Origin of the sequence: Rhizobium sp. YAF28 (assembly GCF_052113285.1) — a bacterium.
Taxonomy (GTDB): domain Bacteria; phylum Pseudomonadota; class Alphaproteobacteria; order Rhizobiales; family Rhizobiaceae; genus Rhizobium.
The window spans coordinates 56,845-165,725 of sequence record NZ_JBFRCX010000004.1 but is presented as its reverse complement, the minus strand read 5'-3'; the positions used below and the strand labels follow the sequence as shown (position 1 = coordinate 165,725).

The 108,881-nt window shown below is 60.8% G+C and carries 117 protein-coding genes, 1 tRNA gene and 1 pseudogene (2 of these 119 only partly in view); 76 read left to right on the top strand and 43 right to left on the bottom strand.

The features are described 5' to 3' along the window. The 6 genes in view from AB4Z13_RS10865 to AB4Z13_RS10840 are tightly spaced (at most 47 nt apart) and all read left to right on the top strand, a layout consistent with a single transcriptional unit that may run on beyond the window. Positions 1–893 carry the 3' portion of an aromatic amino acid lyase gene (locus AB4Z13_RS10865; protein ID WP_113182162.1) on the top strand. The gene continues 691 nt to the left of window position 1, outside the view, so only the last 893 of its 1,584 coding nucleotides appear in the window; its start codon lies off the left edge, out of view; its stop codon occupies positions 891–893. A gap of 27 nt (positions 894–920) precedes the next feature. Continuing rightward, on the top strand, positions 921–2,288 hold the full coding sequence (locus tag AB4Z13_RS10860) for a dihydroorotase (RefSeq protein ID WP_442205997.1): 1,368 nt from the start codon (positions 921–923) through the stop codon (positions 2,286–2,288). Next, entirely contained in the window at positions 2,285–3,565 is a 1,281-nt protein-coding gene (locus tag AB4Z13_RS10855) for a Zn-dependent hydrolase (RefSeq protein WP_439017163.1), read from the top strand. The genes AB4Z13_RS10860 and AB4Z13_RS10855 overlap by 4 nt, the downstream gene beginning before the upstream one ends. Then, entirely contained in the window at positions 3,546–4,643 is a 1,098-nt protein-coding gene (locus AB4Z13_RS10850; protein ID WP_113324742.1) for a DUF917 domain-containing protein, read from the top strand. Before AB4Z13_RS10855 ends, AB4Z13_RS10850 begins: the two co-directional genes overlap by 20 nt. A 3-nt stretch (positions 4,644–4,646) precedes the next feature. Further along, entirely contained in the window at positions 4,647–4,976 is a 330-nt protein-coding gene (locus AB4Z13_RS10845) for a TfoX/Sxy family protein (protein ID WP_310379502.1), read from the top strand. A 47-nt stretch (positions 4,977–5,023) separates the two neighbouring features. Then, positions 5,024–6,685 carry a urocanate hydratase gene (locus tag AB4Z13_RS10840; RefSeq protein WP_442205996.1) on the top strand — a complete coding sequence of 554 codons (1,662 nt, stop codon included), beginning with the start codon at positions 5,024–5,026 and terminating at the stop codon, positions 6,683–6,685. A gap of 9 nt (positions 6,686–6,694) precedes the next feature. Here AB4Z13_RS10840 and AB4Z13_RS10835 read toward each other — a convergent pair whose 3' ends face one another. Together AB4Z13_RS10835 and AB4Z13_RS10830 are read right to left on the bottom strand one after the other, a co-directional pair. Then, complete coding sequence (locus AB4Z13_RS10835) at positions 6,695–7,096, bottom strand: GFA family protein (RefSeq protein ID WP_442205995.1); 402 nt, start codon at positions 7,094–7,096, stop codon at positions 6,695–6,697. 58 nt (positions 7,097–7,154) lie between these two features. Next, the gene (locus AB4Z13_RS10830) at positions 7,155–8,408 is read right to left on the bottom strand and encodes an MFS transporter (protein ID WP_442205994.1); all 1,254 of its coding nucleotides are present in this window, start codon (positions 8,406–8,408) and stop codon (positions 7,155–7,157) included. Between the two features lie 92 nt (positions 8,409–8,500). On the opposite strand from AB4Z13_RS10830, the gene AB4Z13_RS10825 reads away from it, so the two are divergent. Further along, a complete protein-coding gene (locus AB4Z13_RS10825; RefSeq protein WP_442205993.1) occupies positions 8,501–9,376 on the top strand; it encodes a LysR family transcriptional regulator in 876 nt (291 codons plus the stop codon). On the opposite strand, the gene AB4Z13_RS10820 is transcribed toward AB4Z13_RS10825, so the two are convergent. Then, positions 9,373–10,278: a LysR family transcriptional regulator gene (locus AB4Z13_RS10820; RefSeq protein WP_442205992.1), complete on the bottom strand. Its 906-nt coding sequence runs from the start codon at positions 10,276–10,278 to the stop codon at positions 9,373–9,375. The genes AB4Z13_RS10825 and AB4Z13_RS10820 overlap by 4 nt on opposite strands. A 125-nt stretch (positions 10,279–10,403) precedes the next feature. Between AB4Z13_RS10820 and AB4Z13_RS10815 the strand changes: the two genes are divergently transcribed. Both AB4Z13_RS10815 and AB4Z13_RS10810 read left to right on the top strand, forming a co-directional pair. After that, positions 10,404–11,168: an SDR family oxidoreductase gene (locus AB4Z13_RS10815; protein ID WP_442205991.1), complete on the top strand. Its 765-nt coding sequence runs from the start codon at positions 10,404–10,406 to the stop codon at positions 11,166–11,168. A 134-nt stretch (positions 11,169–11,302) separates the two neighbouring features. Further along, the gene (locus tag AB4Z13_RS10810; protein WP_113182173.1) at positions 11,303–12,052 is read left to right on the top strand and encodes an SDR family oxidoreductase; all 750 of its coding nucleotides are present in this window, start codon (positions 11,303–11,305) and stop codon (positions 12,050–12,052) included. 61 nt (positions 12,053–12,113) lie between these two features. On the opposite strand, the gene AB4Z13_RS10805 is transcribed toward AB4Z13_RS10810, so the two are convergent. Then, on the bottom strand, positions 12,114–12,977 hold the full coding sequence (locus tag AB4Z13_RS10805) for an NmrA family NAD(P)-binding protein (RefSeq protein WP_442205990.1): 864 nt from the start codon (positions 12,975–12,977) through the stop codon (positions 12,114–12,116). A gap of 250 nt (positions 12,978–13,227) precedes the next feature. Between AB4Z13_RS10805 and AB4Z13_RS10800 the strand changes: the two genes are divergently transcribed. Further along, positions 13,228–14,148: a DMT family transporter gene (locus tag AB4Z13_RS10800; RefSeq protein WP_442205989.1), complete on the top strand. Its 921-nt coding sequence runs from the start codon at positions 13,228–13,230 to the stop codon at positions 14,146–14,148. 71 nt (positions 14,149–14,219) lie between these two features. Further along, positions 14,220–15,431, top strand: a complete 1,212-nt coding sequence (gene coaBC, locus AB4Z13_RS10795) for a bifunctional phosphopantothenoylcysteine decarboxylase/phosphopantothenate--cysteine ligase CoaBC (RefSeq protein ID WP_442205988.1) — start codon at positions 14,220–14,222, stop codon at positions 15,429–15,431. On the opposite strand, the gene AB4Z13_RS10790 is transcribed toward coaBC, so the two are convergent. After that, positions 15,418–16,230, bottom strand: coding sequence for a class II glutamine amidotransferase (locus AB4Z13_RS10790; RefSeq protein WP_442205987.1), 813 nt, complete (start codon positions 16,228–16,230; stop codon positions 15,418–15,420). The genes coaBC and AB4Z13_RS10790 overlap by 14 nt on opposite strands. A gap of 550 nt (positions 16,231–16,780) precedes the next feature. Here AB4Z13_RS10790 and AB4Z13_RS10785 point away from each other — a divergent pair. From AB4Z13_RS10785 to otsA, 5 genes are all read left to right on the top strand, one after another. Then, positions 16,781–17,458 (top strand): FadR/GntR family transcriptional regulator, encoded by a 678-nt coding sequence (locus tag AB4Z13_RS10785; RefSeq protein ID WP_442205986.1) that lies wholly within the window; start codon positions 16,781–16,783, stop codon positions 17,456–17,458. Further along, positions 17,455–18,747 carry a CynX/NimT family MFS transporter gene (locus AB4Z13_RS10780; protein WP_439017150.1) on the top strand — a complete coding sequence of 431 codons (1,293 nt, stop codon included), beginning with the start codon at positions 17,455–17,457 and terminating at the stop codon, positions 18,745–18,747. The genes AB4Z13_RS10785 and AB4Z13_RS10780 overlap by 4 nt, the downstream gene beginning before the upstream one ends. 98 nt (positions 18,748–18,845) lie before the next feature. Beyond that, complete coding sequence (locus AB4Z13_RS10775; protein ID WP_442205985.1) at positions 18,846–20,585, top strand: S10 family peptidase; 1,740 nt, start codon at positions 18,846–18,848, stop codon at positions 20,583–20,585. Next, complete coding sequence (otsB, locus tag AB4Z13_RS10770) at positions 20,545–21,228, top strand: trehalose-phosphatase (protein ID WP_442206013.1); 684 nt, start codon at positions 20,545–20,547, stop codon at positions 21,226–21,228. Before AB4Z13_RS10775 ends, otsB begins: the two co-directional genes overlap by 41 nt. 39 nt (positions 21,229–21,267) lie before the next feature. Then, a complete protein-coding gene (gene otsA, locus AB4Z13_RS10765; RefSeq protein ID WP_439017148.1) occupies positions 21,268–22,641 on the top strand; it encodes an alpha,alpha-trehalose-phosphate synthase (UDP-forming) in 1,374 nt (457 codons plus the stop codon). Positions 22,642–22,723: 82 nt separating this feature from the next. Here otsA and AB4Z13_RS10760 read toward each other — a convergent pair whose 3' ends face one another. Next, positions 22,724–23,239 carry an Lrp/AsnC family transcriptional regulator gene (locus AB4Z13_RS10760; RefSeq protein WP_439017147.1) on the bottom strand — a complete coding sequence of 172 codons (516 nt, stop codon included), beginning with the start codon at positions 23,237–23,239 and terminating at the stop codon, positions 22,724–22,726. Positions 23,240–23,332: 93 nt separating this feature from the next. On the opposite strand from AB4Z13_RS10760, the gene AB4Z13_RS10755 reads away from it, so the two are divergent. Next, complete coding sequence (locus AB4Z13_RS10755; protein WP_439017146.1) at positions 23,333–23,719, top strand: RidA family protein; 387 nt, start codon at positions 23,333–23,335, stop codon at positions 23,717–23,719. A gap of 39 nt (positions 23,720–23,758) precedes the next feature. Here the strand turns inward: AB4Z13_RS10755 and AB4Z13_RS10750 are convergent, their stop codons facing one another. Continuing rightward, positions 23,759–24,466: a glutathione S-transferase family protein gene (locus AB4Z13_RS10750; RefSeq protein WP_439017145.1), complete on the bottom strand. Its 708-nt coding sequence runs from the start codon at positions 24,464–24,466 to the stop codon at positions 23,759–23,761. A 110-nt stretch (positions 24,467–24,576) separates the two neighbouring features. Between AB4Z13_RS10750 and AB4Z13_RS10745 the strand changes: the two genes are divergently transcribed. Beyond that, entirely contained in the window at positions 24,577–25,470 is an 894-nt protein-coding gene (locus tag AB4Z13_RS10745; RefSeq protein WP_442205984.1) for a LysR substrate-binding domain-containing protein, read from the top strand. Here the strand turns inward: AB4Z13_RS10745 and AB4Z13_RS10740 are convergent, their stop codons facing one another. Next, positions 25,471–27,054, bottom strand: coding sequence for a peptide chain release factor 3 (locus AB4Z13_RS10740; protein ID WP_442205983.1), 1,584 nt, complete (start codon positions 27,052–27,054; stop codon positions 25,471–25,473). A gap of 90 nt (positions 27,055–27,144) precedes the next feature. Here AB4Z13_RS10740 and dut point away from each other — a divergent pair, with 90 nt between their 5' ends. Together dut and AB4Z13_RS10730 are read left to right on the top strand one after the other, a co-directional pair. Then, positions 27,145–27,615, top strand: coding sequence for a dUTP diphosphatase (gene dut, locus AB4Z13_RS10735; RefSeq protein WP_442205982.1), 471 nt, complete (start codon positions 27,145–27,147; stop codon positions 27,613–27,615). Then, a complete protein-coding gene (locus AB4Z13_RS10730; RefSeq protein WP_439017141.1) occupies positions 27,612–28,505 on the top strand; it encodes a GNAT family N-acetyltransferase in 894 nt (297 codons plus the stop codon). Before dut ends, AB4Z13_RS10730 begins: the two co-directional genes overlap by 4 nt. Before the next feature lie 2 nt (positions 28,506–28,507). Here the strand turns inward: AB4Z13_RS10730 and AB4Z13_RS10725 are convergent, their stop codons facing one another. Further along, positions 28,508–28,975, bottom strand: a complete 468-nt coding sequence (locus AB4Z13_RS10725) for an Lrp/AsnC family transcriptional regulator (protein ID WP_376776545.1) — start codon at positions 28,973–28,975, stop codon at positions 28,508–28,510. Between the two features lie 96 nt (positions 28,976–29,071). Between AB4Z13_RS10725 and AB4Z13_RS10720 the strand changes: the two genes are divergently transcribed. Further along, positions 29,072–29,986 carry a DMT family transporter gene (locus AB4Z13_RS10720; RefSeq protein ID WP_439017140.1) on the top strand — a complete coding sequence of 305 codons (915 nt, stop codon included), beginning with the start codon at positions 29,072–29,074 and terminating at the stop codon, positions 29,984–29,986. A gap of 21 nt (positions 29,987–30,007) precedes the next feature. On the opposite strand, the gene AB4Z13_RS10715 is transcribed toward AB4Z13_RS10720, so the two are convergent. Further along, the gene (locus AB4Z13_RS10715; protein WP_442205981.1) at positions 30,008–30,526 is read right to left on the bottom strand and encodes a Dps family protein; all 519 of its coding nucleotides are present in this window, start codon (positions 30,524–30,526) and stop codon (positions 30,008–30,010) included. Positions 30,527–30,757: 231 nt separating this feature from the next. On the opposite strand from AB4Z13_RS10715, the gene AB4Z13_RS10710 reads away from it, so the two are divergent. Together AB4Z13_RS10710 and cysK are read left to right on the top strand one after the other, a co-directional pair. Beyond that, the gene (locus AB4Z13_RS10710; protein ID WP_113324402.1) at positions 30,758–31,375 is read left to right on the top strand and encodes a LysE family translocator; all 618 of its coding nucleotides are present in this window, start codon (positions 30,758–30,760) and stop codon (positions 31,373–31,375) included. Between the two features lie 142 nt (positions 31,376–31,517). Then, positions 31,518–32,480 (top strand): cysteine synthase A, encoded by a 963-nt coding sequence (gene cysK, locus AB4Z13_RS10705; RefSeq protein ID WP_442205980.1) that lies wholly within the window; start codon positions 31,518–31,520, stop codon positions 32,478–32,480. 60 nt (positions 32,481–32,540) lie between these two features. On the opposite strand, the gene AB4Z13_RS10700 is transcribed toward cysK, so the two are convergent. The 5 genes from AB4Z13_RS10700 to rsmI all read right to left on the bottom strand — a co-directional run bounded on the left by AB4Z13_RS10700 (position 32,541) and on the right by rsmI (position 37,339). After that, positions 32,541–34,073, bottom strand: coding sequence for a YifB family Mg chelatase-like AAA ATPase (locus tag AB4Z13_RS10700; RefSeq protein ID WP_113324400.1), 1,533 nt, complete (start codon positions 34,071–34,073; stop codon positions 32,541–32,543). 307 nt (positions 34,074–34,380) lie between these two features. After that, complete coding sequence (gene gshB / locus AB4Z13_RS10695; protein WP_439017120.1) at positions 34,381–35,328, bottom strand: glutathione synthase; 948 nt, start codon at positions 35,326–35,328, stop codon at positions 34,381–34,383. Positions 35,329–35,424: 96 nt separating this feature from the next. Then, the gene (locus tag AB4Z13_RS10690; RefSeq protein ID WP_439017119.1) at positions 35,425–35,928 is read right to left on the bottom strand and encodes a cupin domain-containing protein; all 504 of its coding nucleotides are present in this window, start codon (positions 35,926–35,928) and stop codon (positions 35,425–35,427) included. Between the two features lie 135 nt (positions 35,929–36,063). Then, complete coding sequence (locus AB4Z13_RS10685) at positions 36,064–36,432, bottom strand: YraN family protein (RefSeq protein ID WP_439017118.1); 369 nt, start codon at positions 36,430–36,432, stop codon at positions 36,064–36,066. Further along, the gene (gene rsmI, locus AB4Z13_RS10680; protein WP_439017300.1) at positions 36,425–37,339 is read right to left on the bottom strand and encodes a 16S rRNA (cytidine(1402)-2'-O)-methyltransferase; all 915 of its coding nucleotides are present in this window, start codon (positions 37,337–37,339) and stop codon (positions 36,425–36,427) included. Before rsmI ends, AB4Z13_RS10685 begins: the two co-directional genes overlap by 8 nt. A 247-nt stretch (positions 37,340–37,586) precedes the next feature. Here rsmI and dnaN point away from each other — a divergent pair, with 247 nt between their 5' ends. The 7 genes from dnaN (at position 37,587) to AB4Z13_RS10645 (ending at position 42,547) form a co-directional block, all read left to right on the top strand. Further along, complete coding sequence (gene dnaN / locus AB4Z13_RS10675) at positions 37,587–38,705, top strand: DNA polymerase III subunit beta (protein ID WP_113324395.1); 1,119 nt, start codon at positions 37,587–37,589, stop codon at positions 38,703–38,705. 111 nt (positions 38,706–38,816) lie between these two features. Further along, positions 38,817–39,410 carry a phospholipid N-methyltransferase PmtA gene (pmtA, locus tag AB4Z13_RS10670; RefSeq protein WP_439017117.1) on the top strand — a complete coding sequence of 198 codons (594 nt, stop codon included), beginning with the start codon at positions 38,817–38,819 and terminating at the stop codon, positions 39,408–39,410. After that, positions 39,411–39,992, top strand: coding sequence for a histidine phosphatase family protein (locus AB4Z13_RS10665; protein ID WP_442205979.1), 582 nt, complete (start codon positions 39,411–39,413; stop codon positions 39,990–39,992). A gap of 5 nt (positions 39,993–39,997) precedes the next feature. Beyond that, on the top strand, positions 39,998–40,705 hold the full coding sequence (gene pyrF / locus AB4Z13_RS10660; RefSeq protein WP_439017115.1) for an orotidine-5'-phosphate decarboxylase: 708 nt from the start codon (positions 39,998–40,000) through the stop codon (positions 40,703–40,705). A 25-nt stretch (positions 40,706–40,730) separates the two neighbouring features. Next, on the top strand, positions 40,731–41,018 hold the full coding sequence (locus AB4Z13_RS10655) for a DUF1330 domain-containing protein (protein WP_007813455.1): 288 nt from the start codon (positions 40,731–40,733) through the stop codon (positions 41,016–41,018). A gap of 110 nt (positions 41,019–41,128) precedes the next feature. Continuing rightward, complete coding sequence (locus AB4Z13_RS10650) at positions 41,129–42,109, top strand: complex I NDUFA9 subunit family protein (protein ID WP_439017114.1); 981 nt, start codon at positions 41,129–41,131, stop codon at positions 42,107–42,109. 285 nt (positions 42,110–42,394) lie between these two features. Beyond that, entirely contained in the window at positions 42,395–42,547 is a 153-nt protein-coding gene (locus AB4Z13_RS10645; RefSeq protein WP_007813451.1) for a hypothetical protein, read from the top strand. An 83-nt stretch (positions 42,548–42,630) separates the two neighbouring features. On the opposite strand, the gene AB4Z13_RS10640 is transcribed toward AB4Z13_RS10645, so the two are convergent. Further along, positions 42,631–43,428: an undecaprenyl-diphosphate phosphatase gene (locus AB4Z13_RS10640; RefSeq protein ID WP_439017113.1), complete on the bottom strand. Its 798-nt coding sequence runs from the start codon at positions 43,426–43,428 to the stop codon at positions 42,631–42,633. Between the two features lie 278 nt (positions 43,429–43,706). Between AB4Z13_RS10640 and AB4Z13_RS10635 the strand changes: the two genes are divergently transcribed. The 5 genes from AB4Z13_RS10635 (at position 43,707) to AB4Z13_RS10615 (ending at position 48,670) form a co-directional block, all read left to right on the top strand. Then, positions 43,707–44,399: a glutathione S-transferase family protein gene (locus AB4Z13_RS10635; RefSeq protein ID WP_192728435.1), complete on the top strand. Its 693-nt coding sequence runs from the start codon at positions 43,707–43,709 to the stop codon at positions 44,397–44,399. Positions 44,400–44,411: 12 nt separating this feature from the next. Beyond that, positions 44,412–45,572, top strand: a complete 1,161-nt coding sequence (gene queG, locus AB4Z13_RS10630) for a tRNA epoxyqueuosine(34) reductase QueG (RefSeq protein WP_439017112.1) — start codon at positions 44,412–44,414, stop codon at positions 45,570–45,572. Continuing rightward, a complete protein-coding gene (locus AB4Z13_RS10625; protein WP_439017299.1) occupies positions 45,572–46,441 on the top strand; it encodes an SDR family oxidoreductase in 870 nt (289 codons plus the stop codon). Before queG ends, AB4Z13_RS10625 begins: the two co-directional genes overlap by 1 nt. 409 nt (positions 46,442–46,850) lie before the next feature. Further along, the gene (locus tag AB4Z13_RS10620; protein WP_037070615.1) at positions 46,851–47,213 is read left to right on the top strand and encodes a septal ring lytic transglycosylase RlpA family protein; all 363 of its coding nucleotides are present in this window, start codon (positions 46,851–46,853) and stop codon (positions 47,211–47,213) included. 167 nt (positions 47,214–47,380) lie between these two features. Beyond that, complete coding sequence (locus AB4Z13_RS10615) at positions 47,381–48,670, top strand: RsmB/NOP family class I SAM-dependent RNA methyltransferase (protein WP_439017111.1); 1,290 nt, start codon at positions 47,381–47,383, stop codon at positions 48,668–48,670. Positions 48,671–48,673: 3 nt separating this feature from the next. On the opposite strand, the gene AB4Z13_RS10610 is transcribed toward AB4Z13_RS10615, so the two are convergent. Further along, positions 48,674–49,183, bottom strand: coding sequence for an HPP family protein (locus AB4Z13_RS10610; protein WP_113321750.1), 510 nt, complete (start codon positions 49,181–49,183; stop codon positions 48,674–48,676). Positions 49,184–49,414: 231 nt separating this feature from the next. Here AB4Z13_RS10610 and AB4Z13_RS10605 point away from each other — a divergent pair, with 231 nt between their 5' ends. The 4 genes from AB4Z13_RS10605 to AB4Z13_RS10590 are packed head-to-tail and all read left to right on the top strand — an operon-like array spanning position 49,415 to position 54,486. After that, entirely contained in the window at positions 49,415–50,692 is a 1,278-nt protein-coding gene (locus AB4Z13_RS10605) for an imelysin family protein (RefSeq protein ID WP_439017110.1), read from the top strand. A gap of 47 nt (positions 50,693–50,739) precedes the next feature. Then, positions 50,740–52,278, top strand: a complete 1,539-nt coding sequence (locus AB4Z13_RS10600; protein ID WP_439017109.1) for a di-heme oxidoreductase family protein — start codon at positions 50,740–50,742, stop codon at positions 52,276–52,278. Continuing rightward, positions 52,278–53,381, top strand: coding sequence for an imelysin family protein (locus tag AB4Z13_RS10595; RefSeq protein WP_442205978.1), 1,104 nt, complete (start codon positions 52,278–52,280; stop codon positions 53,379–53,381). Before AB4Z13_RS10600 ends, AB4Z13_RS10595 begins: the two co-directional genes overlap by 1 nt. A 4-nt stretch (positions 53,382–53,385) precedes the next feature. Continuing rightward, complete coding sequence (locus tag AB4Z13_RS10590; RefSeq protein WP_439017107.1) at positions 53,386–54,486, top strand: DUF1513 domain-containing protein; 1,101 nt, start codon at positions 53,386–53,388, stop codon at positions 54,484–54,486. Here AB4Z13_RS10590 and AB4Z13_RS10585 read toward each other — a convergent pair. The 4 genes from AB4Z13_RS10585 to AB4Z13_RS10570 form a co-directional block, all read right to left on the bottom strand. Continuing rightward, a complete protein-coding gene (locus AB4Z13_RS10585) occupies positions 54,465–55,547 on the bottom strand; it encodes a DUF2252 family protein (protein ID WP_439017106.1) in 1,083 nt (360 codons plus the stop codon). The two genes, AB4Z13_RS10590 and AB4Z13_RS10585, sit on opposite strands and share 22 nt — an antisense overlap. A 126-nt stretch (positions 55,548–55,673) precedes the next feature. After that, entirely contained in the window at positions 55,674–56,681 is a 1,008-nt protein-coding gene (locus AB4Z13_RS10580) for an aldo/keto reductase (protein WP_439017105.1), read from the bottom strand. 40 nt (positions 56,682–56,721) lie between these two features. Next, entirely contained in the window at positions 56,722–57,018 is a 297-nt protein-coding gene (locus AB4Z13_RS10575; protein WP_113321757.1) for a putative quinol monooxygenase, read from the bottom strand. A gap of 71 nt (positions 57,019–57,089) precedes the next feature. Continuing rightward, positions 57,090–57,626: a DJ-1/PfpI family protein gene (locus tag AB4Z13_RS10570; protein ID WP_442205977.1), complete on the bottom strand. Its 537-nt coding sequence runs from the start codon at positions 57,624–57,626 to the stop codon at positions 57,090–57,092. Positions 57,627–57,718: 92 nt separating this feature from the next. On the opposite strand from AB4Z13_RS10570, the pseudogene AB4Z13_RS10565 reads away from it, so the two are divergent. The 4 genes and pseudogenes from AB4Z13_RS10565 to guaA all read left to right on the top strand — a co-directional run. After that, positions 57,719–58,399: pseudogene (locus tag AB4Z13_RS10565) on the top strand (LysR substrate-binding domain-containing protein); the annotation flags it as partial. Between the two features lie 153 nt (positions 58,400–58,552). Then, positions 58,553–59,002: a PaaI family thioesterase gene (locus AB4Z13_RS10560; protein ID WP_113321776.1), complete on the top strand. Its 450-nt coding sequence runs from the start codon at positions 58,553–58,555 to the stop codon at positions 59,000–59,002. Then, the gene (locus AB4Z13_RS10555; protein WP_310379595.1) at positions 58,999–59,637 is read left to right on the top strand and encodes a 5'-methylthioadenosine/S-adenosylhomocysteine nucleosidase; all 639 of its coding nucleotides are present in this window, start codon (positions 58,999–59,001) and stop codon (positions 59,635–59,637) included. Before AB4Z13_RS10560 ends, AB4Z13_RS10555 begins: the two co-directional genes overlap by 4 nt. Positions 59,638–59,729: 92 nt before the next feature. Continuing rightward, a complete protein-coding gene (gene guaA / locus AB4Z13_RS10550; protein WP_442205976.1) occupies positions 59,730–61,292 on the top strand; it encodes a glutamine-hydrolyzing GMP synthase in 1,563 nt (520 codons plus the stop codon). Positions 61,293–61,521: 229 nt separating this feature from the next. On the opposite strand, the gene AB4Z13_RS10545 is transcribed toward guaA, so the two are convergent. Together AB4Z13_RS10545 and AB4Z13_RS10540 are read right to left on the bottom strand one after the other, a co-directional pair. Beyond that, positions 61,522–62,121 carry an NADPH-dependent F420 reductase gene (locus tag AB4Z13_RS10545; RefSeq protein ID WP_442205975.1) on the bottom strand — a complete coding sequence of 200 codons (600 nt, stop codon included), beginning with the start codon at positions 62,119–62,121 and terminating at the stop codon, positions 61,522–61,524. Between the two features lie 172 nt (positions 62,122–62,293). Further along, positions 62,294–63,028 carry an SDR family oxidoreductase gene (locus AB4Z13_RS10540; RefSeq protein ID WP_113321762.1) on the bottom strand — a complete coding sequence of 245 codons (735 nt, stop codon included), beginning with the start codon at positions 63,026–63,028 and terminating at the stop codon, positions 62,294–62,296. 291 nt (positions 63,029–63,319) lie between these two features. Here AB4Z13_RS10540 and AB4Z13_RS10535 point away from each other — a divergent pair, with 291 nt between their 5' ends. From AB4Z13_RS10535 to ybaK, 8 genes are all read left to right on the top strand, one after another. After that, positions 63,320–64,216: a LysR family transcriptional regulator gene (locus AB4Z13_RS10535; protein WP_439017100.1), complete on the top strand. Its 897-nt coding sequence runs from the start codon at positions 63,320–63,322 to the stop codon at positions 64,214–64,216. A 336-nt stretch (positions 64,217–64,552) separates the two neighbouring features. Further along, positions 64,553–65,272: an AAA family ATPase gene (locus AB4Z13_RS10530; protein ID WP_439017099.1), complete on the top strand. Its 720-nt coding sequence runs from the start codon at positions 64,553–64,555 to the stop codon at positions 65,270–65,272. A gap of 256 nt (positions 65,273–65,528) precedes the next feature. Continuing rightward, positions 65,529–66,029, top strand: a complete 501-nt coding sequence (locus AB4Z13_RS10525; RefSeq protein WP_439017097.1) for a 2'-5' RNA ligase family protein — start codon at positions 65,529–65,531, stop codon at positions 66,027–66,029. Positions 66,030–66,099: 70 nt separating this feature from the next. After that, positions 66,100–67,161 (top strand): peptidase M14, encoded by a 1,062-nt coding sequence (locus AB4Z13_RS10520; protein WP_442205974.1) that lies wholly within the window; start codon positions 66,100–66,102, stop codon positions 67,159–67,161. A gap of 104 nt (positions 67,162–67,265) precedes the next feature. Next, entirely contained in the window at positions 67,266–68,396 is a 1,131-nt protein-coding gene (locus tag AB4Z13_RS10515) for a TIGR03364 family FAD-dependent oxidoreductase (RefSeq protein ID WP_113321766.1), read from the top strand. Then, a complete protein-coding gene (gene phnX, locus AB4Z13_RS10510) occupies positions 68,393–69,172 on the top strand; it encodes a phosphonoacetaldehyde hydrolase (protein WP_439017095.1) in 780 nt (259 codons plus the stop codon). The genes AB4Z13_RS10515 and phnX overlap by 4 nt, the downstream gene beginning before the upstream one ends. Positions 69,173–69,242: 70 nt before the next feature. Continuing rightward, positions 69,243–69,593: an ArsC family reductase gene (locus tag AB4Z13_RS10505; RefSeq protein ID WP_439017094.1), complete on the top strand. Its 351-nt coding sequence runs from the start codon at positions 69,243–69,245 to the stop codon at positions 69,591–69,593. A 3-nt stretch (positions 69,594–69,596) separates the two neighbouring features. After that, positions 69,597–70,070 (top strand): Cys-tRNA(Pro) deacylase, encoded by a 474-nt coding sequence (ybaK, locus tag AB4Z13_RS10500; protein WP_439017093.1) that lies wholly within the window; start codon positions 69,597–69,599, stop codon positions 70,068–70,070. Here ybaK and AB4Z13_RS10495 read toward each other — a convergent pair whose 3' ends face one another. Then, positions 70,071–70,514, bottom strand: coding sequence for a MarR family transcriptional regulator (locus tag AB4Z13_RS10495; RefSeq protein WP_113321770.1), 444 nt, complete (start codon positions 70,512–70,514; stop codon positions 70,071–70,073). A gap of 101 nt (positions 70,515–70,615) precedes the next feature. Here AB4Z13_RS10495 and AB4Z13_RS10490 point away from each other — a divergent pair, with 101 nt between their 5' ends. Then, positions 70,616–71,299, top strand: a complete 684-nt coding sequence (locus AB4Z13_RS10490; RefSeq protein ID WP_439017092.1) for a glutathione S-transferase family protein — start codon at positions 70,616–70,618, stop codon at positions 71,297–71,299. A 127-nt stretch (positions 71,300–71,426) separates the two neighbouring features. Next, on the top strand, positions 71,427–72,680 hold the full coding sequence (locus AB4Z13_RS10485) for an aminopeptidase (protein WP_439017091.1): 1,254 nt from the start codon (positions 71,427–71,429) through the stop codon (positions 72,678–72,680). On the opposite strand, the gene AB4Z13_RS10480 is transcribed toward AB4Z13_RS10485, so the two are convergent. Beyond that, positions 72,628–73,551, bottom strand: coding sequence for an EamA family transporter (locus AB4Z13_RS10480; RefSeq protein WP_439017090.1), 924 nt, complete (start codon positions 73,549–73,551; stop codon positions 72,628–72,630). The genes AB4Z13_RS10485 and AB4Z13_RS10480 overlap by 53 nt on opposite strands. 81 nt (positions 73,552–73,632) lie before the next feature. On the opposite strand from AB4Z13_RS10480, the gene AB4Z13_RS10475 reads away from it, so the two are divergent. Then, complete coding sequence (locus AB4Z13_RS10475; protein WP_439017089.1) at positions 73,633–74,130, top strand: MarR family winged helix-turn-helix transcriptional regulator; 498 nt, start codon at positions 73,633–73,635, stop codon at positions 74,128–74,130. Here the strand turns inward: AB4Z13_RS10475 and AB4Z13_RS10470 are convergent, their stop codons facing one another. Next, positions 74,131–74,721, bottom strand: coding sequence for an NAD(P)H-dependent oxidoreductase (locus tag AB4Z13_RS10470; RefSeq protein WP_439017088.1), 591 nt, complete (start codon positions 74,719–74,721; stop codon positions 74,131–74,133). It lies immediately after the preceding gene. Positions 74,722–74,723: 2 nt separating this feature from the next. Then, a complete protein-coding gene (xseA, locus tag AB4Z13_RS10465) occupies positions 74,724–76,304 on the bottom strand; it encodes an exodeoxyribonuclease VII large subunit (RefSeq protein WP_439017087.1) in 1,581 nt (526 codons plus the stop codon). A 578-nt stretch (positions 76,305–76,882) separates the two neighbouring features. On the opposite strand from xseA, the gene AB4Z13_RS10460 reads away from it, so the two are divergent. Further along, entirely contained in the window at positions 76,883–77,125 is a 243-nt protein-coding gene (locus tag AB4Z13_RS10460) for a hypothetical protein (RefSeq protein WP_112541918.1), read from the top strand. An 11-nt stretch (positions 77,126–77,136) separates the two neighbouring features. Here the strand turns inward: AB4Z13_RS10460 and AB4Z13_RS10455 are convergent, their stop codons facing one another. Further along, positions 77,137–78,984: a hypothetical protein gene (locus AB4Z13_RS10455; protein ID WP_439017298.1), complete on the bottom strand. Its 1,848-nt coding sequence runs from the start codon at positions 78,982–78,984 to the stop codon at positions 77,137–77,139. A gap of 156 nt (positions 78,985–79,140) precedes the next feature. Between AB4Z13_RS10455 and AB4Z13_RS10450 the strand changes: the two genes are divergently transcribed. Together AB4Z13_RS10450 and AB4Z13_RS10445 are read left to right on the top strand one after the other, a co-directional pair. Further along, a complete protein-coding gene (locus AB4Z13_RS10450; RefSeq protein WP_310379635.1) occupies positions 79,141–80,136 on the top strand; it encodes a glycosyltransferase in 996 nt (331 codons plus the stop codon). After that, complete coding sequence (locus tag AB4Z13_RS10445) at positions 80,133–80,522, top strand: GtrA family protein (protein ID WP_310379637.1); 390 nt, start codon at positions 80,133–80,135, stop codon at positions 80,520–80,522. Before AB4Z13_RS10450 ends, AB4Z13_RS10445 begins: the two co-directional genes overlap by 4 nt. Here AB4Z13_RS10445 and AB4Z13_RS10440 read toward each other — a convergent pair. Then, positions 80,519–81,505 carry a Gfo/Idh/MocA family protein gene (locus AB4Z13_RS10440; protein WP_439017086.1) on the bottom strand — a complete coding sequence of 329 codons (987 nt, stop codon included), beginning with the start codon at positions 81,503–81,505 and terminating at the stop codon, positions 80,519–80,521. The two genes, AB4Z13_RS10445 and AB4Z13_RS10440, sit on opposite strands and share 4 nt — an antisense overlap. Before the next feature lie 177 nt (positions 81,506–81,682). Between AB4Z13_RS10440 and AB4Z13_RS10435 the strand changes: the two genes are divergently transcribed. Beyond that, positions 81,683–82,630, top strand: coding sequence for an aldo/keto reductase (locus AB4Z13_RS10435; RefSeq protein ID WP_439017085.1), 948 nt, complete (start codon positions 81,683–81,685; stop codon positions 82,628–82,630). Positions 82,631–82,644: 14 nt separating this feature from the next. Next, on the top strand, positions 82,645–83,088 hold the full coding sequence (locus tag AB4Z13_RS10430) for a GNAT family N-acetyltransferase (RefSeq protein WP_439017084.1): 444 nt from the start codon (positions 82,645–82,647) through the stop codon (positions 83,086–83,088). On the opposite strand, the gene AB4Z13_RS10425 is transcribed toward AB4Z13_RS10430, so the two are convergent. After that, positions 83,078–83,695: a hypothetical protein gene (locus AB4Z13_RS10425; RefSeq protein ID WP_439017083.1), complete on the bottom strand. Its 618-nt coding sequence runs from the start codon at positions 83,693–83,695 to the stop codon at positions 83,078–83,080. The two genes, AB4Z13_RS10430 and AB4Z13_RS10425, sit on opposite strands and share 11 nt — an antisense overlap. A 145-nt stretch (positions 83,696–83,840) precedes the next feature. Between AB4Z13_RS10425 and AB4Z13_RS10420 the strand changes: the two genes are divergently transcribed. Both AB4Z13_RS10420 and AB4Z13_RS10415 read left to right on the top strand, forming a co-directional pair. Beyond that, a complete protein-coding gene (locus AB4Z13_RS10420) occupies positions 83,841–84,341 on the top strand; it encodes a YciE/YciF ferroxidase family protein (protein ID WP_439017082.1) in 501 nt (166 codons plus the stop codon). A 118-nt stretch (positions 84,342–84,459) separates the two neighbouring features. Beyond that, entirely contained in the window at positions 84,460–84,819 is a 360-nt protein-coding gene (locus tag AB4Z13_RS10415) for a nuclear transport factor 2 family protein (protein ID WP_113182234.1), read from the top strand. 50 nt (positions 84,820–84,869) lie between these two features. Here AB4Z13_RS10415 and pheT read toward each other — a convergent pair whose 3' ends face one another. The 5 genes from pheT to infC all read right to left on the bottom strand — a co-directional run bounded on the left by pheT (position 84,870) and on the right by infC (position 90,022). Next, a complete protein-coding gene (gene pheT, locus AB4Z13_RS10410) occupies positions 84,870–87,293 on the bottom strand; it encodes a phenylalanine--tRNA ligase subunit beta (protein WP_439017080.1) in 2,424 nt (807 codons plus the stop codon). A 15-nt stretch (positions 87,294–87,308) separates the two neighbouring features. Beyond that, the gene (gene pheS / locus AB4Z13_RS10405) at positions 87,309–88,391 is read right to left on the bottom strand and encodes a phenylalanine--tRNA ligase subunit alpha (protein ID WP_439017079.1); all 1,083 of its coding nucleotides are present in this window, start codon (positions 88,389–88,391) and stop codon (positions 87,309–87,311) included. Positions 88,392–88,539: 148 nt separating this feature from the next. Further along, a complete protein-coding gene (rplT, locus tag AB4Z13_RS10400; RefSeq protein ID WP_007813309.1) occupies positions 88,540–88,944 on the bottom strand; it encodes a 50S ribosomal protein L20 in 405 nt (134 codons plus the stop codon). Positions 88,945–88,983: 39 nt separating this feature from the next. Continuing rightward, a complete protein-coding gene (gene rpmI / locus AB4Z13_RS10395) occupies positions 88,984–89,187 on the bottom strand; it encodes a 50S ribosomal protein L35 (RefSeq protein ID WP_004108077.1) in 204 nt (67 codons plus the stop codon). A 298-nt stretch (positions 89,188–89,485) separates the two neighbouring features. Continuing rightward, positions 89,486–90,022, bottom strand: a complete 537-nt coding sequence (gene infC / locus AB4Z13_RS10390) for a translation initiation factor IF-3 (protein WP_113325702.1) — start codon at positions 90,020–90,022, stop codon at positions 89,486–89,488. A gap of 180 nt (positions 90,023–90,202) precedes the next feature. On the opposite strand from infC, the gene AB4Z13_RS10385 reads away from it, so the two are divergent. After that, positions 90,203–91,000 (top strand): alpha/beta hydrolase, encoded by a 798-nt coding sequence (locus tag AB4Z13_RS10385; protein ID WP_439017078.1) that lies wholly within the window; start codon positions 90,203–90,205, stop codon positions 90,998–91,000. Positions 91,001–91,210: 210 nt separating this feature from the next. Then, on the top strand, positions 91,211–91,810 hold the full coding sequence (locus AB4Z13_RS10380) for a transglutaminase-like cysteine peptidase (RefSeq protein WP_113325690.1): 600 nt from the start codon (positions 91,211–91,213) through the stop codon (positions 91,808–91,810). 65 nt (positions 91,811–91,875) lie between these two features. Here AB4Z13_RS10380 and mbfA read toward each other — a convergent pair whose 3' ends face one another. Further along, positions 91,876–92,859, bottom strand: a complete 984-nt coding sequence (gene mbfA, locus AB4Z13_RS10375) for an iron exporter MbfA (protein WP_113325689.1) — start codon at positions 92,857–92,859, stop codon at positions 91,876–91,878. 172 nt (positions 92,860–93,031) lie between these two features. Here mbfA and AB4Z13_RS10370 point away from each other — a divergent pair, with 172 nt between their 5' ends. Then, positions 93,032–93,499 carry a truncated hemoglobin gene (locus AB4Z13_RS10370; protein ID WP_113325688.1) on the top strand — a complete coding sequence of 156 codons (468 nt, stop codon included), beginning with the start codon at positions 93,032–93,034 and terminating at the stop codon, positions 93,497–93,499. 4 nt (positions 93,500–93,503) lie between these two features. Here the strand turns inward: AB4Z13_RS10370 and AB4Z13_RS10365 are convergent, their stop codons facing one another. The 3 genes from AB4Z13_RS10365 to AB4Z13_RS10355 all read right to left on the bottom strand — a co-directional run bounded on the left by AB4Z13_RS10365 (position 93,504) and on the right by AB4Z13_RS10355 (position 96,078). Then, a complete protein-coding gene (locus tag AB4Z13_RS10365) occupies positions 93,504–94,397 on the bottom strand; it encodes an EamA family transporter (protein ID WP_439017077.1) in 894 nt (297 codons plus the stop codon). 93 nt (positions 94,398–94,490) lie between these two features. Continuing rightward, entirely contained in the window at positions 94,491–95,042 is a 552-nt protein-coding gene (gene recX / locus AB4Z13_RS10360; RefSeq protein ID WP_439017076.1) for a recombination regulator RecX, read from the bottom strand. Between the two features lie 10 nt (positions 95,043–95,052). Beyond that, positions 95,053–96,078 carry a histone deacetylase family protein gene (locus AB4Z13_RS10355; protein WP_439017075.1) on the bottom strand — a complete coding sequence of 342 codons (1,026 nt, stop codon included), beginning with the start codon at positions 96,076–96,078 and terminating at the stop codon, positions 95,053–95,055. A 153-nt stretch (positions 96,079–96,231) separates the two neighbouring features. On the opposite strand from AB4Z13_RS10355, the gene AB4Z13_RS10350 reads away from it, so the two are divergent. Continuing rightward, positions 96,232–96,858, top strand: a complete 627-nt coding sequence (locus AB4Z13_RS10350) for an HAD-IA family hydrolase (RefSeq protein ID WP_113325660.1) — start codon at positions 96,232–96,234, stop codon at positions 96,856–96,858. Here AB4Z13_RS10350 and AB4Z13_RS10345 read toward each other — a convergent pair. Both AB4Z13_RS10345 and AB4Z13_RS10340 read right to left on the bottom strand, forming a co-directional pair. Further along, entirely contained in the window at positions 96,840–97,358 is a 519-nt protein-coding gene (locus AB4Z13_RS10345) for a GNAT family N-acetyltransferase (RefSeq protein ID WP_439017074.1), read from the bottom strand. The two genes, AB4Z13_RS10350 and AB4Z13_RS10345, sit on opposite strands and share 19 nt — an antisense overlap. A gap of 29 nt (positions 97,359–97,387) precedes the next feature. After that, positions 97,388–97,957, bottom strand: coding sequence for an XRE family transcriptional regulator (locus AB4Z13_RS10340; RefSeq protein WP_113325661.1), 570 nt, complete (start codon positions 97,955–97,957; stop codon positions 97,388–97,390). A 130-nt stretch (positions 97,958–98,087) separates the two neighbouring features. On the opposite strand from AB4Z13_RS10340, the gene tenA reads away from it, so the two are divergent. Together tenA and lepA are read left to right on the top strand one after the other, a co-directional pair. Further along, positions 98,088–98,786 carry a thiaminase II gene (gene tenA / locus AB4Z13_RS10335; protein ID WP_439017073.1) on the top strand — a complete coding sequence of 233 codons (699 nt, stop codon included), beginning with the start codon at positions 98,088–98,090 and terminating at the stop codon, positions 98,784–98,786. Between the two features lie 76 nt (positions 98,787–98,862). Then, positions 98,863–100,695, top strand: coding sequence for a translation elongation factor 4 (lepA, locus tag AB4Z13_RS10330; protein ID WP_439017072.1), 1,833 nt, complete (start codon positions 98,863–98,865; stop codon positions 100,693–100,695). A gap of 67 nt (positions 100,696–100,762) precedes the next feature. Here lepA and AB4Z13_RS10325 read toward each other — a convergent pair whose 3' ends face one another. Further along, positions 100,763–101,812: a GH25 family lysozyme gene (locus tag AB4Z13_RS10325; RefSeq protein ID WP_439017297.1), complete on the bottom strand. Its 1,050-nt coding sequence runs from the start codon at positions 101,810–101,812 to the stop codon at positions 100,763–100,765. Positions 101,813–101,997: 185 nt separating this feature from the next. Between AB4Z13_RS10325 and AB4Z13_RS10320 the strand changes: the two genes are divergently transcribed. Next, positions 101,998–102,291 (top strand): SelT/SelW/SelH family protein, encoded by a 294-nt coding sequence (locus AB4Z13_RS10320; RefSeq protein WP_439017071.1) that lies wholly within the window; start codon positions 101,998–102,000, stop codon positions 102,289–102,291. Between the two features lie 3 nt (positions 102,292–102,294). Here AB4Z13_RS10320 and AB4Z13_RS10315 read toward each other — a convergent pair whose 3' ends face one another. Then, on the bottom strand, positions 102,295–102,702 hold the full coding sequence (locus tag AB4Z13_RS10315; RefSeq protein WP_439017070.1) for a BA14K family protein: 408 nt from the start codon (positions 102,700–102,702) through the stop codon (positions 102,295–102,297). A gap of 169 nt (positions 102,703–102,871) precedes the next feature. Between AB4Z13_RS10315 and AB4Z13_RS10310 the strand changes: the two genes are divergently transcribed. From AB4Z13_RS10310 to AB4Z13_RS10275, 8 genes are all read left to right on the top strand, one after another. Beyond that, positions 102,872–102,958, top strand: a tRNA-Leu gene (locus AB4Z13_RS10310). Between the two features lie 167 nt (positions 102,959–103,125). After that, entirely contained in the window at positions 103,126–103,278 is a 153-nt protein-coding gene (locus tag AB4Z13_RS10305; RefSeq protein ID WP_162831968.1) for a hypothetical protein, read from the top strand. A 321-nt stretch (positions 103,279–103,599) separates the two neighbouring features. After that, positions 103,600–104,373: a glucose-1-phosphate cytidylyltransferase gene (rfbF, locus tag AB4Z13_RS10300; protein WP_439017069.1), complete on the top strand. Its 774-nt coding sequence runs from the start codon at positions 103,600–103,602 to the stop codon at positions 104,371–104,373. Beyond that, complete coding sequence (gene rfbG, locus AB4Z13_RS10295) at positions 104,364–105,428, top strand: CDP-glucose 4,6-dehydratase (protein ID WP_439017296.1); 1,065 nt, start codon at positions 104,364–104,366, stop codon at positions 105,426–105,428. Before rfbF ends, rfbG begins: the two co-directional genes overlap by 10 nt. Then, positions 105,425–106,660 (top strand): methyltransferase domain-containing protein, encoded by a 1,236-nt coding sequence (locus AB4Z13_RS10290; protein ID WP_439017068.1) that lies wholly within the window; start codon positions 105,425–105,427, stop codon positions 106,658–106,660. Before rfbG ends, AB4Z13_RS10290 begins: the two co-directional genes overlap by 4 nt. Continuing rightward, positions 106,657–107,199 (top strand): dTDP-4-dehydrorhamnose 3,5-epimerase, encoded by a 543-nt coding sequence (gene rfbC, locus AB4Z13_RS10285; RefSeq protein WP_439017067.1) that lies wholly within the window; start codon positions 106,657–106,659, stop codon positions 107,197–107,199. The genes AB4Z13_RS10290 and rfbC overlap by 4 nt, the downstream gene beginning before the upstream one ends. After that, positions 107,196–108,440, top strand: coding sequence for a glycosyltransferase family 2 protein (locus AB4Z13_RS10280; RefSeq protein WP_439017066.1), 1,245 nt, complete (start codon positions 107,196–107,198; stop codon positions 108,438–108,440). The genes rfbC and AB4Z13_RS10280 overlap by 4 nt, the downstream gene beginning before the upstream one ends. Positions 108,441–108,556: 116 nt before the next feature. Beyond that, on the top strand, positions 108,557–108,881 hold the start of the coding sequence (locus AB4Z13_RS10275) for a DegT/DnrJ/EryC1/StrS family aminotransferase (RefSeq protein WP_439017065.1). 824 nt of this gene lie beyond the right edge of the window; only the first 325 of its 1,149 coding nucleotides appear in the window; it begins with the start codon at positions 108,557–108,559; its stop codon lies off the right edge, out of view.

Here is a 108,881-nt window from a genome sequence, read left to right as displayed (position 1 = left end):
GTGCGCTTGGCGCATCGCGCGATCCCTGGCGGGCCGTGCGCCATGTCGGCACCGCGCGAGAGGCGCTGATCGGCGCCTGGCTGTGCAATGCTTCTGACGAATGGGAATGGCCGGTCGCGACCCACGTGCAAGATGCGCTGAGTCTCCGCATGATCGCCCAAGTCTTTGGTGCCGTTATCGAGAACCTGCTTTCGACGGGCCATAAGATTCTCGCCGCCACCGGCCGCTCCGACGACAATCCCGTCGTCGTCGAGGGACGGGTGATGACATCTGGCGGATCGCTGCCGCTCGACGTGACCATCCTGCTGGAATCCGCGGCACTCTGCATGGCGCATGCAGCGCGCAACGCCTTCAACCGCTGTGTCCTGCTCGGCAACGGGCAGCGGCGCGGCCTGCCGGTCAATCTCGTGCCTCCGGGCCGCATCGCGACCGGCTTCGGACCAATCATCAAGCTTGCGGGCGAAATCTTTTCGCGCGTACTCTCCATGTCGAACCCGGTTTCGGCGCAATCGCTCGTCGTTGCGGCGGGCCTTGAGGACGAGGCAGCCTTCCTGCCACTCGTCATCGAACGCTTCGACCGGCAGATGCGGGCGCTGAAGCGTCTCGCCGCACTGGAAGCCCTGCTTTCGGCACAAGCGATCGATATTATCGGCGATACGCCGAAGGGCGTTGCCGGCATGCTCTATGAGGTCGTGCGCAAACATGCGGCCTTCTATACGGTCGACCGGCCGCTTTCGGCCGAGGTCGAGGCAATCGAAGAGGAACTCGGCTCGGATGCGTTCCTCTCCAAGCTGATCGAGCAGGTACCGATTGCCTCCTTCGACGATTTCTTTGCACTTGGGTCGCTCGAGCGCATCGAGGAACGGCTGACGCGGGAACCGGCCATCATCTGAATTTCGACCTATCGAGGGAGACGCGGCATGGATTTCGATCTCGTTCTGCAGGGCACAGTGGTGCTGCCGGAGCGCATCGTCGAAGGCGGCTATGTCGCCGTTTACGACGGAAAGATCGCGGAAGTCGGTATCGGCGTGCCGCCTGCGGCTAAAGAACGGCACCTGCTCGGCAAGGCACTTATCCTGCCAGGCGCTATCGATGCGCAGGTCCACTCGCTCTCCCAGAAGGACCAGGAGGATTTCATCTGGTCGACGCGCTCGGCAGCAGCCGGTGGCGTCACCACCATCGTTGATATGCCTTATGATGAGGGCAATCTCGTCTGCTCAGCCGCTTCGGTGAAGAAGAAGGTCGATCATGCCGGCCCGCAGGCGCGGGTTGATTTCGCGCTTTACGGTACCGTCGATCCAGAGGAAGGTGCTACCCGCATTGCCGAGATGGTGGAGGCAGGTGTTGCCGCCTTCAAATTCTCGACCTTCGGCACCGATCCCAAACGTTTCCCGCGCATTCCGCCCGCCCTGCTCGACGCCTGCTTTGCGGCCATCGCCCCGACCGGGCTAACGGCCGGCGTGCACAACGAGGATGACGAGGCGGTCCGCACCTATATGGAACAGGTGAAGGCAAGCGGCGTTACCGACTGGCGCGCCCATGGCCTGTCGCGCCCGCCGATCACCGAGCTGCTTGCCATGCACACGATCTTCGAGACCGGCGCCAATACCGGCTGCCCGTCCCATGTCGTGCATTGCTCGCTCGGGCGCGGTTACGACATCGCGCGGGCCTATCGCCGCGACGGCTTCGAAGCGACCGTGGAATGCTGCATTCATTACCTGACGCTCGATGAAGAAAACGATGTGAAGCGGCTCGGCGGCAAGGCGAAGATCAATCCGCCGGTGCGGCCGCGCGCCGAAGTGGAGACGCTCTGGCGCAGGGTCGCCGAAGGCAATGTCTGGCTGGTGTCGACCGATCACGTGAGCTGGTCGGAAAACCGCAAGACCAATCCCGACATGCTGGCGAATGCATCAGGTGTTCCGGGTCTGGAAGTCATGGTGCCGCTTTTCGTCAAGGGCGCGCTGGAACGTGGCATCCCCCTGACTTGGGCAGCGAAGCTTATGGCCGAAAATCCGGCGAAGCACTTCCGTCTCGACCATATCAAGGGCGCACTGACGCCGGGCAAGGATGCCGACATCGTCGTGCTGGAGCCGAAAGAGACGGTCTATGATGCTTCGGCCAGCGGCAACAATGTCGTTGGCTGGAGTCCCTACAATGGAATCCGCCTGCCGTGGACGGTTTCGGCCGCCTGGCTGCGGGGAGAGAAGATCACCGAGGAGGCCAAGGTTCTGGCCGAGCCCGGCGCCGGCCGCTTCGTGCGCCCGCTTGCGCGACAGGTGCTGGCATGAGCCGCAACCTGCCCGTCAACGCCGGCCGGATCTCCGCCGATATCGAAGCCCTCTCCACCATCACCGAGCCGGGGCATCCCTGGACGCGACGGGCTTTTTCGCCGCTCTTCCTTGAAGGCCGCGCCTATCTGGAGGCGCGCATGCAGGCGATCGGTTTGGAGACCCGCATCGACGCGTCAGGCAATCTGATCGGCCGGCGCGAAGGCGCAAAACCGGGCTCCGGCATCATCATGCTTGGCTCGCATTCCGACACTGTGCCCGATGGCGGGCGTTTCGACGGCATTGCCGGCGTTGCGGCGGCACTCGAAGTTGCGCGGGCGCTGCGCGAACAGGAGATCCATCTCGACCATGATCTGGAGATCGTCGATTTCCTGGCCGAGGAGGTCAGCATTTTCGGCGTTTCCTGCATCGGCAGCCGTGGCATGACCGGCCAATTGCCGCAAGCATGGCTCTCTCGCACAGTCGAAGGTCGCGATCTCGCCGAAGCGATTGCCGAGGTCGGCGGATCGCCGGGTGTGCTTACTCATGAGAACAAGCCCGATATTGCCGGTTTTCTGGAACTGCATATCGAGCAAGGTCCTGTGCTTGAAAACGAGCGCAAGGATATAGGCATCGTCACGGCGATCTCGGGCATCACCCGCATCGAAATCACCGTCGAGGGTCGGGCCGACCATGCCGGCACGACGCCGATGGATACGCGTGCCGATGCGCTGGTTGCCGCTTCGCAGATCGTGCTCGATATCCGCAATGCCGCAAACGAGCTTGCCAAGACGCCCGGCCATTTTGCAGCGACCGTCGGCGAATTCCGCATCGAGCCGAATGCCGCCAATGTCGTGCCGTCGCGTGTCGTGTTGCTGATCGACGGGCGGGCCGAAATCCGCGCCGACATGGAAGCCTTCTGCCGCTGGCTGGACGGCCATACGGAAAAGCTCGCTCTGGCCTTTGGCGTGACGATCGCGCCCCCGAACCGCATCTCCGACAATTTTCCGACACCGAGCGACAAGGGCCTGCTCTCGACTCTGGAACGGGCCTGCGAGACTGTCGGCGCCAAACACCGCTTCATGGCCTCGGGTGCGGGTCACGATACGGCCTGGATCGCCCGCGTGGCGCCGGCTGCGATGATCTTCGTGCCTTGCCGGGAAGGCCGCAGCCACTCCCCGGATGAATGGGCTGAAAATGACGACATAGCGCTCGGGGCGGCCGTGCTTTTCGAGGCGGTGCGCGAGATGGACAGGACACTTACGACGGAGAAGGATAATGGGACGCATACTGGTTGAGAAGGACGTGGAAGCCGCCGTCAAGGGCGGTTCCGTCTATGCCGCCGGCGGTGGTGGCTGGGCCGATCACGGCCGCATGCTCGGTTATGCCGCCGTTAATGTCGGCAAGCCCGAACTCGTCTCCATTGAGGAACTCGGCGACAACGACTGGATCGCGACGGCCGCGGCTATCGGCGCACCGGCCTCGACCACGCCCTGGGAAATGCAGGGCATCGACTATGTGAAAGCCGTGCAGCTTCTGCAGGAGGCGCTCGGCGAAAAGCTCTCCGGTCTCATCATCGGCCAGAACGGCAAATCCTCGACACTGAACGGCTGGCTGCCTTCGGCCATCCTCGGCACCAAGGTCGTGGATGCCGTCGGCGATATCCGCGCCCATCCGACCGGCGACATGGGATCGATCGGCATGGCAGGGTCGCCGGAACAGATGATCCAGACCGCCGTTGGCGGCAACCGGGCTGAAAACCGCTATATCGAGCTGGTCGTCAAAGGCGCGACGGCGAAGATCTCGCCGGTGCTGCGGGCGGCAGCCGACCAGTCCGGCGGCTTCATTGCCAGCTGCCGCAATCCGCTGCGCGCCTCCTATGTCCGCAAGAATGCCGCGCTCGGCGGCATCTCGATGGCGCTGAAGCTCGGCGAAGCGATCATTGAAGCGGAAAAGAAAGGCGGATCGGCGATCATCGATGCGATCTGCAAGACGACGGGCGGCCATATCCTCGCCGAGGGTACAATCACCGAGAAGGATGTGGTCTATACCAAGGAGGCCTTCGACATCGGCACGATCACGGTCGGCGCCGGTGACAAGGCCGTGACCCTGCATGTGATGAACGAATATATGGCGGTCGACGATGCCGACGGCAGGCGCGTCGCAACCTTCCCCGCCGTCATCACCACGCTTTCCGAGGAGGGCGAGCCGCTCTCTGTCGGGCAGCTCAAGGGTGGCATGCATGTGTTTATCCTGCACGTGCCGAAGGACATCATTCCGCTGTCGGCCAGCGTGCTCGATCCGACCGTCTATCCGTCTGTCGAAAAGGCGATGGGCATCGAGATAGCACGCTATGCACTGGAGATGAGGGCCTGAGCCATGGCGCGCGATCCCGGCCTGGAAGAACTGATGCGCGAGGAACTCGGCGACCGACCGGGGCTTACCGAAAAATCCATGTTCGGCGGCTGGGCCTTTATGCTCAACGGCAACCTGCTCTGCTGCGCGCGTCAGGATGGCATGTTGCTGCGTCTCGGCAAGGGAAATGACGATTGGGCACTGGCTCTGCCGGGCGTGATCCAGATGCTGTCGGGCGAGCGGATCATGCATGGTTGGGTGCGGGCCAATGCCGATATCTATGGCGACGATGCCATGCGGCGGCGGCTCATCGACGCCGCACTTGCCTATGTGGGGCCGATGCCTGCCAAGTGAATGAACCGGTGCGCTTGCGCCGATGACGAAAAGACGAGGAACCCAAGATGCCGAAGGCCAATCCACGCCATCCGAAATTTCCAATTCCCGGTGGGCCGGAGCTGCGCGCCAAGGGCTGGCGGCAGGAAGCGCTGCTGCGGCTTCTGGAAAACGTGCTCTCGGTCGGTGAAGACCCCGACAATCTAGTGGTCTATGCTGCGCTCGGCAAGGCAGCGCGCAACTGGCCGGCGCATCGCGGCATCGTCAAGGCACTCACTGAAATGGACGACGACCAGACGCTGCTCATCCAGTCCGGCAAGCCGATCGGTCTCGTGAAGACCCATGCCAAGGCGCCGCTCGTCATCATGGCGAACTGTAACATCGTCGGCCAGTGGGCGAAGGCCGAGGTCTTCTACGAGCTGCAGCGCAAGGGCCTGATCTGCTGGGGCGGTCTGACCGCTGGCGCCTGGCAATATATCGGCAGCCAGGGCGTCATTCAGGGTACCTATGAGATCTTCATGCGCATTGCCGAGCGCCGTTTCGGTGGCGACCTTCATGGCCGTTTCGTGCTGACGGCCGGGCTTGGCGGCATGGGCGGCGCGCAGCCGCTTGCTGGCCGCATGGCGGGGGCAGCGATCCTCTGCATCGACATCGATCCGGAACGCGCCCGCAAGCGCCAGCAGATCGGCTACCTGCAGGAGATTGCGCCCGATCTCGACAGCGCGCTTGCGATGATCGATGCCGCGGTCAAGGAAAAGCGGGCACTCTCCGTCGGTCTCGTCGGCAATGCGGCCGAGATCTATCCGGAAATTGCCCGGCGCGGCATCGTGCCCGATGTCGTCACCGACCAGACCTCGGCGCATGATCTCGTCTATGGCTATGTACCGAAGGGCATGAGTATCGATCAGGTGAAGGGCCTGCGCGATGACGGCCAGGGCCAGCTGATGGCCGCCAGCCGCGCCTCGATCGTCGAACATGTCACCGCGATGCTGGAATTCCAGAAGCGCGGTGCCGAGGTCTTCGACAACGGCAATCTCATCCGCACCCAGGCGCGCGAGGGCGGCGTTGCCAATGCCTTCGACATTCCGATCTTCACGGAAGCCTATCTGCGACCGCTCTTTGCCCGTGCCATCGGCCCGTTCCGGTGGATGGCACTTTCGGGCGAGGAGAGCGATATCGCCCGTATCGACGATCTGCTGCTCGAGATGTTTCCCGACAACAAGATCATCACCAACTGGATCCGGCTGGCACGCGAGCATATTCCCTTCGAGGGACTGCCGGCCCGTATCGCCTGGCTCGGCCACGGCGAGCGAACGGCGCTGGCGCGGCGAGTCAACGAACTGGTCGCCAATGGCGAGCTCAAGGGTCCAGTCGCCTTCTCGCGGGACCATCTCGATGCTGGCGCCATGGCGCATCCGAACATCATGACCGAGCGGATGAAGGATGGTTCGGATGCCATCGCCGACTGGCCGCTCATCGATGCGATGTTGCTATGCTCCTCGATGGCCGATCTCGTCGTCGTCCATTCCGGCGGCGGCGGTTATGCCGGTTACATGACGAGCTGCGGCGTCACGGTCGTGGCCGACGGCTCGGAAGCCGCCGACGAGCGCTTAAACCATGCGCTGACCAACGATACGGCGCTCGGCGTCATGCGTTATGCCGATGCTGGTTATGACGAAGCGCTGGACGAGGTGACGAAGAAGGACGTGCCCTATATCCGGCTTGACTGATCGCCGTCGTCACAGATGCCGCGTTTCGGCCGGCGCGGCGTCATAGCGATCGTGCATGCCATCAAAATAGGCGACCGGGGCGGCGGCAAGCTCTTCGGCGCTGGCATCGTCGAGGCAACTGACGGCGATGGCGATGAAGGGGCCGATCGTCTCGTTGTCGTTGCGGGCAAAGGAAGCCACGCCGCAATTCTCGCAGAAAAGATGATGGATCGAGCCGGAGCCGAAAAGATATTCACGCAACCCGTCCCTGCCCGACACCAGCCGGAAGTCAGCGGGCTGAGCGATCGCCAGCCAGCTGCGTTTCTTGCGGCAAACAGAGCAATTGCACTTGAAAGTGCCAGCCGAAAGGTCGAGCCCGGCCTCATAGGCGACGGCGCCGCAATGGCAGCTTCCATGATAGATCTTCTTCACAATGCTCCTCCGACTCTTATTTAACCTAAAAGTTAAATTAATCGTCACAGGCCGGAAGTCAAGACGGGCGTCGAGCGAGCCGGCGAGCGGCGAGTGCTGACAGGAGAGCGAATGCCATCATGACCAGCGTGAAGATCACGATCGCCGCCCATCCCTCCATCGCCCAAAACCAGCCGCCGGCCGAGCCCATGACGCTGGAGCCGACGTAATAGGCAAGCATGTAAAGCGAGGAGGCGTGGCCCTTGGTGCCGGCGGCGAGTTTACCGACCAGACCACTTGCTACCGAATGGCTCATGAAGAAACCGCTGGTCAGCACGACGATGCCGAGGATGATGAGCGGCAGGGGGGCCGCCAACGTCAGAGCGCAGCCTGCGGCAGTGATGACGATACCGGCCAGGAGCACGGTAAAATGGCCGAGCCGATCGCCCAGAATGCCACCGACGGAGGAGGCGCCGATACCGAACAAGTACACGGTGAAGATCAGGCCGAGTTCGGTCTGGTTCAGCTCATAGGGCGGCGCGACGAGGCGAAAGCCGGCGTAGTTGTAGATTGTCACGAAGGATCCCATCGCGAAGAAGGCAATGGCGAAGATGAAGGGTAGCGCCGGATTACTGAGATGCCTCATCCATGCCTTCAAGTGGAACTGAGGGTCAAAGCCGGCGCGGCGCACGAAATTGCGCGAGGGCGGCAGCAGCGCGATAAAGCCGATCGCGGCGGCAAGGCCGATTGCGCCGATCAGGAACAGAGCCGGCCGCCAGGAGAGATATTCGGCGAAAATGCCCGTCAGCACCCGCCCCGACATGCCGCCGAAGGCCGTGCCGCCGACATAGAGGCCCATGGTGGCGCCAAGGCCGCGCGGGTCGATTTCCTCCGCGAGATAGGCCATAGCGACGGCCGGAACGCCGCCGAGCACGAAGCCCTGCAGGGCGCGGATGACCAGCATCAGATGCCAGTTCGGCGCAAAGGCGGTGGCGATCGTCAATACGGCAGCGCAGACCAGCGAGATCGACATGAGGCTGCGACGGCCAAGCCCTTCCGAGACAGCGGCGGCGCAGACGATGGCGATCGCCAGGAAACCGGTGCACAGCGACAGTGCCAACGAGCTTACGGCAGGGCTGACGGCAAATTCCTGCGCGAAGATCGGTAGCAGCGGCTGCACGCAATAGAGCAACGAGAAGGTGGCAAAGCCCGAGAGGAAGAGCGCCAGGCTGGCGCGGCGATAGGCCCCGGTGCCGCGGGTCAGATATTCCTTGGACTGTTTCCTGTCGGCCGTTTTCAGGTCGGCAACGTCTTGGATTGCAGTGTCGGACATTCTCAATTCCTTCCTGCCCTCCGATTTAGTCAGGACGCCTCTATTTGTCCAATATATGAAACAGGCGATCTTGATAGGTTTTGGAGATAGCAATGGAGCTGCGGCATCTGAGGTATTTTCTGGCAGTGGCCGAAGAGGGCAATTTCACGCGGGCGGCCGCGCGCCTCGGCATCGGCCAGCCACCGCTCAGCCAGCAGATCCGCGATCTCGAAACTGAAATCGGCGCCATGCTCTTTCATCGCGTGCCGCACGGGGCGGAGCTGACGGCGGCCGGCACGGCCTTTCTGCCGGAAACCAAGGCCGCGCTCGCAGCTGCCGAAAAGGCACGGCTTGCGGCGCAAAGCGCCAATCGTGGCGAGACCGGCCGGCTGTCGCTTGGCTTCACCGCCTCCTCCGCCTTCAATCCCATCGTCAGCACGACGATCCGTCGCTTTCAGGCCCGATGGCCGGATGTGCAGCTGTCGCTGACGGAGATGAACACACTCGGCCTGATGCAGAAGCTGGAACGCGGCGAATTGGATGCGACCTTCATGCGGCCCGGCCTCAACGATCCCGATGGCATCAGGCTGAAACGCCTGCCGGACGAGCCGATGGTCGTCGCCCTACCGGCCAGCCATCCACTGGCCAAGCAGAAGACGCTGCCGCTTGCCCTGCTGGCGAAGGAACCTTTCATCCTGTTCCCGCGCCTTGTCGGCCTCAGTCTCTATGACGACGTGGTGCGCGCCTGCCGCGAGGCGGGTTTCGACTTGAAGGTCGCTCAGGAGGCGCCGCAGATCTCTTCGGTTGTCAACCTCGTTGCCGCCGATCTCGGTGTCTCGATCGTGCCTGCATCGATTTCGCAGATCAAACTTTCCGGTGTCGCCTATCGCCCGATCGAGGGGCCGCCGGCCGTGGCGCGGCTGGCGCTTGCGGTACTGCGCAGCCAGCGCTCTCCGGTGACCGAAAACCTGATGGGCCTTCTGAGTTAGCAGTCCGGATCCCAATAGGGCGGATCACCGAAGGTCTTTTTCAGATGATCGGCGATGGCGCGCAGCTTGGCGGAGGGGTTTCGGCCTTCGGGATGGGCCATGTAGATGAATTCCGGCTCCGGCTTTGCGCCGACATCGATCTCCATCAGGCGACCTGCGCGAACGGTGGGGCCGGCAATGAAGGCCGGCAGGAGTGCGATGCCGAGGCCTTCGATCGCCGCATCATGCAGCATGTCGCCATTGTTGATGCCGAGGCCGAGCATCGCGCGGATGATGACCGTGCCCTCATCCGTCTGGAATCGCCAGTCGGCTGCGCCGCGGTTGGTATAGAAGACGCCACGATGATCGTTGAGATCGGACAATGAGGCAGGCTTGCCATGACGCTCGATATAATCGGGCGAGGCGACCAGCAGCCTGCGGCTGCGAGCGAGCTTCCAGGCGACGAGCCTTGTATCCGCGATGGCGCCGTGGCGGATGATGGCATCATAGCCGTCCGAAGCCGGATCGACACGCCTGTCATCCATGTCGAGCGTCAGCGCGATCTGCGCATGCGCCTTTAAAAACGGATAGAGGGCAGGCCCGAGATGCAGGCGACCGAAGGTGACGGGGGCTGCAATGCGCAACGGGCCTGAAAGCGTGCCGCGGCGCTCGGCCATATCGGCCACGGCGTCTTCCATCTCGCGGACGATGCGCCCAGCGCGCTCCAAAAAGGCGGCTCCATCCTCCGTCAAGGTCAGCTTGCGTGTAGTGCGATGGACGAGCATGGCGCCCAATGTCTTTTCGAGCTCCGCCAGTCTTTCGCTGACGACCGATTTCGACAGACGCAGCCGCCTCGCGGCTTCGCTCACCGAGCCCGCCTCGACTACGGCAACAAAAGCCGCGATCCCTTCGATTTTCATCATCGTTCGGCTTTTCCGAATTCGAACTCCGCGATCAGGAGACTAATCCGAACGAAAGAAGAATGCCATCTTCCAGTCATCGAAACGGGACGGCAATGCCGATCCAATCAAATTCAGGAGATGGAACAATGAATCGTCTGATCAACAAAGTCGCAATTATCACCGGCGCAAGCTCGGGCATCGGGCGTGTTACCGCCAAGCTCTTTGCCGCCGAAGGAGCCAAGGTCGTGGTCGGTGCCCGCCGCCAGGCCGAGCTTGAAAGCCTCGTTGCCGAAATCAAGGCTGCCGGCGGCGATGCCGTGGCCGTTGCCGGCGATGTCCGCTCGGAAGACTATCACAAGGCACTGGTCGCAGCCGCCGTTGAAAATTACGGCAAGCTCGACATCGCCTTCAACAATGCCGGCACGCTCGGCGAAGCCGGCCCAAGCACCGAAGTCTCCGAAGCAGGCTTCAGCGACGCCCTGGCAATCAACCTGACGGCCTCCTTCCTTGCCGCCAAGCATCAGATCGCCGAAATGGTCAAGCATGGCGGCGGCTCTGTTGTCTTCACCTCGACTTTCGTCGGCTACAGCTTCGCCTTCCCGGGTGTTGCCGCCTATGCCGCCAGCAAGTCCGGCCTCATCGGCCTGACGCAGGCGCTCGCCGCCGAATACGGCCCGCAGAACGTCCGCGTCAACGCGATCCTGCCAGGTGCTGTCGATACGGACATGTATCGCGAAATGAATGATACGTCAGACAAGCAGGCCTTTATTACCAACCTGCATGCGCTGAAGCGTGTTGCTGCACCGGAAGAGCTCGCCCGGTCGGTGCTGTACCTCGCCTCCGACGATGCAAGCTTCGTCACCGGCACGGCGACATTGGTCGACGGCGGCGCCTCGATCACCCGCACCTGACAACTAAAGCGCGATTATCCGCCACAGGTTGATGATCCCTACTGAAACAAGCAGGTTATCGCGCCGACCTTCTTCCTGCATTCTCTCAGCATCAAAAGCGCCCAGCGCCAAACGGACACAGAAGGAATACGACAATGACTCGCCTCGCAAACAAGACAGCCCTGATTACCGGCGGCACCAGCGGCATCGGCCTTGAAACCGCCCGCCAGTTCATCGCCGAAGGCGCACGTGTGGCTATTACCGGCAGCAGTGCAAAGAGCGTGGAAGCCGCTCGCGCCGAACTCGGCGACAAGGTTCTAGTCATCCAGGCCGATGCCGGCAATGTCGCCGGTCAGGCCGCCGTCGCCGAAACGGTGAAGAACGCCTTCGGCACGCTCGACATCCTCTTCGTCAATGCCGGCATCGCCGAATTCGGCCCTGTCGAGGGCTGGAGCGAAGCTGCTTTCGACAAGTCTTTCGCAATCAATGTCAAAGGCCCCTACTTCCTGATCCAGGCCTTGCTGCCGATCTTCTCCAAGAAGGCTTCGATCGTGCTTAATACCTCGATCAATGCCCATATCGGCATGCCGAATTCGAGCGTCTATTCGCTGACGAAGGGTGCGCTGCTGACGCTTGCCAAGACGCTTTCCGGCGAGCTGATCGGTCGCGGCATCCGGGTCAACGCCGTCAGCCCCGGCCCGATCGCCACGCCGCTCTATGGCAAGCTCGGCATGTCGGAAGCCGATTCCAAGGCGATGGCGTCTCAGATCCAGTCGCAGATCCCGGTCGGCCGCTTCGGTGATGCTAGCGAAGTCGCCAAGACCATCGTCTTTTTCGCCTCGGATGAGGCTGCCTATATCGTCGGCAGCGAACTGATCATCGACGGCGGCATGAGCAACCTCTAAGCCCCTTGATATCAGGGTCTCAAGCAATGGCCGCGGTTTCTTTTGACCGCGGCCTTTTCGCTTATGCGCCAGCAACGAGGCCGCGGATCACTGTTTCGATGCTGGTCGTACCCTTCAGCGATTTCTCACGCCCGGCCTCAAAGTCGATCCAGCCTTCGTTGAAGCCGTCGAGCATGCGCATGCGAGGCTCGGGGTTCTTCATGCCCTGGGCACGGAACAGCTCTTCCCAGCTTTCCTGCGGCACGACTTCCGCCGTCACCGGCTCGCCGAGCACCTTGGCGAAGGCGGCGGCAATCATGGCCGGGCTGACGCGCTCCTGCGCTTCCAATTCCGCCACGCGCGCACCCTGCCAGTTCTCGCGCAGCATCTTCGCACCGAGCGCGCCGATATCATCCACGGCAATCATCGGCACGGCACGGTCGAGCGGCTGAAGGAAGCTCGGGATGACGCCGGTTTCGCGTGCAGGCGCTACATCCCAGGCGGCGTTTTCCATGAACCAGGCGGCGCGCAGGAAAGCGACCGGGATGGAGAGTGTCGAAAGCTCCTTCTCGACGATGCCGAGCTGGCTTAACAAGTTCGGCTGCGTGGACTGTGCGCCGACCGTCGACAGGCAGACGAGCTTCCCGGGCCTTGTCGCCTCAAGCACGGTCTTCAGCGTTGCCAGCATGCCTGTCACCTCCGGGAAGCCCGGCATGGGATCGAAAAGCGGCGGGATAACGAGGAAGACACCTTCCGCGCCTCTGAACGCTGATGTCAGCGATACAGAGTCGTTCATGTCGGCGACGGCGATCTCGCAACCGCGCTCCTTCCAGCCGGCGGCCTTTTCGGGATTTCGGACGACAGCACGGACCTCACCGCCATTCTTCAGCAGATGATCGGCAACGGCGGCACCGACCTGGCCTGTCATTCCAGTTACAGCAAACATGGGGCAACTCCTTTATTTGGGTTTGCCCACTATGCTGCCGTACTATCTTTGACTGAAGTGCGCTTAAGTCATATGATTGATGACAAGAAGGCAGCAGTTTGGACTCGTTTTGCCAACCCCGTCTCCGCGATGTCGCAGGCAGACTCTTGTTTCCACCCGTGATAGGGCATATCGGCTAGGCGATATCTCTTCGCGACCGCTCCACATCCCTTTCCTGCCGGAGCCCAGTCCCATCTCTTCGGAGTTTCACATGCTGATCGGCATCCTCTGCGGTCTGGCCACCTGTGCGCTATGGGGGCTAAGCTTTGTCGCTCCGCGCGTCGTCGCGCCCTATACGGCGATCGACCTGACCGTGGCACGCTACGGGCTTTTTGCCGTCGTCAGTCTTATCCTGATGATCAATCCGCGCTTTCGTCCGGTGGGTCTCCGCCGATCGCTTGTTCTGACCGGCATTGCGCTCGGCAGCATCGGTTATGTCGGTTATTTCATGAGTATTTCCTATGCCGTGCGTTACGCAGGCACCGCCATTCCACCGCTCGTCATCGGCACGATGCCTGTACTGCTTGCCATTATCGCCAATCTCAAGGACCGGTCTATCGACTGGAGAACACTGGCAATGCCGCTGATCCTGATAGCTGCCGGCATCGGCTGGGTGAATGTCTCGATCTTCGCCACGACATCCGCCAGCGATCAGCCGGAAATCCTGCTCGGCATCGTCGCCGCGCTGATCGGACTGGCGCTCTGGGTAGCCTATGGGATGATGAGCGCTGCCGTCATGCAGTCGCAGGATGCGCCGAGCGCCATACACTGGACCGCCTTGCAGGGGATCGGCGCCGGCATCGGCGCACTCGTTCTCCTGCCCTTCACCTCGCTCGGGGAGACTGTCAGCTTCACCGGCACGCAGACCTTTCACTTCGTGCTCTGGGCGACAATCATGGGTATTGCCGGCTCGTGGCTTGCCACGCTGTGCTGGATGATTGCCTCGCGCCTTCTGCCGCTCGCACTTGCCGCCCAGCTGATCGTCGCAGAAACCATCTTCGGTCTTTTCTACGGCTTTCTGTTCGAACAGCGCATGCCGACCGTGCCCGAAGCCGGTGGTGCGATCCTCCAGCTGATCGGCGTCGGCATGGCGATTGCGATCTTCACGCCGAAGCGGGCCAAACAAGCCTGAGTGCCGCGATTGCATGTTTTCCGCCAAAGGCTTAGGGTTTTGTCCGGTCAAAGAAGCGGCGGGAAAAAACCATGGCTCTCAGCGGCAAACGCATTCTCCTCATCATCTCGGGCGGCATCGCCGCCTACAAGAGCCTCGATCTTATCCGACGCCTGCGGGAACGCGGCGCTTCCGTGCGGCCGATCATGACGAAGGGTTCGCAGGAATTCGTGACCTCGCTTGCCGTCGGGGCGCTCGCGGCCGACCATGTCTTTACCGATCTCTTTTCGCGGCAGGACGAGCAGGATGTCGGCCATATCCGGCTGGCGCGCGACTGCGATCTGGTGCTGATCGCGCCCGCCACCGCCGATCTCATGGCGAAGATGGCGCATGGGCTTGCCGATGACCTCGCTTCCACGGTGCTGCTCGCCACCGATCGGCCGGTGCTTGCCGCCCCTGCCATGAACCCGAAAATGTGGGCGCATCCGGCGACGAAACGCAATATCGAGACATTGCGGCGCGACGGCATCCGCTTCATCGGTCCCGTCTCTGGCGAGATGGCGGAAAGCCGGGAGACCGGCACGGGCCGTATGGCCGAACCGCTGGAAATCGTCGCGGCCGCCGACGTCCTGCTCGATGATGGTCCGAAACCGCTTGCCGGCAAAAAGGCGATCGTCACTTCAGGTCCGACGCATGAGCCGATCGATCCGGTGCGCTACATCGCCAACCGCTCCTCCGGCCGGCAGGGCCATGCCATTGCCGCAGCGCTGGCGCGGCTCGGCGCGGATGTGACGCTGGTGTCCGGCCCGGTAACCATTCCTGATCCTGCCGGCGTCAGGATGGTACATGTCGAGCGAGCGGAAGAGATGCGCGATGCCGTACTCGCTGCCCTTCCCGCCGATGTCGCCGTCATGGTGGCTGCGGTCGCCGACTGGCGGGTGGCTTCGGCCGCCGACCAGAAGCTCAAGAAGCATCCGGGCGAATCCATTCCAACGCTGGCGCTGACGGAGAACCCGGATATTCTCAAGACCGTCGGCCATCACACGACGCGGCCTAAACTGGTGATCGGCTTTGCAGCAGAGACGCAGGATGTCGAGGCCAATGCCAAGCTGAAGCTGGAGCGCAAGGGTGCTGACGTGATCGTCGCCAATGACGTATCGCCTTCAACCGGCATCATGGGGGGCACGCGCAACAGCGTAAAACTCATCCGCCGCGACGGCATCGAGCAATGGCCCGATCTTTCCAAGGACGAGGTGGCGGAACGGCTGGCGGCGATGATCGCCGAACGACTTAAGCAGGAATAGAGACAGGCTCTGGCCTTGCGGACGCGCGCTTTTCAGGCCGGAAGGACGTGATCTCAAGACCATCGGCGCTGACAATCACAGCACTGCCATCGGGTATTTCCTGCCAGGCATCACCATCGTCATTCAGCGGCTCGGACACGAGGCAGTAGCCCTCGGCACGCGGCGAGGCATAGAGTGTCGGCGCCTTGCGGTCGGTGGCATAGCGGACCGCGTAAAGAGACTTGCCGTCCGAGAAGGCCGCGGTGAAGCGCAGCAGCACGGAGCCGAGAATATTTTCCGCCAGGCCTTCGACGAAGGCGATGGTCTGGGCCACAGCGGCGATCGGCGCATCCCGCAGGCCGAACTGCAGAGCGAGCAGGAACAGAAGCTCGGAATCCGTCGTGCCACTGCGGGCATTGAAGAGCTCGTCATCCAGCATGGTCTCCATCGGCCGACGCAGCCGCTCGAAGCCGGAGATCTGGCCGTTATGCATAAAAGACCAGGTTTCATGCGTGAAAGGATGGCAGTTGTCGCGCCGTGTGCCGCCGCCGGTCGCTGCCCTAACATGGGCGAGGAAGAGCGGTGAACGTATCTGCCGCGCCAGGCTCTTCAGATTGCAGTCGGACCATGCCGGCAGGATATCGCGGTAGCGGCCCGGCTCAGGCCGGTCACCATACCAGGCGATGCCGAAACCATCGCCATTCGTCGCCGTCTTGGCGCGGGTGGCGCAATGGGATTGCTCGATCAGGGAATGGGCGGGCGAAGACACCAGCTCCTCCAGATAGAGGGGGTCTCCGCGATAGGCTGCCCAGCGACACATGCTCTTGCTCCGGCCCACCGCCTGCTGCGGCAGGAATGCTGAAAACATCTTGGATAGTCTGATGCTACGGCTAACAACGACTTAACGACCACCCGATTTGCAAGGCGAAGATGACAAATTCTTGACGCCGGCCGAGATCACTTTCCGCAAAAACGATATGGATTTGCGTGATCGCAGCAGCAGAAAATCAGGCAATTGAACGAGATAGCCAGACGCCGGCTAAAAAACAGCCCTGCGTTTTCCTCTTGCATCTCGGAGGAATCGGGCTACTTTTGACCTATCGTCAACGTAACGAAAGGAAGGTGATCCAATGTCTAATGAGTTTTCGGACCTCGTAATGGGCATGGAAGTGGTGATGAAAGCGAGGCAGCCCTCGCTCTAAAACCCCACCTTCCTAGGATCGCACAAGACGGTCCGGGCCAGTTACAGGCCAAACCTCATGGAAAGGGTCGCGAAAGCGGCCCTTTTTTATTGCTTTCTTTGCCCCGTTGACGCTCGAGCGGAATAGCATTATTCATAAAGTCATCTGATGACTTTATGAATAATGCTCATGCACCCTCTCAACAAGACCAATCTTGCCGATACGGCCACTGAAGCGATCCGCAGCGAGATACTCGCCAAGCGCTGGGCTGTCGGCGAGAAACTGCCGAATGAGGCCTCGCTTTCGGCTATGCTGTCGGTCAGTCGAGGCACTGTGCGTGAGGCCGTGCGCGTTCTCGTCTCGCAAGGCTTTTTGGAAACGCGGCAGGGCTCCGGCACCTATGTGCTTTCGACCACCGATAGCAGCCGACCGCTCACCATGGCGCGGCGCGCCAGCCTGCGCGACCAGTTCGAGGCGCGCTGCGCGCTCGATGTGGAGGGCGCGCGGCTCGTCGCCCTCCGCAAGACACCCGGCATCATCGCCGGGCTTCGTGCATTGCTTGACGAACGTGGCAATTATGAAGGCGGCGATCCGGCAGGCTTCATCGAACGCGACCTTGCCTTCCACAAGGCCGTCATCGCCGCCTCCAACAACCGGGCGATGATCGAGATCTATGATTTCTTCTCCACCTCGATCGCGGAGACGATTGCCGCCACACTCGACAAGGCGATTCCCGAGCCTGACATGCAGGCGCACCAGTCGATCGTCGACGCCATCGAAACCGGCAGCCCTGACAGGGCCGATGCAGCCGTGCGCGACTTCATGGCACCCATCCTTTCCGCGCTCGACCGGATGCTTCTTTCATGAGGATGCCCATACAGAATGTCACATCCTCGTTCGACGCCGTCGACGAGACGATGATTGATGCCGAAATCGACAGCCTGCCTGTACCATTGCCGCCGCAGAAGCAGAGCCCGACGGCTCGCTTCCTGCTCGGTGCCAGCCTCGTACTGATCGCCTTCAATCTGCGACCCGTGTTTTCCAGCGCTTCCGCCCTGCTGCCGGAAATTCGTACCGAACTCGGCCTGTCGCCGCTCGGCGCCAGTCTGCTGACGACCTTGCCCGTCGTCTGCCTTGGCGCCTTCTCGCCGCTGGCGCCGCGACTTGCCCAGCGCATCGGCTCGGAGCGGACACTGCTCGGCGTGCTCCTGCTGCTGACGCTCGGTACGGCGCTACGCGGTCTTTCCTCCGTTCCTTTGCTCTTTTTCGGCACCGCGCTTGCCGGTGCTGCGATCGCCGTCGGCAACGTGTTGCTGCCCGGACTGGTGAAACGCGACTTCGCCACGAATACGGCTCTGATGACCGGCTTCTATACGATGGCACTCTGCGCGGGCGCTGCCAGTGCCGCCGGCCTGACACTCCCGATCGAACATGAGCTCGGCGGCTCGCTGGAAGGCGCGCTCGCCATCTGGGCACTGCCTGCCCTCGTCGTCGGGCTGATCTGGCTGCCGCAGGTCTTTGCGAGCAGTCGACAGGCGCGGCGCAGCGGTTTCCGTGTCGAAGGTCTGTGGCGGGACAAGCTCGCCTGGCAGGTCACGCTTTTCATGGGCCTGCAATCGGCGCTTGCCTATTGCGTCTTCGGCTGGCTGGTGCCGATCCTGCGTGAACGCGGTCTTGACGGTGTTGTGGCCGGCGGCATCGTCTCGGTCTCCGTCATGGTACAGGCCGCCGCCTGTCTCGTCGTGCCGCATATAGCGGTACGCGGTAGGGATCAGCGCCTCATCAACGTGACGCTCTGCACCTTCGCCGTCGTCGCACTTCTCGGCCTGCTCTTTGCGCCGCTTTCCACCGTCTGGGTCTGGGCCGTGCTACAGGGTATCGGTCAGGGCGGGCTGATCGCCGCGGCGATGACAGCCATCGTGCTGCGTTCGCGCGATCCGCATGTCGCCGCTCACCTTTCCGGCATGGCGCAATGCGTGGGCTATCTGCTTGCCGCCATCGGCCCGTTCATCGTCGGTCTGATCCGCGGCTGGACGGGAAGCTTCGCCTGGTGCGCAGTGCTTTTCGTCGCGCTTGGCCTTGGTGCCGCCTTCAATGGGTGGCGGGCCGGTCGGGCGCTGCATGTGAATGCACGCACGATCGAGAAGGGCGAATGAGCCAGGCTCACTTGCGTATCACCATCTCTTGATCTCCATCGAAGGAATGCGGCTGCTACCCTATCTCAGCCGCATTCTGGCCCACCGGAGGAAAATCCTTGCGTTTCCGATCCCTGTTTCTGTTCGCCGCGCTGACCGCTGCGCTCGCACCCGCTTTCTCCTTTGCGCAGGAGGCTGGCGAACGCCGTGCCCCTGCAGCACAGGGTTCGTCCCGCGAGGGCGTCCTCAAGCTGCTGCCAGGCGATTCCGTTACAGAGCACGAGTTGACGACGGCCGATGGACGCAAGATCGCCTATACGGCTACGGCAGGCACACTTGATCTCTTCGGTCAGGATGGCGGGCAGAACGCTGCGATCTTCTACACCGCCTATGTCGCCAAGGATACCGGGCCGAACCGGCCGATCACCTTCGCCTTCAACGGCGGGCCGGGGGCGGCTTCCGCCTTCCTGCATCTCGGCCTGGTGGGGCCGAAGATACTCGACTTCGGGCCCGATGGCCGCGACGGCGCCAATGCGAAGCTCGTCGATAACACGCATAGCTGGCTCGATTTTACCGATCTCGTGCTGATCGATCCAATCGGCACCGGCTGGAGCCGCACGGTGAAGGCCGACGACGCCTCGAACTACTATAATGTCGGCGCCGACGCGCAGTCGATGGCGAAGACGATCGCCCTCTACGTCGCGCATAACAACCGCGGCAATTCACCGAAATATCTGCTCGGCGAAAGCTATGGCGGCTTCCGCGCCGCCAAGGTCGCTTCGGCCCTGCAGCAGAGCCAGGGCATCATCATCGCCGGCACCGTCATGCTCTCACCGCTGCTCGAAGGTCAACTGATGTTCAATGCCGACCAGTTCGCGCTGGGTGCTGCGCTGGAATTTCCCTCATTGGCAGCCGCCGAAGCCGACCGGCGCAAAAGCTTCAGCGAATCCGGCCAGCGCGATGCCGAGAGTTTCGCGCTTGGCGAATATCTCACGACGCTTGCCGGCCCGACGCCGACGGGCGATGCGGCAACAGCCTTCTACAACAAGATCTCCGGTCTTACGGGCATTCCGCAGGATGTCGTTACCCGCAATCGCGGCTTCCTCGGCAATGCTTACGCCAAGCATTCCGGCAAGCAGGCGGGAGAGGTGATGAGCCCATACGACGCTGCCTTCGCCACGCCGGACCCTTATCCGGAATCCGATTACGACCGAGGCGACGATGCGATCCTTGACGGCTTTACCCGCGCCTATGGCGGCGCCTTCGCCGACTACGCCCGCAACGAGCTCGGCTTCAAGACCGAGATGACCTATACGCTGCTCGAAAATGATGTCAGCCAGCGCTGGGAGTGGGGCAGCGGCCGTGGCGGCGGTTCACGTTTCCAGGCGAGCGCCACTGATGATATCAGGCAGATGCTCGCCTCCAACCCATCTTTCCATCTGCTGATCGCTCATGGCTACAGCGATCTCGTGACGCCCTACGGCGTCAGCCGTTATGTGGTGGATCACTTGCCGCCGTCCCTAGCGGGAAATCGTGTATCGCTGAAGCTCTATCGCGGCGGGCATATGTTCTACACGACCGCCGGCCAGCGCGCCGCATTCACGGCGGATGCAAAAGCCTTTTATGCCGAGCATCCCGCCAACCGCCGGCGGATTGAAGACGATCAAGGGTTGCCGGAGGGGCGTGCTGACCTATTTCTCCGGCATGGCAAACAGCAATCAGCTACCAGAAGCTCGGCCATCCGGCAGCGCTTCCCGGCAGGACGAAACCCTCTCCACACTCTCTTCCTATCTTCAAAACAGCGCACTCTTCCTCGATATCGACGGCACGCTCCTCGATCTTGCGCCGACGCCGGATGAGATATTCGTGCCTCCGTCGCTTCCTGCGCAGCTCGACACGCTGTCGCAGAGGCTCGGCGGGGCACTGGCTCTGGTGACCGGGCGAGGTCTTACCTATGCCGACCGTCTCTTCACCCCCTACCAGTTTCCCATCGCCGGACTACACGGAGCCGAACGCCGCAACCCCGACGGCAGCATCTTCAAGGTGGAGCCAACGGCCGAGTTCGAGAGGCTGAAGATTGAACTTCGGGCAGAAACGGCGGGCTGGACCGGCATCCTCATCGAGGATAAGGGCGCGGCCGTCGCCGCCCATTTCCGTCTTGCGCCGGCGCGGCAGGCGGAACTGACGGAACTGATGCAGCGTTTCCTGAACCGTGCAGGACCGGATTGGGCCTTGCAGCACGGCAAGATGGTTCTCGAAATCCGGCCCGCCAGAGCCAACAAGGGCGATGCATTGGAAAGCTTTCTCGCAACTCCAGCCTTCCACGGTCGTCATCCGATCGCCATCGGTGACGATGTCACAGATGAGGCGATGTTCGACATGGCGAACCGGCTTGGCGGTTACTCCATCCGCGTCGGCCCGCCGTCTGCAGACACTGCCGCCCGCGGCACTCTGCCTTCCGCGGAAGCGGTCCGCGAGATCGTCGCGCGTTTTGCCGGCTGATTGTATTTTTGCAGTTATTTCTAATGAAAGGAATTTGCCATGAGCCGCCTTGTCGTCGTTTCAAACCGCGTGCCCGTTCCGGAGAAGAAAGGGGCGGCGTCTGCCGGCGGGCTCGCTGTGGCACTGGAGGCCGCCCTCGGGAAACGGGGGGGCGTCTGGATGGGCTGGTCAGGCAACGTCAACGACGAAGGCGAACCAGGCCCACTTGCGATCGAGCAGCGCGGCAACATCACCTATGCGCTGACCGACCTGACATCCAAGGATGTCGACGAATATTACTTCGGCTTCGCCAACCGCATGCTCTGGCCGATCTGTCATTACCGGCTGGATCTCGCAGAATACGGGCGCACCGAGATGGCCGGCTATTTCCGGGTCAATCGCTTCTTTGCCCATCGGCTGGCGCCACTGATCAAGCCTGATGACATCATCTGGGTCCACGATTATCACCTGATTCCGCTTGCTGCGGAACTGCGGCAGATGGGCATCAAGAACAAGATCGGCTTCTTCCTGCATATTCCCTGGCCGCCCGCCGACGTACTCTTCGCCATGCCCGTCCATGAGGAAATCATGCGCGGGCTCGCCGCCTATGATCTCGTCGGCTTTCAGACCGATCACGACCTTGAAAATTTTGCGGGCTGCCTGCGCCGCGAGGAGATGGGCGACATGATCAGCGAAGGGCGTTTTGTCGCCGGCGAGCGCACGTTCCGCGGTGGCGCCTATCCGATCGCCATCGAGACGGCCGCCTTCGCCGAATTCGCCAGGAAGGCCGGCACGCACAGCATGGTGTTGAAGGCACGCCATAGTATCGAAGACCGCAGCCTTATTATCGGCGTGGACAGACTGGATTATTCCAAGGGCATTACCCAGCGTATCGATGCCTTCGAGCATTTCGTCACCAACAATCCGGCACATCAGCGCCAGGTCACCTATCTGCAAATCACACCAAAATCGCGCTCTGAAGTGCCTGAATACGAGGCAATGCAGCGCACGGTCGCAGAACAGGCCGGCCGCGTGAACGGTGCACTCGGCACGGTCGACTGGGTGCCGATCCGCTATATCAACCGCTCCGTCAGCCGGCCCGTGCTTGCCGGCCTCTATCGGCTCGCCAAAGTCGGCCTCGTGACGCCCTTGCGCGACGGCATGAACCTCGTCGCCAAGGAATATGTTGCCGCACAGAACCCTGATGATCCGGGCGTGCTGGTCCTCTCCCGTTTTGCCGGCGCGGCGCGCGAGCTGAACGGCGCGCTGCTTGTCAACCCCTACGACATCGTCGGTACGTCCAATGCGCTGGCGCGCGGCCTCAACATGCCCCTTGAGGAGCGCCGCGACCGCTGGCAGCGGATGATGGACCATCTGCTGGAGCACGACGTCTCGCGCTGGTGCGATGACTTCCTCGGCGATCTCGCCGCCTGAGCAATTTGACGGGCGCGGCACCATGGGTCGCTCCCTCTGGAAGAACAGCACTATAGCAGTTGGGATGCAGCGTTTCGGCACTTCAGGCCGGCAACGGGTTCTCCGGCCAGTCCGCCGTCATGTTCGCCTGGACAGGCCGCTCCAGATAGGTGGAAAGCGCAACATAGCTTTTGGTAGCCGTCACGCCGGGAACGGCATGAACTTGCGAGAGAAAGGCTTCCAGTGCGCGCGGGCTTTCGGTCCGCACCTTGAAGATGACACTGGCGTCGCCAGCAACCGAGTGCATCTCCTCTACCTCGGGAAAGCGGCAAAGCTGCGTCAGCCTTTCGCTTTTGCCCCAGCCCGCAGCCTCGACATGCACGAAGGCCAGCAGCGGCTTGCCGAGCGCCGTGCCATCGAGCGCAGCGTGCGCGCCTTTCATGACGCCGGATCGGCGCAGCCGCTTGACGCGCTCATGCACGGCGGGCGGCGACAGATTGACAGCTTTGCCAAGCGCCGCATAGCTCTGCAGGGCATCCTCTGCCAGCGCGCCTAATATTTTTCGGTCGAAAAGGTCCAGTTGCTCGGCCTCTCGCCTGCGGCGTCGAATGCCATTCATTTCTTTTATCATTCGGAAAACTCGCCTTATCGCCGAAGAATATTCGGTGATAATAACGCCAAGCTTTCAGATATTCGAGGCAGGGACTTTCAAATGGAACTGGTGAAGCACAGTCCAAGCGGCGGCATCTACGCGGCAACGTCAGATTATGTCCATGCGATGGAGGTCAGGAATCCCGCCCGCTTTCTGTTCGTGAGCGGCACAATGGGCCTCGACGCGGAGGGTGCTCCGGGCAGAGATCTGTCGGTCCAGCTCGACCTCATCTGGTCGAACCTGCGGGCGATCCTTGCGGATGCCGATATGGACGTCAGCAATATCGTGCGGCTGACCAGCTATTTACGGGATGCTGACTATGCCGAAGCAAACCAGAATGCGCGGCTGGCCGCGCTCGGCGATCATATCGTACCGACCACCGCCATCGTCGTTCAAACGCTTCAGAAAGACTGGCTGGTGGAAATCGAAATCATCGCTGCCGCGTGAAAGGCCGCCCTGTCTGGACAAGGCGGCACCATGGGATGTTCAGGCAGCCCGGCGCAGCAGGCCGAGCGCTTCTTCCAGATCGATTTCTCCCAGAAAGCGACCGGTGCTTTCCGCCTTTTCCTGGTGCTCGATCGCATGCGCGAAGCGAACGGCCGGCTCCTGCAGCATGCGCTGATAGAGATCACTCAGCGCAGGAAACTGGCTGATATCGACGACCTTGTGGAAGTCGTTCCAGCGGGCGATGCCGGTGAAATAGGCATCCGCAATGCCGGGCCTGTTGCCGAGCAGCCATTTCCGGCCGGCAAGCAGACCCTCCAGCATACGGTGCGCCTTTTCCACCTTGGCCGTGCCGTAGGCGACGAGAACGTCTTTCTCGGCCGGTTTCAGTTCATGCTCGACAGCGTGCCAAAGCGGGCTGAAGGCATTGAAGAAGCTGGTGTTCAAATAGGCGAGCATCTGGTTCAGGCGGTCGAAATCCGCAGTACCCTGCGCAAAGCCCAATCCTTTGTCGATCGACTGCGCGCCCATGTAATTCAGGATCGCCATGCTTTCGCTGATCAGCCGGCCATCGGGCAGCAGCAATGACGGGGTTTCGCCGACGGTGTTGATGCGCCTGTATTCGTCACCGGAGACGACCTCCGGCATCTGAACGCGGCACAGACGGTACGGCAGGCCGGACCATTCCAGTGCGACGATCGAACCGAAGGAACAACCTTCCGGCACGCCGTAGAAGAGTGTGAGTGACATTGTCGGGTCCTTTCCATAGGAATTGTTGACCCGGCCAATATGATTTCGTGGACGATGAGGCAGTAGATGGCGATAATGCATCTTAAAGTCCACAAGCATGGAAGATGAATGTGACCGCCTTCAACCTCAACGACCTCCATCTCTTCGTGCAAGCGGTGGAAAGCGGCAGCTTCACGGCGGCAGGACATCATCTCGGCATTCCGAAATCGACCATCAGCAAGCGCGTGGCGGAACTGGAGGAGAGGCTCGGCGTGCGGCTGATCCAGCGCACGTCGCGCAGCTTTGCGCTGACGGATATCGGCAGGGATTTCTTCGACCATGCGCAGGCCTCGATCATCGAAGCGGAAATGGCCGAGAGTATCGTGCGCAACCGCCTGGGAGAGCCGAGCGGTATCGTCAGGCTGACCGCAGCGGTGCCGACGGCACAATTCACGCTTGCCGACCATCTGGCCGAACTGACAGCACGCTATCCAAAGCTGAAGGTATCACTGCATGTGACGGATCGCTTCGTCGATATCGTCCAGGAAGGCTTCGACATTGCGCTGCGCAGCCATCGCTTTCCACTCGGGGATTCGACGCTCGTGCAGCGCCGGATCGCGGTTCATCCGTTCCTGCTCGTCGCTTCGCCCAATTACATAGCGCAATATGGGAGGCCCGAGCGGCCCGAGGACATCGCCGGCCACAGGGCAATCATGCCCAGTCTCTCCGAGGAGCAGTGGCGTCTCACCTCGGATAACGGCGCTGAGACTGTGGTAACGCCTCAGCCCATCATGGCGGCAGACGAGCCGATGGTGCTGCTGAAAGCGGCTGCGGCAGGCATGGGCATTACCATTCTGCCGACCTCGGTCTGCAACGACGCTTTGAAGAACGGCCAACTCGTGCGCCTGCTTCCCGATTGGACGGCGGGCAGTATCACCACGACGATCCTGATGCCGCACCGACGAGGGCAATTGCCCTCCGTGCGCGCGGTCGTCGAGTTCCTTGCCGAACGGCTGGCGGGGTGATCAGGCGGCCTTGGCCGCGTGATATTCCTTGATTGCCACCATCTTGATCGCCGGATAGCGCTCCGCCTCGTAGCGCAGCGAGAAACCATCCTGCGCCAGGAAGACCGGGTCGCCATCGAGATCGCGGGCGATATCGCCGCGCTTGACGGTGAGGAACTTGTCGAGTTCAGCAGCTTGGTCGGACGAAATCCAGCGGCAGACGGAGAAGCGCGACATTTCGAAGGAGACCGGCAGGCCATATTCGGCCATCAGGCGCTCCTTCAGGACATCGAGCTGCAGCGCGCCGACGACACCGACGATGGCAGGCGAACCATCCTCCGGCTGGAAGAGCTGGACGACACCTTCTTCAGCCATCTGCTGCAGGGCTTCCTTCAGCTTCTTGGCCTTCATGGCGTCTTCCAGGCGCACGCGGCGCAGGATTTCCGGCGAGAAATTCGGCACGCCCTGGAAAACCAGGCTTTCGCCTTCCGTCAGCGTATCGCCGATGCGCAGCGTGCCATGGTTCGGAATGCCGACCACATCACCGGCGAAAGCCGTATCGGCGAGCTGGCGCTGTGAGGCAAAGAAGAACTGCGGCGCGGTGAGGCCGAGCTGCTTGCCGGTACGTGCCAGCCGCGCCTTCATGCCGCGCTCCAGTTTGCCGGAGCAGATGCGGGCGAAGGCGATACGGTCGCGATGGTTCGGGTCCATGTTCGCCTGAATCTTGAAGACGAAGGCCGTCATCCTGTCTTCGGCGGCATGTACGGTGCGGATATCGGCCACCTGGTCACGCGGCGGCGGAGCAAAATCACCGAGCGCGTTGATGAGGTCGCGCACACCGAAGTTGCGGAGCGCCGAGCCGAAGAAAACCGGCGTCATATGGCCTTCGAGGAAGGATTCCCGATCGAAGGGACGGCAGGCCTCAATCGCCAATTCCACCTCTTCGATGAAGGCGTCGCGCTCATTTTCCGGCAGGCGGTCGGCGACGCTCCGCGGCCCGTTGACGGCGATGACGACGACTTCCGTATCGGAGCCGCGAACGGTGTTTTCCTTCAGGTGATAGGAGCCGCAGAAGGTCTTGGCGCGACCGATCGGCCAGGTGACCGGGGCCGTGTCAAGCGCCAGCTTCTCTTCAACCTCATCCAGGATCTCGAAGGGATCGCGGCTTTCGCGGTCCATCTTGTTGATGAAGGTGATGATCGGAATGTCGCGCATGCGGCAGACTTCGAAAAGCTTCAGCGTGCGCGGCTCGATACCCTTGGCGGCGTCGATGACCATGACGGCCGCATCGACCGCCGTCAGCGTGCGGTAGGTGTCGTCGGCGAAGTCTTCGTGACCGGGCGTGTCGAGAATGTTGAAGACATTGCCTTCATATTCGAAGGTCATAACCGAAGTTACGACCGAGATGCCGCGCTCGCGCTCGATCTTCATCCAGTCCGAGCGGGTCTGAATGCGGTCCTTCTTCGCCTTCACTTCACCGGCGAGCTGGATAGCACCGCCGAAAAGCAGCAGCTTTTCCGTGAGCGTCGTCTTACCCGCGTCCGGGTGCGCGATAATAGCGAATGTGCGGCGGCGGGAGACCGCCTCGGCGAGACTTTCGGCCATGATGTGAATCCTGTGGAATTGCGGCGTATCTAGCGATTAAAGCGCGTCATTGCAATTGACCTTGCGGTGTGGGGCGCGAAGTAATGCCGCATGACCATTCACACAGATAGCCGCCCGACCCTCAATTTGATCCGCCTGCCGAACGGCCAGGGCCTGGATCTGCCCGCCTATGAAACGCGTGGTGCAGCCGGCATGGACCTGCGCGCGGCCATCGACGAGGACAAGCCGCTGGTGCTGGCGCCTGGCAAACGCGCGCTCGTTCCAACGGGCTTCGTCTTTGAAATCCCTGAGGGTTTCGAGGGCCAGGTGCGCCCGCGCTCCGGCCTTGCAGCCAAGAACGGCGTCACCTGCCTCAATGCGCCCGGCACCGTCGACTGCGACTATCGCGGCGAAGTGAAGGTCATTCTCATCAATCATGGCGAGGAGGATTTCACCATCACGCGCGGCATGCGCATCGCGCAGATGGTGATTGCACCATTCATTCAGACCCGCATCGCCGAAGTCTCGGAGACGACCGAAACCGCGCGCGGCGCCGGTGGCTTCGGCTCGACCGGGGTATGAGCGTCGCCGATTCGGACGGGCTTACCTTCCGACAGGATTATTTCAGCGATCCGGCGGCCTGGAGCGCTCTCGTCTCCCTTCTCGATGATACGTTCGGCATCGATATCGATCCGCTGCGCGAACTTGGCGGCCCAGACCCGACCAGTATGCCGTTCGGCTGGTTTACGGATGAAGGCCAGCTCGCCGCCAATCTCTCCGCCTTCGCCATGCCTTTTGTCCTCAACGGCAGGCTCGTCAATGCCGCCGCCTTTCAGTCCGGCGCTGTCCGCCCGCCATGGCGCGGCCGCGGCCTTTACCGAGATGTGACGGGCAAGGCGCTCGCCTGGTGTGAGGCGCGGGATTTCGAGGCCATCATCCTCTACACGGACAAGCCGGCGCTTTATGAGCCCTACGGTTTCCGCTCGCTTCCGCTTCACAAGTATGTCGGCGCTGCACCAATGTCTGAAGGTGCAACCACCTCGCGGCCTCTTCAGCCGCGCGATGCGGAAGATCTCGCCCTGCTTCAGGGTCTGCTGAGGAACCGCGAGCCAGTTTCGGAGACGCTCGCTGTCGCCAGCAGTTCCGCGATGTTCCTCATCAACACGCAGCTCGATCCCGACGTGCGCTTGAGCTATCTGGAAGGGAGCAAGGCCGTCATCGCATGGAAGATGCCCGCACCCGGTCACGTCGTTCTTCTCGATGTGGTCACGCGTGAGATCCCGTCGCTCGCCGCCGTCCTTGCTGGTCTCGGCATCCAGGCAACGTCAGTCGAAACGCTGTTCCGGCCGGACAGGCTCGCATGGTCCGGCGAAGCAACGCCTTACGGAAGCGGAACGCTGCTGATGCTGCGTGGACTGGAGGAGATGAGCCTCGATCATCCCGCCATGCTGTCGCCAATGGCGGATTTCTGAGGCTATTTTTTCCGTATCAGGGGCGGCAGGCGCCGCTTAACCGGCGAGGATTTGATCATCGACGTATTGGTCTCCGCGCGCTCGGCGACCTTGTCGAGAATGCTGTCGAGCTCTCCCATGGAGCGGACGACGAGACGGGCGATGAAACAATCGTCTCCAGTCACTTTGTCGCATTCGATGAATTCCGGCGTGTCCTGGATGATACGCTCGACGATGTGGAGCTGGCCGGGCAGCGGGCGCACCCGCACGATCGCCTGAAGCGGGTAACCGATCGCCGCCGGATCGAGATCGATGGTGAAGAGCGTCACGACGCCGCGATCCTCAAGCCGACGCAGACGCTCTGCCGCGCTCGGCGAAGAAAGTCCTACAGCCTGGGCGAGCTCTTTTAGGGAAATACGCGAATTTCCTGCCAGCGCCTCTATCATTGCGCGGTCAATATCGTCGACTGCCTGCATCTCGTTAGCCAACATGGCAAAAACTCCTAACAAGATTAGGTTTATCCAGCCTTTCCCTTTTTCAGCTTATAGAAAATGCTGCGATGCCGCAATACAATTTCCCGCTAACGAATGGAGATGGCGATGCAGGGTGACATCAGAAGAGGCACAGCAGAGATGACGGCAGCGATGCTGATCTCGGGAACGATCGGCTGGTTCGTCGTCATGTCGGGTCAGCCGGTCAGTGGCGTGGTCTTCTGGCGCTGCTTCTTCGGCGCACTGACCCTGCTTGTGGTTTGCACTGCGCTCGGCCTGCTGAGGCCCGGCATCATCAGCCTGCGGTCGCTCGCTATCGCTGTCTTCGGCGGCATAGCGATCGTCTCCAACTGGCTGCTGCTGTTCGCCTCCTATTCGCACGCCTCGATCTCGATCGCCACGACGGTTTACAACACCCAGCCCTTCATGCTGCTTGCGCTCGGCGCACTCTTTCTGGGGGAGAAGATCACAGGCACCAAGCTCTTCTGGCTCGGGCTTTCCTTTGCCGGCATGGCTGTTATCGTCGAGGCGAAACCAAATACCGACGCCGTCTCCGGCAGCTACGGTCTCGGCATCCTGATGGCGTTGGGTGCCGCCTTCTTCTATGCACTTGCCGCGCTTGCCGCCAAATGGCTGAAAGGCACGCCGCCGCATCTGATCGCGCTGATCCAGGTCTCTACCGGCATCGTCATGCTGGCACCGATGACCGATTTTTCGAACCTTCCCGCCAATACCAGTTCCTGGATGATCCTGATCGCTGTCGGCGTCGTCCACACCGGTCTCATGTATGTGCTGCTTTATGGCGCGATCCAGAAGCTGCCGACGCATCTGACAGGCGCTTTGTCTTTCATCTATCCGGTCGCCGCGATCCTGGTCGACCGCTTCGCTTTCGGCCACACATTGCAGCCGATGCAGATTGCCGGGGCGGCAGTTATTCTGCTCGCCGCCGCCGGCATGAATCTGGGCTGGTCGCCGGCGAGACTTATTCGCCTGCCGGCGGCCGGACGCTGAGCCATTACTTCGGCTTACCTGTTACTTCGCTTGGCGCGTCGTTTCGAACAGGAACCAGGTACGGCGCTCGCTCTGGTCGATCCAGTTTTCGATCAGGCTTGCGGTCGCGACATCGTTATGCTCGTCGCAGACTTCGTGCACTTGGCGCAGGATTGAAACGAGGTGAAGGTTGTCTTCGCGCAGCTCGGAGAGCATATCCTCGGGGGTGACGTAGTCAGCATCATTGTCCGGAATGCGCTGCTGGCGGGCGATCTGGCCGATCGAGCGCAGCGTCGTGCCGCCGATCTTGCGGACGCGCTCGGCAACCTCGTCCGTCATATCGAAGATCTGTTCCGCCTGCTCATCGAGCAACAGGTGGTAATCGCGGAAGTGCGGGCCAGACATGTGCCAATGGAAGTTCTTGGTCTTCACATAAAGCGCAAACACATCGGCGAGCAGCGCGGTCAACGCGGCCGAAATATCGGTGATCGCGTTGGTCGGCAGGTCGGAAGGGGTCTTGAGCGGTGAACGTCTGCGGGCTTCGGCTGAGGTAGTCGACATGCATTCTCTCCTTGGTGATGAAAACCTTCTGCGCCGACAGCCTCGGGAAGCCGCGGCGGGCCGTGTCTGCGGCCGCTTGCAAGGGGAAAATAGCAAGGCCGGATTGGTTTCCAAGTAGATCATGGTTCAGCCGACCTATTCTTTATGGTTATGGACAGATCAGCGCCAGGCGATTGATGAGGCCTGGCTTGCGCGCCTATAGAGAGGCTGCGCAAGTCAGTGGATACGAAGATGAGCCTTACCGTCCTGATCGCCTATGCTGGAGCCCTGTTCATCGCCGCCGCAATTCCCGGCCCGGGGATCACGGCAATCGTGGCGCGTGCACTCGGTTCGAACTTCCGCGAGACCTTCTTCATGGGTCTCGGCCTCGTGCTCGGCGACATGACCTATCTCACCGCTGTCATTCTCGGTCTTGCCTTCGTGGCGCAGACCTTCACTGAGATATTCCTCGTCATCAAGATCGCCGGTGCTCTCTATCTCGGATACATCGCCTGGAAGCTCTGGACTGCCGGCCTGCTGCCGCAGGATATCGCCGCGAAGAAATCCAGCAGTGCCGGCATGTCCTTCCTGTCCGGCCTGCTTGTGACACTCGGCAATCCGAAGACCATGTTGTTCTACGTGGCGCTGGTGCCGACCTTGATCGATCTCGGCAGCATCGGCATGCGCGAGTATCTCATCCTGCTCGCCGTCACTTTCGTGGTGCTTATGATCGTGCTCATCCCCTACATGATGCTTGCGTCGCGCGCCCGCACGATGCTGAAGCAGCCGCGTGCATTGCAGGCGCTGAACCGCGTCGCCGCAAGCATCCTGGCGGGTACGGCAGCCTTCATCGCCACGCGTGCAGCCTGAAATAAACATTCGGCAACGGACGGTTCTCAAAGGATTTTTTCTCCGGCTCAAGCGGCCGACGGGTGAAGCCACTCTGGTCTCATCACCACTTTGACCCTATTCTCTCCACAGATTTCAGAATGGATTTCAAAGGGAGAGCACCATGTCGCACAAACCGGGCCGCGGCCGCATCTATTCCTCGATAACGGACACAATCGGCGACACGCCGCTCGTTCGCCTCGATAAACTCGCCAAGGAAAAGGGCGTGGTGGCCAACATCCTTGCCAAGCTGGAGTTCTTTAACCCAATCGCCTCGGTGAAGGACCGTATCGGCGTTGCCATGATCGATAGCCTGGAAACGCAGGGCAAGATCTCGCCCGGCAAGACCGTGCTGATCGAGCCGACCTCGGGCAATACGGGTATCGCGCTCGCTTTCGCCGCCGCTGCCAAAGGCTACCGGCTGATCCTTACCATGCCGGAAACCATGTCCGTCGAGCGCCGTAAGATGCTGGCGCTGCTCGGCGCCGAGTTGGTGCTGACTGAAGGACCGAAGGGCATGAAGGGGGCGATCGCCAAGGCGGAAGAACTCGCCGCCTCACTGCCCGACGCCGTCATCCCGCAGCAGTTCGAAAACCCGGCCAACCCTGAAATCCACCGCAAGACGACCGCCGAGGAAATCTGGAACGATACCGATGGCACGGTCGATATCTTCGTTGCCGGCATCGGCACCGGCGGCACGATTACCGGCGTCGGCCAAGTGCTGAAGAGCCGCAAACCGGGTATCCGGGTCGTGGCCGTCGAGCCGGCGGACTCGCCGGTACTGTCAGGCGGCACGCCCGGCCCGCACAGGATCCAGGGCATCGGCGCCGGCTTCGCACCGAAGATTCTCGATACCAGCATCTATGACGAAGTCGTCACCGTCAGCAATGACGACGCATTTCAGCAGGCGCGCCTCGTCGCCAAGCTCGAAGGCGTGCCGGTCGGCATCTCCTCGGGTGCAGCATTGACGGCCGCGATCGAGGTCGGCCGCCGTCCGGAAAACGCCGGCAAGAACATCGTCGTCATCATCCCGTCCTTCGCGGAACGGTATCTTTCGACGGCATTGTTTGAAGGCCTTGGAAGCTGATCGAACCTTCCCGGGTTCTTCCTCTCACCCGGTACCTGGGGCGCTTCGGCGCCCCTTTTATCATGCCGCAGCGGTAAGCCTCTCGCCGGCAACACGGTAGGAAATCGCCTCCGCGAGATGAATGCGGCCGACCATTTCCTTGCCGTCGAGATCGGCAAGCGTGCGGGCGACCTTGAGGACTCGGTGGTAGCCACGCGCCGAAAACTTCATCTTGTCCGCGGCATCTCGCAACAGCTGCAATCCTGCGGCATCCGGCTCTGCGAATTTCTCGATCATTGCGGTCGAACATCCGGCATTGGTGGAAATACCCACAGCGCCTGCAGCAGCATAGCGTTCACGCTGGATGTCACGGGCACGCGCAACGCGCCGGGCAACATCGGCACTCGCTTCGGCTACCGTCGGCCGGATCAGGTCGGCGGCGGAAACGGCTGGCACGTCGATGCGGATATCGATGCGGTCCATCAACGGACCGGAAATCCGGGCCTGATAATCCGTCATGCAGCGCGGCCCTCGGGCACAGGTGTGGCCGGGCTCGCCAGCCATACCGCAGCGGCAGGGGTTCATCGCCGCAATAAGCTGGATCCGCGCCGGATAGGAGACGCGGTGATTGGCGCGCGCGATGACGCATTCGCCGCTTTCCAACGGCTGACGCAAGGCATCGAGCACTTGCGGCGCGAATTCCGGAAACTCATCAAGGAACAGCACACCATGATGGGCAAGCGAAGCCTCTCCCGGCCTGGCACGCAGACCGCCGCCGATGAGGGCGGCCATCGTCGCCGAATGGTGCGGCGTGCGGTAGGGCCTGCGGTCGGAAAGCTTGCCGCCGGACAGCTGGCCGGCGATGGAATGGATCATCGAGACTTCAAGCAACTCCGCAGCCGAAAGCGGTGGCAGGATCGATGGCAGTCTCGAAGCCAGCATCGACTTGCCGGAACCGGGCGGCCCGACCATCAGGAGGTTATGGCCGCCGGCAGCAGCCACCTCCAGCGCCCGCTTGGCGCTTTCCTGTCCCTTGATCTCGGCGAGATCAGGCAGATTGGCGGCATTCGGGCGAATGGACGGTTCCGGGCGCGAAAGGATCTGCGTGCCGCGGAAATGATTGGCGAGTGCGATCAGGCTGCGCGGCGCCAGAATGTCGACCCCGGACCCTGCCCATGCGGCTTCCGATCCGCTTTCGGCCGGGCAGATCAGGCCTTTTCCACTCGCGTTGGCACCGATTGCGGCCGGCAGAGCGCCAGCGATTGCGGCAATTGTACCGTCGAGATTGAGTTCGCCGACGACGACATAGTCGGACAAAGCATCCGCCGGGATGGCGCCGAGCGCAGCCATCAGGCCAAGTGCGATGGGGAGATCGAAATGACTGCCTTCTTTGGGAAGATCGGCGGGCGCAAGATTGACCGTCACACGCTTGGATGGCAGCGCTAGGCCGGAAGCGTGCAAGGCTGCCTGCACCCGCTCGCGACTTTCCGCCACCGCCTTGTCAGGAAGCCCGACGATCTGGATTCCCATTTTACCGGGAGCGACCATGACCTGGACCTCGACCGGCACACCTTCAATGCCCTGAAATGCAACCGTGCTGACGCGCGCGACCATGCCCCTGCCCCGTAACCCTGAACCCCAACCTATGAAGGCGGTCACAATCTGGCATGGAATATGGAATAAAACAAGAACGATAAGCGAACGAATTCAGCTATCCGCTGCAATCAAATTGCAGCAGGTTGCAAAGCCGGAACGAAGGCGATCAAAGGCGGAACACTTGGAGCATTTCCGTTTTTCTTCGAAACACGAAAATTCTCTATCTCTTTGTTTTAACAAAAAAATCTCTGCACAGTTTTGCCGCAATTCCGAACGCAAAACCACTATGCACTTTTGTTGGCATTGCACTTTTGCTGGTATTGCTTTAGCCGCGCTTGCGCTCGATCGCATCCCACAACAGGCTTGCGATATCGGCGCCACCGAACTTCTTCACTTCCCGGATGCCTGTCGGCGAGGTTACGTTGATCTCTGTCATATAATCGCCGATGACGTCGATGCCGACGAGCAGGAAGCCGCGTTCGCGCAGAGCCGGGCCGATGCGCTCGCAGATTTCCTTTTCGCGCGCCGTCAGTTCGGTCGGCTCGGCGCGGCCGCCGACATGCATGTTGGAGCGACTGTCATGCTCGGCCGGGACGCGATTGATGGCGCCGGCAAATTCGCCGTCGACGAGGATGATGCGCTTGTCGCCCTTGCGCACGTCAGGCAGGTATTGCTGAGCGATGAAAGGCTCGCGGAAGAGATGGCCGAACATTTCGAGCAGCGAGGACAGGTTGCGATCGTCCTTGGTGGAATGGAAAACGCCGGCGCCGCCATTGCCGTAGAGCGGCTTCAGGATGATATCGCCCATCTCGTCGCGGAAGCGGCGGATCTCGCCCGGATCCTTGGTGATCAGCGTCTTCGGCATCAAGTCGGAAAATTCGGTGACGAAGATCTTTTCCGGTGAGTTGCGCACCCAGGCCGGATCATTAACGACGAGCGTCTTCGGATGGATGCGCTCCAGAAGATGCGTCGAGGTGATGTAGGACATGTCGAAAGGCGGGTCCTGGCGCAGCAGGACGACGTCCATGGTCGACAGGTCGATGCGCTCAGGGGCGCCGAGTTCATAGTGATCGCCCTTGACGTCGCGCAGCACCATCGGCTCGACGGCGGCATAGAGCTTGTCATCGCGGAAGCTCAGGCGATCGGGCGTGTAATGGAAGAGCTTGTAGCCACGCGCCTGAGCCTCAAGGCTCATGGCGAAGGTGGAATCGCCCGCGATATTGATGCCGGAGACATGGTCCATCTGGACCGCTACGTTCTTGATCTTGGCCATTTCCGTCCCTTGAGCTGATGCCGCCCAGATGTAGGTCGGTCAGGCGTCAAACGCAACGGCAATCAATGGCTTCGCGCGCCTCCGCCGGCGCAATTTTCAGGCCGCGATGCCGGTACCGCCGCCGTTGCGCAAGAGGTTGCGCAGGCGATAGGCAATGGCGAGCGGCTTCGGGAAAGGCTTGCGCAGGAAGGCGACCTTGCGGACATAATTGTCGACCCGCCAGTTCGCCCAGGTGCCGCCGGCAAAGAAAGCGACATCGCCCACCTGCAGCGTGCGTTCCAGGCCATCTTCGGTGGTGACGTGCACTTCGCCTTCGAGGATCATGACCGTCTCGTCCCAGCCGAAACGCCAGCGGAATTCGCCCGATGTGCAATCCCAGATCGCCGTCAGCGATGCCTCGTCATGGCCGCGGGAATGTTCTGCCGTGCGCGCCTGCGGATTGCCGCTGATGATCCAGTCCGGATTGATCGGCGTCGACTTCAGCACCATGCGGTCGCTTGCCTGCGCAACGAACGATTTGCCAGCCGTCTTCAATGCGGCGTAAGGCACGGACCGCGCAGCCATGGCGACGGCGGTTGCAAGCATCATCTTCAAGGCCATGAATTACCCCCAGTTTGCTACCCCTAGCTGAGCCGTGGATAACAAAAGAGTCGTAAAAGCCCGTTCAAGCAGACGCTAAAATTTTAACGAAAGCTTATTCGTCAGTTTTTAGCCGCCTGCGGAATTTAGCGCCCCCTAGAAAGCATCGGGGAAATGACGAGGCAGTTTTCCCGGCAATATCGCAACGATATCATAGCGCTGTGAGAGCCGGGAATAGTCCCTCTGGCGGGCGAGCCAGAGATCGCTCGCAGCCCGGATGCGTTTTTGCGAGGCGAAGGACACAGCATCCACGGCGCCCATTTCGTCGGCGCGCGCCTTGACCTCGACAAAGACGGCCAGGTCTCCCTTGCGAGCGATAATATCGATCTCGCCGAGCTTCGTTTTGTAGCGCATGGCGAGAATGCGATAGCCTTTCAGCATCAGGAAAATGGCGGCAATATATTCTGCCGCCGAGCCGCGACGCAGCGCCTTTCTCCTGCGGAGCGTGGCTTCGCCGTCAGCCATTCGCCGCCTTCATGTCGAGAAGCTTCTGGTAGAGCACCTTGCGCGGCAGGCCGGTCAAGCGGGCAGCCTCGGTCGCGGCCCCGGCGGTTGGCAGCGATTTTGAGAGATCGGCGAGAATGGCGTCGACATCCGCCGCAGTTGCCGGCTCGTCCTTCGGCGGGCCGATGACGAGAACAATCTCACCCTTCACATTGTCATGCTCTTCATAATAGGTGACGAGCTCGGCAAGCGTGCCGCGGCGGAATTCTTCATAGGTCTTGGTCAGTTCGCGGCAGACAGACGCCTCGCGTTCAGCGCCGAGCACATCGGCAGCAGCCAGCAGCGTTGCGCCGATGCGATGGGGCGATTCAAAGAAGATCAGTGTGGCCGGTGCGTTTGCGAATTCTGCGAGACGGTCGCGACGGGCCTTGTCCTTGGTCGGCAGGAAACCGGCAAATAGAAAAGCATCGTTCGGCAGCCCTGAGCCGACGAGGGCCGCAAGCGGTGCGGAGGCGCCGGGAATAGGAATGACGCGGTAACCTGCTTCGATCGCCTGCTGCGCCAGGCGATAGCCGGGATCGGAGACGAGCGGCGTGCCGGCATCGGAAACCAGCGCCACCGACTTGCCGGCTTCGAGCGCCTGCAGGAGCCGCGGCCCGGCCTCATCGGCATTGTGTTCATGATAGGCAAAGGGGCGGTTCTGAATGCCGTAGCGATCGAGCAGGACGCGGGTAACGCGTGTATCCTCGCAGGCGAGGACATCCGCACCGGCAAGCGTTTCCAGCGCCCGCAGCGTGATATCGCCGAGATTGCCGATCGGCGTTGCGACGAGATAGAGAGCCGGTTCGAGCGGGCGCGCCGGCACCGCGATATTGTGCAGGCGAAAGCCGCGCCGGGCGCCAGTTTCCGCTGTCGTCTCTTCCGTCATGTCATTCGCTTTCATTCCGCCAGCCTCTTCCCTTTATGGGCGAGCGGTGTGGCTTCGACAAGGGCCGCAATTTCTGTGAGCATTGCACTGCAAAACGGCATTTGCGGGCTTGCGGGCAGCCATGCCTCTTGCAATCGCTGGCAAAGTTCTGCCATTTTGCCCGTCCACTCCCCTCTCCCAAAGGGGAAAGCAGTGACGCGGCGCTTCCGAGCGCCCGGACAATAAAGGTCGAAAGCGGTAGCATCCCATGCGTATTACTATTGAGCGGTCAAACCTTTTGAAGTCGCTGAACCACGTGCACCGCGTGGTCGAACGCCGCAACACGATTCCGATCCTGTCCAACGTGCTGCTGAAGGCCGATGGGCAGAGCCTCGACATGAAGGCGACCGACCTCGATCTCGAAATCACCGAAGCGACGCCTGCCAATGTCGAGCAGGCCGGCGCCACCACCGTTCCCGCCCATCTTCTTTACGACATCGTGCGCAAGCTTCCCGATGGCGCGGAAGTGCTGCTTGCCACCTCCCAGGATGGCGGCTCGATGACCGTTCAGTCCGGCCGTTCGAAGTTTTCGCTGCAGTGCCTGCCGGAATCCGACTTCCCGGATCTGACCGCCGGCACCTTCACGCATTCCTTCAAGCTGAAGGCAAGCGATCTGAAGATGCTGATCGATCGCACACAGTTTGCGATCTCGACCGAAGAAACCCGCTACTATCTGAACGGCATCTTCTTCCACACGATCGAGAGCAGCGGCGACCTGAAGCTGCGCGCCGTTGCGACCGACGGCCACCGTCTCGCCCGCGCCGATGTCGACGCCCCCTCCGGCTCGGAAGGCATGCCCGGCATCATCATTCCGCGCAAGACGGTTGGCGAATTGCAGAAGCTGGTCGATACGCCTGATGCGATCGTCACCGTCGAAGTTTCCGATGCCAAGATCCGGGTCACCCTCAGTTCCATCGTCATGACCTCGAAGCTGATCGACGGCACCTTTCCGGATTACCAGCGCGTCATCCCGACCAATAACGACAAGGAAATGCGCGTCGACTGCACGAGCTTTGCCCAGGCCGTCGACCGCGTTTCGACCATTTCATCCGAGCGCGGCCGCGCCGTGAAGCTCGCGCTCTCCGATGGTCAGCTTCTGCTCACCGTGAACAATCCGGATTCCGGTAGTGCCACGGAAGAAGTCGCCGTCGGCTACGATACGGATCCGATGGAAATCGGCTTCAATGCCAAGTATCTGCTCGATATCACCGCGCAGCTTTCCGGCGACGAAGCGATCTTCCTTCTGGCCGATGCAGGTTCGCCGACACTCGTGCGTGACACCGCCGGCGATGACGCGCTCTACGTGCTGATGCCGATGCGTGTTTAAACGCGCGTCGCTTTTGCAGTTGAAACTTTCCTGATCGCGACATCGCCTCTTGTTTTTGCTTCACCCTCCTGCAATTAAGGGAAAGTTGACCGGCAGGCATGGGAGGACGGCATGGCATTGCGGCTCAAGGAACGGCTCGGCAAGAAGTTTGACGAGGAGATCCGCTTCTTCAAGGGCATGATGCAGGGGCCGAAGACCGTCGGCTCCATCGTTCCGACTTCCTCGATCACTGCCCGCAAGATGGCAAGCGTCGCAAATCCGCATTCGGACCTGCCCGTGCTTGAACTTGGTCCCGGCACCGGCGCCATCACCAAGGCGATCCTTGCCCATGGCGTGAAGCCGGAAAAGCTCGTCGCTATCGAATATTCGACGGACTTCTACGAACACCTTATGCAGCTTTACCCCGGCGTGAGCTTCATCAACGGCGATGCCTTCGATCTCGACAAAACGCTCGGCTCACTCAAGGATCAGGAATTCGATTCCGTTATTTCGGGTATACCGCTCCTGAACTTCCCCATGCAGGCGCGTATTGCGCTCTTGGAAAGCCTGCTCGACCGCATGCCGGCAGGCCGGCCGATGGTACAGATCTCCTATGGCGCGGTCTCGCCGATCGTTGCCAATGCCGATCGTTACAGCATTCATCATTTTGATTTCATCGTGCGCAATATTCCTCCTGCTCAACTCTGGATCTATCGGCGCGGATAAATGTTTGGACTTTATATCACCCACCCTCAGGTCAAGATCGACCCGCAGGTTCCCGTTCCCAAGTGGGGTCTTTCCGAGATCGGCGCCGAACGCGCCCGCAAGGCTGCCTCGAGCGACTGGGCGAAGCGGCTGACCCGCATCGTCTCCAGCGATGAGACGAAGGCGATCGAGACGGCGGAAATCCTTGCTGCGGCCTCAAGCGTGAAAATCGAGATCGTGCATGGCATGCACGAGAACGACCGCTCCGCCACTGGTTTCCTGCCGCCCGACAAATTCGAGGAGGCGGCCAACTGGTTCTTCGCCCACCCGCTGGAGAGCTTCAGAGGCTGGGAGCGGGCCGCCGATGCGCAGGCCCGCATCGTCTCCGCCGTCGAGACCGTCCTATCCTCGCATGAGGCAAATGCGCCGATCGCCTTCGTCGGGCATGGTGGCGTCGGAACGCTGCTCAAGTGCCATCTGATGGGCGCACCGATTGCGCGTGATCGCGACCAGCCAGGCGGTGGTGGCAATCTCTATGCTTTCGGCCTTGCGGATCGGCGCTTATCATGCGACTGGACACCCATTGAAGACTGGCGGGGATGATTGAGATGGACGCACGCGAGCGGTTGATCGTCGGGCTTGATGTTCCAACGATTGGCGAAGCGGAAAGATTGGTTTCCACGCTCGGCGACGACATTCTCTTCTACAAGATCGGCTATCAGCTCGTTTTTGCCGGCGGGCTGGAATTTGCCCGCGATCTCGCGGCCAGCGGCAAGAAGATCTTCCTCGACATGAAGCTGCTCGACATCGACAACACGGTCGCATCCGGTGTCGAGAACATCGCCAAGATGGGCATGTCGATGCTGACGCTGCATGCCTATCCGAAAGCGATGAAGGCCGCCGTCGAAGCGGCCAAGGGCTCCAGCCTCTGTCTGCTTGGCGTTACGGTGCTGACCTCGATGGACGCCGATGACCTCGTCCAGGCCGGCTATCAGTACGATCCGAAAACATTGGTCGCGCGGCGTGCGGAACAGGCGCGCATTGCCGGGATGGGCGGTATCGTCTGCTCTGCCGAGGAGTCCGCCAGCGTCCGCGAGATTGTCGGACCTGACATGGCGATCGTCACCCCAGGCATCCGCCCGACAGGCGCCGAGAGGGGCGATCAGAAGCGGGTCATGACGCCTTCGGATGCACTGAAGGCCGGTTCCACCCATCTCGTCGTCGCCCGGCCGATCGTCAAGGCGCCGGAGCCGCGGGAAGCGGCTCGCGCAATCCTCAATGAAATGGTCGCCGCACTCTGGCCGGCGAATCGCTGACACATCCGCTGAAGGGGAGATAAAAATGCCCAAGGGATACTGGATTGCTCGCGTCGATGTGCGCGACCTCGAGCGCTACAAGGATTACGTTGCAACCGCAAAGCCTGCCTTCGAGAAGTACGGCGCGAACTTCCTCGCCCGCGGCGGCGCGATCACCGAGCTTGAAGGCAAGGCGCGCGCCCGCAACGTCGTTATCGAATTTCCCTCGATGCAGCATGCCGTCGACTGCTATAATTCGCCGGAATACCAGGCCGCCGCAAAAATCCGCCATGAGGTGGCTGATGCGGAAATGGTCGTGGTCGAAGGCGTCTGAGCCAGTTTCGAACGGGTAAGAACTGCGGCGCGATGGCCCTTTTCGTCGCGTCGGTATTCGGCTAAGACGAAAACAATCACAGCATTCCAAAGCCTTTCGAGGAGCCTGCCATGACCCTTGCCAACCTGCCGCCGCTCGTTACCGTGTTCGGAGGGTCCGGCTTCATCGGCAGACATGTCGTGCGTGTGCTCGCCAAGCGTGGCTATCGCATCCGCGTTGCCGTGCGCCGCCCTGACCTTGCCGGCTTCCTGCAGCCGCTCGGCAATGTCGGCCAGATCTCTTTGGTCCAGGCCAACCTGCGCTACCGCAACTCGATCGACCGGGCTGTCGAAGGCGCCGACCATGTCATCAACTGCGTTGGTATTCTCTTCGAGAGCGGCCGCAACACCTTCGACGCCGTGCAGGAGTTCGGCGGTCGTGCTGTGGCGGAAGCCGCCCGCAATGCCGGCGCAACGTTGACCCACATTTCCGCCATTGGCGCCAACGCCGGTTCGAACTCCAACTACGGCCGTACCAAAGGCCGCGCGGAAGCCGCCATCCTGTCGATCAAGCCGGATGCGGTGATCTTCCGTCCGTCTGTCGTCTTCGGCCCGGAGGACAGCTTCTTCAACAAGTTCGCCGATATGGCGCGTACGTTCCCGGTCCTTCCGCTCGTCGGCGGCGGCAAGACGAAGTTCCAGCCCGTGTATGTCGAGGATGTCGCAGAGGCCGTTGCCCGTGCCGTCGACGGCAAGGTCGAAGGCGGCAAGATCTATGAGCTCGGCGGTCCTGAGGTCCTTACCTTCCGCGAATGTCTCGAAACCATACTCAAGGTTACGGTACGCAATAATCGGCTCGTTTCCCTGCCCTTCAGCATCGCATCGCTGATTGGCAGCATCGCCTCGCTCGTGCCGTTCATCGCGCCGCCGATCACGCCGGACCAGGTCAAGCTTCTCAAGCACGACAACGTCGTTTCCAATGAAGCCGAAGCCGAGGGCCGCACGCTGAAGGGCCTTGGCATCACGCCGACGATGGCGACTTCGGTGCTCGACTCCTACCTCGTGCAGTATCGTCCGCACGGCCAGTATACCGGCTCCGGCAAAGCTGCCTGATCAATCGATAGAAGACAATTCAAACGCCGTTCGCGAGCTTTCGCGGGCGGCGTTTTCCATTTTCGCGAGGCGCCAATCCGGCACAAGCCTGGCGTGTTACGCTGCATCTCATGTTGTGTGACGTTGCATAAAAGACGCATAGGAAATTTAGTGGAATTAACACCAAATTTAGCAGGAACATTTATTGCTATTTGCTATTCCACTGACTAAACACCCCCGCGCGTCTCCAGACAGACTCAAGGCGCCTCGCAGGCGTGCGGCAATCACTGTGAAAGGCTATTTCTGATGGGTAAGTCAATCGCGCTTCTTTTTGCGTGTGCGGCACTGGTAATCCTCGCAGGCTCCTTCATTGCGCCGGGCTCCGTCGCAGCGGTGAAGGGCAGTTGCTCGCCGGCTTACGGCGTCGATCCCTGCTCAACGGCCTCCATCACCCACTAACAGAAAAGCCGGTCCTTTCGAACCGGCTTCATCTTTTCTCTCGGGGTGAGCGATATATATCGCTCACTCGCGTGTCCGGTCATTCAGTTGATCATGCCGGCCATCGCCATGCCGAGCAGCACAACACCCAGAATGATGCGATAGATCGCAAATACCGTGAAACGGTTGCTCCTGATATAGGCCAGCAGCCACTTGACGGCGACGAAGGCGACAATTGTGGAAACGACGAAGGCAATACCGAGCGCGGTCCAGTCCTCGTTTGCCGCACCGCCATCCTTGAAGGTTTTCAGCAGCGAAAAGGCGCTTGCCGCATACATGGTCGGAATGCCGACGAGGAAGGCAAATTCGGTTGCCGCGGCGCGGTTAGCCGTACCCGCCAGCATGGCGACGAAAATCGTGGCACCCGAGCGGGACGTTCCGGGGAAGACGCCGGCAACGACCTGGGCAATGCCCACAAGAATGGCGACGAGCCAGGTGATCTGAGTGCTCGGCGGGCGGCGGGCGGCAGCCCATTCGGCAAAGATCATCCAGATACCGCCGATGATCAGCGCCCAGGCAACCGGCGTTGCGTTCTCAGGCAGTTCGAAACCGAGCTTCTTGACCAACAGTCCGAGAACCGCCGTTATCAGAAAGGCGACAATCAGCTTAAAGGCATAATCGCGGTTTTGCGGATCGCGCCAGCCAAGCAGCAGATCGAGCAGACGACGCCAGTAGATGATCGTAACGGCGAGGATCGCTCCTGCCTGAATGACGATGTTGAAGGTGTCGCTACGGGCGCCGAGCCACTGCTCCGCAATGATCAGATGGCCGGTGCTCGAAATCGGCAGGAACTCTGTGATCCCTTCTATAATGCCCAGAATTATAGAGTTTATGTAGTCCATAAAGTGTCTCCGGTTTGGGGTTCGGTCGGACTGGAATGGCGGTCAGGCTATATTGCACTGCACAATCATCATTCGCCAGAGCGGGAGGCAAGAAAAGGCGAGCGGGGAGTTGCGATCGTTCAGGCAGCCATGTTTTGTCCCTTGTCAGGCAGGTGTGACCCGATTCGCTTGTATTGAAGGGGCCAAGCTCCTATAGCTTCAACTAATGAGTCATGACTAGGGCGGTATAATCGGGGCGCCCCTGAACCCATGCACAACAATCAAAAGTCCGAGTATCGATGCCCACGCTTTATCATCATCCCATGTCGTCCGCGTCTCGCTTCGTCAGGCTCATTCTGGCGGAATACGGCTATCAGGCAGAGCTGATCGAAGAACAGACCTGGGAGAAACGCCGCGACTTCCTGGCGCTCAACCCGGCTGGCACGCTGCCCGTCTATGTGGACGACAGCATGCGTGCACTCTGCGGCGCGACGGTGATTTCGGAATATCTCGACGAGACGCATGGCGTGCTGAAGCGCGACCGCAGGCTGCTCGCCGAAGATCCGTTCCAGCGCGCGGAAATCCGTCGCCTGACGGAATGGTTCATGCAAAAGATGGAAAACGACGTCACCAAGCCGCTGGCGCGCGAGCGCGTCTACAAGCTGCAAATGACGGCCGACCAGGGCGGCGGCGCCCCGGATTCCAAGATGTTACGCACGGCACGCGCGAATATCCGCCAACACATGCGTTATCTCACCTGGCTCGCCGGCTCGCGCCAATGGCTCGCCGGCGAGCGGATGAGCTATGCCGATCTTGCCGCTGCAGCCTCGATCTCTATTCTCGATTATCTCGGCGAGATCGACTGGTCGGAATCGCCGCTCGCCAAGGACTGGTACCAGCGGCTGAAATCGCGCCCCTCCTTCCGTCCGCTGCTCACCGAGCGCGTGCGCGGTCTGACGCCGGTTTCCCATTACGCCGACCTGGATTTCTGACGAGGGCGTTTGATGCCCGAACCGAAAACCGAAGATATTAAGGAGCGGAAGCGCCGCGACAATTTGACCGCCTTCCTGAAGAGGGAATCGGCCGCTCTCGGCTTCGATCTCTGTCGTGTCACCCGTCCGGATTCGATCCCTGACGCAAAGCAGCGACTCGGCCAATTCATCGATGCCGGCCGGCATGGAACAATGGAATGGATGGCGGAAACGCGCGAGCGTCGCGGCGATCCGCGCACGCTCTGGAGCGATGTGCGCTCTGTTGCCGTCTTCGGCCTCAATTACGGGCCGGACGAGGATCCTCGCGGCATTCTCGACAGGAAGGATAGGGCGGCAATCTCCGTCTACGCCCGCAACCGCGACTATCATGACGTCATGAAGGGCCGACTGAAAGAGATCGCCACGCGCTTCGCAGCCAAGGCTGGCGCAGACGTGAAGGTCTTCGTCGATACCGCACCCGTCATGGAAAAGCCGCTGGCCGCGGCGGCCGGTCTCGGCTGGCAGGGCAAACACACCAATCTCGTCAGCCGCGAGCATGGCTCCTGGCTTTTCCTCGGCTCGATGTTCACGACTGCCGATCTCAATATAGATGCCTCGGAGGCCGATCATTGCGGCTCCTGCCGCGCCTGCCTCGATGCCTGCCCGACGGCTGCCTTTCCTGCGCCCTACCAGATCGATGCGCGCCGCTGCATTTCGTATCTGACGATCGAGCATAAGGGGCCGATCGATCCCGAGTTCAGGCCGCTGATCGGCAACCGCATTTACGGCTGCGACGATTGTCTTGCCGCATGCCCCTGGAACAAGTTCGCAAACGAAGCGTCGGAAATGAAGCTGAAGGCGCGTGAGGATCTGAAGGAACCTTCGATCGTCTTCCTTTTGACCCTCGACGACCCAACCTTCCGTACGTTCTTCAGCGGTTCTCCGGTCAAGCGCATCGGGCGTGACCGCTTCATTCGTAATGTGCTGATCGCTGCCGGCAATTCCGGCGATCGTAGCCTGATCGAGCAATGTCGTGCGCTCGCCGCCGATGCCTCTCCTGTCGTGCGCGGCATGGCAGTTTGGGCACTGTCGCGGCTCATGGAGGCTGGTGAATTCGAAGCCTTTGCCGCACAAAGGGAAAATGAGTCGGACGAAGAAGTCCTCAACGAATGGCGACTGGCGGGGGTAAGCTGATGCATGTGATGATCTTTGGCTGCGGTTATTCCGGTACGGCGATCGCCAGAGCCTTTGGTGACAGCGGCATGCGCATCTCCGGCACGACCCGTTCGGAGGAAAAGGCGGAAGAGCTGCGGAGATCCGGGATCGAAGCCTTCATCTTCGACGGCGAAACCCTGAGCGACGATCTGCGTGCGGCGATGGCCGGCGTTACGCATCTCGTGCAGTCGATCGCTCCGCGCGATGCCGATCCGCTGCTTGCATTGCTCGGCAAAGACAGCACGGTGCTTCTGCCGAAGCTGCAATGGATCGGCTATCTCTCCACGGTCGGCGTCTATGGCGACCACAAAGGCTCCTGGGTGACCGAGGAAACCCCTTGTGTGCCGGTCTCCGGCCGCTCCAAGGAACGTCTGGACGCTGAGGACGCCTGGCTTGCGCTCGGACGTGCCCGCGACGTACCGGCCGCAATATTGCGTCTTTCCGGCATTTACGGACCAGGACGCAACGCCTTCATTAATCTGGATCGCGGCACGGCGCGCCGCATCATCAAGAAGGACCAGGTCTTCAACCGCATCCGCGTGGAGGACATCGGCGCTTCCACCCGCTTTTTGTCAGAGCATGCGCTCGGTGGCATCTATAATGTCACCGACGACCAGCCCGGCCCGCCGCAGGATGTCATCGTCGAAGCCGCCCGCCTGATGGGCGTCGCACCGCCGCCAGAGCAATCTTTCGAGACGGCCGAGATGACGCCCATGGCCCGCTCCTTTTATGGAGAGAATAAGCGGGTTTCCAATGCCAAACTGAAGGCCACGGGCTTCCGTTTTGCCTTCCCGAACTATCCGATGTCGCTCGCCCAGCTCTGGCAAAATGAGGGGTGGCGGGGCTGACGATACCCTCCCACTCGGGTGAGAGGGCTATAATTCAAAAAGAGTAGAAATTTCCTACTTTCTTATTTTAGCGACGCGAATTTCGCTCCGCATTATGGTTAACGGCCTCTAAATTTGCGCAAATGTGGCAGCAAATATGGCGGTATGAGCAAAAATTTTTTGTGATTTCCGGCGGCCATCAAATGTTTACCGCTTTCCCGAAAAAATCGTTCGGATTTTAGCTGATTTCATTAGGTTTTTTCCACAATTCGTCAAAGCGGTGTCCTGCTACCGCAATGTTACCAGAATCACAAATGTTACAAGCTGTAACGTTCCGTGATCGCGATCGGCACTTTTTCGCCACTTTTCCCCGGATTGAAGCCCCACCGCCTGTGAAGGCGCAAGTTCAATAGTTGAGGGACAATCCGTTTTGAAGAAAATCTGCCGTTCTCTAATCACTACCGCAGCCATTGCAGCCTGCTCTTTCATCCTCCCGGCGGAAGGATTTGCTGCTAACGGATGTGGCGGTGCTTCGTGGTACGCACTTCGCTCCAAAACTGCTTCCGGGGAACGCATGAACCCGGCCATCTATACTGCCGCACATCGCTCTCTGGCGTTCGGCACCAAGGTGAAGGTCACCAACCGCAACAACGGCCGCAGCGTCGTCGTTCGCATCAATGATCGTGGTCCGTTCATCCGCGGTCGCGTACTCGACCTGTCACGCGCTGCTGCCCAGAATATCGGCATGGTCTCCACAGGTACTGCGAAGGTTTGCTACGAAGTCATGAGCTGAGGCTACGTCCTCCGCAAAATCCCTGCGCCGGATGCGGCGCTTGCTCTTGCCGTCAATCGCGGGTAACCACGCGGTTGAGACTTGTAAACAATCTGCCCCGCCATCAGGCTTCCTGAGGCTCTTTCCGCGCGGATCGTTCACTAGCCAAGGCAACAGGAGAAGTTTGAATGCGTTTGGGCGGCCGCCTCGAAGGGGCGATTTCGGTTCTGGCTGATATCGATGCCCGTAAAAGGCCTGTCGCCGATGCGCTGAAGGACTGGGGCCTCGCTCACCGTTTCGCCGGTTCCGGCGACAGGGCGGCGATCGGCAACATTGTCTACGATGCGCTGCGCATGCGACTGTCCCATGCCTATCTGATGGACGACGACAGCGCCGTTGCCATTGCCCATGCCGTCATGTTCCGCCAATGGGGTTTCACGCCCGAAACGCTGGCCGCCGAACTTGCTGACGACAAGTTCGCGCCGACGCCGCTTTCGGCCGACGCACTCGCGGCCTTTACGAGCCGCTCTCTTTCCGACGCAGCCCCGCATGTTCAGGGCGATATTCCAGAATGGGTGCAATCCTCCTTCGAACAGGCTTTCGGCGACGAATGGCTTTCCGAGGCCCAGGCGCTCGCTGGACGCCCGACGCTTGATCTGCGTGCCAATATCCTGAAGGCCACCCGCGAAAAGGCCGTCAAGGCGCTGGAACGCGCCGGCGCCAATGAGGCGAAGATCGCACGCTACGGCATCCGGATTCCCGCCGGCGAGGGTGCCTCACGTTTGCCCAACGTGACGGCCGAGCTTTCATTCCAGAAAGGCTGGTTTGAAGTTCAGGACGAGGGATCGCAGATCGTTGCGGATCTGGTTTTGCCTGGGGATGGCGAGCAGGTGCTGGATTATTGTGCCGGCGGCGGCGGCAAGACGCTCGCCATGGCGGCTGCGATGCATAACAAGGGCCAGGTCCATGCCTATGATGCCGACCGCAAGCGGCTTGCGCCGATCATCGAGCGGCTGAAGCGCGCCGGCACACGCAATGTCCAGGTCCATGACGATATCAGAGGCCTGACCAGCCTGCGCGACCGCTGCGATAAGGTGCTAGTCGACGCGCCCTGCACCGGCACAGGCACGTGGCGCCGGCGCCCGGATACGAAATGGCGACTGACGGCCAAGAACCTCGACGAGCGCACTGCCCAGCAGCAGGACGCGCTGACGCAGGCGCGCAGCTTCGTGCGCCCCGGCGGCGAACTGATCTACGTTACCTGCTCGGTGCTACCGCAGGAGAACGAAGAACAGGTGCGGCGCTTTGCCACCGACAACAGCGACTTCGAAATCGTCAGCGCCCTGCCCGCTTGGGACAGCCTGTTCGGCAAGGATGGGACGCGCCCACGCTCTTCCGACGGCAAGACGATCACGCTGACGCCGGCCTCGACGGATACGGACGGCTTCTTCTTCTGCCGCCTCAAAAGAACAGGCTGAGCCTTACGGCGACGGCGCCCGCAGCGGATATTGATGCCGCGGTGGGATGAAGTGATGCACGACGGCGATCGCGACCAGCAGGACGCCGCCGAACAGGACGACTGCAAAAAGCGTCAATCCGCCGAGATGCGAGCCGAGAGCAACAAGCGGCACGGCGCCTGCCGGCGGATGCGTGACCCTCAGCGCCAGCATGCCGGCGATTGCGATACCGACGGCGATTGCCGCGACCCACCAGAGACCCGGAAAGAAGAAAGCGGCTGCGGCGCCGACCGCCGCAGCAAGAACGTAACCACCAATGACATTTGCCGGCTGGGCGAGCGGGCTCTTCGGCTGCCCAAAGATCAGCACCGCCGTTGCGCCGAAGGGCGCAATCAGCAGCGGAATGCCTGTCGTAACAGCAAGGATGCCGACCGAAACCATGCCGATGACGGCACCAATTCCGGACTTCAGATGCGCATGGAACGCGCCCTTCGGCTCGTGGCGATGAATGAAATGCCTGATGTGATGACGCATGAAGGCCGGTCGGATGAGGTGTTCAGGAGGATCGGATGAAGGATTAAGCAGGGTGCGCAATTAATAGCGCGCCTCTTGCTGAATTTTCAAGCAAATGCTTTTCAAATAGACAGGCTCCTCGCGGAAATCCATCCTTAAAACCATTCCAAACTAGAGTGTTTGACACCAGTTTGCTTTTGGGCGAAGAGACGAATGCCGGATTCAGACGGAAATCCGTCACAGGAGAGGATTATGAAGCTCAACCGCACATTCCGAGCAGCTGCGCTGGCGATTGCCCCCGCCGCCCTGCTCGCCCTTCCCGCGTATGCGGCAACCGACGCAGCCGCTGTCGTGAAGCATTACGCCGAGGTCGCGCATGCCAAGTATGAAGATTCGCTGACAACAGCCAAGGCGCTCGACGCGGCCATCGACGCGTTTCTGAAGTCGCCTGATGATGCGACGCTGAAGGCCGCCAGGGATGCCTGGATCAAGGCACGCGTTCCCTATCAGCAGACGGAAGTCTATCGCTTCGGCAACCCTGTTGTCGACGACTGGGAAGGCAAGGTCAACGCATGGCCGCTCGACGAAGGCCTGATCGACTACGTCGATCCCTCCTATGGTACGGAAAGCGACGAGAACTCCCTCTATGTCGCAAACGTCATCGCCAACAAGACGATCAAGATTGACGGCAAGGATGTCGACGCCTCCAAGCTGACGCCGGAATTCCTCTCCGGTACGCTTGCCGAGGCCGGCGGTATCGAAGCCAACGTCGCGACCGGCTACCACGCCATCGAATTCCTGCTCTGGGGCCAGGATCTGCATGGCACGGGACCAGGCGCCGGCGAGCGTCCTGCTACTGACTATGATCTCAAGAATTGCACGCACGGCAATTGCGACCGTCGCGCCGAATATCTGAAGTCGGCTTCCACGCTGCTTGTTTCCGACCTGCAGGAAATGACCGATGACTGGGCGCCGGGTGGCGAAGCGACGAAGCACGTCGAAGCCGATCCGAAGGCTGGCCTCGTCGCCATCCTGACGGGTATGGGTTCGCTCTCCTATGGTGAACTGGCCGGCGAGCGCATGAAGCTCGGCCTGCTGCTGCACGATCCGGAAGAAGAACATGATTGCTTCTCGGACAATACCTACAATTCGCATCTGAACGACGCGATCGGCATCGCTGCTGCCTATACGGGCGAATATACCCGCGTCGACGGCACCAAGCTGACCGGCCCGTCACTGCACGACCTCGTCGTCGCCAAGGATAAGGCTCTGGACGCCGAGATGACCGGCAAGCTCAACAAGACGCTGGATGCCATGCACGCTATGGCCAAGCGCGGCGAGACGGTCGAGAAGTACGATCAGATGATCGGCGAGGGCAACAAGGAAGGCAACGCCGTCGTTCAGGCCGCCATCGACGGTCTCATCGACCAGACGAAGTCGGTCCAGCGCGTTATTGCCGCACTTGACCTCGGCACCGTCGAGCTTGAAGGTTCCGACAGCCTGGATAATCCTAACGCTGTCTTCAAATAAGCAAAAAGGCGGGCCGCTCCGAAACCGGAGTGGCCCGGACCCTTGAAATGTCGCATAACCCGGCCAGACGTCTCTTTGTCAGCGCAGCTTTCTGCGCTCTGCTCGCCGGACTTCCCGTCGCTATTGCCGGTAGTTTCGATCTTCCGACTGGACGTACCGATCTTTCCGATGCGGATTTGAAGCGCGTCGTCGATGTCACGCGGCCGACCGGCGATTTCACCAAGGCCGAACCCTACGAGGCGATGCAGGCGGGTGCGGCAACCTCTATCGATCCGGTCACCGAAGACAGTTTCTCGCACATCTCGGCCAATATCCCTTTCGAGGAAGAGCAGAATTTTCGGCTCGGCAATGCGCTCTTCCGCAAGCTCTGGGTTTCCGCGCCCTCCTCGACGCAGGCATCCGATGGGCTTGGTCCGCTCTTCAATGCCCGCTCCTGCATGAGTTGTCATGCCAATGACGGCCGCGGCAAACCACCGGATGGCGGTCCGAGCGCTACCTCGATGGTCCTGCGCGTGGCCCGTGCGGCAAAGACACTTGAGGAAGAAAAAGCGATCGCCGACGCCGATGTCGTCAATTTCCCCGATCCGGTTTACGGCCACCAGCTTCAGGATCTCGCCGTTCCAGGACTTGCCGCCGAGGGCAAGGTCGCGGTCACCTACACCGAAGAGACGATCACGCTTGCCGGCGGCGAAACGGTGAAGCTGCGCAAGCCGGCCTATTCCGTCAAAGACCTCGCCTACGGCCCGCTCGACCCGGCGACAACGATCTCGGCGCGCGTCGCCCCGCCGATGATCGGCCTCGGGCTGATCGAAGCAATTCCCGAGGCCGATATTCTGGCCCATGCCGATCCTGATGATCTCGATCATGATGGCATTTCCGGTAGGGCCGCGATCGTGCGCGATCATCGCACCGGCCAGATCGCACTCGGCCGTTTCGGCTGGAAAGCGCAAAATGCCACAGTTCGCGACCAGAGTGCGGATGCCTTCTCCACCGATATCGGCATCTCGACGCCGGATGCGCCAAACGCTGATGGCGACTGCACCGCGGCCGAGACAAAGTGCCTCGCCATGCCTGATGGCGTGCAAAAACGGCTCGGCAATGAGGAGGCACCAGGACCGGTGCTCGATCTCGTTACCTTCTATTCCGAGAACCTCGCCGTGCCGTCGCGCCGCAAAGCAAGTTTTGCCGGGACCCTGCGCGGCAAGCAGCTTTTCTACGAATCCGGCTGTATTTCCTGCCACGTGCCGAAGTTCGTCACCCGCCGCGATACGGCTGAGAAGGCCCAATCCTTCCAGCTCATCTGGCCCTATTCCGATTTCCTGCTGCACAACATGGGCGATGGCCTGGCCGACGGACAGCAAGTAGGACTGGCCGGTGGACGTGAATGGCGCACGCCGCCGCTATGGGGTATAGGACTGACCCGGACTGTCAGCGGACACAGCTTCTTCCTGCATGACGGCCGCGCCAGAAATCTCACCGAAGCAATTCTCTGGCATGGCGGCGAAGCTGAAAAAGCCCGTAGCGCATTCTCCTCGCTGTCAAAAGAGGATAGAGAGGCCCTGATTACATTCCTGGAGTCACTTTGATGCGCCCCTGGCACACCCTGCTTTGCCTCGCTTTGACCGGCCTTGCCACATCGGCTGCCGCCCAGAGCGCCGCACCACCCGCTTCGGGCCTCAACGAGGATGCTGTGCCTTCAGTCATGCAGCGCGCTGTCGACGAGGTCATCCGCCCCGGCTATCGCAATATGCAGCAATCATCCGCGCGCCTGACGACGGCCATGAACGATCTCTGCGCCTCCGGGACGCAGCAGACGCTCGACCGCGCCAAGTCAGCATTCGACGATGTGATCCGTTACTGGTCGACGATCGAGATCGTGCAGACCGGCCCGGTCATCCAAGACAATCTCTTCGAACACATCCTCTTCTATCCCGATCGCAAGGGCGTCGGCCTCAAGCAGGTTCAGGCGCTGATCGCCAAGGCCGATCCGAAGGACGCGACCGTCGATGCCATTGCCGGCAAGAGTGTGGCGCTGCAGGGCCTGACCGCACTCGAATATGAGCTATATGGCAACGGCTCCGACGACCTCATCAAGCAGAAGGGCGGCTTCCGCTGCCTCTACGGCCAGGCCGTCGCCGGTAATATCCAGCGCGAGGCCGGCGAGGTGGTCGCCGCCTGGGAGAAGCCTGACGGTGTGCAGGCGAGCTGGAAACATCCCGGCCCGCAGAGCGACGATTTCATGGACAACAAGGAAGCCGTCACCGCGCTGCTCGGCATCCTCGTCCACGGCGCCGAGAATGTCCGCGACCAGCGGTTGGAGCAGTTCTACAAGGGCAAGGATACGCCCGCTCGCCCGCGCATGGCGATTTACTGGCGTTCGAAGAACACCTGGAAATCGATGGCCGCCAATCTCGAGGGCATCCGTACGCTCTGGCAGAAGGCCGGCATGGCCGAACTGCTGCCGCCAGAGAAGAAGGCGGTTGCCGATTCAATCGACGCTAAGCTGAAGACGATCATCGACGGCGTCTCGAAGCTGAACCCGGATATCGAAGTCGCGGTCAGCGATGCGGAAAGGGCCAAGCTCGATACGTTGCTGACCGAAAGCCGCGATCTCATCACCACGATCAGCGATCAGTATGGAGCGGCAATCGGCCTGTCGGCCGGCTTCTCCTTCTCGGACGGAGACTGAGCCGATGTGGCGCAGCGCCGCCATCGACCGACGCGGCTTCATCAAGGCCGCCGGTATCGGCTTTCTGGCAGCGCTGAAACCTGAAGCGCTGCTGGCGCTCACCCGCGCCGATGCTGTCTACGCCTCCGGTATCCGCACCGCCAACGGCTCCTTTGCCGTGGCGACGGTCACCGAGCGTGGGGAGATCGTCGATCAGGTGCCGCTGCCCGCTCGCGCCCATGGCATGGCCCATAGCAGCGCAACAGGGCGCACCGTCGCCTTCGCCCGCCGGCCGGGCACCTTCGCTATGATCTTCGACCCCTGGAACAAGGGCGAACCCGTCGTCATCACCTCGCCGGAGGGCCGGCATTTCTACGGCCACGGCGTTTTTTCCCCGGATGGCCGGCTGCTCTATGCCAGCGAGAACGACTTCGACAATAACAGGGGCATGATCGGCCTCTATGATGCGACGAACCGCTTTGTCCGTATCGGCGAATATGAGACCTATGGTGTCGGCCCGCATGACATGACGGTTTCCGATGACGGCCGCATGCTCGTTGTTGCCAATGGCGGCATCGAGACACATCCGGATTTCGGCCGCACAAAGCTCAATCTCGGCAATATGCAGCCGTCGCTGGCGCTTATCGATGCGGCGACCGGCGTGCTGATCGAAAAACATACCCTGCCGCCGCAATGGTCATCCGTCTCGACACGCCATGTCGATGCCGATGCCGGTGGCCGCATCTGGTTCGCCTGCCAATATGAAGGCCACCGCAAGGACCTGCCGCCACTCGTCGGCCATTTCGCCAAGGGCGAAGACTTGAGCTTCATCGACCTGCCTGAGGAGACGACCCGACGACTTGCCAATTATGTCGGAGCGATCGCAGTCAACCGAAAGGAAGGTCTGGTCGGCGTCACCTCGCCGATCGGCGGCGCATCTGTCACCATTGATGCGAAAACGGGCAAGGTGCTGCGTGAGGACAGCGTTCGCGATGCCGCAGGCATTGCGCCTGCTCCCCGCGGCTTTGCCGTTTCCTCCTATGATGGCGATTTCCTGTCGGCTCATAGCGATGTCTCCTGGGATCAGCATATCGTGCGGATCACTCAGCCGGTGCTGATGCGGTAGTCTTTCCATTCCTTTTCAATGACTTCGGCGGCTGCCCGCGCCGCCTCATAGAGCCAGTCCTCACTGCGGGAGTGCAGGTCATTGCGAATTGCCGCAGCACCTGCCGCGTCGTCTGAATGGCAATTGGCGATCTCGAAACCCATCAGTTCCAGCATGGCGCCGTCCAGGAGCGTCTTCGCATCGGTCGCGATCTCGATCTTGCGGCTGTTCGGCGAAAGCCGGCGAACAAGAATGCGGCCCGACACTGCGAAATGAGGATCTGGGCTGCGCATCCGCCCGGCGGCGATGACACCGGTTCTGATGACGCGATCTCCTGATCTTGCCAGCGACCAGGCCGAGGGCACAAGCGCCTTTGCTTCACGCAGCACAGGCCCACCGCGCCACTCCTTCACATAGGCGACGAAACGTGGCCGCCCGAGGCTGCCCGTTCCCTTCTTTTTGACTGGTAGGGGCGTAAAACTTCCTGCACCCCTCGGCAGGGCATTCCTCAGAGCATCAACGAAACGGCCGGGAGCCGGCTTTTCATCGGGTTTACGCTTCTCCCATTTCTTCCAGAACTCCTTCCGCTCATCCTCCGAAAGCAGCAGCTTGTCGCGCAGCCAGGGATGATCACGCTCCAGGACGATGGGATTCGCATGCTCAAGGCCGCGCACATATCCTGCGAGAATGAGCTCGGCGATCGCCCTGCCAGAAACCCCGGCGTCCGGCTGAGCGAGAATGGCGCTTGCCACCAGCCGCACGAGATCCAGCCCGTAGGGCATAATCGCTGCATCGTCGAAATCATTGGCGCCCCAGACGAGCCGCCCCTCGATATCCCGCCAGGTGCCGAAGTTCTCCAGATGCGTATCGCCGATCGACAGCACTTGCGGCATGTCCGCAAGCTCCGGCCTGACGTCGTAGATGATCTCCGCCCAGCGCCAGTAGGTAGCGCGCAAGAAGGAGAATGCCTCCTCGCGCATCTTCCGGTGTTTCTCGTCGATACCCTCCTGTACGAGCTCGCCCTGCAGCTCGTGTGCCAGCCACGCCTCGTAGTCGCTCATAGATTGAGAAAATCTCTTCATCGGCTCGCCCTCAGGTTTGATTGATCATAATCCTGCGGAGCCTTATTCAGAAGAGGTTTTAGGATGATCCCAAGACGGATGCGACACGGCTCACCATGCTAAGATGAACCGCGCCGATCAATGTGATCATACGGGAAGCGGAGCTTCGGCGTTTACGAGATCCGCCTTGCGAAGCTCTCGCCAGAAATCACCTGGGACCACCTCGTCGAGTGCGGCCCGATCCTCCGCTATGCGGTCCGGTTTGCTTGCGCCGGGGATGACGGCGGCGACAGCGGGATTGGCGAGCGAGAATTGCAGCCCGGCCGCTTTCATGCTGATGCCGTAACGATCGGCGATTGACTTGATACGCGCGACCTTGTCGAGGATCGCGGGTGTGGCGGGCGCATATTCGAAGTTCGGACCGCCGACCAAAGCGCCGGAACTGTAGGGGCCGCCGACGACGACGCCGAGACCACGTTCGGCAACCATCGGCATCACGCGCTGCAGCGCCCGATCATGATCGAGCAGCGTGTAGCGGCCGGCCAGCAGAAAACCATCCGGCCGCGGTTCTTGCAGGGCCAGCAGCAGTTCGATCGGTTCCACGCGATTGACGCCAAGACCCCAGGCCTTGATGACCCTTTCGTCGCGCAGACGATCCAGTGCCTTGAAGGCGCCCTTGCGTGCGCTTTCGAAGATAGCCAGCCACTCGTCACCGTAAAAATCCTGTGCCACATCGTGGACCCAGGCGATTTCGATATGGTCGGTCTTCAAGCGTTTCAGGCTGTCCTCGATCGAGCGCAGGGTCGCATCTTCCGAGTAATCGTTGACGATCTTGTTGGGGCGGCCGTATTTGAAGACTTCGCCCTTCTCGCCGAGATCGCGGGTGCTGACGTCTTCGATCTCATCAAGGATCACACGCCCAACCTTGGTGCTGATCGCATATTGATCCCTGGGCTTACCAGCGAGCGCCTCGCCCATGCGGAGTTCGGCAAGTCCTGCGCCATAGAAGGGCGCGTTGTCGAAATAGCGGATACCATCGTTCCAGGCGGCTTCCACGGTTGCCAATGCTTCCTGCTCCGGAATATCACGGAACATGTTGCCGAGCGGAGCGGCGCCGAAGCCGAGCTTGCCCGGGAGAATGTCTTTGAGTGCCATTGTCTAGTCCTCGAGATAGTTGGGAACGTTCATCGACCTGTCAGGCAATCTGTACGGGATCGAGCACCAGCGCCCTGCGTTCGGCGAGGTCATTGATGACAGCGAAATAATCCCGGAAATGCGGCGTCTCGCGATGGGCGGCCACGGCGGCGTTGTCCGCGTAAAGCTCATCCAAGATCAAGATGTCAGCATTGGCCTGATCTTGCCAGATATCCCAGCGCATATTACCGGGTTCTGCCCTGCTGGGGCCGATCATGCCGGCGAGAAGCGCCTTCAATTCATCGGTCTTGCCCGGTCGGGCGGTCAGGATCGCCACGATCTTTATGGGATTGGACATGATTGCTTTTCCTTCCTCAGATCGGGTTCCCGCGGGATACGGAATGGTCGCACCCCACGGATTTCTTCAGATCATGCCATGGCTAGCGAACGTTCGAGCGCTGCCACGAATTTTCCTGCGAGCGCACGGTCCGAGCGCGGATTCTGGCCGGTTATGAGCTCACGGTCTTCAACCACATGCGGCTCGAAGTCGGTCGCTGTCGTGATGACCTTGCCGCCGGCGGTCTGCAGCGCGTCGACCACGTTGAAATAGAGCTTGGCGTGCAGGATGTAGTCCTCGACGACCTTTTCTTCGCTGTTGGAAAAGACGGTCATCCTGTATCCAGCGTATTGCCAGTCTTTGGCCCATTCCGCGGCCTTGGCAGGTACTCCGGCAATCAGAGCGGCACGGAACTCGCGGGCATGCGGCATCGCGGCTGCGACAGCTATCGGGCCGTGGCAGAGAAATGCGGTCGGCTTGGAGCGCTCATGGAAATGGCGCAGGACTTCACCCATATCCGGATCCTGCATCAGATCGACTACCGGCGCCTGACCGCCCGGCACGAAGACACCGGCGTAATTGTCGAGACCCTCTTCAACGATGGAACGCAGCGTGCGAACCTCATTCATGGCAGGGTCATTTGCATAGAAGGTCTTGGCGCGTTCGTAGGCAGCCTCGTCGCCGCCGAAATGATCCGGCGTGTCCGAGGCCTCGTCGAAAGATCGATGACGCCATCCTCGGCCAACAGGATTTTGATCCAAGGCAGGCCGAGCGGCTGATGACGATTGCGCCGAACAGCTATGTGGAGTTCGTGCTGGTGCCGGCGATCGTCGCGCGGCTTCGCGAGGTTGCGCCGGGCATCCGGCTTCGCCTCACGCCCTTCGGCACCGATCTCGGCGAGACCGGTGTGATGTCCGGCACCACGGCGATGGTGTTCGGCCGCATCATCGATCCGCCTGACAATCTGGTCGTGCAGCATCTGATGGATGAAGGCCTTGCCTGCGTGGTGCGTGCCGATCACCCTGAGATCGGGGACAGCATTTCCCTAGAGCAATATGAGCACATGCGGCACGTCAACGTACTTCCGCCCGGGCGGCTGCGCGTCGGCCTGTTTACAGCACTGGAACAACAGGGGATCAAGCGCGAGGTTGCAGTCTCCGTTACCCATTTTCTGGCGGTGCCGGAAATGATTGCGGTGACGGATTATTGCGCGACACTGCCGAACAGGATCTGCCAGCGTCTCGCCGCAGACCGTCGTCTGAAAGTCCTGCCGACGCCTGTCGATCTCGGCACATTCCCGGTCGAGATGGCCTGGCATGTCCGCTACCGCAATGACCCCGCGCATCGCTGGCTGCGGACACTGATCAGCGACATCGTCAAAGAAGCCCCGGACGCGAAGTAGTCGGGACGAATAATTCCTTATTCCCGCAAGCAACACAGCTCGGCGCCGCGTGATCGAAAACTTGTATCGAAAGACAAAACCTTTGTCAGCCGGATTGAAACCTTGTCGAATCCAGCCGGCCATGCCACTTTCGCGATCGCAAGAGGGACCATGATGAACGACACCGACAGGGGCGATTTCCGCGAGCGGATCAGCCAGAGTTTTTCTCGCCAGGCGGCCATGCACACCATCGGCGCGGAGTTGACGCGTGTCGAGCACGGCATGGTGGAAATCGAGCTTCCCTTCGACGTCAAACTGACACAGCAGCACGGCATTTTGCACGCGGGCATCATTTCCGCAGCGCTCGATTCGGCCTGCGGTTTTGCGGCCTATAGTGTCATCGATGCCGAAGCCTCGATCCTCACGATCGAGTTCAAGGTCAACCTCATGTCGCCGGGGCGCGGCGAACGCTTCCTCTTCAGAGGCGAGATCACCAAGCCCGGCTCCAACATCATCGTCGCCGATGGGCGAGGTTATGCGATCAGCGACGGGCCTGCCAAGCTCATCGCGTCCATGACCGGGACGATGATGGTCATTCGCGGAAGAGAGGGAATTACGGGATGAAATTCGAACTGAAGTCGGTCGCAGGCAAGTCCATCCTGTTCGTCATGGCCGCGGAGGCCGAATATGGCCCGTTCCTGCGCTCGCGCATCGAGCCGCTGATGACCGGCGTCGGCCCGGTCGAGGCGGCAATCGCGATCACCAAGTCGCTCTCCCGTCTCGATGCATCAGACGACCTGCCCGATCTCGTGGTTTCGCTCGGCTCGGCCGGTTCGGCACGCCTGCAGCAGACCGAAGTCTATCAGGTCACCTCCGTTTCCTACCGTGACATGGATGCCTCGCCGCTCGGCTTCGAAAAGGGCAAGACGCCCTTCCTCGACCTGCCGGCGGACCTCGACCTGCCGCTGCGCATTCCCGGCATTCCCGAAGCCACACTTTCGACCGGCGGCAATGTCGTTTCCGGTACCGCCTATGCCAATATCTCAGCCGACATGGTCGACATGGAAACCTATGCGGTGCTGCGCGCCTGCCAAGGCTACAAACTGCCGCTGATCGGCCTTCGCGGCATTTCCGACGGTGCGGTCGAGCTGCAGCATATTTCCGGCTGGACCGAATATCTGCATATCGTCGACCGCAAGCTTTCCTATGCCGTGGACAGCCTTTTCACCGCCCTGGAGGACGGCGTTTTCTGGTTCTGAGGGCTGAAAACAGGGACAATCGGGACAATAAAACCCGGCTGCGGCCGAATTCCCGCATTGCAAGAAGAGGCGCTTTTCATTAAAGGCTCGCCATGACCCAGACAGAACATCCCGACAGCGTTCTCATCGTCGATTTCGGCAGCCAGGTGACCCAGCTCATCGCACGACGCGTGCGTGAAGCCGGCGTCTATTGCGAGATCGTTCCCTTCCAGTCCGCCGAAGAAGGCTTCAAGCGCCTCCAGCCGAAAGCCGTGATCCTGTCCGGCAGCCCGGCTTCGACGGTCGATGAAGGATCGCCGAGGGCACCGCAGATCATCTTCGACAGCGGCCTTCCGGTGTTCGGCATCTGCTACGGCCAGCAGACGATGTGCATGCAGCTCGGCGGCTTGGTGGAAAGCGGTCATCACCGCGAATTCGGCCGCGCCTTCCTGGAAGTCGACGAGGACTGCGTCCTCTTCGAAGACCTCTGGTCCAAGGGTTCGCGCCATCAGGTCTGGATGAGCCATGGCGACCGCGTGACGAAGCTGCCCGACGGTTTCAAAGTCGTGGCGACATCGTCCAACGCGCCTTACGCCTTCATCGCCGACGAGAAGCGCAAATATTACGGTGTGCAGTTCCATCCGGAGGTCGTGCATACGCCCGATGGCGCCAAGCTGATCGCGAACTTCATCCACAACATCGCCGGTATCAAGGGCGACTGGACCATGTCGGCGTACCGTCAGAAGGCGGTCGAGGACATTCGCCGCCAAGTCGGTGACAAGCGCGTCATCTGCGCCCTTTCGGGCGGCGTCGACTCCTCGGTGGCGGCTCTGCTCATTCACGAGGCTGTTGGCGACCAGCTGACCTGCATCCTCGTCGACCATGGCCTGATGCGTAAGGACGAGGCCGCAGGCGTGGTCGCAATGTTCCGCGAGCACTACAACCTGCACCTGATCCACGTCGATGCCTCCGACCGCTTCATCGGCGAGCTCGAAGGCGTTTCCGACCCGGAAACCAAGCGCAAGATCATCGGACGCCTGTTCATCGAGACATTCGAGGACGAGGCAAAGAAGCTCGGCGGCGCCGATTTCCTCGGCCAGGGCACACTCTATCCCGATGTGATCGAGTCCGTTTCCTTCACCGGCGGCCCCTCGGTCACCATCAAGTCGCACCACAATGTCGGCGGTCTGCCGGAGCGCATGAAGATGCAGCTCGTCGAGCCGCTGCGCGAACTCTTCAAGGATGAAGTGCGCGCGCTCGGCAAGGAACTCGGCCTGCCAGACAGCTTCATCGGTCGCCATCCCTTCCCGGGGCCGGGCCTTGCCATCCGCTGCCCCGGCGGCATCACGCGTGAGAAGCTCGAGATCCTGCGCGAAGCCGATGCGATCTATCTCGACGAGATCCGCAAGGCCGGTCTCTACGACGCCATCTGGCAGGCCTTTGCCGTGCTGCTGCCCGTCCAGACCGTCGGCGTCATGGGCGACGGCCGCACCTACGAATTCGTCTGTGCGCTGCGCGCCGTCACCTCGGTCGACGGCATGACCGCGGATTTCTACCATTACGACATGGAATTCCTCGGCCGCGCCGCGACCCGCATCATCAATGAAGTGCGCGGCATCAACCGTGTCGTTTATGATGTGACGAGCAAGCCGCCCGGCACGATCGAGTGGGAGTGACGGGAAGTACCGTGGAGTAGTATCGGATAGCGCAGTCGACAGTTTCTAGGCGACCCGGAGATCTGCAGCTCTGTCGGGCGTCTCCCCGCTCTTCGAACGGCGCCCATACGCCGTCAGGCCCACCCCAACCTTCGCGACTTTGTGGCCTTCAAATATTCGGTCGCGCGCAGCTCGAAGAAGTTAGCGCGCGCGACCAGTTCTCGGCGTCGATCACACAGTCTTAGATCGATTACTGCTCCTTCTTGAATAAATCCTGGAAGATGAGCTGGCCCCAAGTGCGGCCGCGCGCGTGCACCAGCGCGCCACCCTCGTTGAGCTTTCCCAGCCTGACGGGTGCGAACCCGAGTTGTTTGGCCAAGGCCGCCACGGGAGCGATCGCGTCCTCGTCGTCGCTCGACAGAAAGACCACCCGGTGCCCGCCCTCAACGATCGGATCGGCAGCCAGGGTGGCCGCAATCAGGTGATTGAAACCTTTCACGAACTTGGCGCCGGTGAACGCCTTCGCAGCGAAGGCGGAGGACAGGAGACCGTCCAGCTCCTCAAGGGGAACCAAGGCGTTCATCGCGTCGATGACCGTCTTGCCTTTCCAGCTCGGCAGGATCTTCGCAACCTCGCGATGTTCCCCGAACGGGACCGCCAAGATGATCGTGTCGGCCTCAAGTGCATCCCGCAGCGACTTGGCGACGACCGTGGGTCCAATCGCCCGAGCCTGCGGCGCCAACGCCTCAGGCGTCCGGCGGCTCGCGACGGTCACCTCGATGTTTTTACGGGCGAAGGCGTGGGCGAGGGCCTGGCCTATCTTACCGAATCCTACAATCGCATAGCTCATAATGTTTCTCCGATCTGTGTTGATATTGATTCCCCTGCCTCAACGGCACTGGGTTATCCGTTTGCCTGCATGGCGACCTTCGCGTAGACGTCACGCCGTGAACGACTTCGCGCGGCCGGCCCGGCCGTTCAGCGCCGAAGTCGTTCTACCATTCCCGCGATCCGACGCGATTTCAGATGGCCGAGAAGCCGCCGTCGACAGACAACTCCACCCCATTCACGAAGCTTGAATCGTCTGAAGCAAGAAACAGCGCGACCGCCGCAATTTCCTCAGGACGACCCATCTTTCCCCGCGGGATCAGAGATTCGAACATCTGCTTCGCCTCCTCTGTGAGAACTTGGTCCTGCATCGGTGTGGCGATCGGCCCCGGGCTCAGCACGTTCACCCGGATATTCCTGCCCTTCAGTTCGTTGAGCCAAGTGCGTGCGAATGAGCGCAACGCCGCTTTGCTCGCCGAATACACGCCGTAACCAGGAAAACCTTTCACCGAAGCAACTGACCCGGTCATGAAGATCGATCCGCCATCGTTGAACAGCGGCAAGGCCTTCTGAACCGTAAACAGCGTGCCGCGCGTATTCAGGCCGAAGGCCGCATCGAAATGCTGCTCGGTAATCTCGCCCAGTGGGACGGCTTCGCCCATGCCGGCGCTCGCGTACAGGACGTCGATCCTGCCCTTTTCCCGCTTGACCGTGTCGAACAGACGGTCGAGGTCGTCAAGATTGGACGCGTCGCCGCGCACGCCGGTCACGTTCCGGCCGATCAGCTTGACGGCCTCGTCCAGCGACTCCTGTCTCCGGCCCGTGATGAAAACATAGGCGCCTTCTTCAACGAACCGCTTGGCGCTCGCCAGCGCCATGCCGCTCGATCCACCCGTGATGACTGCAACCTTACCCTCAAGCTTTCCCATGACTTTTCCTTTCAGACTCCGTATTTGGTCCTTCGGGGAGACCCCCCGAGACCCTCGAAATGGGTCTGCGGGCGTCGGGCGTTGAGTGCGGAAGCGCGCATATCGGTGGTGCGAAATCGATCCGGCTGGATGACTGACGCCAGCCCGCATATCGGTGTCCGCCGTTCGGAATTGCGCCCCGCTTGTCGGCATGGGCTATGATGACCGCCCGTGCTACTCACATAGGAGATGCTGTTCGACGTATTGGACACGGGCTTTGGAAGGCGCACCCGAGCGGTGCTGGATTGCACCATGATCGACTGGGATGACGTTCGCTACTTTCTTGCCGTCGCGCGCGGAGGCTCGGTGCGGGCCGCCGCCGAGCGCCTCGGGGTGAACCACTCGACCGTGCTGCGGCGCGTCGCCCAACTGGAGGAACGGCTCGGAGCCCAGATGTTCGAAAAGCTGCCTTCGGGCTACCGCCTGACGGCTGCAGGGGAGGAGGTCCTCGAGCTCGCTGACCAGATGGAGGCGTCGTCGCACCAGTTGGAGACGCGCGTCTTTGGCCGCGACCAGAGCGTGCGTGGGCTTCTGCGCGTGACACTGGCACCGCCCCTCGCGACACACCTGCTCATGCCGGACTTCTCCGATTTCGCGCGTCTGTATCCGGACATCGAGATGGAAATCTTGTCGTCCGGCGAGCTGGTAAATCTGACCAACCGAGAAGCCGACGTCGCGATCCGCGTCGTCTACGACCGCAAAACTCTGCCGCTCAATCTCCATGGCCTGAAGGGACCGGATATATTCGGCGGTATCTATATGTCCCGCGATCTGCTAGCCGCGTGGCGTGCGGGCGCGCCTGATCCCATCCGGTGGATCGTCATAAGCATTCATGGAATCCCGGACTGGGCCCACGAGGGTGAGGTTCGCACCGCCGAGGTTCCGTTCAGGGTCACGGACGGTGAGGCGCAGATCGTCGCGGTGCGGCAAGGGCTCGGGATCACGACGCTGCCGTGCTTCGTCGGAGATGCCGACCCGCTACTGGTGAGGGTGCCGGGTACCGACCTGCACATGTACGGAACGCTCTTCCTTCTCACACAGGGGGAGACACGCAAGACGAAGCGCGTGCGGCTCTTCACGGAGTTCGTATCAGGCAGGCTCGCCGCGTACGCTCCGCTTCTCGGGGGGCTATCCATATCGCGCGACTGACGCCCCGCAGGTCGCCTCGCGACGCTTGAAGCGCCGTCGTTCAATCCGCGCTGTTACGCCGTGTCACACCCGACGCGAGGGCCACACTACCGACGGCGACGGACTTCACCATCGCTGACGGTCTTTTTGGCAGGCTGGAGGCGCGGCTGACCTATTGCCCGCCCCTCAATGATTGCACCCAAAAAAATCAACCTCAGACAGCATGGCTAAACAGCGCCACGCAAGGTTGCTGTTTGACCTTTTCATCTCATCACTGTGAAAGTCGCTGTTCCTTAAAGCCCGAGACGCGTCTCTCCCAGGGATGACTGCCGCCAACTCATCAACCCGAGGTAATCGATGCCAATCATTACATTTGCGAATACGAAAGGAGGGGCCGGCAAGACAACGGTCGCTCTTGTTCTTGCCACAGAACTGGCTCGCCGTGGCCATCGCGTTTCCGTTCTGGATGCCGATCCCCAGCAGTGGGCCGGCCGCTGGCACCGTCTGACCGGCGACGCAGCCGAATTCGCCGTCATCTCCGGTGTCAGCGAAGATACTATCGAACAGCAGATCAAGGACCTCAAGAAGCGCGGTGGTTATATCATCATCGACTTGCCGGCCGGTCTGAGCCCGCTGATGGCGAAGGCCATCGGCTTTTCCGATCATGTAATGGTTCCGGTGCAGGGCTGCGCCATGGACGCGGTCGGCGGCGCCCAGGTGCTTGAGATCATGAAGCAGCTTGCTGCCCAGCATGATATCCGCATCCCGCATTCGGTCGTGCTGACGCGCATCAGTTCGATCATCACCACGCGTGCATTGCTGGCGGTCAAGGGTCTGCTCGCAAAGCAGCAGGTCAATGTCATCGACACGGCGCTGATCGAGCGTGCCGCCTATCGGGACATGTTCGTTTCCGGCGGCAGCCTCTACACGATGGACCCTGCCCGTGTCAGCAATCTCGACAAGGCGCAAGACAATGCCCGCTTGCTGGCAGACGATGTTCTTCGTCTCGCACCGCCGAAGGCAGCCCGCGCCAAGTCTTCCAAGAAGGCTGTTGAGCCCGTCAAAGACGCCGCTTAAGGAGCGTGAGCTTTGCCCCTTATACAGACGCCAGCAAACGGCTGCCCATCGGCAGCCGTTTCCGTTCGCGTTTTGTTCTTGACATAATAGCCAATACTGATAGGCTCCTCCTTGGTTAACAAGGAGGCGGGCGATGTAGTCCGTAGTTCAAATGCCTCATTTTCCACTCGATCCGAATGGCGCTGATCCCCGGAAATCAAGCCCTGTCGGGAAGCCTCACCACACGATCTTCTTCGCAGTTCGACCGACCCCCGAAGTGACATCCGGAGCACTGGAGGTCGCGCAATTCTACCGCGATGCCCATTTTCTGACTGGTCCTTCGCGCCCCAGCCCCGTGCTCCATGTCACGCTCAACGGCATCGGCTCTTACCGTCGGCTACCGGATGATATCGTATTCGGCGCGGAACAGATCGCCGCCGCAGTCCGTGCTGAACCCTTCGAACTTGTGCTCGACGAAGTTATGAGCTTCCGCCATCCGGGCCAGTCACAAGCCTTCGTCGTCTGCAGCAGACAAGAAAACGGGGCGCTGATGGACCTTAGGCGGCAAATTCAAGACGGTCTGTTCGAGGCCGGACTGCCCTATAATGTCGGCGGCCATCTGACGCCGCACATGACGCTGCTCTATGATCGCAAGACCGTTCTGCCTGAAAAGCTTGACCGACCTCTCCGGTGGACGATCCGGGAGTTCCTGTTGATCCACAGCATCTACGGGAAGAGCGAGCATCACGTCATCAACCGCTGGCCTCTGCTCGGCTGAGCTGCGCTTGCACCGCGGGTGGGGATTCGCATAAAACTCCCCACTCAATATGCACATGCGGAGCAAGACAGTGGACGTTTCAGAGATCATCATCCCCGGCGATACGCCCGGCATCGAATGGCGGTTGCCGGTCATGCGCTTCAGGGGAAGCAATCCGGCGGCGCCTAAGGTCTATATCCAGGCCGCATTGCATTCCAATGAACTGCCGGGAACCGCGCTGGCGCATTTTCTCTGCCTTCAACTCAGGCAATCAGAAAGCGAAGGATGGATCGCCGGCGATATCACGCTCGTGCCGCAGGCAAATCCGATCGGCGCGGCGCAATCTCATTTCGGCGAGTTGCAGGGCCGTTTCGATTTGGGATCGCGGACCAATTTCAATCGGGACTTTCCGCTGATCTCGGTTCGCGACCGGGAGGAATTGCTTGGCGGCCTTGATGATTATCCGGCTACGGATCGATTGAAGCGAGAGCTGATTCATATGGCGCTCGGGGCCGATCTGGTGCTCGATCTGCATTGCGATGATGAATCGCTGCAATATGCCTATATCGACGAAGCCTTCTGGCCGGAGGCAGCGGACCTTGCCAATGCGCTCGACATGGAAGCGGTGCTGCTTTCGGATGGCGAAAGCTCCGCCTTCGAAGAAGCGGTCGGTTTTGCCTGGAAATATGAGGTGCCGGGCGAGCGTAAGGCCAAGCTTCCGGGCAAGCTTTCGGTGACGGTGGAACTGCGCGGCCGCCGCGACGTCTATCCCGATATGGCCGAGAAAGACGCCGAAGGCCTGCTGCAGTTCCTGATCGGGCGCGGTGTTGTCAACGGCGGGGCAGCCGGAGACAAACCCTTCTCCGGACCAGCCGTGCCGCTCGACAATGTCGAGATCGTGCGTGCGCCGCAGGGCGGTACCGTGCTCTTCCACCGCAATATCGGCGAGCGTGTCTCGGAAGGAGAGCTTCTGGCGACGATCGTCACCCGGCCCGGTTTTACCGAGGGCGATATCGACATCCGGGCGCCGCAGGACGGACTGCTGCTGACCCGCACTTCCGACCGGCTGGTGCGCCGGCGCGGCGACCTGATAAAGATTGCCGCCGACAAGCCGAGCAAGGCAACGCGAAAGGCCGGCACGCTGGAAGACTGAACCAGCGTTCTTTTCCACACGCGGATGTAAGGCTCCGCGCAACTGTCACACAGGCTTCAAGAAAATCCGCCAAGCCGTTGCAGACATGTTGCGAAGGAGCTTTTATGCCGCATTACGACATTGCGATCGTCGGCGCGGGAATTGTCGGGCTGGCGCATGCGCTGGCGGCGGCAAAGCGCGGCAAACGGGTCGTCGTTATCGACCGCGACGCACAGGCAAATGGCGCCTCGGTGCGCAATTTCGGCTTTGTGACGGTGACCGGCCAGCAGGCCGGCGACTGCTGGAATAAGGCACGCCAGGCCCGCGATATCTGGGCCGAGATTGTCGACGACGCCGGCATCGACGTCCTGCAGCGCGGGCTGCTCCTTGCCGCAAGGCTCGACGAATCCGAAGCCGTGATCGACGCCTTCCTGCGCACAGAGATGGGCGAAGGCTGCGAAAGGCTGACGATCGAGGAGGCGCGGCGGCTTGTGCCGGCACTGCGGCCGGAGGCGGGGCGCTTCACACTCTATAGCCCACATGAACTGCGGGTCGAATCCCGCACGGCCGTTCCGCTGCTCGCCCGCTATCTCGAAGTCAAATATGGCATTGAGTTCCGCCGCTCGACAGCAGTGAGCGCCGTCGAGCCGCCCCGGATCGAGACGTCAACCGGCCTGATCGAGGCGGAGACGGTGGCTGTTTGCCCCGGCGACGATTTCAAGAGCCTGTTTGCGGATCGGATCGCTGCATATAACGTGACACGCTGCAAGCTGCAGATGATGCGTGTCGTGCCGGCGCAACGGGTCTCGCTCAGCACCGCCGTCATGTCTGATCTCGGTCTCGGGCGTTATCTCGGTTATGCCGAATTGCCTGAGGCGACCGCCCTGAAGGCGCGGCTTGACCGGGAATTCAAGCCGGAGCGCGAGAACGGCATCCACCTGATCATTACGCAGTCGGAAGACGGATCGCTGATCGTCGGCGACAGCCACCATTACTCCGAAACGCCCGATCCCTTTGGGCTGGAGCGGGTTGACCGGCTGACCCTCGACGAGATGGATGCCGTGCTCAACCTGCCTGGTCGCTTCATCACCGAACGCTGGATTGGCACCTATGCCTCCGCCCCGGACCGCTGGCGGTTCACCGACAAGCCTTCCGATGCGCTGCGCATCGTCGTGGTGACGGCAGGCTGCGGTGCCTCGACCGCCTTCGGTATCGGCGAGGAAACCATCGAAGATCTTTACGGGAGCGCAGCATGACGCAATTCAAGGCAGTGGTCTTCGACTGGGCCGGCACGGTCATCGATTTCGGCTCCTTCGCACCGATGGGCGCCTTTGTAGACACCTTCGGCAAGTTCGGCGTCGAGGTGACGATTGCCGACGCACGCAAGCCGATGGGGCTCCCGAAGCGTGCGCATATCGCAGCGATGTTGGCCGAACCGCATATCGCCGCCCGCTGGCAGGCGGCACAAGGCGCGCTTCCGGACGAGGCGGCCATCGACCGCGTTTACGACCTCTTCGTGCCGCTCAACGAAGCTGTCGTGACCGATTACTGCGCGCTGGTGCCCGGTGCGATCAAGACGATCGAATACCTGCGCGAACGGCAGATGAAGATCGGCTCGACGACAGGCTATACGCGCTCGATTATGGAGCGCGTGCTGCCGCTTGCCGCTGAACAGGGTTATGCACCCGATAATCTGATCTGTGCCGACGATCTGCCGCTTGGCCGGCCGACGCCGATCGGCATGTACAAATGCTTCCTCGACCTGATGGTCTATCCGGCCTCTGCCGTCCTGAAGGTCGATGATACCGAACCCGGCATTGCCGAGGGTGCCGCCGCAGGCTGCGTTACCGTTGGCGTGACGCTCTCCGGCAATGAGGCGGGTCTGACGCCTGAAGAGGTGGATGCACTTTCGCCGGAGGCGCGAGCCGAGTTGCACAAGCGGATCGGCGAGAAGCTGATTGCTGCCGGCGCCGACTACGTCATCGAGACCGTGGCCGACCTGCCAGCACTCATCGAAGAGCTCGAGGGATAAGGGCCAGACGGCGTTTGCAGCTTTCATCCAGGGTGATATCTCCCCTGAGAAATAGGGAGATCGAACCGGCATGGCCATCACCATCTACGGTATCAAGAACTGCGACACGATGAAGAAGGCCCGCAACTGGCTGGACGAACACGGCGTCGCCTACGACTTTCACGATTACAAGGCCGTCGGCATCGACCGGGCGCATCTGGAACGATGGATCGACGAGACAGGCTGGGAAACGGTGCTGAATCGCGCCGGCACGACCTTCCGCAATCTGCCTGACGCCGCGCGCGAAAATCTCGACCGCGAAAGGGCGATCGCCCTGATGCTCGACCAGCCATCGATGATCAAGCGACCGGTACTGGAAACCGGCGGCAAGCTGCTGATCGGCTTCAAGCCGGAGATTTACGCGCGGACATTCGAGGGCTGAGCCATGTCCAAGACCACCCGTGCCACCCAGGTTCTCACGCAGGCCGGCGTCACCTTTACGGTTCATGCCTATGACTATGATCCAAACGCCGAGCGAGTCGGGCTGCAGGCGGCCGAAGCGCTGGGCGAGGAGCCGCATCGCGTGTTGAAGACGCTGATGGCGGAGGTGGACGGAAAACCGGTCTGCGTGGTCGTGCCCTCCGACCGCGAGGTCAGCATGAAGAAACTCGCGAGCGCCTTTCATGGCAAATCGGCCAATATGATGAAACCGGCCGACGCCGAGCGGCTGACGGGCTACCATGTCGGCGGCATCAGCCCGTTCGGGCAGAAAAAGATCGTGCCGACAGCGATCGAGGAAGCCGCCCTTGCCGAACCGCTCGTCTATATCAATGGCGGGCAACGCGGGCTGCAGGTGCGGCTCGATCCGAAGGAAGCGTTGAAGGCACTGAAGGCCGCCGCATCGCCGCTGATCGCCTGATCAGAGGAAGCGGTCCAGCAGGCCGGCAATCGTCTTCGCCTCGCCTTCGGCAAGCTTGCAGCCGATATGAGTTTCGATCGCTTTGCCATAGACGGTCCACATGCGCTCCCGAAGCTGCCGGCCGGCATCAGTGATCACCACCCAGCGGCCGCGCCCATCCTGTGCGAAGATCTCGCGGCCGACCAAGCCCTCTCTTTCAAGCCGGTCGATCAGGCGGGAAAGATTATACTGCGCCAACAATGTCCGCTCCTCGATCTCATAGGGGCGCAGCTTTCCTGATTGCGAGCGTGCCAATTCCCAAAGCACATCGTACCAGGCAAGCGGCGGCATGCCGGCCGCCTTCAGATCAGCTTCGATCATGCCAAGCAGTCGCTCGCGGGCGCGCATGAGGCGCGTCCAGGCTGAGACGACGGCTTCGCTCGGCTTCTTCATATTCTCAGACATAAATGCAACTACATCTATCTTGAATCTCATCGCAAGCGTTATTAGATGCATCTGCATTCATATTAAACCGGCCGATCCTTGCAAACCACCAGGAGACTTTCATGAGCAGGCTCACCCTCATCAGTCATCACCTCTGCCCCTACGTGCAGCGCGCAGCGATCGCACTCCTTGAAAAGGGCGTGCCATTCGAGTGCATCAACATCGATCTTGCCGACAAGCCGGATTGGTTCCTGAAAATCTCACCCCTCGGCAAGGTGCCGCTGCTCCGGATACATGAGGACGATGGCCGCGAAGAGGTGTTATTCGAAAGCAGCGTCATCTGCGAATATCTGGAGGAAACGCAGGCGGGTGCTGCCCTGCATCCCACCGACGCGCTGACCCGCGCTCGCCACCGCGGATGGATGGAATTCGGCTCTTCCGTGCTTTCCGATCTCTGGGGTTATGAGATGGCGCAGGATGCCGCGCAACTGGAAGCCAAGCACAAGGCGCTTGTCGCCAAATTCGCGACGATCGAGGGCGCGCTGTCGGAGGGACCCTATTTCGCCGGGGCTAACTTCAGCCTCGTCGACGCGGTCTTTGGGCCGATATTTCGGTACTTCGATCTGTTCGATACACTCGGCGACAGCCCCATCTTTGACGGGCTCGAGCGGGTCAATCGCTGGCGCAAGGCGCTGTCGGAGCGGGCAAGCGTCCGGGGCGCCGTTGGCAAAGACTATCCGCAGCGCCTGATGGAATTCCTCGAGAAGCATGACTCGATCCTGCTCAGGCTGCCCGCCGCTGCTTGACGCGCACGCACAAGCGGCCGGCATGCATCCGGCCGCCTTCAAATCGGATTCGGCGCGCTTCATTTTCGCCGTAAAGGGGTCTAAGTCTTTCACCTCCCGTCGCAGATATCAGAAGGCAGGTTGACCCATGATGTTTATGCCCCAGAGCCACAGCTCCGTCGATCCCGGCAAACTCGAGAAACTTGCGGAAGTCGCCATCAAGGTTGGCCTGCAGCTTCAGCAAGGGCAGGATCTCGTCATTACTGCACCCGTCGTGGCGCTGCCGCTGGTGCGATTGATCACCAAACACGCCTATCTCTCAGGCGCTGGCTTGGTTTCGACCTTCTATTCCGACGAGGAGACGACGCTTGCCCGCTACCAGTATGGCAGCGACGAAAGCTTCGATCGGGCTTCCGGCTGGCTTTATGACGGCATGGCGAAAGCCTACGAAAAGGGTGCCGCCCGCCTCGCCATTGCTGGCGACAATCCGATGTTGCTTTCTGAGCAGGATCCCAGCAAGGTCGGCCGCGCCAATCGCGCCAATTCCACGGCCTATAAGCCGGCGCTGGAGAAGATCTCCAACTTCGACATCAACTGGAACATCGTCTCCTATCCCAACCCTTCTTGGGCGAAGGTCGTCTTCCCCGACGATCCGGAAGCGATCGCCGTTGCCAAACTCGCCAAGGCGATCTTTGCGGCATCGCGCGTCGATGTGCCTGATCCGATCGCCGCCTGGTCCGAGCACAATGCCAACCTGCGCAAGCGCTCGTCCTGGCTGAACGGAGAGCGTTTCGCCTCGCTGCATTTCACCGGGCCGGGCACGGATCTGACCGTCGGCCTTGCCGACGGCCATGAATGGCATGGCGGCGCCTCGACGGCGAAGAACGGCATTACCTGCAATCCGAACATCCCGACCGAGGAAGTCTTCACCACGCCGCATGCACTGCGCGTGGAAGGCCATGTGTCCAGCACCAAACCGCTCTCACATCAGGGCACGCTGATCGACAATATCCGGGTTCACTTCGAAGGCGGCCGTATCATCGAGGCCAAGGCCTCGCGCGGCGAGGAAGTGTTGAACAAGGTGCTTGATACGGATGAAGGCGCGCGTCGGCTGGGTGAAGTTGCGCTGGTGCCGCATTCCTCGCCGATCTCGGCAAGCGGCATCCTTTTCTACAACACGCTGTTCGACGAGAATGCCTCCTGCCATATCGCACTCGGCCAGTGCTATTCGAAATGCTTCCTCGACGGCGCTTCGCTGAGCCAGGAGCAGATCAAGGCGCAGGGTGGCAATTCCAGCCTGATTCATATCGACTGGATGATCGGCTCCGACAAGGTCGATATTGACGGCATCAAGCCTGATGGCTCGCGGGTGCCGGTAATGCGACAGGGCGAGTGGGCGTAACAACGGCCGCCTTCGGCATCAGGCTGCGCTGGCTGAGCCAGACGCTGACCAGCACCATGGCAAAGCCGGAAAGCTGGGTTGGTGTCAGGCTCTGGTCGAGCGCCAGCCAACCGAGCAGGGTCGCGACAACGGGGCTCAAGAAGCCGAGCGACGCTGCGGCCGATGGCTCTATGCGCGAGAGGCCGCGGAACCACAGCAGATAGGTGAAGGCAGCACCAACGAGGCCAAGATAGGCAATGCCGAGGATATTGGCTGTCGTCGGCACAGGAAGCGCCGGTTCCAGGAAGATGGCCACTGGCACGAGCAGAATGCCGCCTGCGGTCAATTGCCAGGACGTAAAGATAAGGCTGGATACCGGCGGCTGCCAATGGCGGGTCAGCACCGTGCCGAAGGCCATGGAGACCGCGCCGGCGAGACCTGCGGTAACACCAACGGGATCGAGAGTCGCCTTCGGGGTCAGCACCAGAAGTGCCACACCCGCCATGCCGATCAAGCCGGCAATAACGGCAATGAAGCGGATCGGCTTGCCGAGAAAGAGACGCGAGAGCGCAATGACGATCAGGGGCTGTACGGCGCCGACCGTTGCGGCCACACCGCCCGGCAGGCGATAGGCCGAAACGAAGAGCATCGCCCAGAAGAACGAGAAGTTCAGTGCGCCAAGAATGAAGGCGCGGCCCCACCAGATGCCCGTCGGCAATTTCCGGACAATCAGCAGCAGAAACAGCCCTGCCGGCAGCGCCCGTAGCATCGCGACCGTCAGCGGGTAGCCCTGCGGCAGGAAGGATGTAGTGACGAAATAGGTGCTGCCCCAGATGGCGGGCGCAATCGCAGTCATCAACACATCGGCGACGTATCGAGTATTTGTCTTCATCTCAAGAATCTCTACTTCAAGATAAATTCAGAATAACGTGTTTTATCTTGACGTCAAGATACCTTCTGATATCGATGCAGCATGGATAAGGAGAAATCAGATCACGTCGACATGATCCTGGCGCAATGGCGGCGCGAGCGGCCGGAGCTGGATGTCGAACCCATGGGGATCTTCGGCCGGCTGAAGCGGCTGACGACGCATATCGGCCGCGAAGTAGAAGCGGTTCTGCTCAAGCACGGCCTCTCCTCCTCCGCTTTCGATGTGCTGGCCACGCTTCGCCGCTCCGGCGCGCCCTACCGGCTGTCGCCCGGAGAGCTGCTCGGCATGACGATGGTGAGTTCCGGCACGATGACGAACCGGATCGACCAGCTGGAAAAGGCCGGCTTCGTGGAGCGCCTGTTTAACCCCGAAGACCGGCGCAGCGTGCTGATTGCGCTGACCGAGAAGGGTCTGGCAACGGTGGAAGAAGCGGTCGGCGCGCATGTCGCAAACCAGCAACGGCTGACGCGCAACCTGACGGCCGACGACAAAGCCGAGCTCGACCGGCTGCTCAAAAAATTCCTGTCGGATTTCGAATAATCAGACGGCGGCGAGCGCCTTGCGGACGCGCTCCAGATACGCCTTGCGCCTGGCATCCGTCGCGCGGTCCATGTCGTGCAGGCTCAGCATCCGGAACTTCAACCGCTTGGCGCAGAAATTGGCGATGCCGCGCTTCAGCAGGCGACAGACGGGATTGCCCATGTAGACATGCACCAGCCACCAGGGCGAACCAGTTGTCGTCAGCGCGTAGAGCAGCTTGATATTGGTGAGCCGCGGCACGATACGGCCGCCGGCAGCATCATGGGTGAAGGCGACGCCCGGCGCAAAGACGCGATCGATGAAACCCTTCAATATGGCCGGGAAGTTGAACCACCACTGCGGAAAAACCAGAATGAGACCGTCAGCCGCTTTCAGCCGTGCAACGATACCGGCGACGGCGGACGTATCGTAAGGCACATCGAAATAGCCGCCCCGCTCTGCCTTGGACAGCCGCGGGTCAAAATCCTCTTCATAGAGATCCAGAAGATCGACAGTATGGCCGGAGGCTTCGAGTGCCTCGCGGGCTGTCCGCGCCACAGAAGCGGCAAAGCTTTCTGGCAGCGGATGGGCGAGAACCAGCAGAATGTGCATTGCTAGAACAGGCTTCCCTGCTTCGGTGGCTCGCCGGCCCTGACCGTGCGCTTCCTGGCTCCTGATGGAGCAGCGCCGCCTTCCGTCGTCATGGCGCCGACGCGGCCGTCGGCGAACTCAATGGCGATGCCCAGGCCGGCAGAGAGTGCTGATGCCTGCGAGACCGGCCTGTTATCCTCATCGCGGATGACGGCATAGCCGCGCTTCAGCACGTTCTTGTAGGAGAGAGACTGAAGAACGCGGTCCTGCGCGGAAAGCTCGGCGCGGGCACGCGTCAGCTGATGGCGGATTGCCGTATCGGCATGACGCGAGAGGTTGCCGAGGCGCTCACGACCGCGGTCGGTCTGTGTCTTCAGCCGGGCCGGAAGCGAGGCGAGGATGGCCTCTGCGCGTTCGATGCGAGACTTCGAGCGGTCTAGCAGGCGCTCGACGGTGCGTTCGGCCCGGGCCATACGTTCGTTCAGGAGCTGCCGACGCTCTGTGATGCGGTTGGACAGCACGTCCGGCCGCAGATGTGAGGCGACACGCTCGAAACCGCGGCGCTTGTTGATGGTGTTGAGCTCCAGCCCGCGGCCAAGGCCAGTGGCCGCCTCATCGAAGCGGCGGCGGGGCAGCGCCAGAAGCTGATCGAGTGACGGCAGGGCGCGCATCAGAGCACGGACGGACTGGCGTCGCTGATCCATCTGTCGGCTCATGCAGCCCTGCAGGCGGGCAGTGAGACCTGCACCCTGGGCTTCAAGCTCGGCCTTGACGGGCACGGCCATTTCGGCAGCACCGGTCGGTGTCGGGGCGCGGACATCGGCGGCGTAATCGATCAGCGTCCAGTCGGTCTCGTGGCCGACAGCCGAGATCAACGGAATCCGGCTATCGGCTGCGGCCCGCACGACGATTTCGTCGTTGAAGCTCCAGAGATCTTCGAGACTGCCGCCGCCGCGGGCGACGATCAGCACATCTGGGCGTGGAACATCGCCGCCAGGCTCCAGGGCGTTGAAGCCGTTGATAGCGTTTGCCACCTCCTCGCCAGAGCCTTCGCCCTGAACCTTGACCGGCCAGACGATGACATGGACGGGGAAACGATCGGAGATACGATGCAGGATATCGCGGATGACGGCGCCCGTCGGCGAGGTCACGACGCCGATTACCTTAGGCATGAAAGGCAGGCGCTTCTTGCGTGAGGGATCGAAAAGGCCCTCGGCGCCCAACCTACGCTTGCGCTCCTCGATCAGCGCCATCAATGCGCCGGCGCCGGCAGGCTCCAGCGTCTCGATGACGATCTGGTATTTGGATGAGCCGGGGAAGGTCGTGACCTTGCCGGTCGCGATCACCTCCATGCCCTCTTCCGGGCGGAACTTCAGGCGAGAAAAAGTGCCTTTCCAGATGACTGCATCGATACGCGCGCGGTCGTCCTTCAGCGAGAAGTAAGCGTGGCCCGAGGAATGCGGGCCGCGGTAACCCGAAATCTCGCCGCGTACACGCACCTGATCGAAGGCCGTCTCGACGGTCCGCTTGATGGAACCGGAGAGCTCCGAGACCGAATATTCCGCAAGGTTAGTAGGCGAATCGCCGTCAAAGACATTGCTCATCCCCCCTTTCTATTTTGATCGCCCCTAAACGGAAAGGTCGGGGTAGGAGAAGGGCGAATTTTTATACAAAAATCGGTGGGAGACCCAAGAAATAGGGATATCGCTACTCCAAAAAAAATCTTAGTATCATTCACGTTCGTAGGGAGTGGCGAACACCGACCCGAAAAATGAGCATGCTGGTGACAGTGAGTATTCCCCGCCGATGGAAGGCGCGGGAGGGATCGCTTCTTTCATCGTCGCTATGTTCAACCATTATAGGTATCGGCTCGCCCTCTTTCCGAACAACCAGTCGATCAGGCGCCGATCGAATAGTCAGCGTGATGCTGCTTCGCTCTACGTCGTTGCCGTTGAGGGGGAGTTCCGTTTACGTAAATGAGAAAGTAACGGAACTTTTCAGCCTGTAACAGAGTTGACTTATATCGAAACGCATGCCCGGCGCAAGCCGGAGGAAATGCCGTCAGGTGAACGCATCCGTAACCATGGCTGCAATTGCAGCTTTCATTAAGGGTGGCCAATAAACTTTTGTTAGCGGAGGGCCCCTAGGCTCCTCGCAAACGACCTGAAGAAGAGGTGACGACATGATCATCCTGACAGCAACCACCCTGGGCCTCACCGCTGGCCTTATGCGCTCAGCCGGCGTCATTGCAATCGTCGCCATGCTGATCGCCGTAACCTTTGCCATCGCCGCGATTGTCTCGGGCGGTGCGGTTTCATTCCTGGCGCTTTTCTACACGATCATCGGTTACAATGCCGGCCTGCTGCTTTATCTCGGCGGCCTCTTTACCACCGATCGCCTGCGGGCTGTGCTCGTCCACTCCTGAAAGACAGGACGTCAGTCCGACGCCGGCCGGTAACGGAAGAACTGGACGCCGCTGCCCGCAGCTTTTGGCAACGGGTCGAGATACGCAGGGATACTGCCCTTCCCCAGCTGCGCATAGAGCCCGTCGGGCTTCAATCTGGCGATTTCACTTGTCTGCAGATCATCCGGGCAGAAGGCAAGCACAGTGACGCCCGCTCCCTTCAGAAATGCCTCTGCTTCCTGCGGCTCGGCCAGACCGATATGCATCTCGGTCAGCATGCCGCCCTGGTTGCGATGATAGGGCGCCGACAAAACACGGTTGGCGGTGTAGCGCAGGATTGGCACACCCATCTCCGACGGCGCCGAGACGAGACCGGCAGGCAGGACGCCGAGCGGCGCGAGTGCCTGCCTGGAGGAACATGAAGGGCCCTCTGCCTCGTCTGCATTCTTTGTCTTGTTGACCTGCATCTCGACGAGCGCGCCGCCGACGGCCCATACCGCCGGCACACTTGCGAGAACCGTCACGATATAGACGAGGGCAGCTGCGGCATTTTCGCTGTCGCCGTTCGACATGCGGCGCACATCGATGATCAGCAAGGCAAGCGGCAGGATGGACAGGAGGTTTGAGAAGACGGCTCCACGGACCTGGACCAGTGCGACGGCCCAGCTGACGCTCAAGAGCGCCAGAAGGACGAGATGGACCTGCACGCGATCGCCCTGCACGGAGCGGAAAATGCAGACGGCGATCGCGAGCAGGCCAGGCGCATAGAATGCGCCGATGGAAAAGGGATCTGTCCGGCTGAGCGCGAGAATGGATTGCGCTTCCGAGACATTGCGCAGCCAGAGCTCGACCAGCATAGGATCGAGATCGGCAAGCGGATTGCGCAGGCATTCAGGCGCAATGACCATAACCGAACCGAAAACGGCGGCACCGACCGCCGCAAGCACTGCGAAACGCAAGCCGCGGCCGAGACGGCTGGCAAAGATCGCGGAGGCAAGCAGCATGCCACCGCCAATCGTCGCCAGGCTGTAGAAGCCGAGCGAGAGATTGTCGCAAGTCACCGCCGAATAGTGCTGTGGCGGCACCGTTGCAAAGAAGAGGATGCTGATCGCAACAGCGAGGCTAAGGCCGAAAGCCCTGGTGGCGGCGGCGAACGGCTCGCCTTCCCAGACCCAGAGAAATGCCACGACCAAGCAATAGATGGCAACGAAGGGCGTGGTTTCCGCACCGATCGCAATCGCCAATGCGGCTGACACGCCAGCGACGGCGTAGTTCCAGGCGCGCTGTTTTTCATCGAAGAGCATCGCCACCATGGTCGCGACGAGCGCGAGCTGGGCATTGTGATGATCGATGGCGCCGGGCGCAAAACGATTGCCAGTATAGATCGCCATGCCGGCAAAGCAGAAAGACAGGTGCATGCCGGCAAGGCCGCCGACACGACGGCCGGCAAGGCCCATGGCAAGCATGGCAGGAAAAACGAGCGACAGGGGCCAGACCACGAGTGCAGCAGCTTCCGCAGCATCATGGCCGAGGAGGAGGCCGAAGAAGCGAATGAGCGCAGCGATCGGCAGGTCGATCAGCCGCGACCAGTGCATGAGCGTGCCTTCCCCCAGACCGAGCCGATACTGCATCAGATCGAACCAGCCCTGCCCGTTCAGGAAATCCCTGACCTCCACCAAGCGCATGCCGTCGTCATTATCGGGGCCGACATAATCGACCGGACCTCCGGCATATTTCATGACGGTGATAATGCCGATCAGGATAACGGTGTAGATGAGAGCGGATGGCAGGAGACGCGTCAGCATCTGCCGGATACTGCCGACGAATCCAGTCCTGGCTGATGCGGATTGCGCCTTGGCGATCGGCTGCACTGCGTTCATCATGATAGCCAGGTCGTTGCGTGATGGGCAAACCTTAGCCTTGGCTTGTCAAGAAAGTGTAAACCACGGGACGTGACAGCTTTCGTTTCTTATAGGGGCTTGTTAACGCTGCATGGCGTAAATTCGCCGCGGTTTCTTTGTAACGAGTGTAACCTCATGGCGCGATCGCTCAGCGAAAGTCCTGATATTGCCGTTCTGCTTCCCTGCTACAACGAAGCGGCGACGATCGGGGCTGTCGTCAGGGGTTTCCGGGCGGCACTGCCCGATGCGCATATCCATGTCTACGACAACAATTCCACCGATGGCACGGCGTTGCATGCCATGCTCGCCGGCGCGCATGTCGTGCGCGAGCGGCGCCAGGGCAAGGGTCATGTGGTGCGGCGCATGTTCGCCGATATCGATGCCGACATCTACATCATCGCCGACGGCGACGGGACCTATGCGCCCGAGGATGCCGAAGAGCTGGTGCGGACGCTGCTGACGGAACGGGCCGATATGGTGGTCGGCACGCGGCGCGGCGTGCATGACGATGCCGGCCGGCAGGGACATGCCCTCGGGAACCGGCTGTTCAACATCCTCTATCGCGCGATCTTCGGGCCTGACTTCACCGACATCTTCTCCGGCTATCGAGCCTTCTCACGCCGTTTCGTCAAGAGTTTCCCCGCGGTTTCCGGCGGCTTCGAGATCGAGACGGAAATGTCGGTGCATGCGTCGCGGCTGAAATTGCCTGTCAGTGAACTGGAACTGCATTACGGGAGGCGCCCGGAAGGCTCGCATTCGAAGCTGTCGACCTTCCGCGACGGCGGCAAGATCCTCTGGATGTTTGCCATGCTGATGAAGGAAACGCGGCCCTTCGCTTTCTTCGGCACGATCAGCGCCCTCTTCATGCTGGCAAGTCTCGGCTTCATGGGGCCGGTGCTGGCAGAATATTTTGCAACCGGCCTCGTCAGCCGCATGCCGACCTGGGTGCTTTCGACGGCACTGGCGATGATCTCCATCATGCTGTTTACTGCCGGTGTAATCCTCGATTCCGTTGCGCGATCGCGGGCTGAGCAGTTGCGCATCCATTATATGAGCCTTGCGGCACCGGTTTCGGTAAAGGATAAAACCTCAGCCATAACGCTTGATGGCAAGAAAGCGGATGCCGCATGAAGAAGCTCGTTCGTTTCGCGATCGCCGGTGGGCTGGGTTTTATCGTCGATGCGGGCGTGCTTGCGCTGCTCCTGCACGTGACGCCACTCGGTCCCTTCATCGCCCGGCTGTTTGCCATTGCGCTCGCGATGGCGACGACATGGGCCTTCAACCGGACTTTCACGTTCGACCGATCAGGCCGGTCGCTGGCCGCAGAAGGCTTCCGCTACGGGTCGGTCGGCGTGACGGCCGCCCTCGTCAATTATGGGCTCTACTCGGCGCTGCTTCTATCGCTACCGGCGCTGCAGCCGCTTGTCGCGATGGTGCTCGCGACCGCAGCGTCGATGTTCTTCAGCTTCTTCGGCTATTCCCGCTTCGTCTTCCGCGGCAAAGCCGAGAAAAATTAAACGGCTTCCCAACCATCCTGCTCGCTGGCGCGGTAGATGGCGTCGATGACCTTCTGGTTGAGCTTGGAATCTTCCAGCGTAACGATCTCTTCCTTTTCGCCTGCAGCAGCGCGGGCAAAAGCTTCCGCCTGGCACCTGTACTGGCGGCTGTCCTGGAAACGGATGATCTGGGATTCGTTATGACCACGATTGGTCACTTCGATCTCCTCAGGGCCCCAGCGATTGGCGTTGAAGGGCGACTTGACCTCGATATAGCCGTCGGTGCCGTGGAAGACCATGATCTGGCGGCCGGCCATCTGGGTGGAAATATAGAAGCTCAGCTCGAAATCGCCGAAATCGGCCTTCACGCTGGAATAGATATCGGTGCCGAACTCGGCATCGCGCTCGGTGATCGCCTGGACCCAGGACGGCTCTTTGCCGGTGGAGAAGCGGGTGCTGATGACGGGATAGACGCCGATGTCAGGCAGGCCGCCGCCACCAAGCGCCGGGATGTTGCGCATGTTGCCGGGGTCGCGGTTGTAATAGGTGAAGGCGCCCTGCACATGCCGAAGCTCGCCGATCGCGCCATCCTGGAGAAGCGAGCGAACCTTCCGCCAGACCGGCGAATAGGTGACCATGAAGGCTTCGCTGATGATGACCTTGTTGCGGTTGCGGGCGGCGATGAGATCGTCGATCTCGGAGGCCTTCAGCGCAATCGGCTTTTCGCAGAGTACATGCTTGCCGGCATCCGCAGCCTTGATCGACCATTCGATATGCTGGGAGGTCGGCAGCGGAATATAGACGGCATCGATCACGTCGGACGCCAGCATTTCCTCGTAGGAGCCGAAGGCATGCGGCACGGAGAAGCGGTCCGCCATGTCACGGGCGCGCGCAAAATCACGGCTGGCAATAGCGGTAATAACGCAGTTTTCCGCATCCTGAATGGCGGGAACGACATTGTCCCGGCCGATCTTGGCCGTTGAAAGTATACCGAAACGCAACATGAAAGGTCCTCCTGAAATCCATCGGGCGCACCTTATTCAGCCCTCTCTTGCGGCGCAATGGCGCGACGGCCGATCACGGAAGTTTGGTTTCCTTCCAGGACACTCCGCGCTAGGTTACCGATGGACGGCGTTCTGCCGTTTCAGATTTCAATCACTTCAGCATTTTGGGAGAGCGCCATGGAAATGCGCCGGCTTGGAAAAACAGGTCTTTCGATCTCGCCGATCGTCTTCGGCGGCAATGTCTTCGGCTGGACGGCCGACGAGAAAACGTCCTTCGATATTCTGGACGGCTTCTTCGATGCGGGTCTCAACACGATCGACACCGCCGACGTCTATTCCGCCTGGGTGCCGGGCAATAAGGGCGGCGACTCTGAAGAGATCATCGGCAAGTGGCTGAAGAAGGGAAAGGTCTCCCGCGACAAGGCCGTGATCATCACCAAGGTCGGCTCCGACATGGGGCAGGGCAAGACGCTGAAGGCCAACTATATTCTGAAGGCAGTTGAGGACTCGCTGCGCCGGCTGCAGACCGATTATATCGACCTCTATCTGTCGCACTGGCCGGATGCCGATACGCCGCATGAGGAATCGCTTGGCGCCTATGCCAAGCTGCTCGAACAGGGCAAGATCCGCTCCGTGGGCTGCTCGAACTATGATGCGAGCCTGCTGCAGGCCTCCTTCGACGCCGCGGACAAGGCCGGCCGGCCGCGCTATCAGGCGGTGCAGCCGGAATATAACCTCTATGAGCGTTCGAGCTTTGAAGGCCCGCTTGCCGATCTCTGCGTGAAGGACGATATCGGCGTCATCACCTATTTCAGCCTCGCAGCCGGGTTCCTGTCCGGCAAATACCGCAGCAAGGCGGATACGGAGGGCCGGGCCCGCGAAGGCCGCGTTGCCCAGTATCTCAACGACAAGGGCATGCGCATTCTCGCGGCACTCGACAAGGTTTCGGCCGAGACGGGCGCCAAGCCGGCGGAAATCTCTCTCGCCTGGCTCTTGCGCAAGAAGGGCGTGACGGCGCCGATCGCCAGTGCTACCAGCCTTTCGCAGCTTGAAAGCCTGGTGAAATCGGCAACGCTCAAGCTCTCCGACGAGGCAATGGCGCTGCTTGACGAGGTAGGCGCCTGAAACGAGGTGATGGCATGACCGTGACGATCCGCGATGCGAGACCCGAAGACGAGACGCGCTGGCGTGCTCTCTGGGCCGACTATCTCGCGTTCTACGAGGTCACCGTCGATGCCGATATTACCGATTCCACCTGGCGCCGGGTCTTCGATCCGGCGTCGGCAATCTTCATGCGAGTGGCGGAACTCGACGGCGAAGTCGTGGGCTTTACACTCTGCCTGACACATGAAGGCACATGGATCCGCGGTAGGGACTGCTATCTCGAAGACCTGTTCGTATCAGAAAATGTGCGCGGCAAGGGTGTCGGCCGGGCGCTGATGGACGACCTCGTAGCCCTCTGCAAGAAGAACGGCTGGTCGCGGCTCTACTGGCATACGAGCGAGCAGAACAAGACGGCCCGCGCGCTCTATGATACATACGTCAAGAGTGACGGCCACATCCGCTACCGCATCAATTTTTGAGTTGCGGAAAGCCCTCATACCATTCGGAATGATCACCTTCCCAATTGGCCATGCCCGGCTTGGTCAGGATGCCGCGCGGGCGCACATAGCTCTGGATCACCCGCTTCGGCCGCTCATGCCACTGGATGTTGAAGGCCCATAGTTTCGGGAAGAAGCAAAGCGAGGCATAGGGTAGGTGGTCATGGATCCACCAGGCGAGCCTCTGCCAATTGCTTTCGTCACTATAACGATCGACCACCCAGGGAACGGCGATGCAGGCGGCCGCTCCCATGCAGCCGTCGAAGTCGCGCATGTCCCAGATATGATGGGCGGCGGTGGCGGCATTGGTCGAGCAGTTCAGGTTGTTCTCATTGCCGAAGCGATTGACCGCAGGCGAGCGGTAGCCGGAGCGGATATGAAGGCGCCCGAACGTCGCTTCCAACGGCTCCAGCAATTCCTCGCAGAGACGCCGGCCCGTTTCGACGGCAAGATCGGGATCGTCGGGGATGTTCGGGATGCGATAGAAATCGGCGATCTCTGAGTGGAGGAAATCGCGGAAGAAGAAGTTCCGAGACAGGCGCACCCGACCGAGATCCTCCAGTCCCTTCATCGATCCCGGGCTCTTCATGCACTGTCCTCCCCGATTGCTCCAGACATCATTGCCCGGAAAATGGAGCCGTTCCACCCGAAATGCGCCGGGAACAATTAGCGCGGTATTCGCTTCTAAGAGTGTCGCCGAAAGGGCGCGAATCCCCTAACGAAGGAACGGAACAATGGCCAAGGAAAAGACACTGGAAGATCTGTTTTACGATACGCTCAAGGACATCTATTTCGCCGAACGGCAGATATTGCGCGCCCTGCCGAAGATGGCGCGCGCTGCCCAGTCCCAGGAACTGAAGGCGGGTTTCGAGAAGCATCGCGAAGAAACCGAAGGTCATGTCGAGCGGCTGCAGCAGGTCTTCGAAATCATCGGCAAGCGCGCCCAGGGCAAGACCTGTGAGGCGATCCAGGGCATCATTGCCGAAGGCGAGGAAATCATCGAGGATTTCAAAGGTACTGCCGCGATTGATGCAGGCCTGATCTCCTCGGCTCAGGCCGTCGAGCATTATGAAATCGCTCGCTACGGGACACTGAAGACCTGGGCGCAGACGCTGGGCTTCAAGGGAGCCGTCACGCTTCTCGATCAGACGCTGCAGGAAGAAGGCAAGACCGACCAGCTTCTGACGAAGCTTGCAACGACTGCCGCGAACCAGAAAGCGTCTCGCGCAGCCTGATACTTGTCCTCATACCGGCAAGGAGAGCGGCCGGCGCCGGCCGCTCTCCTTCTCCCAGCCTTGCCTTCGCCGACGACCCCGCTATCATTTCCTTCAGAATGTGAGGCGAGGTGTCGATATGGCCGACAGGCAGGCAATCGAAGCGACGGTTCATCTCTATGTCGAGGGCATGGCCTTCGCCAATGAAGCAGCCCTGAAGAAAGCCTTTCACCCGAAGAGCTCGATCATCGGGCACTATCAGAATGCGGTGGAATGGCTCTCGCGCGATGAATTCATCGCGGCAATCCTTGAGGAAGGGGCCGCACCACCCGGAACTCAGCCTTATATGGACATCGGCAGCATCGATATTTCCGGCGATGCGGCGACTGTGAAAGTGACCGACGATTTTGCCGGCATGCGCTTCACCGACTATCTGTCACTATTGAAGATCGACGGACGCTGGACGATCGTCAGCAAGCTCTATCATCTTCACATATAAAAGACCGGCAGCTTGCGCCGCCGGTCTTCTCAAACTTTCTGTTAGCCGGATCAGCTTCTGAGGACGCCGCCGGTGAACTTGGCGACGCTGGCGACGATCTTCTGCGTCAGCGCTTCAAAATCCTCGTCGGTCAGCGTGCGGTCGGCCGGCTGGATCTGGACCTCGATCGCAACAGATTTCTTACCCTCGCCAACCGAGGCACCTTCGAAAATATCGAAGACGTTGACGCCAGTGATAAGCTTGCGATCGACGCTGGTGGCCGCCTTGATGATGGCGCCGGCTTCCACCGTCTTGTCGACGACGAATGCGAAGTCGCGCTTGACCACCTGGAAGGGCGAAAGTTCGAGCGCCGGCTTGGTGCGGGTCGCCTTCTTCTTCGGCTCTGTCATGGCATCGAGATAGACTTCGAAGCCGCAGAGAGCACCGGACACATCAAGCTTTTCAAGCGTGGTCGGATGGAACTCGCCGAAATAGCCGAGGATCACCTTCGGACCCATCTTGATCGTCCCGGAACGGCCGGGGTGATACCATTCCGGACCACCCCGCTCGATCTGGATATTGCCCGTCGGCAGGCCGCAGGCTTCGATAACGGCAAGCGCATCGGCCTTGGCATCGAAGACATCGACCGGCTGGCCGCCGCCCTTTGCCGCATTCGACCACATGCGGCCGGCGCCGGAAAGCGATGCCGTGCCACGGCGGATGCCGCCGGCGACGCGCCGCTGGCCTTCCGGCGTGTCGTTTTCGTAGGTGCCAGAGACTTCGAAGATCGCCACATCGCCATAGCCCTTATCGGCATTGCGCTGGGCGGCCGTCAGCAGACCCGGCAGCAGCGAGGGGCGCATGTCCGACATTTCGGCTGCGATCGGATTGGCAAGCTTGAGGGCCGGAGAACCACCGCCGAAGAGCTTTGCCTGATCTTCCGGAATAAAAGACCAGGTGACGGCTTCCAGCATGCCGCGCGAGGCGAGCGCGCGCTTGGCGGAGCGGGTGCGGATCTGCAGCACCGTCAGGATGCGACCGTTGACAGCAGCATGACTTTCGAGCGGCGCTGGCTTGATGTTGTCGACGCCGTGGATGCGCATGACCTCTTCGACGAGATCGGCCTTGCCGTCCACGTCAGGACGCCAGGAGGGAACCGCCACGGAGACGCGTTCGCCGGAGCCGGAAACCTTGAAGCCGAGACGGGTCAGGATCGTGTTGCTTTCGTCCGTCGAGACCTCGAGGCCGGTCAACCGCTTGACCTCCGAATAGGGGAAGTCGACGATCTTCGGCTCGTAACCCTTGTAGCCGACGATCTCCGCCTTTGCCGGGGCGCCGCCGCAAAGTTCCAGCACCAGTTCCGTCGTGCGCTCGAGGCCGGGAACCATGTATTCCGGATCGACGCCGCGTTCGAAACGGTAGCGCGCATCGGTGATGATGCCGAGCGCGCGGCCAGACTTGGCGATGTTCATCGGATCCCAGAGAGCGGATTCAATCAGCACGTCAACGGTGTTTTCATCACAGCCGGAATGTTCGCCGCCCATGATGCCGCCGATCGATTCAATACCGTCCTCGTCGGCGATGACGACATTGTTCGGGCCGAGCTTGTACTCGCGCTGGTCGAGCGCCAATACCGTCTCGCCTTCTTTGGCGCGGCGCACAGTCAGGTTGCCCTTGACCTTGGCGGCGTCAAAGACGTGCATCGGCCGGCCTTGATCGAAGGTCATGTAGTTGGTGATATCGACGAGCGCATTGATCGGGCGCAGGCCGATGGCGAGCAGCCGCTGCTGCATCCAGCGCGGGCTCGGACCATTCTTCACGCCGCGCACGAGCCTGAGGCTGAAGCCCGGGCAGAGCTTTGCATCATCGAGCTCGAGCGTCAGCTTGACCGGCGTTTCGCCTTCGACGGCGAAGGACGGCGCGGGGCGCGTCTTCAGCGTGCCGAGGCCGGAGGCTGCGAGATCGCGCGCGATGCCATAGATCGAGGTGCAGTCCGGACGGTTCGGCGTCAGGTTGATCTCGATGACCGGATCGTCGAGATGGGAATAGGCGGCGTAGCTCGTGCCCACGGGCGCATCTTCCGGAAGGTCGATGATGCCGTCGTGATTGTCGGAGATCTGCAGTTCCTTTTCCGAGCACATCATGCCGCGGCTTTCGATACCGCGGATATTGCCGACCGACAGCGTCACGTCGATGCCGGGAACATAGGTGCCAGGAGCAGCAAAGGCGCCGACGAGGCCTGCACGCGCATTCGGTGCGCCGCAGACGACCTGCACCGGAGCACCCTCACCGATATCGACCATCAGCACCTTCAGGCGATCGGCCTGCGGGTGTTTTTCGGCCGAGAGAACCTTGGCGATGACGAAGGGCTTGAAGGCCGCCTTGTCGTCGACATCTTCCACTTCCAGCCCGATCTCAGTCAAGCGGATGCAGATCTCATCGAGCGTGGCATCCGTTTCCAGATGATCCTTCAGCCAGGAAAGCGTGAATTTCATAGGTCCAATCCTCCCTTAAACGCTGAGACCGCCGAACAGCGTCGGCATGTCGAGCGGGCGGAAGCCATAGTGATTCATCCAGCGGACATCGGCATTGAAGAAGTCGCGCAGGTCGGGCATGCCGTATTTCAGCATGGCGATACGGTCGAGGCCCATGCCCCAGGCAAAGCCCTGATATTCGTCCGGATCGAGCCCGCCATAGCGCAGCACGTTCGGGTGGACCATGCCGCAGCCGAGGATTTCCATCCAGTCGGTGCCTTCGCCGAACTTGACGATCGGACCGGAGCGGTCGCACTGGATGTCAACCTCGAAGGAGGGCTCGGTGAAGGGGAAGAAGGACGGGCGGAAACGCATCGTCACGCTGTCCACCTCGAAGAAGGTCTTGCAGAATTCTTCGAGCACCCAGCGGATATTGGCGACATTGGCCTTCTTGTCGATGACCAGGCCTTCGACCTGATGGAACATCGGCGAATGCGTGGCATCGGAATCCTGGCGGTAGGTCTTGCCGGGAATGATGATGCGGATCGGCGGCTTCTGCGATTCCATCGTGCGAACCTGCACCGGCGAGGTATGCGTGCGCAGAACCTTGCGCTCGCCCTTCTCATCCGGATTGAAGAAGAAGGTGTCGTGCATCTCGCGGGCCGGATGTCCCTCGGGGAAGTTCAGAGCCGTGAAATTGTAATAGTCGGTCTCGATATCGGGGCCTTCGGCAATCGAGAAACCCATGTCACCGAATATTGCGGTGATTTCGTCGACAATCTGGCTGATCGGATGGATGCGGCCGCGCTCGGCCGGTGAGGAACGGACCGGCAGACTGACGTCGACCGTTTCAGCCTTCAGGCGGGCGTTGATCGCAGCTTCCTTCAGCACCGATTTGCGGTCGGCCAGGGCGTCGGTTACTTCGTTCTTCAGTGCATTGATTGCTGCGCCGCGGGTCTGTCGCTCTTCCGGCGTCATGGCGCCGAGCGTCTTCAGCAGCTCAGAAATCGAGCCCTTCTTGCCGAGCGCGGAAACACGAACGGTTTCGAGCGCAGGCTCGTCATTGGCGGCGGCAATTTCGGCAAGCAGAGAGGATTTAAGCTGGTCGATATCTGACATTGTCTTCTTTCCGTCCAGATCAGGCGGCGTTCGAAAGGCGGGCGCGGCAAGGCCGCGCAAGCAGTACAAAGAAAGAAAAACCCGCGCTAGCCCAAACCAGCGCGGGTTTCCCAAAATTCAAAAAAGCGTCAAGCTTGGGAAGCGCTGGTTAACGAACCGCGCCTTCAAACTCGTTAGCCGTGCCGGTTTCCTTGAGATATTCAAGGGCCTTCTTGGCGGCAGCAACCAGGGCACCGAATGCTTCCGGCTCATGGATTGCCATGTCGGAGAGAACCTTGCGGTCTACTTCGATGCCAGCCTTGTTCAGGCCGTCGATGAAGCGGCCATAGGTCAGGCCGAATTCGCGGACGGCAGCGTTGATACGCTGGATCCAGAGGGCGCGGAAGTTGCGCTTGTTAACCTTGCGGTCGCGGTATGCGTACTGCTTGGCGCGGTCAACGGCAGCCTTGGCGGTACGGATGGTGTTCTTGCGGCGGCCGTAGAAACCCTTGGCCTGCTTCAGAACCTTCTTGTGCTTGGCGTGGGCGGTGACGCCTCTTTTTACACGTGCCATTTCATGATCTCCTTAATCTAACGCGTTACCGGAATAGTCTCAGAGACCGTTCGGCAGATAGTTCTTCACAACCTTGCGGCCATCGGGTTCTGCCAGAACCATGGTGCCGCGTGCATCGCGAATGAACTTGTTCGTGCGCTTGATCATGCCATGGCGCTTGCCAGCGGCAGCCGCCTTGACCTTGCCGGTGGCGGTGATCTTGAACCGCTTCTTGGCAGAGGACTTCGTCTTCATCTTGGGCATTTTGCTACTCCGTTCTGAGAGCTCCTCACCCGCTTCATCAAAGAAGCCCTTCTGCGAAAGCCCTGTCACGGTCTTCGCCAAAGGCGCGGGAGCGTTTGTTGTTGATCTGCGGGGCCAGTGACGAAACCTGCCCGCAAGCATTCGAAACTGCCACGGCATGCCCTGCCGGTCAGTTCGGACGCGCGCTTATAACCGCAGCGTCGTGAAAGTGCAACGGGGAGGATGATGATTCTTGCACCCGCAAGAAACACAAAAGCCGCCCTGTTGGACGGCTTTGAGCGAAAGGATGCGACACCGGTTACTTCGGCGCCAGCACCATCATCATCTGGCGGCCTTCGAGCTTGGGCTCGGCTTCGACCTTGGCAATCTCAAGCGTGTCGGCCTTGACCTGCTGGAGAAGCTTCATGCCGAGTTCCTGGTGGGCCATTTCGCGGCCACGGAACTTCAGCGTTACCTTCACCTTGTCACCTTCGTCAAAGAAGCGGCCCATCGCCTTCATCTTCACTTCATAGTCATGAGTGTCGATGTTCGGACGCATTTTGATTTCTTTGACTTCAACCACCTTCTGCTTCTTGCGCGCCTCGGCGGCCTTCTTCTGGTTGGCATATTTCAGCTTGCCCAGATCGAGGATCTTACACACCGGCGGCTCGACATTGGGAGAAATTTCGACGAGGTCGAGGCCGGCTTCTTCCGCCATTCTCAAGGCCTGGTCGGTAGGCACGACGCCCAGATTCTCACCGTTCGCCCCAATCAGCTGAACTTTGGGAATGCGGATTTCACGGTTCGAACGCGGTCCATCCTTTACGGGCGCGTCGGTTTTAAAGGGTCTGCGAATGGTCGTATTCTCCTCGCGTTGTTCGGAACGTTGCAGCTTCGTGTCCCAGTTCGAAAGGGGGCACAAACGGGTCACGCCATCACTGCAACGGATTCGATAACATCCTATAGCGGAAAAATCACCTGCTGTCAGCCTGTCAAGAATCTGTTTTATAGACCAAAATAATAGGAGTTCTGCCCGATGTCCGACGAGATGCCCATTCTTCAGCCGAAGTTCCTGACAGTCGGTGAAGACGAGGACGCACGGCAGATCGCCATGCTGCTGCGGCCGGCGCGGACAGGCGCCGACCTTCCCGCCCTCGTCTGGCTATCCGGCTACCGATCCGACATGAGCGGCAGCAAGGCCGTCGAAATCGACCGGCTGGCGGAGGAACTGGGTGCCGCCTGCATCCGCCTCGACTATTCCGGTCACGGGCTTTCCGGCGGTACCTTCACCGACGGCACGATCTCGCGGTGGCTGCAGGAGGCGCTCGCGGTGATCCGCGATACCGCCCCCAAACGGATGATCCTCATCGGCTCTTCGATGGGCGGCTGGATCGCACTCAGAGTGGCGCAGGAGCTTGCGAAAGACGGCGGTCCAAAGCTCGAAGGCATGGTGTTGATAGCGCCGGCGCCGGACTTCACCTCTGATCTCATCGAGCCGCACCTCAAGAAGAAGGAACGCGCCTCGCTGGAGGAGCGCGGCTATTTCGAGGAACGCTCGCAGTATAGCCCGGAGCCCAACATCTATACACGCGCCCTCATCGAGGACGGCCGCCAGAACCGGGTGCTGACCGGCATTATCGAAACAGGCTGCCCAATCCATATCCTGCAGGGCATGAAAGATGCTGACGTGCCCTATCTGCATGCGATGAAACTCGTGGAACATCTTCCTGCCGACGACGTGGTGCTGACCTTCATCCGCGACGGCGACCACAGGCTGTCGCGCCCCCAGGACATCGAGCGGCTGCGCAGCGCCGTCAAAGGCCTCATCCGATAGACTGAAGCCAGTCGTCCACCAAAGAATATGCAACTGCCCGAATAGAGGACTTTGGTTGAGCAAGTTATGCTCAGATATCCCTAAGGTTATGTTGCATTTTAACCATGTCTACGAGTTGCAAGGCCCTCCCAAGAAGTAACGATTGACTCCTTTCAGCCCTCTCCGTTAACTGTTTGTTAATAAATGAAGGGCGATGCAGGGAAGTAGGGCGTGCGGATCAAGGGTTTCCTCGTGGCCATGATGGCCGTATTTGCAATGGCGCCGGCCGCTATTCCGGCTCCTAGCAAAAATGCCTCCATGGTGACCGGCAATGCGACATCGCAGCCGGTCGGTCATTACGACTTCTGTCAGACGCACCGCAGCGAATGCGGTGCCAACCGCAATGCCGGTCCGCTCGCCATGACCGGCGCCAAGTGGGCCACGGTCCGTTCGGTCAACGCGACCGTCAACCGCACCATCACGCCGATGACCGACAAGGAAATCTACGGCAAGGACGAGGTCTGGGCCTATCCGACCACGGCTGGCGACTGCGAGGACTTCGCGCTTCTGAAGCGCCGTATCCTCATCCAGCGTGGCTTCTCACCTGCCGATCTGCTGATGACAGTTGTTCGCAAGCCTGATGGTGAAGGTCACGCGGTGCTGACGTTGCGTACTGCCGAGGGCGATTTCGTGCTCGACAACCTGGCTTCCGACGTCAAGCCGTGGTTTGCGACGCCCTATAGCTTCATCAAGCGCCAGTCGAGCTTCAATGCTGGTCGCTGGGTCACCATCGAGAATGGCCGCGACGTTCTGGTCGGCGCTCTGAAATAATTAATTTTGAGGGGACTGTGGGAAAGGCCGGCGAAAGCCGGCCTTTTTCATTTCTGAGCTATGCTTCACGCGTTCCCGATGAAAATACCGGCTGCGAGCACGAGGCTGCCGCCGACGACCACCTGGAAGGCGGCGCGCAGGAACGGCGTCTCCATATATTTGTTCTGGATGAAGGCGATCGCCCAGAGCTCGAAGAAGACGATGATGGCGGCGGTAATGGTCGCGGTCCAGAAGTCCGGGATCAGGTAGGGCAGTGCGTGGCCGAGACCGCCGAGCGCCGTCATGATGCCGCAGGCAAGGCCGCGCTTGATCGGCGAGCCGCGGCCCGAGATCTTGCCGTCGTCATGGGCGGCCTCCGTGAAGCCCATGGAGATGCCGGCACCGACCGAGGCCGACAGGCCGACGAGGAAGGTCTGCCAGGTATCCTGCGTGGCAAAAGCCGCAGCGAAGATCGGCGCCAGCGTCGAGACCGAACCATCCATCAGACCGGCAAGGCCCGGCTGCACATAGGTCAGGACGAACTGGCGGCGCGCGGTCTCATCCTCCTCCTTTTTTACATCGTCAGGCGTGTGCTTGTCGCCCAGCATGCGGGCGATGTCCTCATGGCCCTGTTCGGCGAGAGCGAGATCGCCAAGCAACTGACGGGTGGAGGCATCGGAGGTCTGCTTGATCGCCTCGACATAGAAGCGGTAGGCCTGCTCCTCCATCGCCTCGGCTTCCTGCCTGATGGCATCGAGAGAGAGGTTGGCACGCAGCCAGTCCGGTTTGCGCTCGTAAAAGCCCTCGACATGCTCGCGGCGGATCAGCGGGATGCGTTCACCGAAGCGCTGGCGGTGAATTTCGATCAGCGACTTTCGGTGCGTGTCCTCCACCTCCGCCATATCTTCAAACACCTTGGCAGAGGCCGGAAACTCCTGTCGCAAATGCTCCGCGTAGGCGAGATAGATGCGGGCATCATCTTCTTCCGAGGCGATGGCGAGCGCCAGGATTTCCTGCTCGGAGAGAGAGCGGAAGGAACGTTTCGGTGATCTGAAAAAACGGGCCAACATAAGGAATCTCCAGTAATTTAGAATTATTCTAAATCTAAAGAGGCAACCCGCGTGGGTCAAGATCAAAGCCCGGCGGGATTGACAGAATGCCGCGATCTGCCGATCGCGCTTTGCTGAGGCAGCACGTCAACCTATATGGAAGCTGCTGCAGCACGCGGCACCGGGGTTAAAGATGAATAGCGAGATACAGGGACGAGCCGCGCATGTTGCCGCGATCCGTGAAAAAGCCGAGGCTGAGATGAAGGCGATCGGCGTGGACGAGGCCTTCATTTCGAAGCTGGTGGAGACTTTCTACGGGCGGGTGCTCAGGCATCCCGAGCTCGGACCTGTCTTTGATGCGCGGCTTTCCGGCCGCTGGCCCGAACATATGCAGAAGATGAAGAGCTTCTGGTCGTCCGTCGCCTTTCGCAGCGGCGCCTATGGCGGCAAGCCGGTGCAGGCGCATCTCGGCGTTGCGAACATGACGCCGGAGCTTTTCCCGAAATGGCTTTCGCTGTTTTCGCAAACGCTCGACGATGTGGCACCGACGCCGGAAGCCAAGGAGTGGTTCATGGCGACTGCGGAGCGGATCGCAAAGAGCCTGACGCTGTCGCTCTTCTACAATCCAGCGCTTGACGATCCCGCGAAGAAGATGGGCTGACGCTTTACTGCCTTGCCGAAAAGGTCGCGCCAGCGCTTGCGGCGACGACCAAAGCCGTTCCGGCCATCTGCAGAAGCGTCATAGGCTGTGCCAGAATGACGAAGCCTGCGAGGGCTGCAATGGCGGGTTCCAGGCTCATGAGGATGCCGAAGGAGGCCGTCGGCATGCGCCGCAGCGCGATCAGCTCCAGTGTGTAGGGCAGCAGTGGCACCAGAATGGCTAGGCCCGCCATTTCAATCAGGCCGTCGGCATCAAGCTTCGGCACCGTGCCAGCAAAGCCGAAGGGCGTTGCGACCACCGCGGCAACCATGAGCGACATGGAAAGTCCTTCAAGACCCTTGAAGCTTGCGCCGATCTTCTTCGTGAGCACGATATAGATTGCCCAGCCGGTTCCCGCACCAAATGCAAAGAGAACACCAAGGGGATCCCCAACCCAGCCTTCCCCGTCATGAGCGAGGGCCAGAACGCCGAAAGCGGCAATGAGCGGCCAGATGAGGCGCCGGCTCAATCCGTAGCCAATGGTCGCGACGGAAAGCGGTCCGAGAAAATCGATCGCGACGGCGAGACCGAGCGGAATGCGCTCGATCGACGAGAAAAAACTCATCGTCATCAGCGCCGTGGTCGTGCCGAGGACCAGGGCACTTGTCCACTGGGCGCGGCTGTAGCTGAAGATGCGCGGGCGCACCGCGATTGCCAGAAAGATGGCAGCGAAAGCGAGGCGCAGCCAGGTGGCACCGACCGGCCCATAGGTGGCGATGGCGGAGGAGGACAGCGCCGCCCCGAACTGGATGGAGGACATGGACATGAGGCACATCAAGCCGCCGGCAGCCACACCGCCAAATGCAGCAGGCGTCTTCGCCGTTAGCGTGCCCGGTCCGGCGCTCGTTCTTTCTTCCATTGATATCTCCGATTGCGCGCTCTTCATAGGAGAGCAGCGCATGAGCGACAAATTCAAACTTCTGATCGGGGCAGCAAAAGGCTTGATGCGATATCAGAGGCGGCCTGAGAGGATCACCTCTTCGGCGTCTTCGAAGCTCATACCGAAAACCTTCTTGCCGATCTCGAAGCTGAAGCCGTTGCGGGCGAAGGCAGAGAGCTCCTTTGCCTTTCGTTTTTCGTCAAGCTCGACGCGGCGGAACGGGCCGAAGGCGCGTTTGCGGGCGAATATCGCCGCGGCATAGAGATCGTCAGCCTCTTCGAGTGCAACCTCCACCTTGTCGCTGGAGACGCCTTTGACCGCAAGCTTCTGGGCAATGGCGCGCTTCGACTTGCCGCTGCGCACGGCGGAACGCGTGCTGATTTCAGCATAGGCGCTATCGTCGATCGCCTTGTTGTCATAGGCAAATTTGACGGCGAAATCGGCGACAGCCTTGATCTGCGCTGCGCTGATGTCCTCGAATTTCTCCTTCGCCTTGCGGGTGATGGCGTCAAAGAGCTGCTTTTCCGTCATCATGCGCCGCTCGAGACGATAGATGGTCGAGTTGCGTGCCCAGCTCAGCATGCGGGGCGTCGGGATATCGGATGGAACGGTCTCGTCGGTCATCAGGAGGAGATCAGACTTCCAGACCCTTGAGCACATTGGCGACATTGAGGCCGATCTCCGGCACTCCGTAGCCGCCCTCCATGCAGGTGACGACCGGCAGGCCGGCGGCTGAGATCATCTCGCCCATGCGAATGAAGTCCTCCGATTTCAGCTTGAAGAAGGAAATCGGATCGCGCTCGAACGTATCGACGCCAAGCGCCACGACGATGGCTTCCGCACCGAAGGCCTTGATGCGAGAAAGCGCATCGGCAAGGGCTGCCGACCAGACATCGAAACTGGTGCCGGGCGCCATCGGGTAATTGCGGTTGGCGCCCTCGCCCTGCCCTTCGCCGGCTTCATCGGCATGACCGAGGAAATAGGGAAAGGCGTGGATGGGATCGCCATGCAGCGAGGCGGTGAAGACATCACTGCGACGATAGAAGAGATCCTGCGTCCCATTGCCGTGATGAAAATCGACATCGAGCACGGCAACCTTCCTGGCGCCGTGATCCAGCAGACGCTGGGCCGCCACGCCGGAATTATTGATGAAGCAATAGCCGCCGAAGAGATCGATGCCCGCGTGATGGCCCGGCGGGCGGCAGAGCGCGAAGGCGAAGCGGTGGCCGGCATTCAGCCAGTCCGAACCTGTCATCGCGCAGCGCATGGAGGCAACAGCCGCCTCATAAGAGCCCTTGGTGATGGATGTGTCGGCGGCATTCGCATAATGGCCGATCACGCCGACGATGTTTTCGGGCACACGCTGGCTGGTGCGGCGGATGGGGAAGGAATTGGCGATCGCCTCGCCCTTATATCCTGCCGCCACCCAGCGATCCCACACTGTCGCCAGGAATTCCAGATAAGCCGGATCATGCACCTTGCGCGCCGTTTCGAGACCGTGCGGTTCGGGGGCGACGACATCCGAAAAGCCCGCCTCCCTCACTGCGGCGAGAATCCATTCCGCCCGGAACGGCGCCTCGAAAGGCGTCACGAGCTGGCCATCATGCAGCTCCGTCTTCGCATCACGCAGCTTGTGGTCTTCGGAATAGATGACGCGCACGAGTGTCCTCCGCAAATCAGTCTGTCAGACTCAAGCCTTACACAGGCCCGTCTAAAGAAAAAAGCGCTGAACACGCCTTGATCGCCACTGCAGATGACGCCACGTTCAACCCGATTTCAGAATGCGTCCCTTTTCCTCAAGAGATTAAGCCCGATGAAAATCCTGATGGTCGATGTCGATGGCGTGCTGGTTCACGGACGGCCGGCGGATGGTCTGCCGCTCTTCACTTATCTCGAGCGCGACCTAGGTCTGCCTGCGCCGTTACTTCAACAGGAATTCTTCAAGCCTTACTGGGTCGGCATCGTCACCGGCCAGGAGCCGATCGAACCCCGCCTGACGGAGGTTCTCGGCCGGATCGCACCGCATCTTAACGCCCAGACCTTGCTCGACTACTGGTTCGAAAACGACTCCCGCCTCGACCGGCAGCTGCTCGACGATCTCGCCCGCCTAAAGGACAAGGGCACGCTTCTTTACCTCGCCACCAACCAGGAACACCAGCGCGCTGCTTACCTGCGTGACGTGCTGGGGCTCGGCGCGCTTTTCGACGGCATGTTCTATTCTGCCGCACTTGGCGCGCGAAAGCCTTTCAGCGATTTCTTCCGGCTTGCTACGCAAGACGTTGGCGCTGCCCCTGATGACATCGGCTTCATCGACGATGTCGAGGAGAATATCGTGGCGGCCAAGGATTTCGGCTGGAAGGCTCTGCATTGGACGCCGGCTTCAAGACTGGCCGACGCGATAGACGCCTTTACACAACGCGATCAGGCCACGCGCTTGTAAAAGAAGGTGGTGGCGCACAGGCCACCTTCAGGCCAGAGCGCATAATCGGGAATGACGCCGACCCGCTCCCAGCCGAGACGTGGGTAGATGGCTTCAGCATCGCTGCCGGTTGCCGTGTCGAGGACGAGAATCGTCTTGCCGCGACGGGCCGCTTCCCGTTCGGCCATGTCCATCAGCAGGCGCGCCAAACCATGGCCGCGAGCGGAGCGGTGAACAAGCAGCTTCTTCAGATCGCCGCGGTGCGGCTGGTTCGGCATCTGCGCAGCGCCGACCTGGACGGTGCCGATTATTTTGCCATCCATTTCGGCGCCGAAGAGCAGAGTGGCGCCATCGGCCACGGCTTCAGCGACGCCGCGCCAATAGGGTTCAGCATCCGCAGGTGTATAGGGCTGCATGAAACCGACCGAGGCGCCGCCATTGACGCAATCGGCAAGCACGTCGCAGAGGTCGGGAATCGCCGCGTGTGCCTCGGCGGCGGAGAGAAGGCGGATGGTCGGCATGATAGGTCCCCTGTAAATGAGCGTGTGAATTAACGGTCGCCGCGGTCCAGCACGACACAATAGCGTGCCGGCGCGTGACCCGGATTGTGAAAGACATGGCCGTCGCCGACCGGCATGAAGAGACAGTCGCCGGGCTTGAGGCGATGGACGGTCTCGCCGGCGGTCATTTCCAACTCACCATCGAAGAGCCAGACGTGCTGTGTCATGCCGCGGCTGGCGGTATGCGGCGGGAAGCTGACCCGTGCGCCAGCCGGAAATTCGACATCAACGATATCGACATCCGAGGCTGTGCCCGGCGGCGAGACGGCGCGGCGCATATAGCCGGTTTCCGGATCGCGCCAGATCTGCTGGTCCTGACGACGCGAGAGCGGCGACGCTTCCTGCCCTTCATCGGCAAAAAACTCTGAAAGCGACAGGCCGAGCGCGGCGCAGACCCTCGCCAACAGCGAGGCCGTTGGGCTCGCTTCTGCGCGCTCGATCCGGGAGATCATCGCGCGGCTCACGCCGGAAGCAGTAGCGAGATCATCCAGTGTCAGCCCCTTTTCCGTCCGCAGCATGCGAATACGGATGCCGATTGCCTGCTCGAATTCCTGTTCCATTTGTCAATCCATGATTCCACTATAAGAGAAATACATGATCCAATGATGGAATCAAGTCCTCGCGAGCAGCCTTGCTTTCACCATGGCGGCGTCGATATATGGCAGCGGCGATTCAAGAGCGGAGAGCAAGATGGACGGTATTGCGCAAGGCACTGAGCCGGCGGAGAGCTTCACTGCTGCCGCCTGGGACAGGATCAAGCCCATCATGGCCGAGATCGAGCGATTGCCGCTGCTGGAACGACTTTCGAATGGCACGCTGCCACCGGAGGTTTTCCGCCAATACATCCTGCAGGATGCGATCTACCTGAAGCATTATGCTCGCTGCCTCGCCATCGTCGCGGCCAAGGCGCCCGACAATGCGCAGGTGCTGCGCTTTCTCGGGTCGGCTCAGAAAGCGATCACCGTCGAGCAGGGTCTGCATGCCGGTTTCCTGACGCAGTTCGGGATTTCGAGCGCGGATGTGACGGCGGCAGAGCCCTCGCCCTCGTGCTTTGCCTATACGAATTTCCTGCTGGCGACGGCCTATCACAGCTCCTATGCGGTGGCACTGTCGGCGATCCTGCCCTGCTTCTGGATCTATTGGCATGTCGGCGAAGGCATCAAGAGCAGGCCGGCGATCGAGGGCAATGTGTTCCAGGCCTGGATCAACACCTATGGCGATCCGCAATTTGCAGCCGGCGCGCGCGAAGTGATTGCGCTGACTGACATTGCCGCCCGCGCCGCCTCGCCGGTGGAGCGCCAGCAGATGATGGAGGTTTTCGTGCGCGCCTCCCAATATGAATGGATGTTCTGGGATTCGGCCTGGCGGCTGGAGACCTGGCCGGTCTGAGCCACACGCCACAGTCTGCAAAATAGGGTAAACCCCGGTATAATTACCGCTTTGCGGGCGATCTGCGCGCTGCTATATGGCGCGCATGAGCACCAATTCGACGACTCCGCTATCCCATATCCGCAACTTCTCGATCGTGGCCCACATCGACCACGGCAAATCGACGCTTGCTGACCGCCTGATCCAGACGACCGGCGGCCTTGCCGAGCGTGAGATGTCCGAGCAGGTGCTCGACAACATGGATATCGAGCGCGAGCGCGGCATCACCATCAAGGCACAGACCGTTCGCCTGCACTACCAGGCGAAGAATGGCGAGAAATACATTCTCAACCTCATCGACACGCCCGGCCACGTCGACTTCGCCTATGAAGTCTCTCGTTCGCTGTCGGCCTGCGAGGGTTCGCTGCTTGTCGTCGACGCCTCGCAGGGCGTGGAGGCGCAGACGCTCGCCAACGTCTACCAGGCGATCGACAACAACCATGAGATCGTAACCGTCCTTAACAAGATCGACCTGCCGGCCGCTGAACCGGATCGCATCAAGGAACAGATCGAGGAAGTGATCGGCATCGATGCGTCGGAAGCCGTGCTGATCTCGGCCAAGACCGGCCTCGGCATTCCCGATGTGCTGGAAGCGATCGTCCACAAGCTGCCGGCGCCGAAGAGCCCGGGCGGCGAAAAGGCGCCGCTGAAGGCGCTGCTCGTCGACAGCTGGTACGATACCTATCTCGGCGTCATGGTTCTGGTGCGCGTCATCGACGGTGTGCTGACCAAGGGCCAGACCGTGCGAATGATGGGCACGGATGCGAAATACCAGGTGGAGCGCGTCGGCGTGCTGACACCGAAGATGGTCAATGTCGACAGCCTCGGCCCCGGCGAAATCGGCTTCATTACCGCTTCGATCAAGGAAGTGGCCGATACCCGCGTCGGCGATACAATCACCGAGGACAAGCGGCCGACGGCTGAAGCGCTGCCGGGCTTCAAGCCGGCGCAGCCAGTGGTGTTCTGCGGTCTCTTCCCGGTCGACGCGGCCGATTTCGAGGATCTGCGCGCCGCCATGGGCAAGCTTCGCCTCAACGACGCTTCTTTCTCCTTCGAAATGGAATCGTCTGCTGCCCTCGGCTTCGGTTTCCGTTGCGGCTTCCTTGGCCTTCTGCATCTCGAAATCATCCAGGAACGGCTGGAGCGCGAGTTCGATCTCGACCTCATCGCAACCGCACCGTCCGTCGTCTACAAGATGTACATGACCGACGGCACGGAGCGCGAGCTGCACAACCCGGCCGACATGCCCGATGTCGTCAAGATCTCGGAAATCCACGAACCGTGGATCCGCGCGACGATCCTGACGCCGGACGATTATCTCGGCGGTATCCTGAAGCTCTGCCAGGACCGGCGCGGCATCCAGATCGAGCTCACCTATGTCGGTACGCGCGCGATGCTGACCTACGACCTGCCGCTCAACGAAGTCGTCTTCGATTTCTATGACCGGCTGAAATCAATCTCGAAGGGCTATGCCTCCTTCGACTACACGCTCACCGACCATCGCGAGGGCAACCTCGTGAAGATGTCGATTCTCGTTAACGGCGAGCCGGTCGACGCTCTGTCGATGATGGTGCACCGGACGGCCGCCGAAAAGCGCGGCCGCGACATGTGCGAGAAGCTCAAGGAGCTGATCCCGAAGCACATGTTCAAGATCCCGATCCAAGCCGCGATCGGCGGCAACGTGATTGCCCGCGAGACGATCTCGGCACTGCGCAAGGACGTGACCGCAAAATGCTACGGCGGCGACGCTACCCGCAAGCGCAAGCTGCTCGACAAGCAGAAGGCCGGCAAAAAGCGGATGCGCCAGTTCGGCAAGGTGGAAATCCCGCAGGAAGCATTTATTGCTGCGCTGAAGATGGGCGACGAGTAGGTTAAGCTATCCGGATTCAGCCCAAAATATGAACGAAAGGCTGGCCATCGAGCCAGCCTTTTGCGTTTTAAAGCCCGGCCACCCAGCGATGCCATTCTTCCTCGCTGCCGCGGAAGACATTGAGATCGATGCGGCCTTCGACGCCGTGTGACAGGCCCGAACCGGAATATTGCCAGAAGAGCCATTTACGGTTCGGATAGACCTTCGAAGGATGCTCGGCGACTGCGCGCAGCCAGAAATGATAGTTCTGGAAGGCGCCTTCGAGATTGTCGGCGTAGAAATCCGGGGCCGTATAGATGATCGGGCGCTTGCCGTAATGGCGCTCGATCTTTTCCATGAAGACCTGCATCTTTTCCAGGACGCGGGCGCGCGAAAGCTTCACCTTGCAACTCGATTCGCCGTTCCACTCCACGTCGATGACTGGCGGCAGCGCATCCGGATCGCGCGGGACGTTGCGGATGAACCAGTCAGCCTGTTCACCGGCCGTGCGGCACCAGTAGAAGAAGTGATAGGCGCCGCGCTTGATGCCGGCTTCCTTGGCGCGCCGCCAGTTGGTCTTGAACATCGGGTCAAGGTGATCGCCGCCATCCGTCGCCTTGATGAAGGCGAAGTTGGCGCCGCGGGTTCTGAGCGTTTCCCAGTCGATATCGCCCTGCCAGCGCGAGACATCGACGCCGTGGACGGCGAGCTTGCGCGGAGAGATCTTGCCGAAATTGATCGGCTTGGCATCGCGGAAACCATAGCCGTAAACGCGCGAACGGCCGCGGGTCGGCGGCTCGATGGCGGGTGAGGCCGCCATGGCGAATTCGACAGGGCGTTCGCTCGGAACCGGCATTCCGGGCTGCGATGTGGCTGAAGGCGTCACTGCCGAGAAGGCGCGGGACTCTGGCACGGGCGCTTCCCAGGCGAGGCTTGCCTGCGGCATTGCATCGTCCGTTTCAGTTGCAGCGAGTGTTGCCTGCGGCACAGGTGCCGGCGGCGGGGTAACGGAAGCCGTGATTTCCTTCGAAGGCTTCGAAGTGACGCCTGCTGAAAGACTTTCCGGACCGGAAGCCGACGAGCAGCCCGCCAGAGCGAGGCAGGCAACGAGGATCGCTGGGATAGCCGTGGAACGCATGAGCACCGTTACGCAAAACAAGAACCAGGGCGCTTCAGCCATTCTGCGAAGACACCAATCCGGAATAGCTAACGGAAAATTATCAAAAAAGACTGAATCCGAACTTTCGGTCCGCTGATTCGGCAGCGGGCACATTGCAGCGCCTTTTGCGAGCGTCTAGATCCCTCAGATAAAAGGAGATTCCCATGACCGAGAAAGCCCGTGTGACGATCCTCTACTGCACCCAGTGCAACTGGCTGCTACGCGCCGCTTGGATGGCGCAGGAACTGCTGCAGACTTTTGCGGACAGCCTTGGCGAGGTGGCGCTCATTCCCGGCACCGGCGGCAATTTCGAAATCCGCGTCAACGGCGATCTGATCTGGGAGCGCAAGCGCGACGGCGGTTTTCCGGGGCCGAAGGAACTCAAGCAGCGCGTGCGCGACATCATCGAGCCCGACCGCGACCTCGGCCATACCGACCGCGCTTCGCTGGAGAGCTGACGCTCAATTATAGGGCGAGTTGCAGGTCTTGTAGATGCCTTCATAGGTCAGGAAGCGATCGGTGCGCGGATTGTAGGACCGGTATTCGTTCCGGCACCATTGCTGATGGCGGGCCTGATTATCTGCCGAAGGCTGCACGCGTGGTGCCTGCGGCGGATCGTAGGTCAGCCGCGGCGGCAATTGTCCGGGCGGCTGGTAATATTTTGGACCGGCGGCATTCGGCGGGCGATAGTTCGGCTGCACGTAGGCTGGGCGATGCCACTGCTGCGGACCGAAGCCGAAGCAGCCACGATAATCGCAGATCGTCGACTGCGTATTGATAGGCCCAAGCGACGGCGAGGCGGCATTGGCCCCGCCCAACGGCACTGCGGCAAGCAAACCGGCAAGAAGAGCGGGGCGAAGGTCGAACATGGCGCGTTCCTTTCCAATGTCCTTTTATATAGGGTGGAGAAACAGGCCACGCCATCCACTGCCCCCTGGGGTGCGACCACGACTTCGTGAAGCTTTTTCACAGACTGTCAGGAAAACTTCAAAAACCCTGTTGACAGCAAAGAGCCACCCCCGTACATGGCTCTCCGTCGCCCAGATGGCGGAATTGGTAGACGCGCCAGCTTCAGGTGCTGGTACCCGAAAGGGTGTGGAGGTTCGAGTCCTCTTCTGGGCACCATTCCCATTGATCCTTAATGAGATCAAACAGATACAGGTTCTTCCTGTTATCTGTGCCCACCGTTGTGGTGGTCGTTTTCTGCGTCTTTATTCACCGACAATAATTTGATCTCGAGCGACGCTTGGCACTGCCACATAAATGCCGATATGCCGCATTTTGATGGAATCATGCGCATTCAAGTTTACATCATCGCGTTTCTTCTCAGCGCCATCATGTGGGGCGTGACGTTCGATGCTGCGCGCAATGCTTATCGCGCCGCGCATACGGCTGGTTTGATGCCCAATCTGCACATCCAGCATAAGATCGACCGGATTCTTTAAGCGCCTCGTTCCGAGCAGAGCGCTTTCTTACCCCTCAAAAATCATAGGCATGCAGCGTCGACGCAGAGCGTTGCAAAATAGCAAATAATTCCAAGAGACTATCGGGAAACCACTCAGCCGGGCGGACGGAAACCGCCCGGTTGTTGGTTATTTTCGCGCTGGCTAAGGCAAGCCTCGCACAAGAACGAAATCGGATACCGGCATCACGATGAAGTTACTGCCGTTGCGCTCAGTCGAGATCGTTGCCCGCATACCGGACATATTCGCCAGGCGCATACCGGCGGCAATGAATATTATCAGACACTTTGGAGTTCGCCTGGGATGAAAGTCGTAATTCTGGCAGGTGGTCTGGGTTCGCGCCTCGCCGAAGAGACCAGCGTGCGACCTAAGCCTCTGGTCGAGATCGGAGAAAAGCCGATTCTCTGGCACATCATGAACATCTATGCCCATCACGGCCTGAGTGATTTCATCATCTGCGCCGGATACAAGGGCTATATGCTCAAGGAATATTTCGTAAATCTGTTCCTGCATCACAGCGACATCACCGTCGACCTGGCCACCAACGCGATCGAATATCACAAGGGCTCAAAGCCCAGCTGGAAGGTGACCATCGTCGATACCGGCATGAACTCCATGACGGGCGGCCGTATCCGGCGCATCCGCGACCACCTGAACCCGGACGAGCCCTTCTGTTTGACCTATGGCGACGGCGTTGCCGATATCGATATCAGCTCGGAGATCGCCTTCCACCGCAGCCACGGCTTGAAGGCGACGATGTGTGCGGTGACGCCCCCGGGCCGCTTCGGCGCGACGAATATCGAGAACGATGTCGTGACCGCCTTCATCGAAAAGCCGAAGGGCGACGGCCAGCGCATCAATGGCGGCTTCTTCGTGCTGCATCCTTCCGTCATCGACCTTATCGAAGGCGACGACACGATCTGGGAAGCCGGTCCGATGCAGTGGCTGACGGCCAACAAGCAGCTGGCAGCCTTCCGTCACGACGGCTTCTGGCAGCCAATGGATACGCTGCGCGAACGCAACCAGCTCGAGGAGCTCTGGAGTTCCGGAAAGGCACCGTGGAAGATATGGGCCTGACGGATTTCTGGAATGGCAGGCGCGTGTTCCTGACGGGACACACCGGGTTCAAAGGATCCTGGCTTTCGCTGTGGCTGGAAAAGCTCGGTGCGGAAGTGGCGGCGGTCTCGCTCGAACCCGAGACCAGTCCCTCTCTTTATGCGCGGCTTTCGCCCTGGAACGGGCAGGGCCACCACATCGCCGACATCAGGGATGCGGCGGCTTTCAAGCAGCGCCTCATCGAATTCGAGCCCGAAATCGTCATCCACATGGCAGCACAGGCGCTGGTCCGGCGCTCCTATGAAAATCCGGCCGAGACCTTCGCAACCAATGTGATGGGTACCGCGAACGTTCTCGATGCAGTCCGCGATACGCCCTCGGTCAGGACGGTTCTCGTCGTCACCTCCGACAAGGTCTATGCCAATAATGGCAGCGGCGTTCCCTTTATCGAAAGCGATACGCTCGGCGGCAAGGACCCTTATTCCAATTCCAAGGCCTGCACCGAACTCGTCGTCCAGAGCTATCGCGACAGCTTCTTCAAGGGGCGCGACATCCGCGTCGCGACCGCGCGCGCCGGGAATGTAATCGGCGGTGGCGACTGGTCCAAGGATCGTCTGATCCCGGATTTCATCCGTGCTTTTGAAAGTAGCCAGCCGATCCTGCTTCGGTATCCCGAGGCGATCCGTCCCTGGCAGCATGTGCTGGAGCCACTCGGCGGTTATCTAGCGTTCGCTGAAGTGCTGACGTTTGCGGATGAGAAAAAGCTGCCCGAGGCGCTCAATTTCGGTCCGGATCCGCAGAGTTTCGCAACCGTTGCCGAACTTGCCGAGGCGCTCGGCCTTGCCCATGGGGTCAACGATGTCTGGAAGCTCGCACCCGGAACGCATCTGCCGGAAGCGCCGGCCCTTACGCTGAGCTCGGCCTTGGCGCTTTCCGCCATCGGCTGGCGTCCACGCCTGACGCTACAGCAGACAATCGACTGGACAGCCGCCTGGTACAAGGCCAACCGCGAAGGAGCGGACATGCGAGCCTTCTCGCTGAGCCAGATCGCAGCCTATGAGGAAGCAATATCATGACAGCGCATAATTGCCGGTTCTGCGGCGCTCCCTTGAAACATCGTTTCGTCGATCTGGGTTCGACGCCGCTTGCCAACGCATATCTGACGGAAGAGCAGCTCAAGCAGCCGGAACCGTCCTATCCGCTGCGCGCCTTCGTCTGCTCCGAATGCTGGCTGGTGCAGGCCGATGCTTTCGTCCCGCCGGAAGACATTTTCAGCCATTACGCCTATTTCTCTTCCTATAGCGATAGCTGGGTGGAGCATGCCCGTCAGTTCACCATCATGGCCCGCAAACGCTTCGGCCTCGACGACAAATCGCAGGTCATCGAAGTGGCGAGCAATGACGGCTATCTGTTGAAGCACTTCGTCGAGGCCGGTGTGCCCGTGCTCGGGATCGAGCCGGCCGAGAACGTTGCTGAGGTCGCCCGGCAGGTCGGCGTGCCAACGGAAGCTCGCTTCTTCGGTAAGGAAACGGCTGCCGATCTCGTCTCCCGCGGCCTTGCTGCCGACATCGTCATCGGCAACAACGTGCTGGCGCATGTCCCCGATATCAACGATTTCGTCGGCGGGCTCTCGGGCGTGCTGAAGGCTGATGGCGTCGTCAGCGTCGAATTCCCGCATCTACTGCGGCTAATGGAAAACATCCAGTTCGACACCGTCTATCACGAGCATTTCTATTATCTGTCGCTGCTGGCAGTCGAAAAGGTCTTCGCGGCGCACGGCCTGAAAGTGTTCGACGTGGAAGAACTGCCAACGCATGGCGGCAGCCTTCGCGTGCTTGCCTGCAGGGCGGCCTCTACCGCTCATCCGACCGGCCCCGGCGTCGCCAAGGTGCGCGCAGATGAGGCGGCTGCCGGCTTCGACAAGGTCGAAACCTACGAGGCCTTCCAGAGCCGCGTCGCGCCAATCAAGGACGGGCTGCTCGCCTTCCTCAACGAAGCCAAGCGTAACGGCAAGACGGTCGCTGCCTATGGTGCTGCTGCCAAGGGCAATACGCTCCTGAACTTCTGCGGCGTCGGCACCGACCTCATCGACTACGTGGTCGACCGTAACCCGCATAAGCAGGGGCATTTCCTGCCGGGCAGCAAGCTGCCGATCTATGCGCCGGAGAAGATGGACGAGACACGGCCGGACTACATTCTGATCCTGCCTTGGAACATCAAGAACGAAGTCGTTGCGGCCAACAGCAGGGTCGACGCCTGGGGCGGACGCTTCGCCGTCGCCGTGCCTGAACTGACGGTGATCGGATGAAATTCATTCCGACCGCGGTTTCGGGTGCTTTTATCGTAGAGGTCGACGGGCGCTCCGACGAGCGCGGATTGTTCGCGCGGACCTTCGACGCCAAGAGCTTCGCGGACCACGGTCTCGTGCCTGTCTACCCGCAGTGCAACGTCTCGCAGAACCACAAGCGGGGTACCTTGCGCGGCATGCACTATCAGGCCGAGCCGCGACCGGAGATCAAGCTGGTGCGCGCCACACGCGGCAGGGTCTTCGATGTGGCGCTTGATCTGCGACGGGATTCGCCGACCTATCTGAAATGGGCCTCGGTCGAACTCGATGCCAACAGCTACAACGCCTTCTATATACCTGCCGGCTGTGCACACGGCTTCCTGACGCTCGAGGATGATTGCGAGCTCTTCTACCAGATGTCGGAAGTCTATGTGCCGGAGCTTGCCCGCGGCGTCCGCTGGGACGATCCCGCCTTTTCCATCGCCTGGCCGTTTATGCCGAGCGTCATCAGCGAGCGCGACGCCGCGCTTGAAAGCTACAGCCAGGAGACGAGCCTTTGAGCGGTATCAAACTCAGCATCTGCATCCCGACCTACAATCGCGAGGCTTATCTCAGAAACGCACTGGAGCATTGCGAGAGCTACAATTTCAGCTTCCCCTACGAGATTGTCATTTCCGACAACGCCTCTACCGACAACACGACACAGGTTGTCGAGGAATTCATCGCCAAGGGGTTGCCTATTCATTATCACCGCCGCGCCGTCAACGGCGGGTCAGGCCCGAACCTTGCCTGCGCCTTCCACCACGCGGTCGGCGAATATTCGATCTACCTCGCTGATGACGACTTCCTGGTGCCTGCCGGCGTTGAAGCTGCAATGACCTATCTGGACGCCAATCCGGATGTCGTCGCGTGCCAGGCGCCCTGGTATCTCTATGATGAAGTCCACGATCGGGACCTCTCGCAATTCTATGAGATCGCCGAGAACACCAAGTTTCCGCAGCAGAATTTCATAGAGCTCTTCCAGTTCATCTTTAACGGACACATCTTTCCTGAGATCGGCATCTATCGCTCCTCTGCCCTGCGCTCCGCCTGGGTGCCACGCGATTTCTGCTTCTGGGCTTTTTCCTATCTCGCCCATTTCGTCGATCAGGGTGCCGTCACTTTCCTCAAGCAGCCCTTCTATCGCTCGGTAGCGGTTTCCAAGATCGCGCCGGCACGCCAGCAGGCCGGCAATGACGACGTGATGACCGCCTGGGACAAGTATCGTGGCGGTCTCGAATACTTCCTTTATATCGCCGCCAAGCGCGGCAAGCTGAATACCAGCCGCGAGGCGCGCACCATCTACGACGAGATGTGCAAGATCTTCACGCTGAACCGCATGTCGGTTGCCGTCCGTTTCTGGGTAGCGCGCAAGGACTTCATCAAGGCCTACGAGCTTTATACCCGCATGGCGCTCGGCGGGCTCGGCGAACATCCGGAAGTCGCCCAGCTTCGTCACAGCTTCCCGATGGCAGTGGCGATCCAGACGCTCACCTATCAGGTCAACGCGACCGCCGGTATCAACAGGTTGATTCTCAGCGGCATGGCCGATCCGAAATCGATCGGCGAGATGCTGCGCGACATCGGCCTGCTGCCGGAGATCGAAATCGTCGCCGACCCGCAGACGCACGATCCGGCTCTTCTGGAGAAGACGGCGATCTTTGCCGCCGACATGCCGCGGCGCGAGAACTTCCTAAAGCTCGGCTACAAGCCGAACCTTATCTTCATCGAAACCGACCTGACGCAGCACGTGCTCGTCTGATGCCTGAAATTGCGTCCGACGCTGCAAAGCCTCGCGCCAGTTTCACCCCCTAGTTTTTACAGAGTTCAGTGTGCCCCGATTGCGTGAGTCCCAGCCCCATCACAAAGAATTAAGGCATGACCAACAGGATATTCTACACCAAACCGTCGATCACCGAGCTTGAAACGAGCTATGCAGCCGATGCTGCTGCGAACGGCTGGGGTGCGCGCTGCTACGACTATATCATCCGCTTCGAGAAGGAATTTGCCGCCTATCTCGGCACCGGCCACGCGATTGCGACGTCGAGCTGCACCGGCGCCATGCATATGGGTCTTGCCGCGCTTGGCATCGGTGCCGGCGATGAGGTGATCCTGGCCGACACGAACTGGATCGCAACCGTTGCACCGATCAAGCATCTGGGCGCCGAGCCCGTGTTCGTCGACGTGCTTCCCGATACCTGGT

What these genes read in the sequence shown, in the direction of transcription:
- AB4Z13_RS10860 (WP_442205997.1), top strand. Translation starts at nt 921, where the DNA reads ATGGATTTCGATCTCGTTCTGCAGGGCACAGTGGTGCTGCCGGAGCGC.
- AB4Z13_RS10855 (WP_439017163.1), top strand. Translation starts at nt 2,285, where the DNA reads ATGAGCCGCAACCTGCCCGTCAACGCCGGCCGGATCTCCGCCGATATC.
- AB4Z13_RS10850 (WP_113324742.1), top strand. Translation starts at nt 3,546, where the DNA reads ATGGGACGCATACTGGTTGAGAAGGACGTGGAAGCCGCCGTCAAGGGC.
- AB4Z13_RS10845 (WP_310379502.1), top strand. Translation starts at nt 4,647, where the DNA reads ATGGCGCGCGATCCCGGCCTGGAAGAACTGATGCGCGAGGAACTCGGC.
- AB4Z13_RS10840 (WP_442205996.1), top strand. Translation starts at nt 5,024, where the DNA reads ATGCCGAAGGCCAATCCACGCCATCCGAAATTTCCAATTCCCGGTGGG.
- AB4Z13_RS10830 (WP_442205994.1), bottom strand. Translation starts at nt 8,408, where the DNA reads ATGTCCGACACTGCAATCCAAGACGTTGCCGACCTGAAAACGGCCGAC.
- AB4Z13_RS10825 (WP_442205993.1), top strand. Translation starts at nt 8,501, where the DNA reads ATGGAGCTGCGGCATCTGAGGTATTTTCTGGCAGTGGCCGAAGAGGGC.
- AB4Z13_RS10820 (WP_442205992.1), bottom strand. Translation starts at nt 10,278, where the DNA reads ATGATGAAAATCGAAGGGATCGCGGCTTTTGTTGCCGTAGTCGAGGCG.
- AB4Z13_RS10815 (WP_442205991.1), top strand. Translation starts at nt 10,404, where the DNA reads ATGAATCGTCTGATCAACAAAGTCGCAATTATCACCGGCGCAAGCTCG.
- AB4Z13_RS10810 (WP_113182173.1), top strand. Translation starts at nt 11,303, where the DNA reads ATGACTCGCCTCGCAAACAAGACAGCCCTGATTACCGGCGGCACCAGC.
- AB4Z13_RS10805 (WP_442205990.1), bottom strand. Translation starts at nt 12,977, where the DNA reads ATGTTTGCTGTAACTGGAATGACAGGCCAGGTCGGTGCCGCCGTTGCC.
- AB4Z13_RS10800 (WP_442205989.1), top strand. Translation starts at nt 13,228, where the DNA reads ATGCTGATCGGCATCCTCTGCGGTCTGGCCACCTGTGCGCTATGGGGG.
- coaBC (WP_442205988.1), top strand. Translation starts at nt 14,220, where the DNA reads ATGGCTCTCAGCGGCAAACGCATTCTCCTCATCATCTCGGGCGGCATC.
- AB4Z13_RS10790 (WP_442205987.1), bottom strand. Translation starts at nt 16,230, where the DNA reads ATGTGTCGCTGGGCAGCCTATCGCGGAGACCCCCTCTATCTGGAGGAG.
- AB4Z13_RS10785 (WP_442205986.1), top strand. Translation starts at nt 16,781, where the DNA reads ATGCACCCTCTCAACAAGACCAATCTTGCCGATACGGCCACTGAAGCG.
- AB4Z13_RS10780 (WP_439017150.1), top strand. Translation starts at nt 17,455, where the DNA reads ATGAGGATGCCCATACAGAATGTCACATCCTCGTTCGACGCCGTCGAC.
- otsA (WP_439017148.1), top strand. Translation starts at nt 21,268, where the DNA reads ATGAGCCGCCTTGTCGTCGTTTCAAACCGCGTGCCCGTTCCGGAGAAG.
- AB4Z13_RS10760 (WP_439017147.1), bottom strand. Translation starts at nt 23,239, where the DNA reads ATGAATGGCATTCGACGCCGCAGGCGAGAGGCCGAGCAACTGGACCTT.
- AB4Z13_RS10755 (WP_439017146.1), top strand. Translation starts at nt 23,333, where the DNA reads ATGGAACTGGTGAAGCACAGTCCAAGCGGCGGCATCTACGCGGCAACG.
- AB4Z13_RS10750 (WP_439017145.1), bottom strand. Translation starts at nt 24,466, where the DNA reads ATGTCACTCACACTCTTCTACGGCGTGCCGGAAGGTTGTTCCTTCGGT.
- AB4Z13_RS10740 (WP_442205983.1), bottom strand. Translation starts at nt 27,054, where the DNA reads ATGGCCGAAAGTCTCGCCGAGGCGGTCTCCCGCCGCCGCACATTCGCT.
- dut (WP_442205982.1), top strand. Translation starts at nt 27,145, where the DNA reads ATGACCATTCACACAGATAGCCGCCCGACCCTCAATTTGATCCGCCTG.
- AB4Z13_RS10730 (WP_439017141.1), top strand. Translation starts at nt 27,612, where the DNA reads ATGAGCGTCGCCGATTCGGACGGGCTTACCTTCCGACAGGATTATTTC.
- AB4Z13_RS10725 (WP_376776545.1), bottom strand. Translation starts at nt 28,975, where the DNA reads ATGTTGGCTAACGAGATGCAGGCAGTCGACGATATTGACCGCGCAATG.
- AB4Z13_RS10720 (WP_439017140.1), top strand. Translation starts at nt 29,072, where the DNA reads ATGGAGATGGCGATGCAGGGTGACATCAGAAGAGGCACAGCAGAGATG.
- AB4Z13_RS10715 (WP_442205981.1), bottom strand. Translation starts at nt 30,526, where the DNA reads ATGTCGACTACCTCAGCCGAAGCCCGCAGACGTTCACCGCTCAAGACC.
- AB4Z13_RS10710 (WP_113324402.1), top strand. Translation starts at nt 30,758, where the DNA reads ATGAGCCTTACCGTCCTGATCGCCTATGCTGGAGCCCTGTTCATCGCC.
- cysK (WP_442205980.1), top strand. Translation starts at nt 31,518, where the DNA reads ATGTCGCACAAACCGGGCCGCGGCCGCATCTATTCCTCGATAACGGAC.
- AB4Z13_RS10700 (WP_113324400.1), bottom strand. Translation starts at nt 34,073, where the DNA reads ATGGTCGCGCGCGTCAGCACGGTTGCATTTCAGGGCATTGAAGGTGTG.
- gshB (WP_439017120.1), bottom strand. Translation starts at nt 35,328, where the DNA reads ATGGCCAAGATCAAGAACGTAGCGGTCCAGATGGACCATGTCTCCGGC.
- AB4Z13_RS10690 (WP_439017119.1), bottom strand. Translation starts at nt 35,928, where the DNA reads ATGGCCTTGAAGATGATGCTTGCAACCGCCGTCGCCATGGCTGCGCGG.
- AB4Z13_RS10685 (WP_439017118.1), bottom strand. Translation starts at nt 36,432, where the DNA reads ATGGCTGACGGCGAAGCCACGCTCCGCAGGAGAAAGGCGCTGCGTCGC.
- rsmI (WP_439017300.1), bottom strand. Translation starts at nt 37,339, where the DNA reads ATGACGGAAGAGACGACAGCGGAAACTGGCGCCCGGCGCGGCTTTCGC.
- dnaN (WP_113324395.1), top strand. Translation starts at nt 37,587, where the DNA reads ATGCGTATTACTATTGAGCGGTCAAACCTTTTGAAGTCGCTGAACCAC.
- pmtA (WP_439017117.1), top strand. Translation starts at nt 38,817, where the DNA reads ATGGCATTGCGGCTCAAGGAACGGCTCGGCAAGAAGTTTGACGAGGAG.
- AB4Z13_RS10665 (WP_442205979.1), top strand. Translation starts at nt 39,411, where the DNA reads ATGTTTGGACTTTATATCACCCACCCTCAGGTCAAGATCGACCCGCAG.
- pyrF (WP_439017115.1), top strand. Translation starts at nt 39,998, where the DNA reads ATGGACGCACGCGAGCGGTTGATCGTCGGGCTTGATGTTCCAACGATT.
- AB4Z13_RS10655 (WP_007813455.1), top strand. Translation starts at nt 40,731, where the DNA reads ATGCCCAAGGGATACTGGATTGCTCGCGTCGATGTGCGCGACCTCGAG.
- AB4Z13_RS10650 (WP_439017114.1), top strand. Translation starts at nt 41,129, where the DNA reads ATGACCCTTGCCAACCTGCCGCCGCTCGTTACCGTGTTCGGAGGGTCC.
- AB4Z13_RS10645 (WP_007813451.1), top strand. Translation starts at nt 42,395, where the DNA reads ATGGGTAAGTCAATCGCGCTTCTTTTTGCGTGTGCGGCACTGGTAATC.
- AB4Z13_RS10640 (WP_439017113.1), bottom strand. Translation starts at nt 43,428, where the DNA reads ATGGACTACATAAACTCTATAATTCTGGGCATTATAGAAGGGATCACA.
- AB4Z13_RS10635 (WP_192728435.1), top strand. Translation starts at nt 43,707, where the DNA reads ATGCCCACGCTTTATCATCATCCCATGTCGTCCGCGTCTCGCTTCGTC.
- queG (WP_439017112.1), top strand. Translation starts at nt 44,412, where the DNA reads ATGCCCGAACCGAAAACCGAAGATATTAAGGAGCGGAAGCGCCGCGAC.
- AB4Z13_RS10625 (WP_439017299.1), top strand. Translation starts at nt 45,572, where the DNA reads ATGCATGTGATGATCTTTGGCTGCGGTTATTCCGGTACGGCGATCGCC.
- AB4Z13_RS10615 (WP_439017111.1), top strand. Translation starts at nt 47,381, where the DNA reads ATGCGTTTGGGCGGCCGCCTCGAAGGGGCGATTTCGGTTCTGGCTGAT.
- AB4Z13_RS10610 (WP_113321750.1), bottom strand. Translation starts at nt 49,183, where the DNA reads ATGCGTCATCACATCAGGCATTTCATTCATCGCCACGAGCCGAAGGGC.
- AB4Z13_RS10605 (WP_439017110.1), top strand. Translation starts at nt 49,415, where the DNA reads ATGAAGCTCAACCGCACATTCCGAGCAGCTGCGCTGGCGATTGCCCCC.
- AB4Z13_RS10600 (WP_439017109.1), top strand. Translation starts at nt 50,740, where the DNA reads ATGTCGCATAACCCGGCCAGACGTCTCTTTGTCAGCGCAGCTTTCTGC.
- AB4Z13_RS10595 (WP_442205978.1), top strand. Translation starts at nt 52,278, where the DNA reads ATGCGCCCCTGGCACACCCTGCTTTGCCTCGCTTTGACCGGCCTTGCC.
- AB4Z13_RS10590 (WP_439017107.1), top strand. Translation starts at nt 53,386, where the DNA reads ATGTGGCGCAGCGCCGCCATCGACCGACGCGGCTTCATCAAGGCCGCC.
- AB4Z13_RS10585 (WP_439017106.1), bottom strand. Translation starts at nt 55,547, where the DNA reads ATGAAGAGATTTTCTCAATCTATGAGCGACTACGAGGCGTGGCTGGCA.
- AB4Z13_RS10580 (WP_439017105.1), bottom strand. Translation starts at nt 56,681, where the DNA reads ATGGCACTCAAAGACATTCTCCCGGGCAAGCTCGGCTTCGGCGCCGCT.
- AB4Z13_RS10575 (WP_113321757.1), bottom strand. Translation starts at nt 57,018, where the DNA reads ATGTCCAATCCCATAAAGATCGTGGCGATCCTGACCGCCCGACCGGGC.
- AB4Z13_RS10570 (WP_442205977.1), bottom strand. Translation starts at nt 57,626, where the DNA reads ATGAATGAGGTTCGCACGCTGCGTTCCATCGTTGAAGAGGGTCTCGAC.
- AB4Z13_RS10560 (WP_113321776.1), top strand. Translation starts at nt 58,553, where the DNA reads ATGAACGACACCGACAGGGGCGATTTCCGCGAGCGGATCAGCCAGAGT.
- AB4Z13_RS10555 (WP_310379595.1), top strand. Translation starts at nt 58,999, where the DNA reads ATGAAATTCGAACTGAAGTCGGTCGCAGGCAAGTCCATCCTGTTCGTC.
- guaA (WP_442205976.1), top strand. Translation starts at nt 59,730, where the DNA reads ATGACCCAGACAGAACATCCCGACAGCGTTCTCATCGTCGATTTCGGC.
- AB4Z13_RS10545 (WP_442205975.1), bottom strand. Translation starts at nt 62,121, where the DNA reads ATGAGCTATGCGATTGTAGGATTCGGTAAGATAGGCCAGGCCCTCGCC.
- AB4Z13_RS10540 (WP_113321762.1), bottom strand. Translation starts at nt 63,028, where the DNA reads ATGGGAAAGCTTGAGGGTAAGGTTGCAGTCATCACGGGTGGATCGAGC.
- AB4Z13_RS10535 (WP_439017100.1), top strand. Translation starts at nt 63,320, where the DNA reads ATGATCGACTGGGATGACGTTCGCTACTTTCTTGCCGTCGCGCGCGGA.
- AB4Z13_RS10530 (WP_439017099.1), top strand. Translation starts at nt 64,553, where the DNA reads ATGCCAATCATTACATTTGCGAATACGAAAGGAGGGGCCGGCAAGACA.
- AB4Z13_RS10515 (WP_113321766.1), top strand. Translation starts at nt 67,266, where the DNA reads ATGCCGCATTACGACATTGCGATCGTCGGCGCGGGAATTGTCGGGCTG.
- phnX (WP_439017095.1), top strand. Translation starts at nt 68,393, where the DNA reads ATGACGCAATTCAAGGCAGTGGTCTTCGACTGGGCCGGCACGGTCATC.
- AB4Z13_RS10505 (WP_439017094.1), top strand. Translation starts at nt 69,243, where the DNA reads ATGGCCATCACCATCTACGGTATCAAGAACTGCGACACGATGAAGAAG.
- ybaK (WP_439017093.1), top strand. Translation starts at nt 69,597, where the DNA reads ATGTCCAAGACCACCCGTGCCACCCAGGTTCTCACGCAGGCCGGCGTC.
- AB4Z13_RS10495 (WP_113321770.1), bottom strand. Translation starts at nt 70,514, where the DNA reads ATGTCTGAGAATATGAAGAAGCCGAGCGAAGCCGTCGTCTCAGCCTGG.
- AB4Z13_RS10490 (WP_439017092.1), top strand. Translation starts at nt 70,616, where the DNA reads ATGAGCAGGCTCACCCTCATCAGTCATCACCTCTGCCCCTACGTGCAG.
- AB4Z13_RS10485 (WP_439017091.1), top strand. Translation starts at nt 71,427, where the DNA reads ATGATGTTTATGCCCCAGAGCCACAGCTCCGTCGATCCCGGCAAACTC.
- AB4Z13_RS10480 (WP_439017090.1), bottom strand. Translation starts at nt 73,551, where the DNA reads ATGAAGACAAATACTCGATACGTCGCCGATGTGTTGATGACTGCGATT.
- AB4Z13_RS10475 (WP_439017089.1), top strand. Translation starts at nt 73,633, where the DNA reads ATGGATAAGGAGAAATCAGATCACGTCGACATGATCCTGGCGCAATGG.
- AB4Z13_RS10470 (WP_439017088.1), bottom strand. Translation starts at nt 74,721, where the DNA reads ATGCACATTCTGCTGGTTCTCGCCCATCCGCTGCCAGAAAGCTTTGCC.
- xseA (WP_439017087.1), bottom strand. Translation starts at nt 76,304, where the DNA reads ATGAGCAATGTCTTTGACGGCGATTCGCCTACTAACCTTGCGGAATAT.
- AB4Z13_RS10460 (WP_112541918.1), top strand. Translation starts at nt 76,883, where the DNA reads ATGATCATCCTGACAGCAACCACCCTGGGCCTCACCGCTGGCCTTATG.
- AB4Z13_RS10455 (WP_439017298.1), bottom strand. Translation starts at nt 78,984, where the DNA reads ATGAACGCAGTGCAGCCGATCGCCAAGGCGCAATCCGCATCAGCCAGG.
- AB4Z13_RS10450 (WP_310379635.1), top strand. Translation starts at nt 79,141, where the DNA reads ATGGCGCGATCGCTCAGCGAAAGTCCTGATATTGCCGTTCTGCTTCCC.
- AB4Z13_RS10445 (WP_310379637.1), top strand. Translation starts at nt 80,133, where the DNA reads ATGAAGAAGCTCGTTCGTTTCGCGATCGCCGGTGGGCTGGGTTTTATC.
- AB4Z13_RS10440 (WP_439017086.1), bottom strand. Translation starts at nt 81,505, where the DNA reads ATGTTGCGTTTCGGTATACTTTCAACGGCCAAGATCGGCCGGGACAAT.
- AB4Z13_RS10435 (WP_439017085.1), top strand. Translation starts at nt 81,683, where the DNA reads ATGGAAATGCGCCGGCTTGGAAAAACAGGTCTTTCGATCTCGCCGATC.
- AB4Z13_RS10430 (WP_439017084.1), top strand. Translation starts at nt 82,645, where the DNA reads ATGACCGTGACGATCCGCGATGCGAGACCCGAAGACGAGACGCGCTGG.
- AB4Z13_RS10425 (WP_439017083.1), bottom strand. Translation starts at nt 83,695, where the DNA reads ATGAAGAGCCCGGGATCGATGAAGGGACTGGAGGATCTCGGTCGGGTG.
- AB4Z13_RS10420 (WP_439017082.1), top strand. Translation starts at nt 83,841, where the DNA reads ATGGCCAAGGAAAAGACACTGGAAGATCTGTTTTACGATACGCTCAAG.
- AB4Z13_RS10415 (WP_113182234.1), top strand. Translation starts at nt 84,460, where the DNA reads ATGGCCGACAGGCAGGCAATCGAAGCGACGGTTCATCTCTATGTCGAG.
- pheT (WP_439017080.1), bottom strand. Translation starts at nt 87,293, where the DNA reads ATGAAATTCACGCTTTCCTGGCTGAAGGATCATCTGGAAACGGATGCC.
- pheS (WP_439017079.1), bottom strand. Translation starts at nt 88,391, where the DNA reads ATGTCAGATATCGACCAGCTTAAATCCTCTCTGCTTGCCGAAATTGCC.
- rplT (WP_007813309.1), bottom strand. Translation starts at nt 88,944, where the DNA reads ATGGCACGTGTAAAAAGAGGCGTCACCGCCCACGCCAAGCACAAGAAG.
- rpmI (WP_004108077.1), bottom strand. Translation starts at nt 89,187, where the DNA reads ATGCCCAAGATGAAGACGAAGTCCTCTGCCAAGAAGCGGTTCAAGATC.
- AB4Z13_RS10385 (WP_439017078.1), top strand. Translation starts at nt 90,203, where the DNA reads ATGTCCGACGAGATGCCCATTCTTCAGCCGAAGTTCCTGACAGTCGGT.
- mbfA (WP_113325689.1), bottom strand. Translation starts at nt 92,859, where the DNA reads ATGTTGGCCCGTTTTTTCAGATCACCGAAACGTTCCTTCCGCTCTCTC.
- AB4Z13_RS10370 (WP_113325688.1), top strand. Translation starts at nt 93,032, where the DNA reads ATGAATAGCGAGATACAGGGACGAGCCGCGCATGTTGCCGCGATCCGT.
- AB4Z13_RS10365 (WP_439017077.1), bottom strand. Translation starts at nt 94,397, where the DNA reads ATGGAAGAAAGAACGAGCGCCGGACCGGGCACGCTAACGGCGAAGACG.
- recX (WP_439017076.1), bottom strand. Translation starts at nt 95,042, where the DNA reads ATGACCGACGAGACCGTTCCATCCGATATCCCGACGCCCCGCATGCTG.
- AB4Z13_RS10350 (WP_113325660.1), top strand. Translation starts at nt 96,232, where the DNA reads ATGAAAATCCTGATGGTCGATGTCGATGGCGTGCTGGTTCACGGACGG.
- AB4Z13_RS10345 (WP_439017074.1), bottom strand. Translation starts at nt 97,358, where the DNA reads ATGCCGACCATCCGCCTTCTCTCCGCCGCCGAGGCACACGCGGCGATT.
- AB4Z13_RS10340 (WP_113325661.1), bottom strand. Translation starts at nt 97,957, where the DNA reads ATGGAACAGGAATTCGAGCAGGCAATCGGCATCCGTATTCGCATGCTG.
- tenA (WP_439017073.1), top strand. Translation starts at nt 98,088, where the DNA reads ATGGACGGTATTGCGCAAGGCACTGAGCCGGCGGAGAGCTTCACTGCT.
- lepA (WP_439017072.1), top strand. Translation starts at nt 98,863, where the DNA reads ATGGCGCGCATGAGCACCAATTCGACGACTCCGCTATCCCATATCCGC.
- AB4Z13_RS10325 (WP_439017297.1), bottom strand. Translation starts at nt 101,812, where the DNA reads ATGCGTTCCACGGCTATCCCAGCGATCCTCGTTGCCTGCCTCGCTCTG.
- AB4Z13_RS10320 (WP_439017071.1), top strand. Translation starts at nt 101,998, where the DNA reads ATGACCGAGAAAGCCCGTGTGACGATCCTCTACTGCACCCAGTGCAAC.
- AB4Z13_RS10315 (WP_439017070.1), bottom strand. Translation starts at nt 102,702, where the DNA reads ATGTTCGACCTTCGCCCCGCTCTTCTTGCCGGTTTGCTTGCCGCAGTG.
- AB4Z13_RS10305 (WP_162831968.1), top strand. Translation starts at nt 103,126, where the DNA reads ATGCGCATTCAAGTTTACATCATCGCGTTTCTTCTCAGCGCCATCATG.
- rfbF (WP_439017069.1), top strand. Translation starts at nt 103,600, where the DNA reads ATGAAAGTCGTAATTCTGGCAGGTGGTCTGGGTTCGCGCCTCGCCGAA.
- rfbG (WP_439017296.1), top strand. Translation starts at nt 104,364, where the DNA reads ATGGGCCTGACGGATTTCTGGAATGGCAGGCGCGTGTTCCTGACGGGA.
- AB4Z13_RS10290 (WP_439017068.1), top strand. Translation starts at nt 105,425, where the DNA reads ATGACAGCGCATAATTGCCGGTTCTGCGGCGCTCCCTTGAAACATCGT.
- rfbC (WP_439017067.1), top strand. Translation starts at nt 106,657, where the DNA reads ATGAAATTCATTCCGACCGCGGTTTCGGGTGCTTTTATCGTAGAGGTC.